The 86,014-nt window shown below is 65.0% G+C and carries 77 protein-coding genes and 2 pseudogenes; 44 read left to right on the top strand and 35 right to left on the bottom strand.

Features of this window, described 5'->3' with window-relative positions; translation table 11 throughout:
• From BN1136_RS13765 to BN1136_RS13725, 9 genes and pseudogenes are all read left to right on the top strand, one after another.
• A pseudogene (locus BN1136_RS13765) lies at positions 1–205 on the top strand (uroporphyrinogen-III C-methyltransferase); the annotation flags it as partial.
• A 124-nt stretch (positions 206–329) separates the two neighbouring features.
• Positions 330–914, top strand: a complete 585-nt coding sequence (locus BN1136_RS13760) for an ANTAR domain-containing response regulator (protein WP_043762368.1) — start codon at positions 330–332, stop codon at positions 912–914.
• 348 nt (positions 915–1,262) lie between these two features.
• Positions 1,263–2,621 (top strand): CmpA/NrtA family ABC transporter substrate-binding protein, encoded by a 1,359-nt coding sequence (locus BN1136_RS13755; protein ID WP_043762367.1) that lies wholly within the window; start codon positions 1,263–1,265, stop codon positions 2,619–2,621.
• A gap of 38 nt (positions 2,622–2,659) precedes the next feature.
• Positions 2,660–3,580, top strand: a complete 921-nt coding sequence (locus BN1136_RS13750) for an ABC transporter permease (RefSeq protein ID WP_231557881.1) — start codon at positions 2,660–2,662, stop codon at positions 3,578–3,580.
• Positions 3,581–3,691: 111 nt separating this feature from the next.
• Complete coding sequence (locus BN1136_RS13745) at positions 3,692–4,513, top strand: ABC transporter ATP-binding protein (RefSeq protein ID WP_043762365.1); 822 nt, start codon at positions 3,692–3,694, stop codon at positions 4,511–4,513.
• Between the two features lie 27 nt (positions 4,514–4,540).
• Positions 4,541–7,123 (top strand): nitrite reductase large subunit NirB, encoded by a 2,583-nt coding sequence (gene nirB / locus BN1136_RS13740; protein ID WP_043762363.1) that lies wholly within the window; start codon positions 4,541–4,543, stop codon positions 7,121–7,123.
• Positions 7,120–7,479, top strand: a complete 360-nt coding sequence (nirD, locus tag BN1136_RS13735) for a nitrite reductase small subunit NirD (RefSeq protein ID WP_043762362.1) — start codon at positions 7,120–7,122, stop codon at positions 7,477–7,479. Before nirB ends, nirD begins: the two co-directional genes overlap by 4 nt.
• 144 nt (positions 7,480–7,623) lie before the next feature.
• On the top strand, positions 7,624–8,715 hold the full coding sequence (locus BN1136_RS13730) for a PfkB family carbohydrate kinase (protein ID WP_043762360.1): 1,092 nt from the start codon (positions 7,624–7,626) through the stop codon (positions 8,713–8,715).
• Complete coding sequence (locus BN1136_RS13725) at positions 8,709–9,617, top strand: pseudouridine-5'-phosphate glycosidase (protein WP_043762359.1); 909 nt, start codon at positions 8,709–8,711, stop codon at positions 9,615–9,617. Before BN1136_RS13730 ends, BN1136_RS13725 begins: the two co-directional genes overlap by 7 nt.
• Positions 9,618–9,687: 70 nt before the next feature.
• Here the strand turns inward: BN1136_RS13725 and BN1136_RS13720 are convergent, their stop codons facing one another.
• From BN1136_RS13720 to BN1136_RS13705, 4 genes are all read right to left on the bottom strand, one after another.
• Complete coding sequence (locus BN1136_RS13720; RefSeq protein WP_043762357.1) at positions 9,688–10,410, bottom strand: carbonic anhydrase; 723 nt, start codon at positions 10,408–10,410, stop codon at positions 9,688–9,690.
• A gap of 574 nt (positions 10,411–10,984) precedes the next feature.
• Positions 10,985–11,200: a hypothetical protein gene (locus tag BN1136_RS13715; protein WP_043762355.1), complete on the bottom strand. Its 216-nt coding sequence runs from the start codon at positions 11,198–11,200 to the stop codon at positions 10,985–10,987.
• Positions 11,201–11,248: 48 nt separating this feature from the next.
• A complete protein-coding gene (locus BN1136_RS13710; protein WP_043762354.1) occupies positions 11,249–12,325 on the bottom strand; it encodes a methyltransferase in 1,077 nt (358 codons plus the stop codon).
• Between the two features lie 18 nt (positions 12,326–12,343).
• Positions 12,344–12,736, bottom strand: coding sequence for a hypothetical protein (locus tag BN1136_RS13705; protein WP_052365696.1), 393 nt, complete (start codon positions 12,734–12,736; stop codon positions 12,344–12,346).
• A gap of 247 nt (positions 12,737–12,983) precedes the next feature.
• Here BN1136_RS13705 and BN1136_RS13700 point away from each other — a divergent pair, with 247 nt between their 5' ends.
• From BN1136_RS13700 to BN1136_RS13615, 18 genes are all read left to right on the top strand, one after another.
• Positions 12,984–13,694, top strand: a complete 711-nt coding sequence (locus tag BN1136_RS13700) for a beta-ketoacyl synthase chain length factor (RefSeq protein ID WP_043762351.1) — start codon at positions 12,984–12,986, stop codon at positions 13,692–13,694.
• On the top strand, positions 13,679–14,437 hold the full coding sequence (locus BN1136_RS13695) for a lysophospholipid acyltransferase family protein (RefSeq protein WP_043762350.1): 759 nt from the start codon (positions 13,679–13,681) through the stop codon (positions 14,435–14,437). Before BN1136_RS13700 ends, BN1136_RS13695 begins: the two co-directional genes overlap by 16 nt.
• Positions 14,438–14,454: 17 nt before the next feature.
• Positions 14,455–14,721, top strand: coding sequence for a phosphopantetheine-binding protein (locus tag BN1136_RS13690; protein WP_043762349.1), 267 nt, complete (start codon positions 14,455–14,457; stop codon positions 14,719–14,721).
• 3 nt (positions 14,722–14,724) lie between these two features.
• Positions 14,725–14,973, top strand: a complete 249-nt coding sequence (locus BN1136_RS13685) for an acyl carrier protein (RefSeq protein ID WP_043762348.1) — start codon at positions 14,725–14,727, stop codon at positions 14,971–14,973.
• A 19-nt stretch (positions 14,974–14,992) separates the two neighbouring features.
• A complete protein-coding gene (locus tag BN1136_RS13680) occupies positions 14,993–15,580 on the top strand; it encodes a COG4648 family protein (protein ID WP_197068454.1) in 588 nt (195 codons plus the stop codon).
• A complete protein-coding gene (locus BN1136_RS13675; protein WP_043762346.1) occupies positions 15,577–16,947 on the top strand; it encodes an AMP-binding protein in 1,371 nt (456 codons plus the stop codon). The genes BN1136_RS13680 and BN1136_RS13675 overlap by 4 nt, the downstream gene beginning before the upstream one ends.
• Positions 16,931–17,287 (top strand): ApeI family dehydratase, encoded by a 357-nt coding sequence (locus BN1136_RS13670; RefSeq protein WP_043762345.1) that lies wholly within the window; start codon positions 16,931–16,933, stop codon positions 17,285–17,287. Before BN1136_RS13675 ends, BN1136_RS13670 begins: the two co-directional genes overlap by 17 nt.
• Complete coding sequence (locus BN1136_RS13665) at positions 17,284–18,987, top strand: glycosyltransferase family 2 protein (RefSeq protein ID WP_043762344.1); 1,704 nt, start codon at positions 17,284–17,286, stop codon at positions 18,985–18,987. The genes BN1136_RS13670 and BN1136_RS13665 overlap by 4 nt, the downstream gene beginning before the upstream one ends.
• Positions 18,974–20,542 carry an HAL/PAL/TAL family ammonia-lyase gene (locus BN1136_RS13660; RefSeq protein WP_043762343.1) on the top strand — a complete coding sequence of 523 codons (1,569 nt, stop codon included), beginning with the start codon at positions 18,974–18,976 and terminating at the stop codon, positions 20,540–20,542. Before BN1136_RS13665 ends, BN1136_RS13660 begins: the two co-directional genes overlap by 14 nt.
• On the top strand, positions 20,532–20,957 hold the full coding sequence (locus BN1136_RS13655) for an acyl-CoA thioesterase (RefSeq protein ID WP_043762342.1): 426 nt from the start codon (positions 20,532–20,534) through the stop codon (positions 20,955–20,957). The genes BN1136_RS13660 and BN1136_RS13655 overlap by 11 nt, the downstream gene beginning before the upstream one ends.
• A gap of 8 nt (positions 20,958–20,965) precedes the next feature.
• Positions 20,966–21,568 (top strand): outer membrane lipoprotein carrier protein LolA, encoded by a 603-nt coding sequence (locus BN1136_RS13650; RefSeq protein ID WP_043762341.1) that lies wholly within the window; start codon positions 20,966–20,968, stop codon positions 21,566–21,568.
• Between the two features lie 44 nt (positions 21,569–21,612).
• Positions 21,613–23,982, top strand: coding sequence for an MMPL family transporter (locus BN1136_RS13645; RefSeq protein WP_043762340.1), 2,370 nt, complete (start codon positions 21,613–21,615; stop codon positions 23,980–23,982).
• Positions 23,979–24,536 (top strand): DUF3261 domain-containing protein, encoded by a 558-nt coding sequence (locus BN1136_RS13640; protein WP_043762339.1) that lies wholly within the window; start codon positions 23,979–23,981, stop codon positions 24,534–24,536. The genes BN1136_RS13645 and BN1136_RS13640 overlap by 4 nt, the downstream gene beginning before the upstream one ends.
• Positions 24,533–25,717, top strand: coding sequence for a beta-ketoacyl-[acyl-carrier-protein] synthase family protein (locus BN1136_RS13635; protein ID WP_043762338.1), 1,185 nt, complete (start codon positions 24,533–24,535; stop codon positions 25,715–25,717). Before BN1136_RS13640 ends, BN1136_RS13635 begins: the two co-directional genes overlap by 4 nt.
• Positions 25,710–26,171, top strand: coding sequence for a hotdog family protein (locus BN1136_RS13630; RefSeq protein WP_043762337.1), 462 nt, complete (start codon positions 25,710–25,712; stop codon positions 26,169–26,171). Before BN1136_RS13635 ends, BN1136_RS13630 begins: the two co-directional genes overlap by 8 nt.
• Before the next feature lie 9 nt (positions 26,172–26,180).
• On the top strand, positions 26,181–26,906 hold the full coding sequence (locus BN1136_RS13625) for a 3-ketoacyl-ACP reductase FabG2 (RefSeq protein WP_043762336.1): 726 nt from the start codon (positions 26,181–26,183) through the stop codon (positions 26,904–26,906).
• Positions 26,903–28,129, top strand: coding sequence for a beta-ketoacyl-ACP synthase (locus BN1136_RS13620; RefSeq protein ID WP_043762335.1), 1,227 nt, complete (start codon positions 26,903–26,905; stop codon positions 28,127–28,129). The genes BN1136_RS13625 and BN1136_RS13620 overlap by 4 nt, the downstream gene beginning before the upstream one ends.
• Before the next feature lie 103 nt (positions 28,130–28,232).
• The gene (locus tag BN1136_RS13615) at positions 28,233–28,637 is read left to right on the top strand and encodes a DUF2541 family protein (protein ID WP_043762334.1); all 405 of its coding nucleotides are present in this window, start codon (positions 28,233–28,235) and stop codon (positions 28,635–28,637) included.
• A gap of 63 nt (positions 28,638–28,700) precedes the next feature.
• On the opposite strand, the gene mog is transcribed toward BN1136_RS13615, so the two are convergent.
• Positions 28,701–29,231: a molybdopterin adenylyltransferase gene (gene mog, locus BN1136_RS13610; RefSeq protein WP_043762333.1), complete on the bottom strand. Its 531-nt coding sequence runs from the start codon at positions 29,229–29,231 to the stop codon at positions 28,701–28,703.
• 408 nt (positions 29,232–29,639) lie between these two features.
• Between mog and BN1136_RS13605 the strand changes: the two genes are divergently transcribed.
• From BN1136_RS13605 to folA, 6 genes are all read left to right on the top strand, one after another.
• Complete coding sequence (locus tag BN1136_RS13605; RefSeq protein WP_043762332.1) at positions 29,640–29,978, top strand: DUF3135 domain-containing protein; 339 nt, start codon at positions 29,640–29,642, stop codon at positions 29,976–29,978.
• A gap of 215 nt (positions 29,979–30,193) precedes the next feature.
• Complete coding sequence (locus BN1136_RS13600; protein WP_043808662.1) at positions 30,194–30,991, top strand: threonine/serine exporter family protein; 798 nt, start codon at positions 30,194–30,196, stop codon at positions 30,989–30,991.
• Positions 30,988–31,113: a hypothetical protein gene (locus BN1136_RS20610; protein WP_269429555.1), complete on the top strand. Its 126-nt coding sequence runs from the start codon at positions 30,988–30,990 to the stop codon at positions 31,111–31,113. Before BN1136_RS13600 ends, BN1136_RS20610 begins: the two co-directional genes overlap by 4 nt.
• A complete protein-coding gene (locus BN1136_RS13595; protein WP_043808660.1) occupies positions 31,110–31,307 on the top strand; it encodes a hypothetical protein in 198 nt (65 codons plus the stop codon). Before BN1136_RS20610 ends, BN1136_RS13595 begins: the two co-directional genes overlap by 4 nt.
• Positions 31,304–31,771 (top strand): threonine/serine exporter family protein, encoded by a 468-nt coding sequence (locus BN1136_RS13590; protein ID WP_043762326.1) that lies wholly within the window; start codon positions 31,304–31,306, stop codon positions 31,769–31,771. The genes BN1136_RS13595 and BN1136_RS13590 overlap by 4 nt, the downstream gene beginning before the upstream one ends.
• 23 nt (positions 31,772–31,794) lie before the next feature.
• Positions 31,795–32,283 (top strand): type 3 dihydrofolate reductase, encoded by a 489-nt coding sequence (gene folA, locus BN1136_RS13585; RefSeq protein WP_043762324.1) that lies wholly within the window; start codon positions 31,795–31,797, stop codon positions 32,281–32,283.
• Between the two features lie 64 nt (positions 32,284–32,347).
• Here the strand turns inward: folA and BN1136_RS13580 are convergent, their stop codons facing one another.
• From BN1136_RS13580 to BN1136_RS13570, 3 genes are read right to left on the bottom strand one after another with little or no spacing between them, the layout of a single operon-like run.
• On the bottom strand, positions 32,348–33,154 hold the full coding sequence (locus BN1136_RS13580; RefSeq protein WP_043762322.1) for a phosphoadenylyl-sulfate reductase: 807 nt from the start codon (positions 33,152–33,154) through the stop codon (positions 32,348–32,350).
• Positions 33,144–34,856, bottom strand: a complete 1,713-nt coding sequence (cysI, locus tag BN1136_RS13575) for an assimilatory sulfite reductase (NADPH) hemoprotein subunit (RefSeq protein WP_043762320.1) — start codon at positions 34,854–34,856, stop codon at positions 33,144–33,146. The genes BN1136_RS13580 and cysI overlap by 11 nt, the downstream gene beginning before the upstream one ends.
• Positions 34,856–36,649 (bottom strand): assimilatory sulfite reductase (NADPH) flavoprotein subunit, encoded by a 1,794-nt coding sequence (locus BN1136_RS13570; protein ID WP_043808658.1) that lies wholly within the window; start codon positions 36,647–36,649, stop codon positions 34,856–34,858. The genes cysI and BN1136_RS13570 overlap by 1 nt, the downstream gene beginning before the upstream one ends.
• Positions 36,650–36,835: 186 nt before the next feature.
• Between BN1136_RS13570 and BN1136_RS13565 the strand changes: the two are divergent.
• Positions 36,836–37,633, top strand: a pseudogene (locus tag BN1136_RS13565) (PhzF family phenazine biosynthesis protein).
• A gap of 123 nt (positions 37,634–37,756) precedes the next feature.
• Here the strand turns inward: BN1136_RS13565 and lysS are convergent.
• Both lysS and prfB read right to left on the bottom strand, forming a co-directional pair.
• Positions 37,757–39,292: a lysine--tRNA ligase gene (gene lysS, locus BN1136_RS13560; protein ID WP_043762318.1), complete on the bottom strand. Its 1,536-nt coding sequence runs from the start codon at positions 39,290–39,292 to the stop codon at positions 37,757–37,759.
• 20 nt (positions 39,293–39,312) lie between these two features.
• A protein-coding gene (gene prfB, locus BN1136_RS13555; RefSeq protein ID WP_134696129.1) for a peptide chain release factor 2 occupies positions 39,313–40,411 on the bottom strand; the annotation gives its coding sequence in 2 pieces (ribosomal slippage) (positions 39,313–40,335 and positions 40,337–40,411; 1,098 coding nt in all).
• A gap of 251 nt (positions 40,412–40,662) precedes the next feature.
• Between prfB and BN1136_RS13550 the strand changes: the two genes are divergently transcribed.
• Positions 40,663–42,534, top strand: a complete 1,872-nt coding sequence (locus BN1136_RS13550; RefSeq protein WP_043762316.1) for a methyl-accepting chemotaxis protein — start codon at positions 40,663–40,665, stop codon at positions 42,532–42,534.
• Positions 42,535–42,731: 197 nt separating this feature from the next.
• Here the strand turns inward: BN1136_RS13550 and gltS are convergent, their stop codons facing one another.
• Positions 42,732–43,931, bottom strand: a complete 1,200-nt coding sequence (gene gltS, locus BN1136_RS13545) for a sodium/glutamate symporter (protein WP_043808655.1) — start codon at positions 43,929–43,931, stop codon at positions 42,732–42,734.
• A gap of 490 nt (positions 43,932–44,421) precedes the next feature.
• On the opposite strand from gltS, the gene ansA reads away from it, so the two are divergent.
• Complete coding sequence (ansA, locus tag BN1136_RS13540; RefSeq protein ID WP_043762313.1) at positions 44,422–45,429, top strand: asparaginase; 1,008 nt, start codon at positions 44,422–44,424, stop codon at positions 45,427–45,429.
• 255 nt (positions 45,430–45,684) lie between these two features.
• On the opposite strand, the gene BN1136_RS13535 is transcribed toward ansA, so the two are convergent.
• Positions 45,685–45,978, bottom strand: a complete 294-nt coding sequence (locus BN1136_RS13535) for a YeaC family protein (protein WP_043762311.1) — start codon at positions 45,976–45,978, stop codon at positions 45,685–45,687.
• A 37-nt stretch (positions 45,979–46,015) separates the two neighbouring features.
• Positions 46,016–47,446, bottom strand: a complete 1,431-nt coding sequence (locus BN1136_RS13530) for a glyceraldehyde-3-phosphate dehydrogenase (protein ID WP_043762309.1) — start codon at positions 47,444–47,446, stop codon at positions 46,016–46,018.
• Positions 47,447–47,657: 211 nt separating this feature from the next.
• Between BN1136_RS13530 and BN1136_RS13525 the strand changes: the two genes are divergently transcribed.
• Both BN1136_RS13525 and BN1136_RS13520 read left to right on the top strand, forming a co-directional pair.
• Positions 47,658–48,461, top strand: coding sequence for a DUF2989 domain-containing protein (locus BN1136_RS13525; protein ID WP_043762307.1), 804 nt, complete (start codon positions 47,658–47,660; stop codon positions 48,459–48,461).
• Positions 48,458–49,015: an NUDIX domain-containing protein gene (locus BN1136_RS13520; RefSeq protein WP_043762305.1), complete on the top strand. Its 558-nt coding sequence runs from the start codon at positions 48,458–48,460 to the stop codon at positions 49,013–49,015. Before BN1136_RS13525 ends, BN1136_RS13520 begins: the two co-directional genes overlap by 4 nt.
• Positions 49,016–49,077: 62 nt before the next feature.
• On the opposite strand, the gene sppA is transcribed toward BN1136_RS13520, so the two are convergent.
• The gene (gene sppA / locus BN1136_RS13515; protein ID WP_043762302.1) at positions 49,078–50,922 is read right to left on the bottom strand and encodes a signal peptide peptidase SppA; all 1,845 of its coding nucleotides are present in this window, start codon (positions 50,920–50,922) and stop codon (positions 49,078–49,080) included.
• Between the two features lie 318 nt (positions 50,923–51,240).
• On the opposite strand from sppA, the gene BN1136_RS13510 reads away from it, so the two are divergent.
• From BN1136_RS13510 to BN1136_RS13490, 3 genes are all read left to right on the top strand, one after another.
• Positions 51,241–53,280 (top strand): NADPH-dependent 2,4-dienoyl-CoA reductase, encoded by a 2,040-nt coding sequence (locus BN1136_RS13510; RefSeq protein WP_043762303.1) that lies wholly within the window; start codon positions 51,241–51,243, stop codon positions 53,278–53,280.
• Between the two features lie 251 nt (positions 53,281–53,531).
• The gene (locus BN1136_RS20530) at positions 53,532–56,060 is read left to right on the top strand and encodes an autotransporter outer membrane beta-barrel domain-containing protein (protein ID WP_231557880.1); all 2,529 of its coding nucleotides are present in this window, start codon (positions 53,532–53,534) and stop codon (positions 56,058–56,060) included.
• Positions 56,061–56,110: 50 nt separating this feature from the next.
• Positions 56,111–56,659: an NAD(P)H nitroreductase gene (locus tag BN1136_RS13490; protein ID WP_043762292.1), complete on the top strand. Its 549-nt coding sequence runs from the start codon at positions 56,111–56,113 to the stop codon at positions 56,657–56,659.
• Positions 56,660–57,089: 430 nt separating this feature from the next.
• Here the strand turns inward: BN1136_RS13490 and BN1136_RS13485 are convergent, their stop codons facing one another.
• The 7 genes from BN1136_RS13485 to BN1136_RS13455 all read right to left on the bottom strand — a co-directional run bounded on the left by BN1136_RS13485 (position 57,090) and on the right by BN1136_RS13455 (position 65,264).
• Positions 57,090–57,644, bottom strand: coding sequence for a sugar O-acetyltransferase (locus tag BN1136_RS13485; protein WP_043762291.1), 555 nt, complete (start codon positions 57,642–57,644; stop codon positions 57,090–57,092).
• Positions 57,645–57,702: 58 nt separating this feature from the next.
• Positions 57,703–58,680, bottom strand: a complete 978-nt coding sequence (locus tag BN1136_RS13480) for a D-2-hydroxyacid dehydrogenase family protein (protein WP_043762290.1) — start codon at positions 58,678–58,680, stop codon at positions 57,703–57,705.
• Between the two features lie 155 nt (positions 58,681–58,835).
• Positions 58,836–59,630, bottom strand: a complete 795-nt coding sequence (eutC, locus tag BN1136_RS13475) for an ethanolamine ammonia-lyase subunit EutC (protein ID WP_043762297.1) — start codon at positions 59,628–59,630, stop codon at positions 58,836–58,838.
• A 21-nt stretch (positions 59,631–59,651) separates the two neighbouring features.
• Positions 59,652–61,043 (bottom strand): ethanolamine ammonia-lyase subunit EutB, encoded by a 1,392-nt coding sequence (locus tag BN1136_RS13470; RefSeq protein ID WP_043762289.1) that lies wholly within the window; start codon positions 61,041–61,043, stop codon positions 59,652–59,654.
• Positions 61,044–61,124: 81 nt separating this feature from the next.
• Complete coding sequence (gene eat, locus BN1136_RS13465; RefSeq protein ID WP_043762288.1) at positions 61,125–62,510, bottom strand: ethanolamine permease; 1,386 nt, start codon at positions 62,508–62,510, stop codon at positions 61,125–61,127.
• A 330-nt stretch (positions 62,511–62,840) separates the two neighbouring features.
• Positions 62,841–63,719, bottom strand: a complete 879-nt coding sequence (gene prmA / locus BN1136_RS13460) for a 50S ribosomal protein L11 methyltransferase (protein WP_043762287.1) — start codon at positions 63,717–63,719, stop codon at positions 62,841–62,843.
• A 528-nt stretch (positions 63,720–64,247) separates the two neighbouring features.
• The gene (locus tag BN1136_RS13455) at positions 64,248–65,264 is read right to left on the bottom strand and encodes a zinc-binding alcohol dehydrogenase family protein (protein ID WP_043762286.1); all 1,017 of its coding nucleotides are present in this window, start codon (positions 65,262–65,264) and stop codon (positions 64,248–64,250) included.
• Positions 65,265–65,363: 99 nt separating this feature from the next.
• Here BN1136_RS13455 and BN1136_RS13450 point away from each other — a divergent pair, with 99 nt between their 5' ends.
• The gene (locus tag BN1136_RS13450; RefSeq protein WP_043762285.1) at positions 65,364–66,236 is read left to right on the top strand and encodes a LysR family transcriptional regulator; all 873 of its coding nucleotides are present in this window, start codon (positions 65,364–65,366) and stop codon (positions 66,234–66,236) included.
• On the opposite strand, the gene BN1136_RS13445 is transcribed toward BN1136_RS13450, so the two are convergent.
• From BN1136_RS13445 to torC, 12 genes are all read right to left on the bottom strand, one after another.
• Positions 66,237–67,661 carry a PTS transporter subunit EIIC gene (locus tag BN1136_RS13445; protein ID WP_043762284.1) on the bottom strand — a complete coding sequence of 475 codons (1,425 nt, stop codon included), beginning with the start codon at positions 67,659–67,661 and terminating at the stop codon, positions 66,237–66,239.
• Between the two features lie 87 nt (positions 67,662–67,748).
• On the bottom strand, positions 67,749–69,206 hold the full coding sequence (gene panF, locus BN1136_RS13440) for a sodium/pantothenate symporter (RefSeq protein ID WP_043762283.1): 1,458 nt from the start codon (positions 69,204–69,206) through the stop codon (positions 67,749–67,751).
• Positions 69,196–69,474, bottom strand: a complete 279-nt coding sequence (locus BN1136_RS13435; RefSeq protein WP_197068455.1) for a YhdT family protein — start codon at positions 69,472–69,474, stop codon at positions 69,196–69,198. Before BN1136_RS13435 ends, panF begins: the two co-directional genes overlap by 11 nt.
• Positions 69,475–69,576: 102 nt before the next feature.
• Positions 69,577–70,917: an acetyl-CoA carboxylase biotin carboxylase subunit gene (gene accC, locus BN1136_RS13430; RefSeq protein ID WP_043762282.1), complete on the bottom strand. Its 1,341-nt coding sequence runs from the start codon at positions 70,915–70,917 to the stop codon at positions 69,577–69,579.
• A 15-nt stretch (positions 70,918–70,932) separates the two neighbouring features.
• Complete coding sequence (gene accB, locus BN1136_RS13425) at positions 70,933–71,394, bottom strand: acetyl-CoA carboxylase biotin carboxyl carrier protein (protein ID WP_043762281.1); 462 nt, start codon at positions 71,392–71,394, stop codon at positions 70,933–70,935.
• 36 nt (positions 71,395–71,430) lie between these two features.
• Entirely contained in the window at positions 71,431–71,880 is a 450-nt protein-coding gene (gene aroQ / locus BN1136_RS13420; RefSeq protein ID WP_042078169.1) for a type II 3-dehydroquinate dehydratase, read from the bottom strand.
• A gap of 284 nt (positions 71,881–72,164) precedes the next feature.
• The gene (acs, locus tag BN1136_RS13415) at positions 72,165–74,111 is read right to left on the bottom strand and encodes an acetate--CoA ligase (protein WP_043762280.1); all 1,947 of its coding nucleotides are present in this window, start codon (positions 74,109–74,111) and stop codon (positions 72,165–72,167) included.
• Positions 74,112–74,279: 168 nt separating this feature from the next.
• Positions 74,280–76,067, bottom strand: coding sequence for a putative bifunctional diguanylate cyclase/phosphodiesterase (locus tag BN1136_RS13410; protein WP_043762279.1), 1,788 nt, complete (start codon positions 76,065–76,067; stop codon positions 74,280–74,282).
• 106 nt (positions 76,068–76,173) lie between these two features.
• Positions 76,174–76,542 (bottom strand): hypothetical protein, encoded by a 369-nt coding sequence (locus BN1136_RS13405; RefSeq protein WP_043762278.1) that lies wholly within the window; start codon positions 76,540–76,542, stop codon positions 76,174–76,176.
• A 7-nt stretch (positions 76,543–76,549) separates the two neighbouring features.
• Complete coding sequence (gene torD, locus BN1136_RS13400) at positions 76,550–77,218, bottom strand: molecular chaperone TorD (RefSeq protein ID WP_043762277.1); 669 nt, start codon at positions 77,216–77,218, stop codon at positions 76,550–76,552.
• 98 nt (positions 77,219–77,316) lie between these two features.
• Complete coding sequence (gene torA, locus BN1136_RS13395) at positions 77,317–79,809, bottom strand: trimethylamine-N-oxide reductase TorA (RefSeq protein ID WP_043762275.1); 2,493 nt, start codon at positions 79,807–79,809, stop codon at positions 77,317–77,319.
• Positions 79,810–79,836: 27 nt separating this feature from the next.
• Entirely contained in the window at positions 79,837–81,003 is a 1,167-nt protein-coding gene (gene torC / locus BN1136_RS13390; RefSeq protein WP_081843815.1) for a pentaheme c-type cytochrome TorC, read from the bottom strand.
• 154 nt (positions 81,004–81,157) lie between these two features.
• On the opposite strand from torC, the gene torR reads away from it, so the two are divergent.
• Positions 81,158–81,871 (top strand): two-component system response regulator TorR, encoded by a 714-nt coding sequence (torR, locus tag BN1136_RS13385; protein WP_043762273.1) that lies wholly within the window; start codon positions 81,158–81,160, stop codon positions 81,869–81,871.
• A gap of 20 nt (positions 81,872–81,891) precedes the next feature.
• Here torR and BN1136_RS13380 read toward each other — a convergent pair whose 3' ends face one another.
• Together BN1136_RS13380 and torT are read right to left on the bottom strand one after the other, a co-directional pair.
• Positions 81,892–82,296 carry a GFA family protein gene (locus tag BN1136_RS13380; protein WP_043762271.1) on the bottom strand — a complete coding sequence of 135 codons (405 nt, stop codon included), beginning with the start codon at positions 82,294–82,296 and terminating at the stop codon, positions 81,892–81,894.
• 21 nt (positions 82,297–82,317) lie between these two features.
• Positions 82,318–83,370, bottom strand: a complete 1,053-nt coding sequence (gene torT / locus BN1136_RS13375) for a TMAO reductase system periplasmic protein TorT (RefSeq protein ID WP_043808652.1) — start codon at positions 83,368–83,370, stop codon at positions 82,318–82,320.
• 70 nt (positions 83,371–83,440) lie between these two features.
• Between torT and torS the strand changes: the two genes are divergently transcribed.
• A partial coding sequence (torS, locus tag BN1136_RS13370) for a TMAO reductase system sensor histidine kinase/response regulator TorS (protein ID WP_043808651.1) occupies positions 83,441–86,014 on the top strand: 2,574 nt, incomplete at its 3' end.

Genomic DNA, 86,014 nt, shown 5'->3' with positions numbered 1-86,014 from the left:
GGCCTGCGGGGATCTGCCGGTGGCGCTGGTGGTCGCCGGCTGCAGTGCGCGCCAGCAGGTGCATCACACCCGGCTGGAGGCGCTGGAAGAGGCGGCAAGTGCCCTGCTGGGCCAGAGCCCGGTGCTGATCATCATGGGGGAGGTGGTGCGGCTGCGCACCGAGCTGCAGGCCCTGCTGAACCAGGCACTGGAACGGGTGGCCTGAGGGCCCTGTCCCCTCTACCCCCACTACCTCCAGATAGATAAAAAAGAGGTAGATTCAAAGAGTTGGCCTTCATGTTGCGGCACTTTTACCAGATGAATCGCAATAGCCGTTGGCAAGGAGTGCCATGACTACGTTTTCCCCCCGGGGCCAGGATGGCCCCGCTTCCCGCCTGCTGATCCACGCCGACGAACCGGGTCAGGCCAACCGCCTGGCCCTGCTGGTCAGCCATTACGGCCATCAGCCCAGGATCCTCGACAGCCGCCAGTTGCTGACGCCGACGGATCAGGGGGACGCCCTCATCATCAGTTGCCGCCAATTCGGCGCCGAGGTGCGCCTCGGTCTCTCCCTCTGGCCCGGTCTGCCGCGCCTGCTGTTCTGCGAGCGGCTCGGGGGCGACACCCAGCTCGCCCTGTTGCAGCAGGGAGTGCTGCTGGTGCCCCACCCTTGCGGTGAGCGGGAGCCGGTGGAGCAGTGGCTGCGCCTCGCCCGCAGCCAGCTCGCCATGGTACAGGCCCTGCAGCAGACCGAGAGCGAGCTGCGCCAGAAGCTGGTGGAGCGGCGGCTCATCGAGCAGGCCAAGGGGCGCCTGATGCGCCATCAGGGGCTGGACGAGGAACAGGCCTACCGCCTGATGCGCAGCACCGCCATGAACCGCCACCTGAGCCTGGGGGAGCTCGCGCAGCAATTGCTGCAGGCATTGCCTGCCTGAGTGTCCCGGTGCCCAACCGTTTTGGTGCAGTTGCGCCTAATTGAGGCAAATTCGGGGTGGCGAGGGCGAGATGGGAGGGGCGAAAGCCCGTCTGGCGGGCCCTGGCAGAGCTGGCACGGAAAGTGAATAACCGAATACACGATAGCAAGTGAAGAGACAGCGGGCAGGGAAGGGCCATATGGCCATTCCTCCGCAACAGGGCAAAGAAGCCCCACCGATCCCGGATCGGTGGGGCTTTTTTTTGGTCGCGACTCGCCTGTCGGGTCGCAGCGCTGCAACGAGGTGGCGCTGCAATCCCTGAGAGCGCGGCGCGACCGCCGGGAAGAGTGAACCGAGCGAGGGACTGGAATGAACGGACGACAAGGATGTGCGGGATTGCTGCTGGTGGCGCTGTCGCTGCCGGCGCTGGCCGCGGTGGGTGCCCCCGAGCAGGAGGAGCTCAGGCTCGGCTTCATCAAGCTGACCGACATGGCGCCGCTGGCGGTGGCCTACGAGCGGGGCTATTTCGAGGACGAGGGGCTCTATGTCACCCTGGAGGCCCAGGCAAACTGGAAGATCCTGCTGGATCGGGTGATAGACGGCGAGCTGGATGGCGCCCAGATGCTGGCGGGCCAGCCCCTGGCCGCCCACATCGGCATCGGCACCCAGGCCGAGCTGGTGACGGCGTTTGCCATGGATCTCAACGGCAACGCCATCACGGTGGCCAACAGCGTCTGGGCCGCCATGGCGCCCCAGCTGCCCAGGCCACAGGCGGGTCAGGCGCCGGCCCCGGTGAGCGCCGCCGCCCTCAAGCCCGTGGTGGCGGACTACCGCCAGGCGGGCAAGCCCTTCAACATGGGGATGGTGTTCCCCGTCTCCCCCCACAACTACGAGCTCAGGTACTGGCTGGCGGCAGGCGGCCTGCACCCCGGCTTCTATGCGCCCAAGCTGGGCGACAACTCGGGTCAGCGCCAGGCGGATGTGCTGCTGTCGGTGACGCCGCCGCCCCAGATGCCCGCCACCCTGGAGGCGGGCACCATCGCCGGCTACAGCGTGGGCGAGCCCTGGAACCAGCAGGCGGTCGCCAAGGGCATAGGGGTGCCCGTCATCACGGATCACGAGATCTGGCGCAACAACCCGGAGAAGGTGTTCGGCGTCACCCGGGAGTGGGCCGAGCGCCACCCCAACACTCATGTCCGGCTGGTGAAGGCGCTGCTGCGGGCGGCCTGGTGGCTGGATGCGGAGCAGAACGGCAACCGGCGCGAGGCGGCCAAGCTGCTGGCCAAACCCGAGTACGTGGGGGCGGACGAGCAGGTGATCGCGAACTCCATGACGGGCACCTTCGAGTACGCCAGGGGGGACAAGCGCCAGGTGCCGGATTTCAACGTCTTCTTCCGCCATCACGCCACCTATCCCTACTACTCCGACGCCATTTGGTACCTGACCCAGATGCGGCGCTGGGGCCAGATCCCCGAGGCCAAGCCGGACGCCTGGTTCGAGCAGGTGGCCAAGGCGGTCTATCGACCGGACGTCTATCGCCAGGCGGCGGAGGCCCTCATCGCCGAGGGCAAGCTCAAGGCGCAGGACTTCCCCGACTTTGCCAGCGAGCAGGGTTATCGCGGCCCCCAGGATGGCTTCATCGACGGCCTCATCTATGACGGCCGCCACCCCAACGCCTATCTGCAGCAGTTCGCCATCGGCCTCAAGGGCGATGAGCGGGTGCAATGAGCAAGGAGCGCGCAATGAAACGATACCAGTGGAGAATCATGGATTGGAAAACCCTGGTGCAGCCCCTGATGGGCGTGCTGCTCTTCCTCGGCCTCTGGCAGTGGGGGGCCAGCCAGGTGCAGACCAGTCTGGGCACCCTGCCCGGGCCGATCGCCACCGCCAGCCAGCTCTGGTCCCTCGGGCAGGAGCACCTGCAGGAGCGGGAGAAGGCGGCGGCCTTCCTCGAACGCCAGCAGGCGCGCAACGCCGCAAGGCTGGCGGAGGATCCGTCGGCCGAGGTGAAGCTGCGCCCCTACACCGGGCGCCCCACCTTCTTCGATCAGATTGGGACCAGCCTGCTCACCGTGCTGTGCGGCTTTGGCCTCGCGACCCTGATCGCCATCCCGTGCGGGGTGCTGCTTGGCATGAACCAGGGGCTCTATCGCGCCGCCAATCCGGTGATCCAGCTGCTCAAGCCGGTCTCCCCCCTGGCCTGGCTGCCCCTGATCACGCTAGTGGTGAGCGCGCTCTATGCCAGTCCCGCCCCCTGGCTCGCCAAGTCCTTCCTCACCTCGGCCCTGACGGTGACCCTCTGTTCCCTCTGGCCGACCCTGATCAACACGGCAGTCGGAGTGGCGGGGCTGGACCGGGACCTGCACAACGTCAGCCGGGTGTTGCAGCTGTCGTTCGTGACCCATGTGCGGCGCATCGTCTTGCCCGGGGCCCTGCCCATGATCTTCACCGGCCTGCGCCTGTCCCTGGGGGTGGCCTGGATGGTGCTGATCGCGGCGGAGATGCTGGCCCAGAACCCGGGGCTCGGCAAGTTCGTGTGGGACGAGTTCCAGAGCGGCGGCGCCTCGTCCCTGGCCCGCATCATGGTGGCGGTCATCACCATAGGCCTCATCGGCTGCGCCCTGGACAGGGGCATGCTCGCCCTGCAGCAGTGGCTGTCCTGGGACAAGCGTCAGGTATTGCGTTGACGACGCTGCGAGAGAACCCGGGCAGTACAGGTCCTGCAGCAGTGGGTCTGCTTCAGGACAAGCGCCAGGTACTGCGTTAACCACATTCCTATTCAGGCAGGAGAAGAGCCAATGAAGAGTTATCTGGAGATAAGCGACGTCGGCATCTCGTTCGAGACGGAGCAGGGGCGCTTCGAGGCCCTCAGCCGGGTCAACCTGCGCATCGAGAAGGGGGAGTTCGTCTCCCTCATCGGCCACTCGGGCTGTGGCAAGAGCACCGTGCTCAACCTGGTGGCCGGGCTGCTGGAGCCGACCCTGGGGGGCATCATCCTCGATGGCCGCGAGGTGGCGGGCCCGGGGCCGGAGCGGGCCATGGTGTTCCAGAACCACGCCCTGCTGCCCTGGCTCAGCGTCCAGCAGAACGTGGCGCTGGCGGTGGGCCAGGTGGAGCCAAACAAGCGGGCGGTGGCGGAGCGGGTGGACTACTACCTCTCCCTGGTGCAGATGGATCACGCCAGCCAGAAGATGCCCCACGAGCTGTCGGGGGGGATGAAGCAGCGGGTCGGCATCGCCCGCGCCTTGTCACTCTCCCCCAAGGTGCTGCTGATGGACGAGCCGTTCGGCGCCCTCGATGCCCTGACCCGGGCCCATCTGCAGGATGCCCTGATGGCGATTCAGGCGGAGCTTGGCAACACCGTCATCATGATCACCCACGACGTGGACGAGGCGGTGCTGCTCTCCGATCGCATCGTCATGATGACCAATGGCCCCAGTGCCACCGTCGGGGAGATCCTGACCGTCGACCTGCCAAGGCCCAGAGACAGGGTCGCCCTGGCGGATGACCCCCACTATCACAAGCTGCGCCAGCAGGTGCTGCGCTTCCTCTACGAGAAGCAGCGCAAGGTGACCCCCCTCAAGGCAGCCGGGCAGGTGCGCAGCAAGCTGCGCGCCTGAGCCCCACCGGATTCAAGGAAGAGAGACATGACTGACAAAGAGCAACAGTGGGTGATCGGGGACGGCATGGACCTGCTCGGTCGCCAGAACAGTGGTTCCGCCGACACGGCCGAAAAGCAACGGCTGCTGGTGGTGGGTAACGGCATGGTGGGTCACCACTTCGTCGAGCAGCTGGTGGCGGCCGGTGGTCTCGACCGGTTCGAGGTGACGGTGTTCGGCGCCGAGCCGGACGCCGCCTATGACAGGGTGCATCTGTCCGAGGTGTTTGGTGGCAAGGCGCCCCAGGCACTGCGCATGGCGGATCCCGCCTGGTATGAAGAGAACGGCATCGCCCTGCGACTGGGGGCCGAGGTGGAGGTGCTCGACAGAGAAAGCCGGACCCTGACCCTGTCCTGTGGCGAGCAGTATCCATACGACCGCCTGGTACTGGCGACCGGCTCTGTGCCCTTCGTGCCCCCCATCCCCGGCCATCAGCGGGAGGGGTGCTTCGTCTACCGTACCCTGGGGGATCTCGCCGCCATCCGCGATGCCTGCGCCCAGGCGCGCAGCGGCGTGGTCATCGGCGGCGGTCTGCTGGGGCTGGAGGCGGCCAACGCCCTGCGCCTGCTCGGGCTCAAGACCCAGGTGGTGGAGTTCGCCCCCAGGCTGATGCCGGTGCAGCTCGACGAGAGCGGCGGCGCCGTGCTGCGGGACAAGATCCAGGCCCTCGGGGTCGAGGTGCTGGTGGAGAAGGCCACCGAGTGCATCGAGCAGGGGGAGCAGGCCCGCCACCGCCTGCGCTTCAAGGACGGTACTCATATTGAGACCGACGTGCTGCTCTTCTCGGCGGGGATCCGCCCCGCCGACACCCTGGCCCGGCAATCCGGGCTGGCGGTCGGGGAGCGCGGGGGCATCTGCATCGACGACGGCTGCCACAGCTCGGATCCCGCCATCCTCGCCATCGGCGAGTGCGCGCTCTGGCAGGGGCGCATCTTTGGCCTGGTGGCCCCCGGCTACCAGATGGCCCGCGCCGCCGTGGCCAGCCTGTGCGGCGGCGAGACCCGCTTTGGCGGGGCCGACATGTCCACCAAGCTCAAGCTGATGGGGGTGGACGTGGGCTCCATCGGCGATGCCCATGCCACCACCGCCGGCGCCCAGGAGCTGCTGGTGCTGGACAGGATCAAGGGCATCTACAAGAAGCTGGTGACCGACGGCGAGGGCAATCGCCTGCTCGGCGCCATCCTGGTGGGGGACGGGGCCGACTATGAGCGGCTGTTGCAGTACTACCAGAACGGGGTGGCGCTGCCCCAGCCGCCGCTCTCCCTGCTGGTGGGGGACGCAGGGGCTGCTCCCGCGCCCCTGGTGCTGCCGGACAGCGCCATCCTCTGCTCCTGTCACAACGTCAGCAAGGGGGACGTGGTGGCCGCCGTTCGGGCGGGCAATCATGAGCTGGCGGCGGTGAAGAGCTGTACCAAAGCGGGCACAGGCTGCGGCGGCTGCGGCAACCTGCTCAAGCAGGTGGTGGATCAGACCCTGGCAGACCTTGGTGTGGAGGCGGACAAGGGGTTGTGCGAGCACTTCGCCTACAGCCGCCAGGAGCTCTATCACCTGGCCCGGGTGGGCGAGCTGAAGAGCTTCGAGGCGCTGCGGGGCAAGCACGGCCAGGGGCTGGGGTGCGACATTTGCAAGCCGACGGTGGCCTCCATCCTGGCGTCCCTCTGGAACGAGCACGTGCTGGAGAAGCCCCACCGCGCGTTGCAAGACACCAATGACGCCTTCCTCGCCAACCTGCAAAAGGACGGCACCTACTCGGTGGTGCCGCGCATTCCGGGGGGGGAGATCACCCCGGAGGGCCTCATCACGATCGGCGAGGTGGCGCGCAAGTACGGCCTCTACACCAAGATCACCGGCGGCCAGCGCATCGATCTCTTCGGCGCCCGGGTCGACCAGCTGCCCGCCATCTGGGGCGAGCTGGTGGCGGCGGGCTTCGAGACCGGCCAGGCCTATGGCAAGTCGGTGCGCACCGTGAAGTCCTGTGTGGGATCGACCTGGTGTCGCTACGGGGTGCAGGACTCCATGACCCTGACCCAGACCCTAGAGCACCGCTACAAGGGGCTGCGGGCTCCCCACAAGCTGAAGTTTGCGGTCTCCGGCTGCACCCGGGAGTGCGCCGAGGCCCAGAGCAAGGACATCGGCGTCATCGCCACCGAGCGGGGCTGGAACCTCTATGTGTGCGGCAACGGCGGCATGCGGCCGCGCCACGCCGACCTCTTCGCAACCGACCTCGACGAGCAGACCCTGATCCGCTACATCGACCGGCTGCTGATGTTCTATGTGCGTACCGGGGACAGGTTGCAGCGCACCTCGGTCTGGATGGAGAACATGGAGGGGGGACTCGACTACCTCAGGTCGGTGATCATCGAGGACAGGCTCGGCATCGGTGCCGAGCTGGAGGCCATGATGGAGGGGATAGTCGGCACCTGGCAGTGCGAGTGGAAGAGCACATTGGCGGATCCGGACAAGCTCAAGCTGTTCGAGGCCTTCGTCAACCGGCCCGAGGACGAGACACCGCCGCGCCGAGAGGAGCGGGGGCAATGGGTGCCGGATATCGCTATCAAGGAGGTGGTATGAGGGACATAAAAGAAGCGACCTTGCAGTCAGCGACCGGGGCCTGGCATCGGGTATGCGAACTGGCGGCGTTGCCGGAGCAGGCCGGGCGCAGCGCCTGGCTGGAGGGGAGGGTGCTGGCGCTGTTTCGCCTCGGGGAGCATGTCTACGCCCTGGACGGGGTGGACCCCCTGGCCGGCGTCGCCGTGCTGGGGCGCGGCCTGGTGGGGGATGCAGGCGGGGAGCCCGTGGTCGCCTCGCCCCTCTACAAGCAGCGCTACGCCCTGATGGACGGCCGCTGCCTGGACGATCCGGCCCTGAGCGTCGCCTGTTGGCCGGTACGGCTGGATGAGGGCGCTGTCTGGGTTAGACTGGACTGAGTACGCCAGGCATATGGCATTGAGGATCACCGGGCTTGCCCGGTGATTTTTTTTGTGGCTGACCCGACATTTCTTGCACGCAGTCGTGGCGGGAAAACGTTTCCCGACAATAATGGACAAACGTTTGTAACTGGATGTTTGTCTATGACGGAACGTGAGCAAGAGATCCTCGCCCTGCTGCGCCAGGACCCCATGATTGCCCAGCAGGAGCTGGCGGACAGGCTCGGCATCAGCCGCTCGGCGCTGGCGAGCCACATCTCCAGCCTGATGCGCCAGGGCTATGTGCAGGGGCGCGGCTATGTGCTGCGAGAAGGCCCCTACGCCGTGGTGATCGGCGGCGCCAACATGGATATCTGCGGCTGCAGCCACGACAACCTGCGCATCGGGGATTCCAACCCGGGCCGGGTGCGTACCTCCGCCGGCGGGGTGGGGCGCAACATCGCCGAGAACCTGGCGCGCCTCGGTACCGACACCCGGCTGCTGACCGCGGTGGGCAACGATCAGTACGGCCACCACCTGCTGGAGGTGAGCCAGCGCGCCGGGGTCGACGTGCGCCAGGTGCTGGTGCTGGACGGCCAGGCCACCTCCTGTTACCTCAGTCTGCACGATGGCAGCGGCGAGATGAGCTGCGCCGTCAACGACATGGGGATCATCGAGCAGCTCACCCCGGCCCGGCTCACCCCGCTCAGCGGCTTTCTCGGTGCGGCCCGGCTCTGGGTGCTCGACACCAACCTCGCGACCCACACCCTGGACTGGCTGTTCGAGCGCCAGGGGGAGCACATCATCTTCGTCGACACCGTCTCGGTGGCCAAGGTGGAGAAGATCCGCCCCTGGCTGCACCGCATCCACACCCTCAAACCGAACCGCAGCGAGGCGGAGCAGCTGTGCGGCTTGCGCATCGCCGGCCCAGACACCTGGTCCATGGCGGCGGCCTGGTTCCACCGCGCCGGGGTGCAGCGGCTGTTCCTGAGCCTCGGGGATCAGGGGATCTTTTACAGCGACGGGGCGTGCCAGGGCCATCTGCCCGTGCTCGGCAGCCCGGTCGTCAACGTGACCGGCGGTGGCGATGCCTTCATGGCAGGGCTGGCCCACGCCTGGTTGCAGGAGCAGGGCATCGTCGAGACGACCCGTTTCGCCCTCGGCTGCGCCGCCCTTACCGTCAATTGTTCCGATACCGTCTTTTCCGGCCTCTCCAAGGCCGCCGTTGAACGCATGCTGGAGGAGTACCCATGTTGAACGCTTACCTCGATATCCAACCCGAAATCGCCGCCGCCCTGGCTGCCGGCAAGCCTGTGGTGGCCCTGGAGTCCACCATTATCTCCCACGGCATGCCCTATCCGCAGAACGTGGAGACGGCGCGCCAGGTGGAACAGGTGGTGCGCGACAACGGCGCCGTGCCGGCCACCATCGCCATCATCGACGGCCGCCTCAAGGTGGGTCTGGATGCGGGGGCTCTGGAGGCGCTGGGCAAGGCCGGCCACGCCGCCATCAAGTGCAGCCGCCGTGACATCCCCTTCGTGCTGGCGAACAAGGGGATGGGGGCCACCACGGTGGCCTCCACCATGATAGTGGCCGCCATGGCCGGGATCCGGGTGTTTGCCACCGGAGGCATCGGCGGCGTGCACCGCGGCGCCCAGGAGAGCTTCGACATCTCCGCCGACTTGCAGGAATTTGCCCAGACCCCGGTGGCCGTGGTCTGCGCCGGCGCCAAGTCCATCCTCGACATCGGTCTGACCCTGGAGTACCTGGAGACCCAGGGGGTGCCGGTGATCGGCTACCAGACCGAGGAGCTGCCCGCCTTCTACACCCGGGAGAGCGGCTTCAAGGTGGATTACCGCCTCGACACCCCGGCGGCGATCGCGCAGGCGCTGCGCCTGAAGTGGGAGCTGGGGCTGGCGGGCGGTGCCGTGGTGGCCAATCCCATCCCGGCCCAGTTTGCGATGCCGAAGGCCGACATCGACGCGGCCATCGAGCAGGCGCTGCGGGAGGCGGACGAGCAGGGGGTCAAGGGCAAGGCCTCCACCCCCTTCCTGCTGGCTCGCGTCTGCGAGCTGACCGGCGGCAACTCCCTGGCTTCCAACATCCAGCTGGTGCTGAACAACGCCGCCCTGGGGGCAAAGATTGCCGCCAGCCTGTAACCACTTGCTGCAATTAAAAAAAGAGGGCCCGTTGGCCCTCTTTTTATTGCGCAGTCGGTGACATTCCACCTTATTGCAGCACCAGTCGCCCGTTGAGGGGCTGGACGGGTCTGTTGTTGGGGTGGTGCATCACCGCCTTGAAGGCGTCGATCTGGGCCTGACTCACCTGCACCGGATCCTTCATCACCAGCCAGCGCACCCCTTCCGAGCAGGGCGGGGTGGTCAGCGAGCCGCTGAAGCGGTAGTAGTCCCGTTTGGCGGGCAGCAACTGCTCTGCCGAGACCGGCTCCTTGAGCTCGTGGTGCTCGCCCGCCTTGGCCGGCAAGGATTGCCAGGCTTGGCCGAGGGCCGGGTTCGCGCCGCCCGGCTCGAACATCACCGCCACCACCGCCAGCTCACCCTTGTCATTGGCGTGCACCAGGTGACCCTCCAGGGGGTAGGATTTGCCCTCGATGAGGTTTTCGCTGGGGGCGTGGAAGTGGAACTGCTTGAGGGTGAAGCGCATGCCGTCGAGCTCCAGCGTGCTGCCGGGGGCATAGTCGACCTGCACCGTGTGGCCGTTGTTGGTGACGCTGTGCCCGCCAGCCTGGTAGTGGAACTGCAGCGGGGCCAGTTCGGCCTCCACCAGGCCCGTCAGATTGACCGGCGACTGGTTGCTGCCCGCACACTGGCCATATTCCGGGGTGAGGCTGGCCCATTTTGCCGGACCGGCCTCGCCACCGTATTCCCAGTGCGGGGTGGCGGCGAAGGCGGTGGGGCATAGCAGCAGGGCGGCGAACAGGGACTTTCTCATCATGCATCCTTATCTTGATTGAAAAGCACGGCCATCCGTTCCCGCAATAAACACGGAAATCGCAGATGGCATCATCTGAAATGCGGGATACAGAATGTCAGACCGGATTTTTATTATTGGCTGGGGATTGTCGACGATATTTATGATGCATTTAACATGAATCTAAATAATGTTCGGCACCCCATGCATATTGAATAATTGCCGTGTTTATTGAAAGCAATCTAATTAATGGCGTGTCGTTGCAGATGAATTCCCTCATGTTACATCCATCAAGGTTCATCTTTTTCTACCGCTCAGGCTCCCGCCACCAGGCCTCCTGCGATATATCAATACCTTGTTTCCAATATGGTTTTTGTTTTCCCATCCAGCCATTGAACAAATAACAGGCAGTCATGCGCGGGCAGGCCGGGGCTGCTGCCATGCCCGGCCACAAGGGAGAGAAAACCCGAATCGAGAGTGTCGGGGGTCGGTGGCTGGACGGGACGGGCAAACGCGCCTGAGCCGGTGATGGCGTTCAGGTGATGACCAGGTGGGACTGACCCCCTTATGACAGCAGGGGACTGGGCCCCTGTTGTCAGTCGTTCAACTCGTTACCTATCTTCTTGACGGTATCCCGGGTGCCGTGACCTATCTCGCGGGTCACGTCACGGGTGGTGTGGCCGATCTCCCGGGTCACGTCCCGGGTGGTGTGCCCCACTGTCCTGCCCGCCTCCTTGATGTCGGCGCAACCGCCGAGCAGGCTGCCCAGGATCAGGCCGAGTGCCAACAGTGCCGTGCCGTTACGCGCCATGGCGTGCTCCTTCTCGTGTCATCGTTGCAGTCTGTGTGATGACGGCCATTATGGCTGGGTGTGCAAGGGGCGGGCAACCAGCAGGGTGTGGCCCGGGCCCGGTATCTCGTGCTCGGCCTCCACGTGGAAATGGGCCTCACGCAGGCACTGGTACAGCTCCTTGGAGTGATAGAAGCGGCTGTTTCCATTGGCCAGACAGGTGAAGTAGAGGGAGGTGGCGTTGAGACTGAAACTGGCGGCTTCGAAGGATTGGCGGTCCCAGAACAGCTCCAGGATGCAGACCCGGGCGTCCGCTTTCATGGCCAGCCGGATCCGGTTCAGGATGGCGACGATCTGTTCGTGGCTGAAACAGTCGAGGAACTGGCTCATCCACCAGATGTCGGCCTCACCGGGCAGGGAACCCGGTTGCAGCAGATCCACCGGATGGCCCTGCACCCGATCCGCCAGCCCCGCCTCTTCGATGTTGCGGCGGGCGAGCGCCAGCTGCTCGGGCAAATCGAGGATGGTGACTTGCAGCGCAGGATCACGACTGGCGCAGGCCAGAGCCCACTTGCCGGTGTTGCCACCGAGATCGTAGAGGTGGCGCGGCTCGTACTCGAACACCTTGTCTAGCGCCTGCTGGAAGGCCCAGTCCGAGTAGAAGTGATCGAAGGCAAACCAGCTGCGGCGGGCCTCTTCCGGCAGCTCGCTCAGGTGCGGGTAGAGGGTCTGCCAGGAGCCGAACACCTGCAGGCCGGCAGGGGTGCCCTGACGAATGGCGTCGAGCAGGTGGGCGAGGGGCTGGTAGCAGAGGTGCTGGGTGAAGTCGAAGTTGACCCGGCTCATGGGGTCGTTCAGCAGGTACTTGCCGACCCGCCCCAGCACATAGCGCTCCTCGGCCAGGTAGCAGAGGCCGCCGCCGAGCCCCATGTCCAGCAGCACGCCGGCGCCGTATTCGCTCAGCCCGCAGGCCCGGGCGATGTCCGCCAGCGGTGCGCCCTGCTGACCACGACTCTCGAGAAAGGCGAGCACCCCGGTCTCGCGAAGACACCAGCTGGCTTGAAACAGCATGGGGCCGAAGGCGATTTTCTGGGCCTCGCTGATGGCCTCCAGCGCATTGTAGGGGTCTGTCTGATAATGCTTCACGGGGTGGCTCCTGCCGGATTAATGGCTCTGGGTGCGGGCGAGTTCGGTCTGGATGGCCTGATTAAGGCCCAGGACCCAACGGTTATAACTGCGGTGGATGCTGCCCTTGCCCTTGTCGTCCAGATTGACACTGCTCACATAATTGATGGAATAATCGCGAGCGCTGTAGGGAATATCGATCACGGCCTGATGTTGGCGCACATTGACCTGACCACGAATAAGCCCGGGTTTTTCTTTCTTCATCACCCAGCTCTTGCTGATGCCCGCCGTAATAATGGCATTGGCTACCTGCTCATCGGTCAAATTAAAAGCAACCGGGTTGGCAGCCATATTGCGAATGGGCTGACTGGTAGAACAGGCGGCCAACAGAGCACAGGTCAGCACCACGCATATTTTATTAATGAGTTTCATAATATATTCCTTGGAGAGTATATTCACCACTGGCGGATGGCAATAAGACAACACAAATCGTTAATTTTCAATCACCATGGCGGGGAATAATCTGTGCCAGCTATTATTTTTGATAAATAATGGTATTATCCGCCCAGAATTAACGTGATGACTCCATTTCATGCCGTGGAGCAGGCTGCGCCCGCCGGGGGCGCGCCTGTTATTCCCAGGGCATTTACACCAAGGTCAAGGACAGGTTGCCTGAAACATGCTCTCTTTTTCACTGCAGGACAGTCAGGCCCTGTCACCCGGTCTCGTCGATGAGGCCGCCTGGCAGGCGTGGGCACAACACGGGCGCTGGCCCGTCGAGCCGCCGTTTCCCGCCACCCCCCTGCTGCCCATGATGATGGCGCGCCGCCTGAGCCAGGGTTCCCGGCTGGCGGTGCAGGTGGGATTGAGCCTGCTGGCCCGCCACCCCGTCGATTACGCCATCTTCGCCAGCCGCCACGGCGAACTGACCCGCTCCATGACGCTCTTGCAGGCGCTGGCGGACCGTCAGGCGCTGTCGCCTACCGATTTCTCCATGTCGGTGCACAACACCGCCGCCGGGCTCTGCTCCATCCAGGGCAAGGCGGCCATCCCCATGACGTCCTTGGCGGCAGGGGAGAGCAACCTGATGGCAGGCCTGACCGAGGCGGTGGCGGCCCTGCAGGCCGGCGCCCGCAAGGTGCTGCTGGTGGCCTTCGAGGGGCCGGTGCCCGAGTTTCATCGTCCCTGGCTGGGGTCGGAGGCGCCGCCCCACGCCCTGGGGCTGGTGCTGGAGGCTGGCGACCAGTGGCGCTGCGAGGGTGTACGACCCGCGGTCGACGCCGCCCGCCCGCTGTCCCAGAGCCTCGTCTTCTGGCGAGCCCTGCTGCGGGGCGAGCGGACCCTGACCCTGGGTGATGACCGTCAGGAGTGGACATGGCAAGCTTGCTGAACCGGGGATGGCGGCTGATCGGCACGGCCCTTGGCTTCACCCTGTTCGGGGTGGGGGGGCTGCTGCTCTCCCTGTTCTGGTTCCCCTTGCTGGCGCTCTGCCTGCGCGGGGAGCGGCGCCGTACCCTGGCCCAGCTCACCATTCGCCACAGCTTCCGGCTGTTTCTGGCCATGCTGCGGGGCTGGGGGGTGCTGGATTACCGGGTGAGCGGCATGCCCGCCGACCTGCAAGGCGCCCTGGTGGTGGCCAACCATCCCAGCCTGCTCGACTATGTCATCCTGGCGGCCGAGATGCCGGTGTGCGACTGCATCGTCAAGCAATCCCTCTGGCGCAACCCCTTCATCGGCGGCGTGGTGCGGGCGGCTGACTACCTGCCCAACGTGGCGGGGGAGGATCTGCTAACCCTGTGCACGGCGCGGATCCGGGCCGGCGGCCTGCTGCTGATCTTCCCGGAGGGAACACGCACCACTCCGGGGGAGCCGATCAAGCTGCAGCGCGGCGCGGCCCAGCTGGCGGTGCGCGCCCAGGTGCCGGTGCAGCTGGTGCGGATCCACTGCAGCGCCCGTTTTCTCACCAAGCAGGACAAATGGTTCAAGATCCCGGAAAATAAGCCGACTTTCACCATAGAATTTCTGCAGCAAGTGGCGGCACAAGAGGTGGTCGCCACCGGCCAGAGCAGTGCACTGGCCGCCCGCCAGTTGACCCGGTTTCTCACCCGGGCCCTGCAACCGGGGCCCCAATGACAGCGTATGGAACAGTTATGCAAGACCTGCATCTAGAGATAAAACAACTCATCATCGACAGCCTCAACCTCGAAGGGCTCACCCCTGACGACATCGACAGCCAGGCCCCCTTGTTCGGTGATGGCCTGGGGCTGGACTCCATCGATGCGCTGGAGCTGGGCCTTGCCATCAAGGGACGCTACGGCATCGTCCTCTCCGCCGACGATGAGAATACCCGTCGCCACTTTGCCTGTGTCGCGGCCCTGGTGGCCCTGGTGCAGGCGCAGTCTAAAGGGGAGGCCTGAGCCATGACCCGTGACGATATCTTTGCCCAGATCCAGGCCGCCCTCGTCGAGCTGTTCGAAGTCGACGAAGAGGCCGTGACCCCCGAGGCCCGTCTCTACCAGGATCTCGAACTCGACAGCATCGACGCCATCGATCTGGTGGTGCACCTGCAGAAGCTGACCGGCAAGAAGATCAAGCCGGAGGAGTTCAAGTCGGTACGCAGCGTCAACGACGTGGTGGATGCGGTCGAGCGTCTGCTGGCAGACGCCTGATGCCGGTTCGCGCCAAATCATGACGCGTTGGCTCTCCTGGCTGGCCGGTGGTGTTCTGCTGCTCTACCCGCTGGCGGTTTACTGGGGGCTGACCCGTGCCGGTCAGACCCCGCTGCTGCTCGCCCTGCTGCTCCTCTTCTCGCTGCGACTCTTGCCCGGTCTGCTCAAGGGGCGGGTCCGGCTAGGCCCGCTGCCGGAGTGGCTCTGGCTGGGCCGCCTGCTGGCCTGCATCGGGCTCGGTCTGACCCTGCTCTCTGCCCTGTTCAGTGCCCGGCACTGGCTGCTCTACTACCCCCTGGCGGTGAGTCTCTCCCTGCTCTACCTGTTTGGCTGGAGCCTGACCCGCCCCATGAGCCTGGTGGAGCGGCTGGCCCGCTTGCAGGACCCCGATTTGCCGGCGGCGGCCATCGGCTACACCCGGCGGGTGACCCAGGTCTGGTGCGGCTTCTTCGTCATCAATGGCGCCCTCGCGGCCGCCACCATCTGGCACGGGGATCTGGCGCTCTGGAGCCTCTACAACGGCCTCGTCAGCTATGTCCTGATGGGCTGCCTGATGGGGGGGGAGTACCTGGTGCGCAGGCGCGTGATGAAGAGGCTGACCCCATGAGCCTGCTGCAGACCCTCTGGCAGCGCGATGGTGCCCAGCCGGTGGCCTTCGGCCCGCAGGGGAAGGTGACCCTGGCCGAGCTGCGCCGCGCCAGCCTGCAACTGGCCAGAGCCATGGCCCGTCACGAGAGCGCCGGCCAGCCTGGCGCACGCTGGGCCCTCTGCTTCGACGACAGCCTGCTGTTTGCCCAGGCCCTGCTCGCCTGCGCCCTCGGCGGCTATCAGGCTGTCCTGCCTGGCCATCAGCGGCTGGCCGGCCTGCAGGAACTGCAGGCGCAGTTTGACGGCCTGCTCACCGACGCCGAGCTGCCGGGCGCAGCGCTCCCCGTGCCTCAGCTCAGGCTGCCCCTGGCCGATGCCCACGCGGGGCTGGATGCCGCGCACAGTGATCTTGCGCCCGAGCGCCTGGATATCACCCTGTTCAGCTCCGGCTCCACCGGCGAGCCCAAGGCGATCCCCAAGGCCTGGCCCCAGCTGGAGGCAGAGCTGCGGGTACAGATGGCGCTCTGGGGCGAGCGGATGGCGGGCACCCGGGTGCTGGCCAGCGTCAGCCACCAGCACATCTACGGCCTGCTGTTTCGCATCCTGCTGCCGCTGGCTCTCGGCCGCCCGTTCGATCGCCGCACTATCGACTATCCGGAGCAGCTGGTGACGCAAGGCGCCCCCTGGTGCCTGATCGCCTCCCCTGCGTTCCTGAGCCGGCTCGATCCGGCCATGCCTGCCACCGGCTGCCGGCTGATCGTCTCCTCCGGCGGCCCCCTGCAGCTGGAAGATGCCCGGCAAGCCCGGACGCTGCTCGGTCAGCTGCCGGTGGAGATCTTCGGCAGCAGCGAGACCGGCGGCATCGGCTGGCGTCAACGCCACCAGGAGCAGACCCCCTGGACGGCGCTGCCCGGGGTCGAGGTGCGGGTCGGCCCGGATCAGGGCCTGCTGCTGCGCTCCCCCTTCCTGGAAGAGAACGGCTGGCTGGCCTGCGCCGACCGCATCGCCCTGCACGAGGAGGGTTTCGAGCTGCTGGGGCGTCAGGACAGGATCGTCAAGCTGGAGGAGAAGCGCATCTCCCTCGACGAGGTGGAGTCGCGCCTGCAGGCCCTGGCGGAGGTGGAATCGGCCGCCGTGCTGGCGCTGCAACAGGGCCATCGCCAGATCCTCGGCGCCGTGCTGGTGCTAAGCGAATTGGGCGCCGCCCGCTGGGACGAGCTCGGTCAGGGGCGCTTCCTCCTGGCCCTGCGCCAGCAGCTGCGCCCCTGGCTCGAACCGGTCGCCCTGCCGCGCAGCGTGCGCCGGGTCGAGCAGATGCCCGTCAACGCCCAGGGCAAACGCCCCTGGCCACAACTCAAGGAGCTGTTCGATGAGCCTGCCCGCTGACACGCTGCCGACCGAGCTGGGTTGCGAGGTACTGGCCGATGGCGTGCGCCTGCGGCTGCGACTCGATCCCGCACTGCCCTGGTTTGCCGGTCACTTTCCCGGGGCGCCCCTGCTGCCCGGGGTGACCCAGGTCCACTGGGTGATGCACTACGCCGCCAGCCGGCTCAAGTTGACACTGCCGTTTCACGGGGTGGATCAGCTCAAGTTCCAGCGCCCGCTGCGCCCCGGGGCCGAGTGCAGCCTGAGCCTGCAGTGGCAGGCGGACAAGGGCCAGCTCCTCTTCAGCTACCAGCTCGGGGATGAGCCGGCGAGCAGCGGACGGGTGCGCCTGATCCCATGAACCCCTGCATTCTGATTCCCTGTTACAACCATGCCGAGCCGCTGGCCGCCGTGTTGGCGCGGCTGGCCGAATTCGGACTGCCCTGCCTGCTGGTCGACGATGGCAGCGAGCCCGTCGCCGCCGCCGCGCTCGATGCGCTGGCCGCCCAGCACCCCTGGGTCACCCTGCTGCGCCATCCCCACAACCAGGGCAAGGGGGGCGCCGTGATGACGGGGCTGCGCCGCGCCCATGAGCTCGGCTTCAGCCACGCCCTGCAGGTGGATGCCGACGGCCAGCACGATCTCGCCGACCTGCCAGCCCTGCTGGATGAGGCGCGCCAGCACCCGGCGGCGCTCGTCTCCGGCCGCCCGCTCTACGACGACTCCGTGCCCAAGGGGCGCCTCTACGGCCGCTATATCACCCATGTCTGGGTCTGGATAGAGACGCTGTCGTTCGCCATCAAGGACAGCATGTGCGGCTTTCGGGTCTATCCGCTGGCACCCACCTGCGCCCTGCTGGAGCGGGTGGCTCTCGGCCGGCGGATGGATTTTGACACCGAGGTGATGGTGCGCCTCCATTGGACCGGGGTGCCGATGCGCTTCGTGCCGACCCGGGTGATCTACCCCGTCGACGGCCGCTCCCACTTCCGGCTTTTTCGCGACAACCTCGACATCTCCTGGATGCACACCCGGCTGGTGTGCCGCCTGCTGTGGGATCTGCTGCTGCGCCTCTGCCGCTGGCCCGCCCGTCTCGGCGCCCGGTTGACCCGGCTGTGGCGCGAGCGACGCACTCACTGGTCGCGCACCCCGGAGCGGGGCTCGCTGCTCGGCATGCAGATCATGCTGGCCAGCTATCGTCTGTTGGGGCGGCGCGGATTTTCCCTGCTGCTCTATCCGGTCATCGGCTACTTCTGGCTGACCGGTCGCGCCCAGCGGGAGGCCTCCCAGGCCTATCTGGCACGACTCGAGGCCTTCGCCGGCGAGCGCGGCGTGGCGCTGCCCGCCGAGCCGAGATCGAGCTTTCGCCACTTCCTGCGCTTTGGCGAAGCGGCCCTCGACAAGCTGGCGGGCTGGCGCGGGGATATCACAGAGCAGCAGGTTGAACTGGTGGGGGCTGAGCACTACCAGGCCGCCATCACCAGCGGCAAGGGGGTCCTGCTGCTGGGTTCTCACCTTGGCGATCTGGAGCTGTGCCGGGCCCTCGGCAGTCGCAAGCGGGGGCTGCGCATCAATGCGCTGGTGTTCACCCGCCACGCGGCCCGCTTCAACGCCCTGCTCAAGCAGATCAACCCGGATTCGCACCTCAACCTCATTCAGGTGCAGGAGCTGGGGGCCGATACCGCCATCCTGCTCAAGGAGAAGCTGGATCAGGGGGAGTGGGTGGTGATCGTCGGGGATCGCACCTCGGTGACCCGGGAGAAGCGGGTGATCTGGGCCGACTTTCTCGGCGCGCCGGCGCCCTTTCCCCTCGGCCCCTTCGTGCTCAGCAGCGTGCTGGGTTGCCCCGTCTACCTGCTGTTCGGCCTCAAGGAGCAGGGGCGCTTTCGGGTGCATTTCGAGCCCTTTGCCGATGGCCAGCCCCTGCCACGGCAGGGGCGTCAGGAGATTCTCGCATCCCGGGTACAGGCCTATGCCGATCGCCTGCAGCATCACTGCCTGCACGCTCCCCTGGACTGGTTCAACTTTTTTGATTTCTGGCGGCTGACCGATGAACAAGAGTGAGATGAGACGGGTTGTCTTCGGCGCGAAGCCGCTGACCATCGAAGACGTGGTGGCCCTGGCCGAGCGCCGTGCCATCCCCGCATTGAACCCGGATCCCGCCTTCATGGCCCGCATCCAGCGGGGCGCCGACTTCCTCGACCGCCTGCTGGCCGAAGAGGGAGTCATCTACGGGGTGACCACGGGCTACGGCGATTCGGTGACCCGGGCCGTGCCCCCCGCCCTGGTGGCCGAGCTGCCGCTGCACCTGACCCGCTTCCACGGTTGCGGGCTGGGGGAGGATCTCCCCCTCGATGCCGGCCGCGCCGTGCTCGCCACCCGGCTCTGCTCCCTGGCGCAGGGGGTCTCCGGGGTCAGCCCGGCACTGCTCGAGCGTCTCTGCTGGCTGCTGGAGCAGGATCTGGTGCCGCGCATCCCGCAGGAGGGATCGGTCGGTGCCAGCGGCGATCTCACCCCGCTCTCCTACGTGGCTGCCGTGCTGGTGGGGGAGCGTGAACTCCATCGGCATGGACAGCTGGCAAGCACCGCCGAGGTTTACGCCGAGCTGGGGGTGACGCCGCTTCGCCTGCGCCCGAAAGAGGGGCTGGCGCTCATGAACGGCACCTCGGTGATGACGGCCCTGGCCTGCCTCGCCTATGCCCGCACCGAGTACCTGATGCGGCTGGCGACCCGGATCACCGCCCTGGTGAGCGTGGCCATGGGGGGCAACGCCTTCCACTTCGACGAGCGGCTCTTTGCGGCCAAGCCCCACCCCGGCATGCAGGGGATCGCGGCCTGGCTGAGGGAGGATCTGGTGGCGGGGGAGTTGCCGCGCCACAGCGACCGGCTGCAGGACAGATACTCATTGCGCTGCGCCCCCCACGTCATCGGCGTGGTGGCCGACAGCCTGCCCTGGTGGCGCCAGCTCATCGAGAACGAGCTCAACAGCGCCAACGACAACCCGCTGATCGATGGCGAAGAGGAGCACGTGATGCACGGCGGCCACTTCTACGGCGGCCACATCGCCATGGCCATGGACAGCATGAAGGCGGCCGTGGCGAACCTGGCCGACCTGCTGGATCGCCAGCTGGCCCAGCTGGTGGACTCCAAGTTCAACGGCGGCCTGCCGAGCAACCTCTCCGGCGCCAGCGGCGAGCGCTGCATGATCAACCACGGTTTCAAGGCGGTGCAGATCGGCGTCTCGGCCTGGACCGCCGAGGCCCTCAAGCTGACCATGCCCGCCAGCGTCTTCTCCCGCTCCACCGAATGCCACAACCAGGACAAGGTGAGCATGGGGACCATAGCGGCGCGGGATGCCCTGCGGGTGCTGACCCTGAGCGAGCAGGTGGGGGCCGCCTGCCTGCTGGCGGCGGTGCAGGGGGTGGAGCTGCGCCTGAGTGCCCGGCAACACGGCCTGGAGACCCTGAGCCAGCCCCTGCGCGAGACGGTGCTCGCGGTGAGGGTGGATCACCCGCCACTGGTGGAGGACAGGCCCCTGGAGCAGGAGCTCAGGGCCCTGATCGCCCGCTTGCAGGGGCGCCACTATCAGTTTTACGGAGAGTCGAAACATGTCAGCTGAACCCTGGATGATCAGCCACAGCATCGAGGTGGAGATCCCGTTTCACGACGTGGACATGATGGCGGTCGCCTGGCATGGCCACTACGTCCGTTACATCGAGCTGGCCCGCTGCGCCCTGCTCGAGCAGATCGATTACAACTATCCGCAGATGGATGCGTCCGGCTACCTCTGGCCCATCATCGATCTGCGGCTCAAGTACATGGCGCCCCTGCGCTTTGGCCAGAAAGTGCGGGTCGAGGCGCGGCTGTGCGAATACCAGAACCGGCTGAAGATCGAGTACGAGCTGTTCGATGCGAAGAGCGGCGTGCGCACCAGCAAGGGGTACAGCATCCAGGTGGCGGTGAACAAGGCGAGCGGCGAGATGTGCCTGGCCTCCCCCAGGGTGCTGCTGGACAAGCTGGGGGTGAGCGAGTGACCCCCGTGATGACGCGGTTGGCGGCCGGCTTGCTCCTGCTGCTGGTGTGGCCGCTGCAGGCGGCGCCCCTGAGCCGGGCCGAGGTGCAGCAGCTGCTCGCCCTGAGCCAGGCCAAGGAGGCCCGATTCGAGCAGGAGAAACAGGTGGCGGGGCTGAGCCAGCCCCTCAGGGCTTCCGGCGAGCTGCTGCTGGTGCGCGATCTGGGGCTCTGGTGGCAGCAGCAGAAGCCCTTCCCCCTGACCCTCACCCTGACGCCGACGCGCATGGTGCAGCAGATGGCGGGCCAGCCCGCCACCGTCATCGACAACCCCCAGCTGCTGGAGTTCAGCCAGATGCTGCTGGCGCTGTTCGGCTCGGACGAGGTGACCCTGGGCCGCTACTTCACCATCGATTTTCACAGCACTGAGGCGGGCTGGCAGCTGGTGCTGGTGCCAAGCCAGGCGCCGCTCGACAAGGTGTTCGCCAGCCTCACCCTGAGCGGCCAGGGGCAGCTGGATCAGCTGCTTATCGAAGACCGGCAGGGTGACAGCACCCGCATCCGTTTCAGCGCCTGGCGCGAGCGCCCCCTGCCGCTGACCCCTGAGGAGCAGGCCCGCTTTGTTGCCCACTAGTGCCCGCGCGTACTCTGGTGCCCCCTCCAGGAGGAGAGCCCGCCTTGCTGCACGCTGAAACCACCTGGCGCCGGCTCGGCACTGTCTGGATCGGGCTCTGCCTGCTGCTGGCGGCGGTGCTCGCCTGGCAGCTGCCCCACAGCCGCATCAACACCAGCCTGATGGATCTGCTGCCCCACGAGTCCCGCAGCGATCTGGACCCGGCACTGCAGCAGGGTCTGCTGCAGCAGCTCGACCGCCAGCTGGTCTGGATGCTGAGCCTGCCCGCCGGCCAGGACGGGCGCGCCGCCGCCACCTTCTGGGCGCAGCAGCTTGGCACGCTGCCTGCCCTGTCCCGCATCAAGGGGGAGCAGCCCGAGCTGGCCCCCGCCTGGCAGGCCTATCTGCATGCCCTGGCCTGGCAGCGGCTGGATCCTGCGAGCCGGACGCGCCTCGCCGGGGGCGCCGAGGGGTGGAGCCAGTGGGTGCTCGGCCAGATCTACTCCCCCTTCGGCGGCGTCTCCCGTGCCGAGTGGCAGAGCGACCCTCTGCTCCTGACCCGGGCCGGGGTGCTGGCCGAGGCCGGCGGCCCCATGCAGCTCAAGGAGGGCTGGCTGGTGAGCCGGGACAAGGGGGGGCGCGACTGGTACATGATCCGGGCCGAGCTGGATCTCTCCGCCTTCGACATCCAGCGCAACCAGGCGCTGCTGAGCGCGCTGGCCGGGGCCGAACAACGGCTCGCCGACGCCTATCCCGGCACCGAGCTGCTGCGCCGGGGCACCCTCTTCTACAGCCAGCACGCCAGCAACCTGGCCCAGCAGGACATCTCCACCATAGGGCTGGGCTCCATGGTCGGGGTCATCCTGCTCATCTGGGGCGTGTTCCGCTCCACCCGGGCGCTGCTGCTCTCCCTGCTGCCCATCGGCGTTGGGCTGATGTGGGGGCTCGGCACCGTGCTGCTCCTGTTCGGCGAGATCCACGTCTTCACCCTGGTCATCAGCAGCAGCCTCATCGGCATCGCCATCGACTACGCCATCCACTTCTTGTGCGAGCGGCGGCTGCACGGCGACGACGAGACGCCCCACCAGACCCGGCTCAAGTTGCTGCCTACCCTCTCGCTCGCGGTGCTGACCACCCTGATAGGGTATGGCCTGCTCTGGTTCGCCCCCTTCCCGGGGTTGCAGCAGCTGGCGGTGTGCGCCCTGGCGGGGTTGTTCAGCGCCTTCGTCACCGTGCTCTGCCTGTTCCCGCGCTGGGTCGGCCCGCTGCCGACAAGGCCGCTTTGGGGCCAGCGCTGGCTGCAGGGCTGGCTGCTGGCCTGGCAGCAACGCCCGCTGGTGCGTATCGTTCTGCCGCTCTGCTGTCTGGTGCTGGCCGCCCTCGGCGTCAGCCGGCTGCAGGTGGATGACGACATCCGCCGGTTGCAGCCCCTGCCGGCGGAGCTGCAGGGGCAGGAGCGCAGGATCCAGGCGCTCACCGGCCAGCAGGGGGGCATGCAGGGCCTCCTGGTGACGGGAGCGGACGGCGAGCAGGCACTGCAACGGCTGGAGCGGCTCCACGGCCTCCTGGCCGCGTTGAAGGCACGCGGTGCGCTGCAGGAGTTCGTCTCCCTCGACCGCTGGTTGCCCTCCCTGGCGCGCCAGCAGGAGGACGCCGCCGCCATCCGCACCCTGCTGCCCGAGGTGGTGAGCCGGCTCAAGGCGGCCGGCGTGCCGGTGCAGGCGCCTGTTCGGGAACCCGACTGGTTGACCCCGGCGGCCTGGCTGGCCAGCCCGGTCAGCGAGGGGAGCCGCCTGCTGTGGCACGCGGCGAGCGACGGCCGCGTCGCCATCTGGGTGCCCCTGGTGGGGGTGACAGACGAAGGGGCCCTGACGGCGCTGGCGGCGACCGAGCCCGGGGTCTACTGGCAGGATCAGCGCAGCGAGTGGAGCCAGCTGTTCGCCCACTACCGCGTCAAGCTGGCGGAGTTGCTGGCGGTGGCCATCGCGCTGGTGGCCCTGCTGCTGTGGCGGCGGATGGGGGCGGCCCGGGCGGCCCGGGTGCTGCTGGTCAACCTGATTGCGCTGGCCATGGGGCTGGCGCTGCTCGCCACCTGTGGTCAGCCGCTCACCCTGTTCGGGGTGCTGGCGCTCAGCCTCATCTTCGGCATCGGCATCGACTACGGCCTCTTCTTCGCCCATAGCGGCAGCGGGGTGGCGCGCCAGAGTTCCACCCTGCTCGCCATCCTGCTGGCCAACCTCACCACCCAGCTGGCCTTCGGTCTGCTGGCGCTGAGTCACACCCCCGCCATCGCGGGCTTTGGCCTGGTGCTGAGCGGCGGTATCTTTACTGCATTCCTGCTCTCTCCCCTGGTGCTGGATCGGGTGGGGCAGGATGGCGCCATCCAGGCGCCGCCATCCCCTGGGCAGGAGAATCGGGAGCCAACGCCACAATGAGAACCCTGTTCATCCTCTTCACCCTGTTGCTGGTGGGCTGCAGCAGCCAGCCGACCCCCACCGCCTATCTCGACAAGGGGACCGTCATGACGCTGCCGGCCCCCGTGCTGGCCACCCCCTTCTATCGCCAGCAGCTGCTGACCGCCAGCGTGGGGGGGAGCACTCACCAGCTGATGACGGTGCTGGAGGCGGACGGTCGCCAGCTGACCCTGGTGGGCCTCACGCCGAGCGGGGTGCGGCTGTTCCGGGTGCGCTATGACCAGCAGGGTATTGCGACCGAGCAGCTCAGCCCGCTGCTCACCGGCGGTATGCCGCCGGTGAGCCAGGTGCTGGCGGACGTGATGCTCTGCTACTGGCCGCTGGCAAGCTGGCAGCCGCAGCTGCCGCCGGGCTGGACGCTGCAAGACGATGGACTGACGCGCCGGCTGCACGCCCCCGATGGCGCCCTGGTCACCGAGATCCGCTATCGCGACGCCGCTGGCGTGCGCGAGCCGGTCAGCCTGCAACAGCACGTGTTCAACTACCGCCTGCAACTGGAGACCCTGAGCCAATGAGCTGTTATATCGCCGCCTATGGTCTCGTCTCGGCGCTGGGGGCGGGGCGCGATGCCAGCGCCGAGGCGCTGAAGGCCTGGCACGATGCGGGTGTCAGCCCGCTGGATCGCCACCGGACGCCGCTGCTGGATGGCCGCCTGACCCCGGTGGGCCAGGTGGAGGACGAACTGCCGGCCATCCCGTCGGCGCTGGCCCCCTACGCCTCGCGCAACAACCAATTGCTGCTGGCTGCGCTCGCCCAGATCCGGCCTGCCCTGGACCAGGCGCTGGCCACCTTCGGCAGGGATCGTGTCGGCCTGGTGCTCGGCACCAGCACCGCCGGGATCGGCGAGGCCGAGCTGGCGGTGGCCGCCGCCCGGCGCGGGGAGGCCGTGCCCCCCGAGTTTGACTATCGCCAGCAGGAGCTGGGGTCCCCGTCGGAATTTCTGGCCCGCCATCTCGGCCTGACCGGGCCGGCCTGGACGATTTCCACCGCCTGCTCCTCCAGCGCGCGCGCCTTCATCAGCGGCCAGCGGCTGCTGGCGGCCGGGCTGGTGGACGCCGTGCTGGTGGGCGGTGCCGACAGCCTGTGCGGGCTCACCCTCAACGGCTTTGACAGCCTGGAGTCTTTGAGTGGCGAGCAATGTCAGCCGTTCGATCTGGCCCGCCAGGGGATCAACATCGGCGAGGGGGCAGCGCTGTTTCTGCTGAGCCGGGAGCCTGCGCCGCTGGCGCTGCTGGGGGTGGGGGAGTCCTCCGATGCCTGGCACATTTCGGCGCCACATCCAGAGGGTATCGGTGCCGAGGCGGCGATGCGCATGGCGTTGGCCCAGGGGGGGATAGGGCCAGAGGAGGTGGGTTATCTCAACCTCCACGGTACCGCCACCCGGCTCAACGACGCCATGGAGAGCCAGGCGGTGCACCGCCTGTTTGGCAACCGCGTGCCCTGCAGCTCCACCAAGGCGCTCACCGGCCACACCCTGGGGGCGGCGGGAGCCATCGAGGCCGCGCTCGCCTGCCTGCTGCTGGAGCGCGCACTGCCGCTGCCACCCCAGCGGGTGACTTCGGCAGATCCGGCGCTGGCCCCCATCCGGCTGGTGAGCGGCACCACGCACCTGGCGGCGCCCCGGGTGCTCTCCAACTCCTTTGCCTTCGGTGGCAACAATGTCAGCCTGCTGCTTGGGATCACCTGCCATGAATGACCCTTTGTCACTGCCCGCCATCGAGACCCTGCTGCCCCACCAGGCCCCCATGCTGCTGCTGGACCGGCTCTGCGCGGTGGATGCCCAGCGGGTGCGCTGCGAGACCCGCATCGGTGCCCGCCACGCCCTGCTGCTGGATGGGGAAGGCAGGCTGCCGGCCTGGGTCGGCATAGAGCTGATGGCCCAGACCATCGCCGCCTGGGCCGGCATGCAGGGGCGGCTGCGTGGCGAGCCGGTGCGCATCGGCATGCTGCTCGGCACCCGCAAGTACCGCTGCCAGCCGGAGGGCTTCGCGCCGGGCACCCTGCTCATCATAGAGGCGTGCTGCCTGTTGCAAGACGGCGGCATGGCCAGTTTTGATTGCCGGATCCTGCTGGACGGGGAGGAGTGCGCCCAGGCGCGGCTCTCCACCTACCAGCCGGGCCCCGGCGAATTGTCCGATTTGTTAGCCTGAGGAAGTTTCATGAGCTCTAGCGTATTGGTCACGGGCGCCAGCAAGGGGATAGGCCGCGCCATCGCCCTCAAGCTGGCGGCCGACGGCTTTGTCATCGTGGTGCACTACCACAGCGATCGGGCCGGCGCCGAGGCCACCCTGGCCAGCCTGGAGGCGGCCGGGGGACAGGGGCGTCTGCTCCAGTTCGACATCGCGGATCGCGAGGGTTGCCGCGCGCGGCTGGAGGCCGACATGGCCGAGCACGGCGCCTATTACGGTGTGGTCTGCAACGCCGGCATCATCCGTGACGCCGCCTTCCCCGCCCTCACCGACGAGGAGTGGGACGGGGTGCTGCACACCAACCTGGACGGTTTCTACAACCTGCTCAAGCCCTGCATCATGCCGATGATCGGCCTGCGCCGGGGCGGGCGCATCGTGACCATCTCCTCGGTGTCCGGGCTGATGGGCAATCGTGGCCAGGTCAACTACAGCGCCGCCAAGGCGGGCATCATGGGAGCCACCAAGGCGCTGGCCCTCGAGCTCGCCAAGCGCAAGATCACGGTCAACTGCGTAGCCCCCGGCCTCATCGACACCGGCATGGTGGACGAGGAGGTGAAGGCGGAGGCGATGAAGATCATCCCGCTCAAGCGGATGGGGCAGGCGGACGAGGTGGCCGGTCTGGTCTCCTACCTGATGTCCGACATCGCAGGCTATGTCACGCGGCAGGTCATCTCCATCAACGGGGGCATGGTATGAAACGGGTTGTGGTGACCGGCATGGCCGGGGTAACGGCCTTCGGGCAGGACTGGGCGAGCGTGCGGGCCAGATTGCAGGCGGGGCGCAATGCGGTGGTGAGCATGCCGGAGTGGGCCATCTACGACGGCCTCAACACCCGGCTGGCGGCCCCCATCCCGGACTTCGTGCTGCCGGCCCACTACCCGCGCAAGAAGACCCGTGCCATGGGGCGGGTTTCGGCGCTTGCCACCGTCGCCACCGAGCTGGCGCTGGCGCAGGCGGGGCTGCTGGACAACCCCGTGCTCACCGACGGGCGCACCGGCATTGCCTACGGCTCGTCCATCGGCAGCACGGATCCCATCCGCGCCTTCGGGACCATGCTCAACGACAAGAGCACTGCCAGCATCACGGCCACCACCTATGTGCAGATGATGTCGCACACGGCGGCGGTCAACACCGGGCTCTTCTTCGGCCTGCGTGGCCGGGTCATTCCCACCTCCAGCGCCTGCACCTCCGGCAGCCAGGGGATAGGCTACGCCTATGAGGCGATCAAGCACGGCTACCAGACCCTGATGGTGGCCGGCGGGGCGGAGGAGCTCTGCCCGTCTGAGGCCGTGGTGTTTGACACCCTGTTTGCCACCAGCCAGATGAACGACCACCCGGAGCTGGCGCCACGACCGTTCGACAGGGACAGGGACGGCCTGGTGATAGGCGAAGGGGCGGGTACCCTGGTGCTGGAGGAGCTGGAGCATGCGCAGGCGCGCGGCGCGACTATCCTCGCCGAGCTGGTGGGCTTTGCCACCAACTGTGACGCCACCCACGTGACCCAGCCCCAGCAGGAGACCATCAGGCTCTGCATGGAGATGGCGCTGGCCCAGGCCGGGCTTCAGCCCGCCGACATCGGCTACATCAGTGCCCACGGCACCGCCACCGAGCGTGGCGACATCGCGGAGAGCCACGCCACCGCCGCCATCTTCGGCGATCGCACTCCCATCTCCTCCCTCAAAAGCTACTTCGGCCATACCCTGGGGGCCTGCGGCGCCATCGAGGCCTGGCTGGCCCTGGAGATGATGCGGGAGGGCTGGTTTGCCCCCACCATCAACCTGAGGGAGCCGGATCCCGCCTGTGCCCCGCTGGATCACGTGACGGGCAGCGGCCGTGCGCTGGACGTGGAGTACCTGATGTCCAACAACTTCGCGTTCGGCGGCATCAATACCTCCCTCATCTTCAAGCGCTGGTCCTGACGGGGCCTGCCCGTTCAGCCCCGGTGCAGGCTGGGTTCAGTTCCAGTACAGCCTGGGTTTAGCTTTGATTAATTAAGATGCCTCCCTTTTTCAGGGAGGCATCATGTCCGTTTTATCTGTTTCATCCTTTTCCCGCCGCGGCCTGGCCGCATGCTTGCTGTCCACGCTGCTCTGGGTGCCGGCCTCGCCGGCCCTGGCCGACGATGAATTCCGGCTGGGCAAGACCATTCTGCTCGGTGTCGGCGATCACCCCGCCATCATTCCCATGCTCGCCTGTCGTCCCACCAAGTCCATCATGGTCAAGGCGGGGCGGGAGCTGACCCTGGAGCGGGTCAAGGTGTTTTATGGCAGCGATCGCAGCAAGACCCTCTATTTTGACAGGGATCTGAAAGAGGATCAGGAGTCGGGGTGGAAGTCCCTCGGCAGCCGGCTCTGCATCAAGCGGATCGAGGTGTACGGCAATTCGGAAGGGAGCCGGGCCGGTGTCAGGGTATACGGCCGCAAATAGGGCGGGAGCATGACGGCGGCCGGGGAGACCCGGCCACCTTGTTCATGCCCTGGAACAGGGGACTTATTTCTTGGGCCTGAACGGCTTGATGACGGCTTCGTCGCACTCGAGGTAGGGTCCTTCCATCAGGTCGATGCAGTAAGGGATGGCGGGGAAGACCGCATCCAGGCACTCGCGAATGGACTTGGGCTTGCCCGGCAGGTTGACGATGAGCGAGTCGCCGCGCAATCCCGCGGTCTGGCGCGACAGTATGGCGGTCGGCACGAATTTGAGGGACTCGGCCCGCATCAGCTCGCCAAAGCCCGGCATCATGCGATCGCAGACCGCCTCGGTCGCCTCCGGCGTCACGTCCCGTCTGGCCGGCCCTGTGCCACCTGTGGTGACGACGAGGCAGCACTGCTCCTCGTCGACCAGCCGGATCAGGGTCGCCTCGATCTGATCCCGTTCGTCGGGGATCACCTGGTAGACGGGCTCCCACGCCGAGGTCAGATAGGCGTTCAGGGTGTCGATGATGGCCTTGCCGGACAGATCTTCGTAGATGCCCGCGCTGGCGCGATCGCTGACGGTGACGATACCGATTCTTGCCTTGCTCATGGTCTGCTCTTGGTTGCCGCAATAAGTGGTAAATAAAATAACATAATCAGTGAGATATGTTAAATCGTCGGGGACGGGGAGGGGCGGGAATGACAAAAATAGAGAGTCGAACGAAAAGCTGCTTATGTCACACCGATGAATAGCGAATAAGAAAGACGAAAAAAGAATTCAAATTTTATAAAAAAACTGGCGCAGCCAAATTGAAAACAATTTCATGAATCATAAGGAATAAATGCCATTCCCCCTGGCCTGTCAGGCTATTTTTCGGAGAACTGGACTCCTGTGGCACGGAGGCGACTGAACCAAAGTTCCCACCATCCTATATAACCTTCCTATGGACAGTGAAATAGTGATGGATCGGCGTCGTCGTTGCTGTAATACGCGCGATGCGTCCAGCCTGGAGGGCATATGGAGCTGCCTGACTTTGACACCCTGAGACATTGGGCCCTGGCGGAGCCGCAGCGGCTCGATGCGCTGTTGCACCAGCAGATAGAGACCCTGATCGCCCAGGTGGGGCCGGAGCAGCAACGGCGGCTGCGCGGCCTGCAGTTTCGTATCGACTGCCAGCGTCGTCTCGCCAGAAACAACATGGACAGCTGCATCCGCATCGCCAATATGATGCACGAATCCGTCAATGCCATGCGCCAGCATTTCAATCACCTGCAGGATGACTCATTTTCGGACCCGTATGAGGGTTCGCCGCCAAATAACGTGATCCCCCTTGCGACCTACCGCAAAGATAAATAATCGGTGCTTCCCGGCCTGCGGTCCTATTTCCCCGCACTTCAACCTATATCCCCGTGTTGCGAAATTTGAGGAATTTGTTTTCTATTTGCTGCGAATCGTCGTCATCCGGTGCATTAATTCCTGCAGGGCTGACGACCGGTCAGATAGGGATGGAGAAATATCACGTTTGGGGTAATATCTCGGCATATTCCATCTTGCTAACACTCAAAGGGATCATGAGCAGCATCACACCAGGAAGGGAGCTGTCGCGGGAGCAGCAGACGGAGATCACCCGGATCATCGTCAAGGCGGGCCAGATGCTGGCCCAGTTCGGGGCCGAGAGCCGCATCATAGAGCAGACCACGGTCCGGCTCGGGATGGCGCTGGGGCTGGAGAGCGTCGAGATGGCGATCTCCTCCAGCGCCATCGTGCTGACCAGCCTCAACCGGGGGAGCTGCGTCACCACCACCCGGCGGGTGCGGGAGCACGGCATCAACATGCAGGTGGTGTGCGAGATCCAGCGTCTCTGCATCATGGCGGAGAAGTCGCTGATCGGCGCACGGGAAGTGCGCCAGCGGCTGGAGGCCATAGTGCCTTTCCACTATCACCCCTGGCTGGTGGTGCCCATGGTGGGCCTCTCCTGTGGCGCCTTCAGCCTGCTGTTCGGCGGCGACTGGCCCATCTTCCTGGTGACCTGTTTCTCGTCCGCCGTGGCGATGCGGGTGCGCCAGCTGATGGCCCGCCATCACCACAGCCCCCTCATCAACTTCGCCACCACCGGCTTCATCGCCACTCTGCTCTCCTCCAGCGCCACCTTCTTTGGCTGGGGGGCCCAGCCCTATCTCGCCATGGCGGCCAGCGTGCTGCTGCTGGTGCCGGGCTTCCCGCTCATCAACGCGGTCTCCGACATGGTGAAGGGCTACTTCAACATGGGGCTGGCCCGCTGGGGCACGGCGACCCTGCTCACCATCAGCGCGGCGATAGGCATCATCCTCGCCATGTCGGTGACGGGTATCTGGGGGTGGAAGGTATGAAGACCTTTGACGCTGTATCGACCCTGTTGATCGGGGCAAACCGGCTGTCCATCAGCGCACGGAACCATACCGGCATCATCCCCGCCATGTCGGTGACCGGTATCTGGGGGTGGAAGGTATGAAGACCTTTGACGCTGTATCGACCCTGTTGATCGGGGCAAACCGGCTGTCCATCAGCGCACGGAACCATACCGGCATCATCCTCGCCATGTCGGTAACCGGTATCTGGGGGGGGAAAGGTATGACGGGTTTGTATCAGGCGCCGAATATCACGCTGGCGACGTCGGTCGGCCGCATTCAGGGAGGAGAGGCATGATGGATCTGCTCTGGCTGCTGGCCAAGGATGCCTTCTGGTCGGCCATTCCGGCGGTGGGCTTTGCCATGCTGTTCAACGTGCCGCCACGGATGCTGAAGTACTGTGCCATGGGGGGGGCTCTGGCTCACAGTCTGCGTACCCTGCTCATTCACCACGGCATGCCCATCGAGTGGGCCACCCTGGCGGCGGCGACCACGGTCGGTTTTGTCTGCGTCTACTGGTCCCGGCGCCTGCTGGCGCCCCGCCCGGTGTTCAGCGTGGCCTCCATCATCCCCATGATCCCCGGCAGCTATGCGTTCAAGGCGATGATCGCCGTGGTGGAGCTCAACATCTCCGGGGTGACCATGGAGCTTATCCAGAGTGCGCTGGAGAACGGGTTGAAGGCCATCTTCATCGTGGGCGCACTGAGCTTCGGGCTGGCGATACCCTCCCTGGTCGTGTACCGTAACCGGCCCATTGTCTGAGAAGGGTGCAAGAGGCTGACACCATGCAAATTTCCATGATTGCCGCCATGGCGCACGATCGCGTGATCGGCCTGGACAACCAGATGCCCTGGCATATGCCGGCGGATCTGGCCCACTTCAAGCGGGTGACCCTGGGCAAACCGGTGCTGATGGGGCGCAAGACGTTTGAATCCATCGGCCGACCGCTGCCGGGACGCCGCAATCTGGTGATCAGCCGCAACCCGGCCTATCAGGCCGAGGGCGTGGAGGTCATCGACTCGGTCGAGGCAGCGCTGGCACTGCTGGGGGAAGGGGTGGACGAGCTGATGGTGATCGGGGGCGGCCACCTCTATGGCCAACTGCTGCCACGGGCCGACAGGCTCTATCTGACCCGGATCGATCTGGCGGTGGCGGGGGATACCCGTTTCCCGGCGTTCGACGACGAGCAGTGGCGGCTCGTGGAGAGCGAGGCCCATCCCGCTGACGAGAAGAACCCCCATCCCTATCGTTTCGAGACCTGGCAACGGCGCTGAGTCGCCTGCCCGAGACGACAACGCCCGGCACTGGCCGGGCGTTTTTTATGGGCGAAGGTCGGGGTCATATGCCGGAGCCGTCGCTCTCGCCACCTTCTTCGTGCAGGCCGCATTCGCGTTTGAGGCCGAAGAAGCGGGTCTGCTCCTCACTCATGCCGGGCTCCCACTTGGTGGTGGTGTGCACGTCGCCGACCGACAGGTAGCCCTGCTCCCACAAGGGGTGGTAGGGGAGGTCGAACTCCTTGAAGTAGTAGAAGACGTCCTTGTTGCTCCAGTCGATCACCGGCAGGAACTTGAAGCGGCCGCGCTGGATGGCCAGCACCGGCAGCTTGCCCCGGCTGCCTGACTGCTCACGGCGCAGGCCAGAGAACCAGGTCTGGGCACCCAGCTCGTTCAGGGCGCGGTCCATGGGCTCCACCTTGTTGAGCTGGTTGTAGCGGGTGATCCCCTCCACGCCCTGTTCCCACAAGAGGCCAAAACGGGCCTCCTGCCAGGCCGGGCTGAGTTCGGCCCGGTAGATCTTGAGGTTGAGGGCGAGCCGCTCGGTCAGCTCGTCGATGAAACGGTAGGTCTCGGGGAAGAGATAACCGGTATCGGTCAGCACCACGGGCACATCGGCCCGCTCGCGGCTCACCAGGTGCAGCATGAGCGCCGCCTGGATGCCGAAGCTCGACGACAGCACATGCTCTCCCGGCAGGTTGGCCAGGGCCCAGCGCACCCGCTCGGGGGCGCTCATGGCATCCAGCGCCCGGTTGAGGGGCGCCAGCGCCTCGACCTGCTCCTCCCGGCCCAGGGCCAGCAGGGCGTCGAGGTCGAGCCGGCCGTCGGCGGTGCGCGCCAGCCGGGCTGTATCAGTCTGTTCAGGCTGCATAGAAGTCCCTCGCGGAGTCGATGACCGGGGCTATGATCCCGGCGCGGATGACGAAGTCGCCGAAGCACTCGTCCGGGTTGCGCTCGGTGGCCCAGCGCCCGATCAGGGCATCCAGCTCGGCCAGGATCTGCGGCTCTGTGATGTTTTCCAGGTGCAGGCGCGGGATGCGGGTTCCCTCCAGGTTGCCACCCAGGTGCAGGTTGTAGCGACCCGGCGCCTTGCCCACCAGCCCCACTTCCGCCAGCATGGCGCGGCCGCAGCCGTTGGGGCAGCCGGTGACGCGGAAGATGATGGCGTCATCAGCCAGGCCGTGCTTGGTCAGCAAGCCTTCGATGTCGGTGACAAACGCCGGCAGCATGCGCTCGGCCTCGGCCATCGCCAGCGGGCAGGTGGGCAGGGCCACGCAGGCCATGGACTGCTTGCGCTGTTCGCTCACGCCGTCATCCAGCAGGCCGTACTGGCGCGCCAGCGCCTCGATGCGGGCCTTCTCGCCGGCCGGGACGCCCGCGATGATCAGGTTCTGGTTGGCGGTGAGGCGGAAGTCCCCCTGATGCACCTTGGCGATCTCCAGCATGCCGGTCTTGAGGGGCTTGCCCGGGAAGTCCAGCAGGCGGCCGTTCTCGATAAACAGGGTCAGGTGGTGCTTGCCGTCTATCCCCTCGACCCAACCGAAGCGATCGCCACGGCTGGTGAATTCGTAGGGGCGAACCGGCCCGAACTGGATGCCGGCACGGTTCTCCACCTCGGCCTTGAAGGCCTCGACGCCGACCCGCTCCAGGGTGTACTTGGTCTTGGCGTTCTTGCGGTTGACCCGGTTGCCCCAGTCGCGCTGGGTGCTGACCACGGCGGCCGCCACCTCCAGCACGTGGGAGAGGGGCACGAAGCCGAAGTCGCTCGCCTTGCGCGGATAGGTGGTGGTGTCACCGTGGGTCATGGCCAGACCCCCGCCCACCAGCACGTTGAAACCCACCAGCTTGCCACCTTCGGCGATGGCCACGAAGTTGAGATCGTTGGCGTGGATGTCCACGTCGTTGTGGGGCGGGATCACGACAGTGGTCTTGAATTTGCGCGGCAGGTAGTTGGACCCCAGGATAGGCTCCTCGTCCTCCCCCAGTTTCTCGCCGTCCAGCCAGATCTCCACGTAGGCGCGGGTCTTGGGCAGCAGGTGCTCGGAGATCTTCTTGGCCCACTCGTAGGCCTCCTGGTGCAGCTCGGACTCCACCGGGTTGCTGGTGCACAGCACGTTGCGGTTCACGTCCCCCGCAGTGGCGATGGAGTCGATGCCGGTGCTGTTCAGGGTCTGGTGCATCAGCTTGATGTCGCGCTTGAGCACGCCATGGAACTGGAAGGTCTGGCGAGTAGTCAGGCGAATGCTGCCATACATGCTGTGCTCTTCGGCGAACTTGTCGATCACCTGCCACTGGGCCGGGGTGATGATGCCGCCCGGCAGACGGGCACGCAGCATGACGTTGTGCAGGGGCTCCAGCTTCTGGGCGGCACGCTCCGGTCGGATGTCGCGGTCATCCTGCTGGTACATGCCGTGGAAGCGGATCAGCTGGAAGTTGTCGCCGTTGAAGCCACCGGTGAGGGGATCCTGCAGATCCTGCTCTATGGTACCGCGCAGGAAGTTGCTCTCGCGCTTGAGGCGCTCGTTGTCGGCCAGCGGTCCTTCGACCGGTCCCGGAATAACTTGTTTGCTCATCAGTAGACATCCCTTTGATAACGTTTGGCACGACGCAATTCGCTCAGATACTCTTCTGCTTCCTCACGGCTCTTGTGGCCATGTTCGGCAATCACTTCCAGCAGGGCTTCCTGCACATCTTTCGCCATGTGGTTGGCGTCGCCACACACATAGAAGTGTGCGCCGGCTTCCAGCCACTGGTAGAGCTCGAGCCCCGCCTCGCGCAGGCGATCCTGCACATAAATCTTGTTGGCCTGATCCCGGCTGAAGGCCAGGGAGATCTTCGACAGCAGGCCGGATTTCACATAGCGCTGCCACTCCACCTGATAGAGGAAATCCTGGGTGAAGTGAGGGTTGCCGAAGAAGAGCCAGTTCTTGCCCGAGGCCCCGAGGGCTTCCCGCTCCTGCATAAAGGCGCGGAAGGGGGCGATGCCGGTGCCAGGGCCCACCATGATGACAGGGGTATCCGGGTTCGCCGGCAGGCGGAAGTTGTCGTTGTGCTCCACGAACACCCGCACCTCGGCATCCTCGGCCAGGCGGTCCGCCAGATAGGAGGAGGCGCCGCCACTGCGCACTGTGCCGTCTTCCTGAGGGTAGCGCACCACGCCGACGGTCAGATGCACCTCCTCTTCCACCTCGCTCTGGGCGGAGGCGATGGAGTAGAGGCGCGGGGTCAGCGGGCGCAGCAGGGCGATCAGTTGATCGGCACTCAGGAAGGCAGGGAAGCGCTTGAGCACATCCACCACCTGGGCAGAGGCGACCAGGGCATTGACCTGGGCCTTGTCGCCGGCCAGATCCTTGAGGGCCGCGTTGTCCGCGATCTCGGCGAGGCCCGTGATCAGGCCGCCGTGCAGCCGGGTCAGCTCGAAGTGGCGGGTCAGCGCCTCGCGCAGGCTGCCATGGGGGGTGGCCTCGTCACCGCTCAGACCGGTCAGGGCCAGCACCTCGCCCACGAGATCGGCGTCATTGTCGAACCAGATACCGAGGGCATCCCCGGGTTGATAGGTGATGCCGGACTCTTCCAGGTTGATCTCGATATGGCGGATGTCCTTGGTGGAGTCGCGGCCGGTGATCTTCTGGTTGACGGAGAGCCGTGCCGGGAAGGGGTTCTCCTTGTGATACTGGCTGTGGCCGACGGCCGCCTGCACGGCCCCTGCCACGCTGGCACCGGCACTGCCCACGGAGAGGGTCGCGGCAACGGCCTTGACCGCCTGCTCACCCCAGGCCTTGGCGGCGTCCTGGTAGTCCACGTCCAGGCTCGCGAGCTCATAAATGCGCTCGGCCCCGGCCTTGGACAGGAAGTCGTCGAAATCCTTGCCGGTCTGGCAGAAGAATTCGTAGGAACTGTCACCCAAGCCCAGTACGGCGAACTTGAGGCCGTCCAGCTTGCCAATCTTGCCCTTCTTGAGCTGCTCGAACAGATCGACTGCGCTCTCCGGCGGCTCACCCTCTCCGTAAGTGCTCACGACCACCAGCAGGTGGGTCTCTTTCTTGAGCTGCTTGGGCTTGTAGTCCGCCATGGAGATCAGGGTCACCGGCAGGCCGCTGGCCTCGGCCTGTGCCTTGATGGCGCTGGCCACGCCCTTGGCGTTGCCGGTCTGGGATCCGTAGAGGATGGTGAGGCTGCCGCCGGGGGCCGCGGCCTCGGTGCTGCCGGCCGCAACGGGCTGGACGCCGGCCTGGGAGAGGCCGTAGAGATAACCGCTCACCCAGGCGAGTTGCTGGGTGTTGAGGGTCGCGAGGACCTGGTTAAGCTGGCGCTGCTGTTCGTCAGAGAGCGGGCTGAGGTTGGGAATGGGGGCTGTCAATGGCATCACACATGTCTTCCATGGTCTGATTTTTGGTCAGAGTAAGGGGTGCAATGAATAACAACAAAGAATAAAAATATCTTCTTTATGCGATTTGTGAATTTATAAAGTTGGATTTCGCCTCAATACCCGTCTCCCTGTGGTATAAAAGCGGCATTATTGAGTCCCTTTTTTGTCCCGGAGGATCTGCCGATGTCCCGTCTGTTCCATGTCAACGCCTTCAGCCGGCACCCCTTCGGGGGCAACCCCGCCATCGTGGTCCAGGGACCCGAGCGCAGTGACGCCGAGCTGCAGGCCATGGCTGCGGAGTTCAACCTGTCGGAGAGCGCCTTCCTCAGCCCTCTCGGCGAGGGGCATTACCGGCTGCGCTGGTTTACCCCTCAAGTGGAGGTGGACTTGTGCGGTCACGGCACCCTGGCGGCGGCCCACGTGCTGTGGCAGACAGGGGAGGTGGCCGAAGATCAGCCCATCCGCTTCGCGACCCGCAGCGGCGAGCTGGTGGCCAGGCGCGAAGGGGCCTGGATCTGGCTCGACTTCCCGCGTATTGCTCTTGTGCCCCTTGAGCTGGATCCCGCCTATGGGGCCGCCCTCGGCTGCCGGCCGTTGCAGACTCTGGCCGCTGGCGCCAAGTTCCTGCTTGAGCTCGGTAGCGAGGAAGAGGTGCGAGCGCTCACCCCCGACTTCCACGCCCTGCGCGCCCTGCCGGGGCGGGGGATCATGGTGACGGCGCCGTCGAGCCGGGGGGAGGACGACTTCGTCTCCCGCTATTTTGCCCCCTGGGTCGGGGTGGAGGAGGATCCGGTGACCGGCTCCAACCACTGCGCCCTGGTGCCGTTCTGGGCCGAGCGCCTCGGCAAGTCGCAGCTGCGGGCCCGTCAGATCTCGACCCGGGGCGGGGATCTCAGGCTGGAATTGTAGGAAGAGCGGGTGCTGATGGCGGGCCAGGCGCTGACCCTGTGGCAGGGGGAGTGGCTGCTGCCAGCCTCATAAGCGGCAAGATGGCGGTGTATTGAACGTTCGCCACCGGTTGTGCACGCCATAAAAAAACGCCCCGCAGTTGCGGGGCGTTTCCATTGTGATCGCGCTCGGGAGGGATCCCGGCGGGGGTCACACTTATTTCTGCGGACGCAGAGCCGGGAACAGGATGACGTCGCGGATGGTGTGGCTGTTGGTGAACAGCATCACCAGACGGTCGATACCGATGCCCTGACCGGCGGTCGGCGGCAGGCCGTGTTCCAGCGCGGTCACGAAGTCGGCGTCGTAGAACATGGCTTCGTCGTCACCGGCGGCCTTCTGGTCAACCTGGGCCTGGAAGCGCTCGGCCTGATCTTCCGCATCGTTCAGCTCGGAGAAGCCGTTGGCCAGCTCGCGGCCGCCGATGAAGAATTCGAAGCGGTCGGTCACGTCCGGGTTCTGGTCGTTGCGACGGGCCAGCGGAGAGACGGCGGCCGGGTACTCGGTGATGAAGGTCGGTTGCAGCAGCATGTGCTCCACGGTCTCTTCGAAGATCGCGGTGATCACGTGGCCCAGCTCCCAGCTCTTCATCAGCTCGATCTTCAGGCCCTTGGCGACGGCGGTGGCCTTCTCCAGGGTGGCCAGATCGTCACGGGTCACATCCGGGTTGTACTTCAGGATGGAGTCCACCATGGAGAGGCGCTGGAACGGCTGACCGAAGTCGATGGTCAGGCCCTCTTCGCCCTCTTTGGCGTAACGGATCCTGGTGTCGCCCAGGATGTCCTGTGCCAGGGTGCGCAGCATCTCTTCGGTGAGATCCATCAGATCGATGTAGTCGGCGTAGGCCATATAGAACTCGAGCATGGTGAACTCGGGGTTATGGCGAACGGAGATGCCTTCGTTGCGGAAGTTGCGGTTGATCTCGTAGACACGCTCGAAACCACCGACCACCAGACGCTTCAGATAGAGCTCAGGCGCGATACGCAGGTACATGTCGATGTCCAGCGCATTGTGGTGGGTGATGAAGGGACGGGCAGAGGCGCCACCCGGGATGACCTGCATCATGGGGGTTTCCACTTCCATGAAGCGCTTGTCGTTCAGGAACTTGCGGATACCGGCCACGACCTTGGTGCGGGTCACGAAGGTCTTGCGGGACTCTTCGTTGGCGATCAGGTCCAGGTAGCGCTGGCGGCAGCGGGCTTCCTGGTCGGTCAGGCCCTTGTGCTTCTCGGGCAGCGGACGCAGCGCCTTGGTCAGCAGGCGGATGGTGGACACGTGCACGGAGAGTTCACCGGCGTTGGTGCGGAACAGGGTACCCTCGACACCGACGATGTCACCGAGATCCCACTTCTTGAACTGTTCGTTGTAGAAGCCTTCCGGCAGGTCGTCACGGGTCACGTAGATCTGGATCTTGCCAGCCATGTCCTGCAGGGTCGCAAAGGAAGCCTTGCCCATGATCCGGCGGGTCATGATGCGACCGGCAATCTTCACCTGTTTACCCAGGGCGACCAGCTCGTCGTTGCTCTTGTCGCCGAACTCGGCGTGCAGATCGCCGGACAGGCTGTCACGACGGAAGTCGTTGGGGAAGGGGTTGCCCTGGGCGCGCAGCGCGGCCAGCTTGGAACGACGCTCAAGCATCTCGTTGTTCAGCTCGAGTGTCTGGTCGATTTCCGGAGTAGTGCTTTGTTCAGACATGGTGATTCCTGCTGCTCTGTTTACAGACCTGATTTCAGGCTGGCTTCGATAAACTTGTCCAAGTCGCCGTCGAGTACCGACTGGGTGTTGCGGGTCTCGACGCCGGTACGCAGATCCTTGATACGGGAATCATCCAGTACGTAGGAACGGATCTGGCTGCCCCAGCCGATGTCGGACTTGGTCTCTTCGAGGGCTTGCTTCTCGGCGTTCTGCTTCTGAATTTCCAGCTCGTAGAGCTTGGCCTTCAGCTGCTTCATACACTGATCTTTGTTCTTGTGCTGGGAACGGTCGTTCTGGCACTGCACCACCACCCCGGTCGGGATGTGGGTGATACGCACCGCGGACTCGGTCCGGTTGACGTGCTGACCACCGGCACCGGAGGCGCGGTAGACGTCGATACGCAGATCGGCCGGGTTGATCTCGATCTCGATGTCGTCATCGATCTCGGGGTAGACGAACACGGAGCAGAACGAGGTGTGGCGACGGCCACCGGAATCGAACGGTGACTTGCGGACCAGGCGGTGCACGCCGGTCTCGGTGCGCAGCCAGCCGAAGGCGTATTCGCCGGTGAACTTGATGGTGGCGGACTTGATGCCGGCCACGTCGCCCTCGGAGCACTCGATGAGCTCGGGCTTGTAGCCGTGGGCATCGCCCCAGCGCAGGTACATGCGCAGCACCATGTTGGCCCAGTCCTGGGCCTCGGTACCGCCGGAGCCGGACTGGATGTCGATGTAGCAGTCGGAGCCGTCGTGCTGGCCGGAGAACATGCGGCGGAACTCGAGATCCACCAGCTTGGCTTCGAGCTCGTCGGCTTCGACCACGGCTTCGTTGAAGGTCTCTTCGTCTTCCCCTTCGACGGCCAGGCTGACCAGCATCTCGACGTCATCGACGCCCTGGGTCAGGGTATCTATGGTGCTGACCACGTTCTCTAGGGAGACGCGCTCCTTGCCCAGCGCCTGTGCGCGCTCGGGTTCATTCCAGACATCCGGCTGTTCCAGCTCGGCGTTTACCTCTTCCAGACGCTCTTTCTTGGCGTCATAGTCAAAGGTACCCCCTAAGCAGCTCGGTCCTCTCAGACAGCTCCTTAAGCTTGTTTAATACAGGATTGACTTCAAACATCGTGAAAACTCTCGGGGTCGATGTGATTTAAAAACGGGATATTCTAGCCAATTGCGGAAGGAATAAACAGGGTTGGCTGTACCCGCATGTCTTCCTTCACCGATTTCCGAAGCCATTTTTGCCATTCATGGGCAAAATGTCGTCGGCGATGCCATTCTTCGCTTCAGTTTTGCGCTGGCTGGCCGCTATCAACATGATAGTGCCATGCACTCCCGGTAATCCTGTTCCTGACTCCACAAGAAGAAAACACGATGAAAAACCTATCACTCAAGCAGAAGATACTGTTGTCTGTGGTGATCGCCCTGTCGCTGGTGATCCTGCTGCTCTCCTGGCAGAGCTATACCAGTCAGAAGTCCCTGCTGCTGCAAGGCAGTCAGGAACAGGTGCAACGCCTTGGCAGCCAGCAGGCCGCCAGCGTGAGCGACTGGCTCGCCGCCCGTCGCGACGTCATCCAGGCCCTCGGCAACAAGGCCGGCACCGAACCCCTCAACGCCCTGCAACAGGCCCAGGTTTCCGGTCGCTTCCAGCTCACCTACTTCGGTGAGGGCAGCGGCAAGATGAACGACTCCGACCCCACCATCAATCGTGACGGCTACGATCCCCGTTCCCGTGGCTGGTATCAGGAAGCCATGGCCAAGGGTGGCATGATCGTCACCAAGCCCTACCTGGACGTGGCCTACAACATCCTGGTGGTGACCCTGGCCCAACCGGCCCAGGGCGGCGTGGTCGGCGGCGACCTCTCCATCGCCTCCCTAGTGGAAGACGTCACCAAGATGAAACTGCCGGCGGACGGCTTCGCCATCCTGATGCACAAGGACGGCACCGTCATCGCCTACAAGGACGCGGCCAAGGCGATGAAGCCGGCCAGCGAGATCGACAACGACCTGACCAACGCCCTGATCGAGCAGAGCAAGAGCAGCAACAGCCTGGTGCCGGCCTACTTCGACAACGAGGGCCGTGACAAGCTGCTGTGGGCGGTGGATATCCCGGACACCGACTGGGAGCTGGTACTGGTGCTGGACAAGAGCACCCTGGAGGCACCGCTCTCCTCCCTGCTGATGAGCCAGCTCGGCCTGGCCCTGCTGGTGCTGGTGGGCAGCATCCTCGCCATCTCTTGGCTGGTCAGCCTGCTGCTTGGCCCGCTCGGCAAGGTTTCCCAGGCCCTGGCTCGCATCGCCGATGGTAACGGCGACCTGACCCAGCGCATCAAGATCGACGCCAACGATGAAGTGGGCCAGCTGGCGGGCAGCTTCAACCGCTTCGTGGGCAGCCAGCATCAGCTCATTGCCAACATCCGCCAGCTTGCCAACGAGCTGAACGCCGACGCCGAGCGCAGTTTGGTGACCAACCAGGCCGCAGTGGAAGAGCTGCAGCGCCAGCAACAGGAGGTGACCATGGTCGCCACTGCGGTCACCGAGATGGCGAGCGCCACCATGGAGATCGCCGGCAACGCCGAGAACACCGCCGCCGCCGCCCAGCAATCCGCCCAGAGCAGTGAACAGGGCAAGATCCTGGTGAACCAGACTCGCCACTCCATCAACAATCTGGCCGAGGAAGTGGGCCAGGCGACCGGGGTCATCGGCGAGCTGAGCCGCCATGCCCAGGCCATCTCAGGCATCCTCTCCACCATCCAGGGCATCGCCGAGCAGACCAACCTGCTGGCGCTGAACGCGGCCATCGAAGCGGCCCGTGCCGGTGAACAGGGTCGCGGCTTCGCCGTGGTGGCGGACGAGGTGCGGGTGCTGTCGCGCCGTACCCAGGACTCCACCCAGGAGATCCAGTCCACCATCGAGACCCTGCAGCAGACCACGGCCCGTGCGGTGAGCCTGATGCAGACCAGCCAGGGGCTGGCCGACAACAGCGTGAAGGACGCCGATGCCGCCGCCGCCGCACTCGAAGAGATCACCCAGGCCGTCAGCCTCATCTCCGACATGGCGGGACAGATCGCCACCGCCGCCGAGGAGCAGACCCAGGTGACCGGTGAGATCACCCAGAACACCACCGCCATCAAGGACGTGAGCGACGAGATCACCGCCTCCGCCATGCGCGACCTGGATCAGGCGCACAACCTCAAGGGACGTGCCACCAACCTGAACCAGCAGGTGTCGACCTTTATCCTCTAAGGGTTGATGCGCGGCGATCACGGTCGTCATGAGAAAAGCCCTGCACTCTGGCGAGTGCGGGGCTTTTTCTTTGTATGTTCCCTTGCCTGTGTGCGGGCGGGGCAAGCGATGACGGCGGAGCGGGATTGCCGGCCTGTGCAAACGACAGAGTCCACCTGAGGTGGGCTCTGTTCATATGCGTCTGACAGAAAAAGGAATTACAGGAAGGGCAGCGCCAGGAACAGCTTGATCACCACAGCGTTGATGATGTCGATGAAGAAGGCACCCACCATGGGCACCACCAGAAACGCCATGTGGGAGGGGCCAAAGCGCTGGGTGATGGCCTGCATGTTGGCAATCGCCGTGGGGGTGGCCCCCAGACCGAAGCCGCAGTGGCCCGCCGCCAGCACGGCCGCGTCATAGTTCTTGCCCATGACCCGGAAGGTGACGAAGACGGCGTAGAGCGCCATGGCCACGGTCTGGGCCGCCAGCAGCACGAAGATGGGGAGGGCCAGGCTCGCCAGATCCCACAGCTTGAGGCTCATCAGGGCCATGGCCAGGAAGAGCGACAGACTGACGTTGCCGAGCAGGGAGACCTCGCGATCGCTCACCTCATGCCAGTTGAGCAGAGTCAGGGTGTTGCGCAGCAGCACACCGACGAACAGCACGCAGACGAAGACGGGCAGCTCGAAGGCGCCGCCCCTGAGGTAGGCGGCGAGCATCTCGCCCCCCTTCAGGCTGATGGCGATGAGCGCCAGGGTCTCGATCACGCTGAAGGTGGTCAGCGGCCGCTCCATGTCCGGCATCTCGAAGCCCTGGGGGGCGCCGTCCCGGTTGTGCTCCTCGCCGGGCACCTGCACCTTCTTCACCAGGTGACGGGCCACGGGGCCGCCGATCACCCCCCCCAGCACCAGGCCGAAGGTGGCGCAGGCGATGGCGAGCTCGGCGGCGGATTGCACCCCGTACTTGGCGCTGAAGATGGACCCCCATGCCGCCCCGGTGCCATGCCCCCCGGAGAGGGTGATGGAGCCGGCCAGCAGGCCCATGTGGGGATCCAGCCCCAGCAGGGTGGCCAGACCGACCCCCAGGCTGTTTTGCATCAGCAGCAGGCCGGTGACCACCATCAGGAAGGTGATCACCGCCTTGCCGCCGCGCTTGAGGCTGGCGAGATCGGCGGAGAGGCCGATGGAGGCAAAGAAGGCGAGCATCAGCGGGGTCTGCAGGCTGGTGTCAAACTGCAGCTCCAGTTGCAGAGTGGAGCGCAGCAACAGCAGGACCAGGGCGACCACCAGACCACCCGCCACGGGCTTGGGAATGTTGAAGGTACGCAGCGGTCCGATCCGGTTGACCAGCAGACGGCCGAGCAGCAGCACCAGGGTGGCGGCGACCAGGGTGGTGTAGGAATCAAGTTGTAGCATTCGGTACTCCCATGTTGAACGGCTGTGTCTTTGGCAAGAAAGACCCACGGATCCAGCCGGGATGAAACAGAGCGGCGAGGGTGCCGGTTACAGAGGGGGCCTGGGCCCCGTCCCACGCAAAAATGGGATCGGTACGAACCCGTCATCGTCGGGCGTTCAGAAGAGATTCTTGAAAAATCCGGCGGATAGTAGCAGAAAGCATCGTTTATATCCATGTTCATCATATTAATGCTTAAAACATATCATTAACACGGTGTTTAACTCTGGCGAATGGGCGGGGCTGGGGGACGCTGCAACGCAGCCGTGGCTGTCATTTGGGGCGACACTCTTTATAATTCGCCCGTTTCCAGCCCGCGGGGGGAAGCAGGAAGTGAAGAGGTCGGTTGCGGCCCGATATGCGCCTCGTGCCACCCATGACGGTGAGACGAGGGCGCGTACCGGTTGAGCCCCAGACGATTTGCCGGTTTCCAGTTCACAGAGAGGAGAGGGTGTGAAGAAGTCCATCTACATCGCCTACACAGGCGGCACCATAGGGATGCAGCGTTCCGACCACGGCTATGTGCCGATGGCGGGCTTCATGGAAGACTGTCTGGCACGGATGCCCGAATTCCATCGACCGGAAATGCCGGATTACCATATCCACGAATATGCCCCCCTCATCGACTCCTCCGACATGACGCCGGCGGACTGGCAGCGCATCGCCGAGGACATTCGTGACAACTACGAGAAGTACGACGGTTTCGTGATCCTGCACGGCACCGACACCATGTCGTTCACCGCCTCTGCGCTCTCCTTCATGCTCGAGGATCTGCACAAGCCGGTCATCATCACCGGCTCCCAGATCCCGCTCGCCGAGCTGCGCTCCGACGGCCAGCAGAATTTGCTCAACGCCCTCTACATTGCGGCCAACTACCCGATCCACGAGGTGACGCTCTTCTTCAACAACCAGCTCTATCGCGGCAACCGCAGCAAGAAGGTGCACGCGGACGGCTTCCACGCCTTCGACTCGCCGAACTACCCGCCGCTGCTCAATGCCGGCATCGCCATCTCCCTGGAGGCGGGTGAGCTGGGTGTGCCGTGCGATAGACCGCTGGTGCTGCACGACATCACCCCCCAGCCCATCGGTGTGGTGACCCTCTATCCGGGCATCTCGGCAGAGGTGATTGCGAACATCCTGCAGCAGCCGGTGCGTGCGTTGATCCTGCTCTCCTTCGGGGTGGGCAATGCACCGCAGAACCCGGCCATGCTGGCGCTGCTCTCCGAGGCATCCGCCCGCGGCGTCATCATCGTCAACCTGAGCCAGTGCCTGCACGGCAAGGTCAACATGGGGGGCTATGCCACCGGCAACGCCCTCTCCCGTGCCGGGGTTATCTCGGGCTTCGACATGACGGCCGAGGCGGCGCTCACCAAGCTGCACTTCCTGCTGAGCCAGGACCTGCCGGCGCCGCGCATCCGCGAGTTGATGCAGCAGTCCCTGCGGGGGGAGCTGACCCCCTGAGCGTTGCGGCCCTCACCCTAACCCTCTCCCCAGGGGAGAGGGGATAGATCGAGGTGCTGTTGGCCGCGAGGCTTGCCATGAAGATTGCCGGCAGATGGCCCGCTTACTGTTCGCAGCTGCGAGCCTGCTCCCTTCTCCCCTTGCGGGAGACGGGCCGGGGATGAGGGGCATCACTCTGCAGAGATAAAAAAGAGGGGAGCCATGATGGCTCCCCTCTTTCGTTTCGTTACCGCGACAGGTGACGTGTGGCCTGCCTCAGTGGCTGAGGTCGACCCGCACTATCTCTTCCTCATCGCGATACTGGCGCTTGAGCTCGCTCTTGCTCTTCATCACGATCTCGCCGTCGCGGCCTATGTTCATGTGCTCCGGATTCTCAAGGTGCATCGCCTGCCAGGCCATGACGGCCTGCAGGGAGGTGGCCTTCTGCTCCTCGGTGAGGGGCTTGCCGTCCGGCCACTTGCCCAGTTCGACCGCGGTCTTGAGCCGCTCGTACACCTCTTCGGGCATCTGTGCTATCGCTTGTTGAAACGTCACTTGTTGGGACGACATCCGGCCTCTCCTTGAAAATTGAGCCATGAACCCGGGATCAGGCGGGCAGATCTTGGCGGACTACGCCGGCCATCTGCTCCATCACCCGTACTACCTGACAACTGTATCCGAACTCGTTGTCATACCACACGTAGAGCACGCAGTGATCCCCCTCGGCGATGGTGGCCTGGGAGTCCACTATGCCCGCGAAGCGGGAACCCACCATGTCGGAGGAGACCAGCTCGGTGCTGGCACTGAAGTCGATCTGGCGATGCAGGGCGGAGCTCAGCGCCATCTGTTGCAGATAGGTGTTGAGGCTCTCCCGATCGGTGGCCTGCTCCAGGGACAGGTTGATGATGGCCAGAGAGACGTTGGGGGTCGGCACCCGGATTGCGTTGCCGGTCAGCTTGCCCTTGAGCTCGGGCAGCGCCTTGGCCACCGCCTTGGCGGCGCCGGTGCTGGTCATCACCATGTTGAGGGCTGCGCTGCGACCGCGGCGCTCGCCCTTGTGATAGTTGTCGATCAGGTTCTGATCGTTGGTGTAGGAGTGGACCGTCTCCACGTGGCCGTGGCGGATGCCGTACTTGTCCTGCATCACCTTGAGCACGGGGGTGATGGCGTTGGTGGTGCAGGAGGCGGCGGAGACTATCTTGTCATCCGGGCCTATCACCTCGTGGTTGACCCCGAACACCACGTTCTTCATCTCCCCCTTGCCGGGGGCGGTCAGCAGTACCCGGGCGGCGCCGCGCGCCTTGAGGTGCTCGGACAGACCCGCCTCGTCACGCCAGACGCCGGTGTTGTCGACGATCAGCGCGTTATCGATGCCATAGGCGGTGTAGTCGATGTCGGCCGGGCTGTTGGCGTAGATCACCTGGATGAAGGTGCCGTTGGCGATGATGGCGCTGCGCTCCACATCCACCTCGATGGAGCCGTTGAAGGGGCCGTGGACGGAGTCGCGGCGCAGCAGGCTGGCGCGCTTCTCCAGATCCCCGTCACGACCGCCGCGCACGACGATGGCGCGCAGGCGCAGGGAGTTGGCGGCGCCGGTGCGCTCGATGAGCAGGCGGGCCAGCAGGCGGCCGATGCGGCCAAAGCCGTAGAGCACCACGTCGGTCGCCGCCGGCACGTCACGGCCCAGGGCCGGTGCCAGCTTGGCGCGCAGGTAGTCGTCGATGCCCGCCTCATCCTGATGATCCTGCCAGTAGCCCACGGCCAGCTTGCCCAGATCGATCTCGGCGGCGGTCGGGTTCAGGGCGACGATGGCTTGCAGCAGGGGGAAGCTTTGCTGGATGGGGAGGGGGGCTCCCTGGTGGCGGCGAACGACCCGGTGGGCCTTGAGGATGTCGATGGTGGAGGCGTTTTGCAGGGGGCGTCCAAAGATGGTGATCTCGATGCCCTGCTGCCGGTAGAGGCGACCAATCAGGGGTTGCATGGCTTCGGCGAGCTCCTGGCTCTCCTGCCACGCCTGCAAGTAGTGCTCGTGGGTCATTAACCAGATCCTTTATTTCACGTTGTTGAAGCAAATTGCCTGGGCAAATTGAAAATTCGTCGAATGCAGATCAGTGTAGGGCTGATGGTTTCGTTATATTATTCTGCAGTCGCGGCCTTATACGGCGCGCGCATTGTAATGGATATGTAGCCTGTTTGCTAGTTGGCGGTGGCCAGGGCGGGTTGCGATTGTTACCAACCAGACGTGAACCATGACCCTATTCCCACAGCGTCCGTTACTGCTCTCTCTCGCCTGCTGCCTGACGCTGACGGCCTGCGAAGACGACAGGATCCACAACATCTGCAGCCAGAATCCGGCGTTGTGCGCCGATCTGGTGGACGACGGCTGGTGTCGTTATGAGCGCAGCGACGTCATCCGCGCCCGCTACTACCTGCAGACGGAGGAGACGGACAGGCGCAAGTACGAGTTGATGCGCGGCCTGGAGCGCTACCTGCACTGTGCCGAACACTCCACCAACATCGAGTACAAGCGGGCTCGCGAGCAGAAGAGCCCCAGGGTGGAGGGCATGCTGGCGGCCGGCAGCCAGCTGGAGCAGCTGGATGCCCAGACCCGTGGCTCCCGGGATCCCTACCTGCTGCTGTGGCACTGGACCAACAACACCAATCCCCAGGCCCGCGCCAGCTTCATGGCGCTGGAAGGCACCCCGGCCCTCGAGGAGCCCGAGCTGCAGCTGGCGCTCGGTGGCATCTACGCCAAGCACGATCCACAAAAAGCCATCGCCCTGATGCACCACGCCCTCTCCCTCTACCGGGAAGGGGAGCAGGTGAACAGCCGCATCCTCACGGCCCTCAGTACCCTCTACATGGGGCAGAAGGGGTTTGAGCAGGCCTACCTGTGGGGCAAGGTGAGCGAATCCTTCCAGGAGCAGCAAGAGGTCTCCTCCGTGCGGCTCGGCATCTACCACGCCATCGGCAAGGCAGAGCAGGAACGGCTGGACGAGCAGGCTGCCGTCATCGTCGACGCGCTCAAACAAGGGACCTACCGCACCCCATGATCCCGTCCCTGTCTGCGACCCCCGAATGGGCCGACCCCTTCGACATTCGTCTCGTGCACGGCCAGATCCACTGCGAGGGTCGGGTGCTGGAGCGCAGCACGGTGAGAGCCGTGGTGCTGCGCGGTGACCGGCTCCTGCTGGTGCATTCCCGCGTCAACGGCGATCTCATGTTCCCCGGTGGTGGTGTCGAGGCGGGGGAGTGCCATGGCACCGCCCTGGCCCGGGAGCTGCTGGAGGAGTGTGGCGCCGAGCTGCTGGCGGTGGGGCCCCTGCTCGGGCAGACGCGGGAGTACCGCGCCGCCCGGGAGCCGGACTACGACGCCTACTGCATTCGCTCCTCCTACTACCTCTGCCAGGTGGGGGAGGGGTGGAGCGAGCCGCGCCCCCAGCCTTACGAGATCCGCCTCGGCTTCTCGCCGGGCTGGTTTGCGCTGGATGAGGCGCTGCAGACCAACAAGACCCAGCTGGCCGGCCCCTGCCCCCAGTGGACGGTGCGGGAGACCCGGGTGCTGGCCGAGCTGCACCGCTGGCATGAATCCGGCCTGCTGGCCTGAGGCTTTCTTCTCTTCGCCCATAAAAAAACCGCCCGAGGGCGGTTTTTTTATGGAGAGTCACGTCACTGGACACAGACCGGGCAGAAGGCATAGGTGCCTTGCGGATCGTTGAAGCGGGTGAGGGGATCTAGCGTGCGGTTCATCTCCAGCAGCGACTTGCCGAGCCCGGCGGGCAGCCAGCTCTGCAGGTGCGGGGCCAGAATGCGGGCACTGCTGTCGAACAGCTCGCGCAGGAACTTGTCCCGGGCAGACTCTTCCGGTGCTATGGGGGTGACCTGCCAGCTCTTGAGGTCGGCCAGCTCGGCGGCCGCCTTGAGGGCGTCGTCCAGATTGCCGAACTCGTCCACCAGCCCCAGCTCCTTGGCATCCTGCCCGGTCCAGACCCGGCCTTCGGCGGCTTTCTCCGCCTCTTCCGGGCTCAGGCCACGGCCCTTGCCCACCAGGCCGACGAAGCGCTGGTAGGTGTCTTCCACACTGAGCTGGATGGCCTCGCCTACGTGTTCCGGCAGGGCCCGGGTCAGGCCGACCCCCACGAAGTCCGTGGTGCCGACGCCGTCGGTGTGCACCCCATACTGGGAGAGTGCCTTCTCGATGGTGGCGAACATGCCGAACACCCCGATGGAGCCCGTAAGGGTGGTGGGGGAGGCGAAGATCTTGTCCGCGTCGGCGGAGATCCAGTAGCCCCCAGAGGCGGCGTAGCTGCCCATGGAGATGACCACAGGCTTGCCCGCCTGCTTCAGGGCCAGCAGCTCGGCGCGGATCTGCTCGGCGGCGAAGGCGCTGCCCCCCGGGCTGTCGACCCGCAGTACCACGGCCTTCACCTGGTCGTCGCGGCGGGCCTCGGCCAGCAGATCGGAGAGGCTGTCGCCGCCTATGGTGCCGGCGGGCTGAACCCCGTCCATGATGGCACCGCTGGCGAGGATCAGACCCACCTCATCCTTGCCGCTCTGGGGATATTGCTCCGGAATGGCGGCCAGATACTCTTTCAGACCCACCCCTTTCCAGCCGTGATCCTCGGCCTCGCCCACTTCCTTGATCACCGCCTGGGTCATCTCGTCACGGGTGGCGAGCTGGTCCACCAGACCGTTGTCGAGGGCGTAGTTGGCGGCATTGCCACCGGCCTTGCGCAGCAGTTCGAGGAAGCGGTCCTTGTTCGGCGCGACGGCATCGGGCTCGATCTCCCGCTGCTCGGCCACGTCGGTCACATAGGATTGCCATAGCTGATCCAGCCAGCGCTGGTTCGCCTCCTTGCTCTCGGGGGACATCTCGTCCCGGGTGTAGGGCTCGACGAAGGATTTGTAAGTGCCGACCTTGAACACATGGGGGGTGACGTTGAGCTTCTCCAGCGCCGACTTGAAGTAGGTCTGGTAGACGCCGAGCCCTTCGATCAGCACGGCACCACTCTGGTTGAGCAGCACGTGATCGGCGTGGGCGGCGAGCAGGTAGGCACCCTGGCCGTAGTAGTCGGCCATGGCGATGACGGGTTTGCCGCTCTCCTTGAAGTCGTCGATGGCGCTCGCCACTTCCTGCAGCTTGGAGAGGCTGGCCCCCTGCAAGCCCTGGGGCTTGATCACCAGTGCCTTGATGCGATCGTCATCCCCGGCGCTCCTGATGGCCCACAGCAGATCGGACAGGACGATCTCGCTGGGCTGATCGTCGCTCTTGTCGATCTGTTTGAGCAGTTGCACCGTGGGGTCGGCCTGGGTGCGCTGTTCCACCAGCACGCCAGCGAGATTGAGGGTGAGGGCACCCTCGATGGGCGTACTGGGGGCCTCGTTCTGGTTGATGCTGACGACGATGACCAGCACGATGAGCAGAAACAGCAGGTTGACCAGCATCAATCGGGTAAAGTTGAGCAGGCGCCAGAGGCTGCGAAAGAGCCACCCCAGACCTTTGAAAATAGACATAGCCGCGTTGTCGCCCTGTTAATGGGTAGAGAAAGGCATTATTAACCAGTTGCGGCGCCAATTGCCATTTCCCCTTGGGGACTATCACCCCCTGCGCCTTCGGAATACGGCTGTTCGCCGAAAAAATGTCCAAACATTTGTTTGAAAAAGAATTTTTGATTCTTTACTCTAGCTCCAATTTGATAACAAAAAATTAACTGGAGACACTGTGAGCCCTTGCCCCATCCCAATGATTTTTCTCGACCCGGGTGTGATCCTCCCCCTGTGTCGTGAGAGATGGATGGCGCAGTGCCCACGGGTTTCGACAAGGAGTTCATCATGAACAGTTACCCGAGCCTGCTGGCCCCCCTCGACCTCGGCTTTACCCAGCTCAAGAACCGGGTATTGATGGGGTCCATGCACACCGGCCTCGAAGAGGAGAAGGGGGGCTTTGACAAGCTGGCCGCCTTCTATGGTGAGCGGGCCCGCGGTGGCGTCGGCCTCATCGTCACCGGCGGTATCGCTCCCAACCTGCGTGGACGCCTGGTGCCCCACGGTTCCCAACTGAGCTTCCCCTGGCAGGTCGCCAAGCACAGGAAGGTGACCGAAGCCGTGCATCGGGAGGGGGGCAAGATAGCGCTGCAGATCCTGCATGCAGGTCGTTACGCCTATCACCCCTTTGGCCTGGCGCCGAGCCCCCTCAAGGCTCCCATCTCCCCGTTCAAGCCGCGTGCCATGAGCGAGCGGCAGATCCGCGGCACCATCCGCGACTTCGCCGCCACCGCAACGCTCGCCAGGGCGGCAGGTTATGACGGGGTCGAGGTGATGGGCTCGGAAGGCTATCTCATCAACCAGTTCATCTGCGAGCGTACCAACAAGCGCACCGACGGCTGGGGTGGCAGTGCCGACAACCGCATGCGCTTCCCGGTAGAAATCGTGCGAGCCATCCGCGAGCGGGTCGGCCCGGATTTCATCATCATCTTCCGCCTCTCCATGCTGGATCTGGTGGAGCAGGGCTCCACCCTGGAAGAGGTGATTGCCCTCGGCAAGGCGCTGGAGCAGGTAGGGGTGACCCTTATCAACACCGGCATCGGCTGGCACGAGGCGCGGGTCCCCACCATCGCCACCAGCGTGCCGCGCGGCGCCTTCAGCTGGGTGACGGCGGAGCTGAAAAAGCACCTCAAGGTGCCGCTTATCACCACCAACCGCATCAACACCCCGGAGGTCGCCGAGCGCATTCTGGCGCAGGGGGACGCGGACATGGTCTCCATGGCGCGCCCCTTCCTGGCCGACCCCGAGTTCGTCATCAAGGCGGCGGAAGACAGGGCGGACGAGATCAACACCTGCATCGCCTGTAACCAGGCCTGCCTCGACCACATCTTCAAGCAGAAGCGCGCCTCCTGCCTGGTCAATCCCCGCGCCTGTTTCGAGACCGAGCTCACCTTCGGCCGGGTGCCCCAGCCCAAGAAGCTGGCGGTGGTGGGGGCGGGCCCTGCGGGCCTGGCGTTTGCCTGCTACGCCGCCGAGCGCGGCCATCAGGTGAGCCTGTTCGATCAGGCGAGCGAGATAGGCGGCCAGTTCAACTTCGCCAAGCAGATCCCGGGCAAGGAGGAGTTTCACGAAACCCTGCGCTACTTTGCCAAGCGGCTGGAGAAGTGTGGCGTCGAGCTTTATCTCGGCCAGCGCCAGAGCGCCGAGAGCCTCTTGGGAGGCGGCTTTGACGAGGTGATCCTCGCCACCGGCATTCGCCCGCGTACCCCCAACATTCCGGGCATCGAGCATCCCAAGGTACTGAGCTACCTGGACGTGCTGCGGGATCACAAGCCGGTGGGGGAGAAGGTGGCGGTGATCGGTGCCGGCGGTATCGGCTTCGACGTGGCCGAGTATCTGGTGGAGAAAAGGGCGCAGTTGCCATCCGAAGGGAGCGCGGAGCACAGTCGTGACCACTGGCTCAAGGAGTGGGGCATCGACCGGCAGCTTGCCGGGCGAGGTGGCCTGACGGCACCCGAGATCGACGCCCCCGAGCGCCAGGTCTGGCTGCTGCAGCGCAAGGAGAGCAAGGTGGGGGACGGCCTTGGCAAGACCACAGGCTGGATCCACCGCACCGTGCTGAAGAACCGCAAGGTGCAGATGCTCTCCGGCGTCCAGTACCTGCGCATTGACGACCAGGGTCTCCACATCCAGGTGGGTGAGGCCAAACAGTGCCTGCCGGTGGATCAGGTGATCATCTGTGCCGGGCAGGAGCCCCTCAAGGAGTTGCAGGCCGGCCTGCAGGCGGCGGGCAAGCCGGTGCACATCATCGGCGGGGCGGACGTGGCCGCCGAGCTGGATGCCAAGCGGGCGATCCGCCAGGGGGCCGAGCTGGCTGCCGTCATCTAGACTGGTGCATAGTGCAACGAAGGGACCCTCGGGTCCCTTTTCTTGTCTTGCGCCCGGCAGGCGGTCTCACCGGGGAGCCTATGGTTGTATTTGAGTTATCAACACCTTGTCGGCCAGGAGTGGGCCGCGGTGTCGGGGGGCCAGCCGGTTTGGGTGTACTGGGCCCAGCGTTTCGGCCATCGGCCATCTTTGTCCCTCAATGGGGGGCATGGTCGGGTGCTGGATAGATGCTTGTTCGGTAAGGAAACCACATGAGCCTAACTGAATCACGGATGCCGGCCCGGGGGCCGGGTTGCCCCTTGAGCCTTGTCGCCTGGAGCATGGCGATGAGCTTGTACGGCATCAACGCCGCCGCCGATCCGGCGGGGCGTCTCGTCTTTCTCGGCTGGACCGCCGATCAGCAGCACTCCGTCTGGCTGTCCGCCATCTCTCCCGGCCAGTTCGAGGTCGAATCCGCCAAGCAGAACCAGATCTACGACAGCTGGCAGCAAGACAGGAGGGGGTTGCACCTGACCCTCTCCCCCGAAGTCCAGAACGGGGGGACGCACAAGCTGTATGCCTATGACGACGGGAGCGGCAAGCGGGTCTTGCTCGATACGGATAACCAGCAGCCTGGTCATTTCACCTTCCCGGATCACTTCACCCCGCCCTCCGGGCCTATCCTGCCCCCCCAAGGCATGATGCCGACGAGGCCGGGCAGTCTGTTGCCCGATCGGCCGGGTGGAACACAGCCGCCCATCGGCGCCGTGCCACCCCAGGGGGTGATGCCGACCCGGCCGGGGACGTTGTTACCCAATCGACCGGGTGGAACACAGCCGCCCACTGGCGCCGTGCCACCACAGGGCATGATGCCGACCCGGCCGGGCAGTCTGCTACCCGATCGACCGGGTGGAACACAGCCGCCCATCGGCGCCGTGCCGCCCCAGGGGATGATGCCGACAAGGCCGGGCAGTCTGCTACCCGATCGACCGGGTGGAACACAGCCGCCCATCGGCGCTGTGCCGCCCCAGGGGGTGATGCCGACCCGGCCGGGGACGTTGTTACCCAATCGACCGGGTGGAACACAGCCGCCCATCGGCGCCGTACCACCCCAGGGGGTGATGCCGACCCGGCCGGGGACGTTGTTACCCAATCGGCCGGGGGGCGTACAGCCGCCCCAGGGCATGATGCCGACGAGACCGGGCAGTCTGCTACCCGATCGACCGGGTGGAACACAGCCGCCCACTGGCGCCGTGCCACCCCAGGGGATGATGCCGACAAGGCCGGGCAGTCTGTTGCCCGATCGACCGGGTGGAACACAGCCACCCATCGGTACAGTGCCACCTCAGGGGGTGATGCCGACAAGGCCGGGTGGAGTGCAGCCGCCGATCGGTACTGTGCCACCTCAAGGGGTGATGCCTACCCGACCGGGTGGAGTGCAGCCTCCCATCGGCACTGTGCCGCCCCAGGGGACGATGCCGACAAGGCCGGGCAGTCTGCTACCCGATCGACCGGGGGGAACACAGCCACCCATCGGTACAGTGCCACCTCAGGGGGTGATGCCGACAAGGCCGGGCGGTCTGTTACCCGAGCGGCCGGGGGGAACACAGCCACCCATCGGCACTGTGCCGCCCCAGGGGATGATGCCGACAAGGCCGGGCGGTCTGTTGCCCGATCGGCCGGGGGGAACACAGCCACCCATCGGCACGGTGCCGCCCCAGGGGATGATGCCGACGAGGCCGCCCCTGGGGGAGAGGCCCACTATCACGCTGCCGGGCAGGGTTGAGCTGCCAGCGGTCTTGCCGGGTCGGGTGACGGCAGGGCAGCAAGCGAGCGAGCGGGCCCTCGACGAGCGCACCCTGTGTGTGATGCCGGACGAGCGGGATCGCCTGCCCGCCGAGCAGCGGGATCACTATCCGGATTGCCCCTTCAGCCGCGTCGAACTGGCCGCGGGTCAGGTAGCGGCCGAAGAGCCGCCTGCCGCCGTGCAACCGGCAGAGCGGCGCTGGAACCTCTGGGCGGATGAGGTCTACTATGACATCTCGGATCACCGCCACGGGCTCGACATCTCGGGTTTGACCAATGTGTTCAGCCTGGGGGCGGACACCCGGCTGGATAACCGCCTCATCCTCGGCTTCAGCATCTCCCGGGTCGACAGCAGGGTGGACGCTTTCAATGGCGGCATGCAGCTGGCGGCCTGGGGATACAACCTGGGCCCCTATCTGGCGTACCCGCTGTCGGAGAGCTGGATGCTGGATGGCAGCCTGGTCTACGGCTGGATGGACAATACCCAGGAGCTGCTCTTCCTCTCCGGCGACTATGGGTCGACCTCTTTTGGTGGCAGCCTGGGAGCCATCGGCCAGTACTTCTGGTCCGAGACGTCGGTGCGCCCGCGGCTGGCCATCAATTACAGCCATGACCGCAGCGACGGATACCGGATGGAGGGGGATTACCGGGGGCTGGCCGTGCGGCTGGCGCGGGACAGCGACAGTGACAATCAGGGCAACCTGACGGGCACGGTCGAATTCAGCAGCGTCTATTACACCCGCCAGGGCCGGCCGCTGATGCCTTACGGTGAGCTGGGGCTGGATTATGGCTTTGAACGGCCGAACGATGGCTATATCCTGACGGGCGATCTCAGCTCGGCGCGTACCGATCCCCTCAGCGGGACGGTGCGATTGGGCGTGCGCACCCTGATCGGCAGCGAGGCCACCCTGACCACCAGTGCCGGGTACACCAGCATAGGGCAGGATGGGCTCAACATCTGGGAGTGGCGCATCAATCTCTCCAAGCCGTTCTGACCCCATAGACAGGGGCGATACCGCCCCTCACGACCAAGAAGGAGCATCGAATGGATGCACTGACGCTACTGCTCAATCGCCACTCCTGTGGCCGCCTGACCGAACCGGCGCCGAGCGGCGAGGCACTGGACAATATCCTGAAGGCGGGGCTGCGTGCGCCGGATCACGGCACCCTGACCCCCTGGCAGTTCATCCTGTTTGAAGGGGAGGGGCGCGAGCGCCTGGGCACCCTGCTGGCCAACGCCGCCCGTGCTCGTGGGGAGGATGAGGACAGCGTCGAGAAGTCTCGGACTGCCCCCCTGCGCGCGCCTCTGGTCATCGCGGTCGCGACCCGGTATCAGGCGCACCCCAAGGTGCCGAAACTGGAGCAGGAGCTCTCCGCCGGTTGTGCCCTGATGGCGATGCAGATGGCGGCCCAGGCCCAGGGCTTCAACGGCATCTGGCGCTCCGGCTGGTTTATCTTCGATGCGGGGATCAACGCCGGACTGGGGCTGGCACCGGAGGATCAGCTGGTGGGCTTCCTCTACCTCGGTACCCCCATGCTGGAGGCTCGCAAGCTGCGCGAGCTGCCGATGGCGGACTTCGTGCGCCGCTTCTGAGCCATAAAAATAAAAAGAAAGCCCTGATTATTCAGGGCTTTTTTGTTTTCTGATAGTTCCATCAGGCTGTACTGATAAATGGGCGCTTGCCAAGAGGGGAGCGGGGATTAGCCGGACATTTTTTAAATAGTGAGAGGTTCTTCTCAATCCTGGTGGATTACGCTATGTAAAACGTTTGCGCCCCTTTATTATCCCACTGCCAGTTTAGAAGGGGATCCCTTCTAATTTTCTGCGATGAGAGTCGCAATTCCGTAGCACCTTTTTACAGCCCAACGTCTTCATGACATTGGGCTTCATTTTTTTGGGCGTTTTTTAGGTATAGGTACCCTCAACCTCCTAGGACTGGAAAGGTCACCTTTTCACAGGTCATCATGGTCTTCATGACATTGGGCTTCATTTTTATTGGTGCGGCTCGGTAGTGCGCCCGGGCTCAGCCTTCCGCCCTGGCTGGCAGTATCCTGGCCGGGTTGCCCACCACCCGGGCACCGGCCGGCACATCCTTGCTGACCACGGCCCCCGCGCCGACGATCGCCTCCCGCCCTATGGTTACCCCCGGCAGCAGTATGGCCCCGCCCCCGATCCAGACCCTGTCTTCGATGGTGACCGGCAGCGCCGTCTCCACCCCCTGCAGGCGTTCATCGGCCTCCAGGGCGTGGGCGGCGGTGTAGATCTGCACGTTGGGCCCTATCATCACCCCGGCGCCGATGCGGATCGGTGCGTTGTCCAGCAGGGTGGCCCCCATGTTGATGTAGGAGCCCTGGCCAAGGTGGATGTGGCGGCCATAGGTACAGTAGAGGGGCGGGCAGATGAAGGCCCCCTCTGCCAGCTCGCCGACGATCTCCCGCAGCAGCGCGAGCTGCTCATCCTCCTCGTCGCAGTGGTTGAAGCGGCGGTAGAGGCGCGCCGTCTCCCGGCGCAAGAGATCCAGCTCCGGCGCCATGCAGTTGTAGGGCTGGCTGGCGATCATCTTCTCGTATTCGGTCATGGGGGCTCCTTGTCGGTCTGGCGCTGCAGCTTGGCGGCCGGGCCGCCGGATAACCTGATCAGCCGCCCGCCACGGGCAGCACCAGGTTGGTCGGTCTGCCCTCGGCAAAGGCAACCAGGTTTTCAAAGGCGGCACGAAAATAGAGTTCGTAGCTGTTGCGCTCCACATAGCCCAGGTGCGGCGTGGCCACCACGTTGGGCAACCCCAGCAGGGGCTCGCTGTCCGGCGTGGCGGGCTCGATGTCGAACACGTCGACTGCCGCCCGCCGGCTCGGGTTGGCGCTCATCGCCGCATACAGGGCGCCCGGCTCGATAAGCTCCGCCCGGCTCACATTGACCAGCAGGGAGTCCCCCTTCATGCGCGCGAGATCGGCCCGGGTCACGCAGCCGCGGGTCGCCTCACCGAGGCGCAGGTGCAGGGAGAGGACATCGGCCTGGCGGAAGAAGGCCTCCTTGTCGGGGGCGCTGGCATGGCCATCTTGCTCGGCCTGCCGGCGGGAGGCGTCACTGCCCCATACCAGCACCGACATGCCAAAGGCCCGGCCGTAACCGGCCACCAGCCTGCCAATCTTGCCATAGCCCCAGATGCCCAGGGTCAGCCCCTGCAGGGTGCGACCAAGACCCAGCGCGCCGGATTGCTGCCACTGTCCCTGGGCGAGGGCATGGCTGTAGGCCGGAAGGTGGCGGGAGGCCGCCATGATGAGGGCCCAGCAGAGCTCGGCCGGTGCCACCGGGCTGCCGACGCCCTCGGCGACGGCCACGCCGTGGCGCTGGCACTGGAGGGGGTCGATATGCTGGCTGACTTTGCCGGTCTGGCTGATGAGGCGAAGGGAGGGGAGGCGCTTGAGCAGCGCCTCGTCGATGCGGGTGCGCTCGCGGATCAGCACCAGGGCCTCCACCCCTTCCAGGCGAGCGGCGAGGCGCGCGGCATCGGGCTCGCCCTGGTTGAGAATGCGAACGTCGTGCCCCGCCAGCAGGGCAAAGCAGGGGAGGTGGCGCACCTGATCCTGATAGTCATCCAGAATGGCGATCTTCATTTTATCCTCCTGTTTCCAGTCATTGCGTGCCCTTGGGCTGCGCACAGGCGAGTGTCGCCGATGGCTGGATGACGATGCCTGCAGCCGTATCAAGATTCAAGTGGTTCAGATTGGAATCTCACCGTGGACGAGCCCGGGCGGGCCCGTCCGCATCATCAGGTGGGGCGAGAGGGGGGCAGGGTCGCATCGTGCTCGATCAGCCGGGAGAGTTCGCCGCTCTCATCCTTGAGGGCGACCCCGGTCAGGCGGCGGCTGAAGGCCTGCTCCAGCAACCAGGCCAGCTTGTGCGCCGCCTGGGGAAAATCCAGGCCCGCCGGTCGCACGTTGGAGATGCAGTTGCGCTCGGAGTCCATGCGCCCGACCCTGGGCTGCCAGGTCAGATAGAGCCCCAGGCTGTCGGGTGAGGAGAGGCCGGGGCGCTCGCCAATCATCACCAGCACGGCGCGCGCCCCCAGCAGCTCGCCCACCTCGTCCCCCAGTGCCACTCTGGCCTGGCTGGCCATGACCAGCGGGGCGCAGGTCAGCCCCAGACGCCTGAGATGGGATTGCAGGGACTCGACAAAGGGCAGGGCATTCTGGTGCAGGGCGGTGGAGGAGAGACCATCCCCCAGCACAATGGCGAGGTCGACCTCGTTCTGCGGCTGCTGGCTCAACAGGCTGCGACTGGCGTCGTCCAGGCGCCGGCCCAGATCGGGGCGGCGCAGATACTCCTCCCGGGTGCTGGCGGCGCTGTGCACCGCCAGCACCCGGTGTCCTGCGGACTCGAGCGCATGAGTCAGCCGGGCGACGTCCAGTGGCTGGTGCACCGCATCCCGGGCCTGGGCGTGGGCCAGGCCAAAGGCCAGCAACGCCTCCGTGGGCAGGCTGACGCCGGTGCGCCCCAGGGCGATGCGGGCAGAGGTGTAGCGCTTGAGCTCAAGCCAGGGGTTCAAGTGCACGATGTCGCTCATGTCATGGGGCTCCTTGCTCATTCAGGCCACCTTGCCACGGGGGCCGAAGGTGGTCAGCAGCGGGTGGCGCAGGCCGGCATCGAGCAGCTGGCCATCCGGGTTGGTGAGCTGCATGCGCACCAGCCAGTCGGCAAATTCCGGTGCGTGCTTGAGGCCGAGCAGATCGCGGATGTAAAGGGCGTCGTGAAACGAGGTGCTCTGGTAGTTGAGCATGATGTCGTCGGCACCGGGGACACCGATGAGGAAGGTGAGACCGGCGGTGGCCAGCAGGGTGAGCAGGGTATCCATGTCGTCCTGATCCGCTTCGGCATGGTTGGTGTAGCAGACGTCACAGCCGAGCGGCACCCCCAGCAGCTTGCCGCAGAAGTGATCTTCCAGCCCGGCGCGGATGATCTGCTTGCCGTCATAGAGGTATTCCGGCCCGATGAAGCCCACGACGGTATTGCACAGCAGCGGCTTGAAGTGGCGAGCCACCCCGTAGGCCCTCGCCTCGCAGGTCTGCTGATCCAGCCCGTGGTGGGCATTGGCCGAGAGGCAACTGCCCTGGCCCGTCTCGAAGTACATGACGTTGTTGCCCAGGGTGCCCCGTCCCAGGCCGAGGGCCGCGTCATGGGCCTCCTGCAGCAGGGCCAGATCGATGCCGAAGCCCCGATTGGCCGCTTCGGTGCCGGCGATGGACTGGAATACCAGATCCACGGGCACATTGCGCTCGATGAGCTGCAGGGTGTTGGTGACATGGGTCAGGATGCAGGATTGGGTGGGAATGTCGAAACGCTGGATCACCTCGTCGAGCATCTGATTCAGGCTGGCGAGGACCGGCAGGTTGTCGCTGGCCGGGTTGATGCCGACCACCGCATCCCCGGCGCCATACAGGAGACCATCGAGCATGGCGGCGGCAATGCCCTGGGGATCGTCCGTGGGGTGGTTCGGCTGCAGCCGCACGCTGAGCCGGCCGGGTAACCCTATGGTGTTGCGAAAGGCGGTGACGACCCGGCATTTTCTGGCGACCAGGATCAGATCCTGATTGCGCATCAGCTTGCTGACGGCGGCGGCCATCTCGGGCGTGATGCCGGGGGCCACGCGCGCCAGGGTCTGGCTGTTGGCCGCCTCCGACAGCAGCCAGTTGCGAAAATCCCCCACCGTCAGGTGGCTGATGGGGGCAAAGGCGGCGCTGTCATGGTTGTCCATGATGAGGCGGGTCACCTCGTCCTGTTCATAGGGGATCAGCGCCTCGTTGAGGAAGGTCTTGAGGGGGAGATCCGCCAGCGCCATCCTGGCGGCCATCCGCTCCTCGGCGCTGCCGGCGGCGACGCCGGCCAGATAGTCGCCGGAGCGGGCCGGCGTAGCCTTGGCCATGAGGGTGCGCAGATCGGGAAACTGATAGCTGTGGTGAGAGAGGTGGGTGCGATACATGGGCGTTCTCGTCGATTCATGGGGCCGGAAGCGCACAGTGCCTTCGCTGACGCTGTGCGCTTCGGGCAAACGGGGCGGGTATCAACCAGCCTTGACCAGCTCGCCATCGCTGGCGGCGAGCGCTTCGTCATGGGTCAGACGGAAGTAGGCGTATCCCGCCAGCATCAGGCCGCCGAAGATCAGTGCCAGCAGGCCGTTGTAATAGACCATGGCCACCAGACAGAGGATAGCCAGTCCCAGCGCGAGTGCCGGAGCAAAGGGATAGAGCGGGGCCTTGAACGGGCGTTGCAGCGCAGGCTCGGTGCGGCGCAGCTTGAACAGGGCGGCCATCGAGATGATGTACATGACGATGGCGCCAAACACCGCCATGGTCACTATGTTGGCCGTGAGGGAGAGCCCGCCGATGACGATCAGCGAGTCGGAGAAGATCGCCAGGATCCCCACCACGCCGCCGGCCAGGATGGCCCAGTGCGGGGTCTGGAAGCGCGGGTTGACCGAGGCCAGCGTGGCGGGCAGATAGCCGGCCCGCGCCAGGGCAAAGATCTGGCGGGAATAGCCCATGATGATGCCATGGAAGGAGGCGATGAGGCCGAACAGCCCCAGCCAGACCAGCATGTGCAGCCAGCCGCTGCTCTCGCCCACGATCATCTTCATGGCCTGTGGCAGGGGATCGTTGATGTTGGCGAGCTGGCGCCAGTCGCCGACACCCCCGGCAAACACCATGACCCCCATGGCCAGCACGACCAGGGTGAGTATGCCCCCGATGAACGCCTTGGGGATGGTCTTCTTCGGTTCCTTGGCCTCTTCGGCCGCCATGGCGGCTCCTTCAATAGCGAGGAAGAACCAGATGGCAAACGGAATGGCGGCAAAGATGCCGGAGACGGCGCCGAGGCTGAACTCCTGTTGACCCGCCCAGCCGTTGAGCATGAAGTTGCTGGCGCTGAAGCCCGGGCTGACCACCCCCATGAAGACCAGCAGCTCGAAGATGGCGAGCAGGGTGACCAGCAGCTCGAAGGTGGCGGCGATGCCTACCCCGATGAGATTGAGGGTCATGAAGACGAGATAGGCGCTCACCGCTACCCACTTGGGATCGATGGCCGGGAACTGCACATTGAGGTAGGCGCCGATCGCCATGGCGATGGCGGGCGGGGCGAACACGAACTCGATCAGGGTGGCAAAGCCTGCGATGTATCCCCCGACCGGGCCAAAGGCGCGGTAGGCATAGGCAAAGGGGCCCCCTGCATGGGGGATGGAGGTGGTCAGCTCGGTGAAGCTGAAGATGAAGGCCGTGTACATGGCCGCCACCAGCAAAGAGGTGACCAGAAAGCCCATGGTGCCCGCCTGCGCCCAGCCGTAGCTCCAGCCGAAATATTCCCCCGAGATCACCAGCCCCACGGCGATCCCCCACAGTTGGAAAGCCCCCAGAGTCCGTTTCAGTGCCGGTTTTGCACAATCCTGATGCTGCATACGCTTCTCCAAATGACATTCAAAGGTGAAAGTCTCTGAAGGGCGGGTTTGCAAGGGGCGTACCACTCAGCCACATGGCACGCTATGTCATTACTTTTCAAATGGTTGTATGGCATCCATGCTGAAGGCCGCCGCACAGCCATTGCGTCATTGTGGTGCAGCGGCACCACTATGCCCGGCTGGTGGCTGCGTGCCTGGATGGGGAGGCTGGGGGAGCACGGAGAGAGTGCGCAGGAAGCTGCGTAAAACGGACAGGCAGAAACAACAAGAGCACCCCGGGGTGCCCTTGTTGTCATCCGCCGCGCTGGAGGCGGGACGGGAGATGTCTGCTTAACCGTGCTTGCGACCGGAGAGGCGGCACCACTCCTCTTTCACTGCGGTCGGATCCATCTCGAACCACTGGCCGTAGATGATCTCCAGCTCCGGCGCCTGGCTCTCCAGCACGCCGGAGAGGGCCATCAGGCTGCCCGCCTTGCCGTGGCCGGCGATGAGCGGGGCGAGTTCCCGCAGCGGGCCGGCCAGGATGTTGGCCACCACCACGTCCGCTTCGACGTCTTGCGGCTGATCCGCCGGCAGATAGAGTTCGATCTGGCCCGCGACGCCGTTGCGCTCGGCGTTGTCACGGCTCGCCTGGATGGCCTGGGGATCGATGTCGATGCCGATGACCCGGGCGGCCCCGAGTTTCAGCGCCGCGATGCCGAGGATGCCGGAGCCGCAACCGAAGTCGACCACTGTCTTGCCGGCCAGATCCAGCCCGTCCAGCCACTGCAGGCAGAGCGCCGTGGTGGGGTGGGTACCGGTACCGAAGGCCAGGCCCGGATCCAGCATGACGTTGACCGCCTCGGGGTCCGGCACGTCGCGCCAGCTCGGGCAGATCCAGAGTCGCTCGCCGAACTGCATGGGGTGGAAGTGATCCATCCACTCGCGCACCCAGTCCTTGTCCTCCAGCTGCTCCACCTTGTAGCCCACGTCTTCCCCGAAGATCTGCTGGAAGAAGGCGATGGTGGGGGCCGGATCTGTCTCGGCATCGAACAGGCCCATCACCTCGGTCTCGCCCCAGAGCGGGGTCTCGCCGGGCATGGGTTCATAGACGGGCACATCCTTGGCATCCATAAAGGTCACCGCCTGGGCTCCACGCCCCAGCAGCATGTTGCTCACCTTGTCCGCGGTCTTGGCGGTGGCGTTGATTCGAATTTGTATCCAGGGCATGGCGTCGACTCTTCATAAATGTGAAACCGCGGGATTCTACCATCATGGGCCTGTGCTGTCGTGGTTTGCCCGTGGCGGCATGGGAAAGGAAGGCTACGCTGCCAAGTTGGCACGGTTAATGTATTCCTTACTGGGTGACGGGAAGCAACTTGTTCCCGCTGAATGCTTTGCTCTATGAAGTTCCGTCATCTTTTTCAGCCACCCTCGGGTGGCTATTTTTTTGGAAAATCGGCAAATATCGGCGATCAGGCGAGAAAAACAAGAAATTGGCACGCTATCTGCAAAGATAGAAATGTCCTGCATAAGGATGTGTGTGTGATTGTTACCCCAACGTTCAGGTTTTTAGGGCCATCCCAACGGGATGGCCCCTTTTTTTATGGTTTTTGCCGAGAAAGCCCCGCCATCGGGGGGCAGGGCCTGCGGCGGCTGTGCACTGTTGGGGCTTGTCACTGGTGATTTCACCCCATGATGGTGCATTTTATTACCCATTAGGGAATAGGAGGGGGTGAAGGCAGTGGGCGAGTTGCCTCAGCGATCGAAATTTCCCATGTCGATCACCAGCTTGCCCACCATACGGCCCGCCTCCAGCTCGCGATGGGCCTCTGCCAGGCTGGCGGGGGTCAGCGCGGGCAGCGTCTTGGTGAGGGTGGTCTTGAGCACCCCCTCGTCGATCAGGGCCGCAACCCGGCCGAGCAGGTGATGCTGCTCGATCATGTCCGGGGTCTGGAACAGGGAGCGGGTGAACATGAACTCCTGGCTGAAGGTGGCGCTCTTGGACTTGAGCAGGGCCAGATCCCAGGGCTCGCTGGACTCGGCGATGGTGCAGATGTGACCGAAGGGGCGAATGAGGCTCGCCATGGCCCCCCAGTGCTGCTCGGTGGCATTGGTGCAGAAGATGGCGTCGAGCTGGCGGATGCCAAGGGCGGCCAGCTCCGCCTGCAGGTCGTGGTGGATCACGACCTGGTGCGCCCCCATGGCCAGGCACCACTCCCGGGTCTCGGGGCGCGAAGCGGTGGCGATCACCTCCATGGCGGTGAGCCGGCGGGCCAGCTGGATGGCAATGGAGCCGACGCCGCCGGCCCCGCCGATGATGAGCAGCCTGCCAGTGCTCTCGCGGGTTAGGCCAAGGCGCTCGAACAGGGTTTCCCAGGCGGTGATGGCGGTGAGTGGCAGGGCGGCGGCTTCCACATCGTTCAGGCTGGCGGGGGCGAGGGCGGCGATGCGCTCGTCCACCAGCTGCAGGGCGCTGTTGCTGCCGGGGCGGCTGATGTCGCCCGCATACCAGACCCTGTCACCGGGCTGGAACAGGGTCACCTCGCTACCGACGGCAACGACGTCACCGACGGCGTCCCAGCCCAGCACGCGGGGACTGCTCTCCACCTTCTCCTTGGGGGCACGCACCTTGGTGTCGACCGGGTTGACGGAGGTGGCGCTCAGACGCACCAGCAGATCCCGCGGGCCTGGGGTGGGGTCGGGCAGTTCGACCTCGATGAAGCAGTGGGGGTGATCGCTCGGCAGATAGTGGGTCAGGGCAATGGCTTTCATGGCACTTCCTTTCTAATGGAACAGGTAGGATTGCCAGCCAGTCTAGTCTGGTTGATTATTCGTATTAAGGTGGGTAATTGGTAAAGACTGTTTGAATATATGAACAATATCGAACTGGAGTTGATGGGGCTGTTCGCTACCGTGGTCGAGCAGGGCAGCTTCACCCGGGCGGCCGAGGTGCTCGGCATGCCCAAGTCCTCGGTGAGCCAGAAGATCTCGCGCCTCGAGTCCCGGCTCGGGGTGCGCCTGTTGCAGCGCACCACCCGCAGGCTGAGTCTGACGCCCCAGGGAGAGGTCTATGTGGAGCATTGTCAGGGGCTGCTGACCCTGGCCCGCAGCGCCAATCTGGCGATGGCCAGGCTGAGATCCGCCCCGGCGGGCCGGGTGCGGATCACCGCCCCCGAGGCGACCGGCACCCTGCTGCTCGGCCGGATCCTGGCGGAGTTTCGCGCCCTCTATCCCGAGGTGGTGCTGGAGCTGACCCTGTGCGACGAGCAGCTGGATCTGGTGGGGGAGGGTTACGATCTGGCGCTGCGGGCGGCGCCCCTGAAAGACTCCAGCCTCATCTGTCGGCGCATAGGCCAGGTGGCGCGCCATCTGGTGGCCGCCCCGGGTTATCTGGCGCGCCACGGCACGCCGCAGCAGGTGGCGGATCTGGGCGGGCATGCCTGCCTGGTGCACGGATCGCTGCCGGTATGGCCGCTGCAGGAAGGGGGTTGGCGGCCCCGTGGGGCTTGCCTCAGCAACAGCCTGCTGGCGCTGCGGGAGCTGGCACTTCACGAAGGGGGTATCGCCCTGTTGCCGGCCCACGTCTGCCGAGAGGCGCTGGCGGCGGGGCTGCTGCACAAGGTGCTGCCAGACCACCCCATTCCTCCCAATCCCTTCTATCTCATCTACCCGAGCCGGGAGCACCTGGCCCCCGCCTTGCGCAGCCTGATGGACTTCGTCGCCGAGCGCCTGCCCTTCGCCTGATCACTGGTGCTGGCCGAGGGGGGCCTGACCGGGTTCGAGGCCGAGGGGCACAGACTGGCGCTCCGCCAGCATGCGGATCTGCCCCTCGATGAGGCCGGCATTGGGGCCCAACACCAGCACCAGCTGGTGCTCGTTCAGGACGATCCAGGAGAGGCAGCCGAGCCTGGCCAGACAGGATTGATCCACCAGCGCCATCTCCCGCACCCGCAGGCTGAGGCGGGTCAGACAGACGTTCATGGCCTGCAGGTTGTCCATGCCCCCCAGCGTCTTGAGGTACTGGATGGCCAGCATCTGGGGATCCGTGGGGGCCACGGTGGCGAGCTGGGGCAGATCCTCGGCGATGGGCTTGCCCGGCAGGCTGAGGGGCGTGTGCTCCAGCAGCCGGGAGAAGAGCAGGGCATAGAGGACGAAAAACAGGATGCCGAGGGGGATGAGCCAGAAGCTGTGATGGCCGCTGGAGTAGCTCAGCACCATGTCCAGCAGGCCCGCCGAGAAGTAAGTGCCTACCTGGATGCCGAGGGCGCTGCAGATGGCCAGCGACAGCCCGGTCAGCAGGGCGTGGGCCAGGAACAGCCAGGGGGCGGTGAAGGCGAACAGGAACTCGATGGGTTCGGTGATGCCCACCAGCGCCGAGGTGAGCGCCAGGGTGAGCAGCAGGCCCCCCTGCGGCACCTGCCGCATTCGCTGGCGATGAAGCCAGATGGCGAAGCAGGCGCCGGGCAGGCCGAACATGATGACGGGGTAGAGGCCGGCCACATAGCCCTCATGGAGTGGCTGGGCGGTGGAGAGGGCCTGCAGATTGCTCTCCCCCAGGCCCATGAGGCTGCCCAGTACCTGGTGCAGGCCCAGGGGGATCAGCAGCCGGTTCAGCACGCCGTAACAGAAGGCGCCGACCGGGGTGGTGAGCAGGTCGGAGGCGAGCAGGGTGATGCCCTGCTCCAGCAAGGGCCAGAGGATGGAGAGGGGGATCACCAGCAGCAGACAGGCCAGGGCCGAGAGCAGCATGCCCGGCAAGTCCTCCTGCAGGGGGCGCAACCAGCCCGGCAGGCGCAGGCCGCGAGCCCAGGAGCAGACCACCGCCGTAGTGAGGCCGGCCAGCAGGCCGCAGATCATGTCCGCATGGAGCCCTGGCACCAGGGTGTTGAGCGCCGAGCCGAGCAACAGGAAGTTGACCGCCCCGGCCAGGGCCTGGGCCCCTTGTCCCTGGCGGCTCAGGCCGAAGGCGATGGCCACCGCATAGATGAGGGGCATCTGGCTGAACAGGGCCTGGCCTGCGAGAGAGAGTACGGCGAGATCCAGCACGTCCGGCTGGCCGAGGCGATGGAGCAGGGCGGCCAGAGGCAGGATGGAGACGGGCAGCAGCAGGGCATAGCCGAGCCGTTGCAAGGACTGGGTCAGGATCTTTCTGGCGTTCGTAGCGGGCATGGGTGAACTGAATTTTGTGACGTGGCGCACATTTTACCCGCATGCCCCCATTTGGGAATAGGTGAGGGGGCTTTATCGCCCCCTTTCTTAATTTTGATCAAACAATCGGCGAACCGACTGATCCGGGGCCGGTGTCAGCAGGCTGACCAGCACGAAGGCGACGAGCCCCAGCCCCAGGCTCGGGACGATGGCGTGCAGCCCGGCCAGCTTGATCCCCCACTGGCTCAGGGCGGTGTAGCAGAGGATGCCACAGACCATGCTGGCCAGGGCCCCGGGCCCGTTGGCCCGGGACCAGTAGAGGCCGAGCACCAGGGGCCAGAGGAACACCGCCTGCAGACCACCGAAGGCGAGCAGGTTGAGCCAGATGATCATCTCGGGGGGCTGCAACGCCGCCACCAGCACCAGGGAGCCCAGGATCAGGGTGCAGAGCAGGGAGAGCCGGGGGATGCGCACCTCCAGCTTCTCCTGCCTCGGGTTGAGGTAGTTGAGGTAGAGATCCTTGACCAGGGTGGCCGAGGCCTGGATCAGCTGGGAGTCGATGGTGGACATGATGGCCGCCATGGGAGCCGCGAGGAAGACCCCGGCCAGCCAGGGAGGGAGCACCTCCATCATGAGGGAGGGCATGATCTTGTCCGGGCTGTCCATACCGGGCAGGATGGCGCGACCGAGGGCCCCGGCCAGGTGCATGCCGAACATCAGTAAGGCACAGACGATGGTGCCGATGAGGATGCCGCGGTGCAGCGCCTTGCTGTCGCGATAGCCGAAGCAGCGCAGGGCGGAATGGGGCAGCCCCACCACCCCGACGCAGACCAGGATCCAGAAGCTCAGCATGAAGGGTTGGGTCAGCATGTCGCCGGCCCCTTGCGGGCTCACCAGCTTGGGGTCTATCTCCCTGAGCTGGTGGATGAGGTTTGGCAATCCGTCACCGGCCACCAGGATCCCCGCCAGCAGGGCCCCGGTGCCGATGAGCATGACGATGCCCTGGAGGGCATCCGTCACCACCACGGCGCGAAAGCCGCCGATCACCGTATAGAGCAGCACGCAACTGGCAAACAGCAGCAGCCCTTGCTGGTAGGAGAGGCCGGTCGCCGCCTCCAGCAGGCGGGCGCCGCCGATGAACTGCACCACCATGGTCGCGATGAAGGCGAGGATGATGGTGACGGAGCCCAGGATCACCACGGCCCGGCTCTGGTAGCGTGCCCACAGCATGTCGTTGATGGTCACCGCATTGACCCGGCGGGCGATGATGGCGAACTTCTTGCCAAGGACACCCAGGGTGAGCCAGACGGTGGGTAGCTGGATCATCGCCAGCAGCACCCAGCCCAGACCGACCTTGTAGGCCGCCCCGGGCCCGCCGATAAAGGACGAGGCGGAGGTGTAAGTGGCCACCAGCGTCATGGCCAGCACCAGGCCGCCCATGCTGCGGTTGCCGATGAAGTACTCCTGCACGAAGTCGCCGCCGACCCGGTGACGGCTGGCCCAGAATCCCACTCCCAGCACCAGCACCAGGTAGACCACCAGCGGCAGCAGCAACTCAAGATTCACGGGGAGGCTCCTTGTCATCGAGGGAGGGAGAGTCGAGGGGGATATCCACGAACAGGCGGTCCACCATGAGGGCGCAGAGGCCGATGAACAGCAGCGGCATCAGGATGCAGCTGAGCAGAAACCAGAGGGGCATGTTCCAGAGCTCGAGCTCTTCCGGGATGAAATAGGCCGAGCCATACCAGGCAATGAAATAAAGCAGGGTGAGCAGCAGGCAGAGGGCTGCTTCCCGACGGGCGAGTGCAAAACGGTTCACCTTGGCCTCCGACAAGTGAGCGGGGCGCAAGAATAACAAAAAAGGGCCATGTCGCCATGGCCCTTTTTTACGTTGCCGATCCGGGTGGATCGCGCATTTTCCCGATAGAAGGCGTCCTTACAGACCCAACTTCTTGTGCAGGTAGTGGATGTTGGTTCCACCGTGCTGGAAGTTTTCGTCCTTCATGATCTCTTTTTGCAGGGCGATGTTGGTCTTGATGCCTTCCACCACCAGCTCGTCGAGGGCGTGACGCATGCGGGCGATGGCGACGTCACGGTTCTCGCCGTAGCAGATCAGCTTGCCGATCATGGAGTCGTAGTAAGGCGGTACCTTGTAACCCGCATAGATGTGGGATTCCCAGCGCACGCCCAGACCGCCCGGCGCGTGGAAGCGCTGGATGAGACCAGGAGAGGGCAGGAAGGTAGCCGGATCCTCGGCGTTGATCCGGCACTCGATGGCATGGCCACGAAGACGGATGTCCTGCTGGGTGATCGACAGGGGCTGGCCGGCGGCGATGCGCAGCTGCTCCTTGATGAGGTCGACGCCGGTGACCATCTCGGTGACCGGGTGCTCGACCTGGATACGGGTGTTCATCTCGATGAAATAGAACTCGCCGTTCTCGTACAGGAACTCGAAGGTACCCGCACCGCGGTAGCCGATCTCGAGACAGGCGCGCACGCAGCGCTCGCCGATGAACTTGCGCATCTCGTCGGTGATGCCGGGAGCCGGCGCCTCTTCCACCACCTTCTGGTGGCGACGCTGCATGGAGCAGTCCCGCTCGCCCAGATAGAGGGCGGTGCCCTGGCCGTCAGCCAGCACCTGGATCTCGATGTGGCGCGGGTTCTCCAGGTACTTCTCCATGTAGACCATGTCGTTCTTGAAGAACTGGCCCGCTTCGGATTTGGTCAGCGCAATGGCGGCAGCCAGCTCGGCTTCGTTGCGCACCACGCGCATGCCGCGACCACCACCGCCACCGGCGGCCTTGATGATCACCGGATAACCGATGCGCTTGGCGATGGCGGCGTTGCGCTTGGCATCGTTGTCCACCGGACCATCGGAGCCGGGTACGCAAGGCACGCCCGCTTTCTTCATCGCCTCGATGGCGGAGACCTTGTCACCCATCAGGCGAATGGTCTCGGCGCGCGGGCCGATGAAGATGAAGCCGGATTTCTCGACCACTTCGGCAAAGTCGGCGTTCTCGGAGAGGAAGCCGTAGCCCGGGTGGATGGCGACGGCACCTGTCACCTCGGCGGCGGCAATGATGGCCGGCACGTTGAGGTAGGACTCACCGCTGGCAGGTTTGCCGATGCAGATGGTTTCGTCCGCCAGGAGCACATGCTTGAGCTCCCGATCGGCAGTGGAGTGAACGGCCACTGTCTTGATCCCGAGCTCTTTGCAGGCGCGCAGGATCCGCAGGGCAATTTCACCGCGGTTGGCGATGACTACTTTGTCCAACATGGGTGGCATTTTCCCTTATTCGATGATGAACAGCGGCTCGTCGAATTCGACTGCCTGACCATTTTCAACCAGGATCGCTTTGATCACGCCGGCCTTGTCAGACTCGATTTGGTTCATCATTTTCATGGCTTCGACGATGCACAGGGTGTCGCCGACATTGACGTGCTGACCCACTTCCACGAACGGCTTGGCTTCCGGGCTGGAAGAGCGGTAGAAGGAGCCCACCATGGGGGAGCGCATCAGATGACCGCTCGGGGCGGCATCGGCAGCGGGCGCTGCGGCAGCGGCCGGAGCAGCGGCTACAGGGGCGGCAACGGGAGCGGCGGCCTGCGGCATGATCATCTGCGGGGCAACGCTAACCTGGCCGGAGAAATTACGGCTGATGCGAACGGACTCTTCCCCTTCGGAGATCTCCAGCTCGGCGATGCCGGACTCTTCAACCAGTTCAATCAGCTTCTTGATTTTGCGGATATCCATTAGCATTCTCTTTCTTCTTTATCAGATAAGTGATTATCAAGCCGCGCGCAACTGATGCACGGCCGCGGTTAAAGCGAATTGGTAGCCATCGGCACCCAGCCCGCAGATCACCCCTTTGGCGACATCAGACAGATAGGAGTGATGACGGAAGGGCTCCCTGGCATGGACGTTGGACAGGTGAACCTCGATAAAGGGGATGGCCACGCCCAGCAGGGCATCGCGAATGGCGACGCTGGTGTGGGTGAAGGCGGCCGGGTTGATGATGATGAAATCCACCTGACCCATGGCCTGATGGATGCGGCCGACCAGCTCGTGCTCGGCGTTGGATTGCAGATGTTCCAGGGTGACACCGAGTTCGCTGGCGCTGTGCACCAGATCGGCGACGATCTCATCGAGCGTCTTGCTGCCGTAGATTCCCGGCTCCCGCTTGCCCAGCAGATTCAGGTTGGGACCGTTGAGCAGAAGGATTCGGTGATGTTGCGACATATTGAGTACATCCTCGATGATTATGCTGCTATCTATCAGCTATCTGTGGACAACCAGAAATCTAGCCAATTTTTGCACAATTCGGTGTGCCCTGGCACACAGATTTCGCAATTATATTGATTTCGTGAAAATTAGCAGCATTTTACTGGTCTAATCTCTACATCTGGCTATTTATTGGCCTTTCGCCTCTGCTCCCTGCCGCACCGTCGTTCCCTCTGCTGCATGAGCCCCAGACGCAACAAAGCCGGCACTGGGCCGGCTCTGCTGTGGAAGCGGAAGTGGACTCAAGCCGCTTCTGACTTCTCGCGGATCAGCTTGTCCACGACACCCGGATCCGCCAGGGTGGAGATATCCCCCAGGCTGTCGGTCTCGCCGGTGGCGATCTTGCGAAGGATACGGCGCATGATCTTGCCGGAGCGGGTCTTGGGCAGCCCCTCGGCCCAGTGGATCACGTCCGGGGTGGCGATGGCGCCGATCTCCTTGCGCACCCACTCTTTGACCTCTTTATGCAGCTCGCGGCTCGGCTCTTCCCCGGCGATCAGGGTGACATAGGCATAGATGCCCTGGCCCTTGATCTCGTGGGGGACGCCGACCACGGCCGCTTCGGCGATCTTCGGATGGGCCACCAGGGCCGACTCTATCTCCGCCGTGCCCATGCGGTGGCCGGAGACGTTCAGTACATCATCCACCCGACCGGTGATCCAGTAGTAACCATCCTCGTCGCGACGGGCACCGTCGCCGGTGAAGTAGCGGCCGGGGAAGGTGGAGAAGTAGGTCTGCTCGAAGCGATCGTGATCGCCGAACACGGTGCGCATCTGGCCGGGCCAGGAGTCGGTGATGACCAGGTTGCCCTCGGTGGCGCCTTCCAGCGGCTCGCCCAGATTGTCCACCAGGGCCGGCTGCACCCCGAAGAAGGGGCGGGTGGCGGAGCCGGGTTTCAGTGCGGTGACGCCGGGCAGCGGCGTGATCAGGATGCCGCCGGTCTCGGTCTGCCACCAGGTATCGACGATGGGGCAGCGCTCGTCGCCTATGGTGCGGTAGTACCACTCCCAGGCTTCCGGGTTGATGGGTTCACCCACGGATCCCATGATGCGCAGGCTGGTACGGGAGGTGCCTTCGATGGCCTCCTTGCCCTTGGCCATCAGCGCGCGGATCGCGGTGGGGGCGGTATAGAGGATGGTGACCTGGTGCTTGTCCACCACCTGGCTCATGCGATTGGTGGCCGGGTAGTTGGGCACCCCTTCGAACATCAGGGTGGTGGCGCCGTTGGCGAGCGGCCCGTAGACCAGGTAGGAGTGACCGGTGACCCAGCCCACGTCGGCGGTACACCAGTAGATGTCCTCCTCGTGGTAGTCGAATACGTACTTGAAGGTGAGCGCGGCATAGACCAGGTAACCGCCGGTGGTGTGCAGCACGCCCTTGGGCTTGCCGGTGGAGCCCGAGGTGTAGAGCACGAACAGGGGGTCTTCGGCCCCCATGGCCTCGGGCGGGCAATCCGGGCTGGCGGCGGCGACGGCATCGTGCCACCAGATGTCCCTGTGGCCGTGCCAGGCCACGTTGCCGCCGGTGCGCTTGAGCACGATCACCTTGTTGACCCGGGTATCCGGGTGGGTGAGCGCCTCATCGACGTTTTTCTTGAGGGGGATGGGACGACCGCCACGCAGGCCTTCGTCGGCGGTGATGACTATGGTGGCCCCGGAGTCGATGATGCGGCCGGAGAGGGCTTCCGGCGAGAAACCGCCGAAGACGATGCTGTGGACGGCGCCGATGCGGGTACAGGCCAGCATGGCGATGGCGGCTTCAGGCACCATGGGCATGTAGAGGCACACCATGTCGCCGCGTTTCACCCCCTGAGCCTTGAGCACGTTGGCAAACTTGCACACCTCGCCGTGCAGCTCACGGTAGGTGATCTTGCGATCCTCGGCCGGGTTGTCCCCTTCCCAGATGATGGCGACCTTGTCACCGCGTTCGTTCAGATGGCGATCCAGGCAGTTGGCCGAGACGTTGAGCAGACCATCCTCGTACCACTTGATGGAGACGTGGCCCGGATCATAGGAGGTGTTTTTGACGCGGGTGTAGGGCGTCATCCAGTCGAGGATCTTGCCCTGCTCCCCCCAGAAGGCGTCAGGGTTCTGCACCGACGCCTGATACATGGCTTCATAACCATCCTTGTCCAGCAGGGCGCCGTTGCCGATGTGGGCCTTGACCGGATAGACCTTGCTCTCGCTCATCTTTCACTCCTGTGAATACATTTTCTTAATGATTGAGTAACAACTTATACCTTTGGTTCCCGAGGGCAATTAGACTTTTGGATAGCGACAAAGGAAGAAGAGTGCCAGCAGCAAAAAGAGAAGGGAGCCCGGTGCTCCCTTCTCTTTTATCCGTGACTCACCCCTGGTTCATCCGTGTCCATGGGGGAGCATGGCGGCCATGTGGGGTTCGGCCAGGGGGTAGCTGAACAAATAGCCCTGGCCCTCCTCGCAGTGCAGGGATTGCAGAAACTGGCGCTGGGGCTGGGTCTCGATGCCCTCCGCCGTGACCGCCATGCCGAGGGAGCTTGCCAGCTGGACTATGGTGCGGCACAGCTCGCGACTGTGCTTGTCATCGGGCAGCGCCTGTACGAAGGCCCTGTCTATCTTGATGCGATCGATGGGCAGGCTCTTGAGCAGGCTCAAGGAGGAAAAGCCGGTTCCAAAGTCGTCGATGGCGATCTGTACCCCCAGCGCCTTGAGGCGGGTAAAGAGGCGCAGGCTGTGATCCACGCTCTGGATGATGCTCTCGGTGACCTCTATCTCCAGCCGTTCGGCGGGGAAGCCGGTCTCGGCCAGGATGGCGGTGACCCTCTCCACGTAGTCGGGGGAGCGCATCTCCCTGACCGACACGTTGACGGAGAGCCGAGGGACCGCGAAGCCTTCTGCCAGCCACTTCTGGCCTTGCTGGCAGGCGGTGCGCATCACCCAGGCACCGAGCTGCTCGATGAGGCCGCACTCTTCGGCCACCGGGATGAAGCGAGCCGGTGAGATGATGCCCATGCAGGGGTGCTGCCAGCGCACCAGGGCCTCGAGACCGCTGAGGCTGCCATCGGCAAGATCCGTCATGGGCTGGTACAGCAGACGAAACTGCTGCTGCTCCATGGCCTTGAGCAGTCCCTGCTCCAGGGCCATGCGTTCCCTGGTCTGTGCCGTCATGTCCGGGGAGTAGAACAGATAGCCGTTGCGACCACGGCGCTTGGCCTCGTGCATGGCATTGTCTGCCGCACTGATGAGGCTGTCAGGGGTATAGCCATGTTCCGGATAGAGGGAGATGCCGATGCTGGCGGAGAGTCTCACCCGCTCCTGCCCGATGTCGGCCGGCTCGTGCAGCCTCTGCTGCAACCGTTCGATCAACCACACCAGCTCTTCCCGTTTCCCCATGTCGGGGAGCAGCACCAGAAACTCGTCGGCCCCCAACCGGATGGCGACGTCCCCGGTGCGCAGGCAATGACGGATGCGATCCGCCGACAGCTTGAGCAGCTGATCACCGGCGCTCTGCCCCAGGTTGTCGTTGATGAGTTTGAAACCGTCGAGATCGATGAACAGCAGCGCCAGAGTGTGCCGGTTCAGGCGGGCCATCTCGATCTCCAGGGTGAGGCGCTCCTGCAGCAGGCTGCGATTGCCAAGATCGGTGAGGGGATCGTGATAGGAGAGGTGCTGCAGCCGTGCCTCCATCTGGGACAGCTGCTGCACCTGATGGCCGGACAGCTCCGGGGCAAATGCCGCCAGTGTGGGGTGGGCGGCAGGCATCAGGGGCAGATCCCGGGTGATGAGGAAGAGGCCGTTGAAGATGCCGTCGTCATCCAGCACCGGGCCGCAGCTCAGGTGCCAGCGTGTCGAGGACGCGGGATGGGGGGCGCCCGTGTCATCCAGCTCCAGCTCGACCCGCTGTGCTCCATGAAGCAGCTGCTGCAGCAGGGGAGCCAGCATGGGGGCACGGGCCGGGCTGATCTCAAACAGGGTCTTGCCGGGGTGATCCGACCTGGCGAGCCCGCTCAGCTGGGCAAAGCTTGCGTTGACCTCGCGGCATCTGAATTCACGATCGAACATGGCAATGCCAAAAAGAGCCTGATCGAACAACTGCTGCAATTCGTGGATGGTGAGCGGGCCTGACAGATGCAGTGTCTGAACCGATTCGGGTAGCACTCTTTCCATATAGGCTCCTGAATTGATTTTTTTATCATTTGCGCGACTGTGTCAGTATGGCATGAAGTTTCAGGAGGGAAAGAAAGTGGGGGAATGGCGTGAAATCAACAGGATATCAGCCTTTCTGGCGACCAAATGCCTGAAGGCCTCGCACGAAGACCAGCCAGCCTACCAGGTGAAAAGGCAGGGCCATGGCGTAGAGCAGCAACCAGTGACTCTCCGTGCCGCTGCTGTTGATGAAGTCGATCCAGGAAGCCAGCAGGGCCAGCATGCCCGCTATCTGGAAGCGGCGGCGCAGCACCACCTCGACGCCGAGGTTGGCGAGGTAGAGGGTCAGCAGTATACCGGCGAAGCCGGTGAGCTGGGCGGTGCCGTAGAGTGCCCGATCCGGGTTCAGCAGCAGCGCGGCGAGGGGAGTAATGCCCTGATCCAGCGGGATCAGGGCCAGCAGCCAGCATGCGATCAGGAGCAGGGCTGTCTTCATGCCGGGCTTAGTCGGCGGCTTGCGCGGGTTTGACCAGGCTGAGGTAGTTGGCATCCATCTTGAGGAATACCCCCAGCAGTCGGGCACTGGCGCCGTAGAAGCCAAACTGGTCGGCGGCGCGGCAGGCGCTCTCGAACTTGTCGAACCAGCCGAGCAGGTGGCCGTGCAGCAGGGACTCCTGCTCGCCAAGCCAGGTTTCGCGCTGGGTGGCGGTGGTCGCCTCGGCGGCGCGTATGATGAGGTTGCCCATCAGATCCAGCTCGATGGCCAGGTGATCGGCAGGCTCCTTGTACTTGTCGCTGACGTTGATGCCGAGGCGTTCGAGGCGCGCCTGCATTTCGCTCATGGGGGCCTGCATCAGCAGCTTGCCCTCGCCGCGGTAGAGCGACTCGTAAGGCAGGGCGCCCTGCTTGGGATCCACCAGGAACAGGCCGGCGAAGTCGGCGGCGAGCTCCAGCTGGCGATCCGGGCGCACCAGCAGGCGGGCGATGGCCTCGTTCAGCTCGGCCACGGCCTCGCGCATGGGGTCCAGGGTAGAGAGGCTCTTCAAGAAGCTGCGCACGTCATAGGTATCGTATTCAGCAATCTGTGCATCACTGAGTTCGGCAGCGAACAGGGTGGAAAACCACCAGTAAAGCTCGGCCCGGCGTTCGCTGGTAGCCATAAATTCCTGCATTTTTCCTCCGTGGATGACAATCGGGAGCCATAGAGGCTCCCGATTCTAACGACTTTAAAAATAAAGGAAACTCAAGGGGGACTTTAGTCCCTTCGGGGTCAGAGTGCCGGGAACATGGGATCGATGCCCTTGGCAGATTCCGGCGCTCCGAAGGCGGTGACGGCCGGCACCTGTCCGTGGAATTTCTCGATCTCCACCAGGGCGGTGTGGGCCGTGGTGGCCTGGGCCAGGCTGGAGGATCCGATGTCCGCAGTCAGCACGTTGGGATCGCCATAGGTACACAAGGTCCCCACCTTGCCGCCCTCCTGCGGGCCGTACCAGGCCCCTTCCTGGATGCGCACCACGCCGGGGGCGTAGTCATCGCTCACCACCAGACCGGCCAGCACCTGACCGCGGCCGTTGTAGACCCGCACCAGATCCCCGTCCTTGAGCCCGCGCGCCTTGGCGTCCTGCGGGTTCATGTAGACAGGCTCGCGCCCCTGCACCGTGTAGGTGGCACGGTAGGCATCGGAGGAGCAGAGCTGGCTGTGCAGGCGCTTGTCCGGGTGACAGGATTGCAGGTGCAGCGGGAACTGCTGGCTGCCCGGCCCGCCGTGGGAGCGCTCGTAAGGCTCGATCCAGATAGGGTGGCCCGGGCAATCCGCGTAGCCGTAGTCAGCGATGGTCTTGGAGTAGATCTCGATGAGGCCGGACGGGGTGCCCAGCGGCTCCAGATCCGGCTCCTTGCGGAACGACTCGTGACGTACCCAGGGCTGGCCAGCCGGGAAGGTGACGAAACCTTCACCGTGCCAGAACTGGCTGAAGCGGGGCAGGCGGATGCCGATGCCGCGGCCCTGCAGGCGGGCGTCGTCATAGATGCTCTGGATCCACTCCAGTTTGGTCTTGCCACCGGTGAACTCGGCCTCGCGATCGAAGCGACGGCAGAGATCGGCGAAGATGTCGTAGTCGTCGCGCGCCTCGAACAGCGGCTCGACCACCTTGTGCATGGCCAGGATGCCGGCGTTGGAGTGGGAACCCCACTGCTCGATGTCATCCCGCTCGTAGGTGGTGGTGGCCGGCAGCACGATATCGGCGAAGCGGCAGCTGGCGGTCCACTGGTGATCCACGCTCACCACGGTTTCCAGCTTGCGCCAGGCGGCGATCATCTTGTTGCGATCCTGCTGGTGGTGGAACGGGTTGTTGCCGCAGAACACCGCCATCTTCATTTCCGGGTAAGTGATGGTCTGACCGTTGAAGGCGATGCGCTTGCCCGGGTTCAGGATGCAGTCGACGAAACGGGCCACCGGGATGAACCTGGAGTAGCCCTTCCAGTCGCCGTTGTGCAGCGGCTTGACCCCGGGAATGACGGAGCTGAAGCCGGACATGATGGGGCCTGTGCTGGTGATGGTACCGGCGCCGTTGTAGTGCCAGCCAAAACCGTAGCCGCCCCCCGGCAGACCGATCTGGCCCAGCATGGAGGCCAGGACCACCAGCATCCAGGCGTACTGTTCGCCGTGGTGCATACGCTGCACGCACCAGCCGCCGATGAGCTGGGTGCGGCCGCTGGCCATGGTGCGCGCCAACTCGCGAATGGTGTCGGCAGGCACGCCACAGATGGCGGAGGCCCACTCAGCATCCTTCACCTGACCATCCCTGGTGCCCAGCAGGTAGGGCAGGAACTTGTCAAAGCCGGTGGTGTAGTTCTTGAGGAAGGCCTCGTCGTGACGCTTCTCGCTGTAGAGGGTATGGGCGATACCCAGCATCAGGGGCACGTCGGTCTGCGGGTTCAGGGTCACCTGATCGCAATTGAGATACTTCTGGGTCTTGGATTTGACCGGGTCGACACTAATGACCTTGATCTCTCCCCTGGCCACTTTCTCTTTCAGCTGCGCCCAGTATTCGTAGACGCTGTGATCCGGCACCAACCAGCCCACCTGCAGGTTCTTGATGGGATCTGAACCCCAGATGACGATGGTCTTGCTGTGCTCCAGCACCAGGGGCCAGGAAGTCTGCTGCTCGTACACCTCCATGGCGCCCGCCACGTGGGGCAGGATCACCTGGGCGGCGCCGGTGGAGTAGTCACCGGCCTTGGCCAGATAGGTGCCGTGCAGGTTCATGGCGCGGCCCAGCATGGCGCCGGCGGAGTGCAGCTTGCCCACCGACTGCCAGCCGGAGTGACCGGCGTAGAGGGCGCTCGGGCCATGGGTCTTCTGCACCCGTTCCAGCTCGTGATAGAAGAAGTCCAGCGCCTGGGACCAGGTCACCCGCACGAAGCGGTTCTGGCCGCGTTCGCTGGTGTCGGACTGGTGGCCCTTGCGCAGCCAGTCCAGACGTACCATGGGGTAGCGGATGCGGGAGGGGTTGTAGACCACTTCACTCAGGGCCTTGAGCATCTCGGTCGGATGCTTGTCATGCTCGAACGGCAGGGTCTCGACCCAGCGGCCGCCCACCACACGGGCGCGGAAGGCACCCCAGTGGGAGCCGGACTGCACCAGTTTGTCGCCGGACTCGGCGGCCATCACGGCGCGACCGAGCAGAGAGGGGCCGATCAGGGCGCTGGCACCGCTGGCCAGCAAGCCACCCAGAAAACCACGACGGGAAATATTGATCATCTTGTTATTCCTCTTTCGAATCCGGAATTAGTGGCTGCCCTGACCACCGGTATCGGCGGCATGGTTTTGCAGGTACTTGAGCAGGGTGCGCTCCTCTTCCTTGCTCAGGCGGTAGTAGGCGGACATGGCCTTGAGACCCGAGATCCAGCCGTTGGCGGTGAAGTGAGCCGGATCCGGCGCCGCGTGGCAGGAGTTGCAGGTGGACTTGTACATCTCGCCGGCATAATCCCAGATCGGTTTGAGGGAGGATTCGAGGCCCTTGCCATCGACCCAGGCCTGCACCTGCACCTGTTCCCACTTGATATGGGTGGCGCTGTCGGTTTCCTGTTTCAGGATCTGCTCGTTGACCCTGAGCTCGTCACGGATGGTGGCCACGAAGACCCGCTTGCCCATGTACTCGCTCAGCACCCGGCCCTTGCCTTCGGTTTCGCGCCAGCCTTCGATGGTCACCTTGAGGCGATCGCCGCTGCGGGCCACGACGTCGATGCGGGAGGCGGGCAGCAGCTTGCCGACCGGCTCGGTACTCTCTTCGCTTTCGTAGAGATCCTTCTCGCCCAGGGTGTAGAGGGTCTCGGCAGCCGGTGCTTCTTGCGCATCGCTTGCCAGGGTGGCGTAGGTGGCACGGAAGCCGCCCGCCATGTTCGGCAGCTCGTGGGCGATGCCCTTGTGGCACTCGATGCAGTTCATGTTCTTGGCGGCGGCATCCTTCATCGCCAGGGCGGCGGCGGGGGACTGCTTGGCGTGGTCCATGTTGTCGTAGCTGTGGCAGGACTTGCAGGTCTTGGAGTTCTGGCTGCTCATGCGGGCCCACACCTTCTCGGCCAGATGCAGACGCCTGTCCTCAAACTTCTCCTGGGTGTCGATGCTGTGACCTATGTACTGCTGATAGAGGTCGTTGGCCGCCTCCATCTTGCGGGCCACCTTGCCGACGAAGTCCTTCGGCTGGTGACAGTCGGTACAGATGGCCTGGACGCCGGAGGCATTCTTGAAGTGAACGGACTCCTTGTACTCGGGGTAGACGGTGTCCTTCATGGTATGGCAGGAGATGCAGAACTCGAGGGTACTGGTCTTCTCGAAGCCGTAGTGCAGGCCGACGCTGCCGGCCAGGGTGACCCCGACGCCCGCCAGCACCAGCGCCAGTACCGACCAGCGGCGGCTGGGGGTGCGCAGGAAATGCCACAGTTTTTTCATCATGTTCTCTCACATCGCTTTTTTGAAGGAGGCCATGATAGGGAGGCGTTGTGAACAGGGCTGCCGCCGAAAATTAACGAAATAGGGGTATTTATGAAAAATTATGAATAGAATATTCCCCCATGTTGAACTCTGTCTAACCCTGCGGATCCTGCCCATGAGCCACCACATTCTGGTTGTTGAAGACGATGCCGTGACCCGCGAGAAGCTGACCGGCTATTTCGAGCGGGAGGGCTATCGGGTGACCGCGGTCGAGAACGGCCAGGAGATGCGGGCCGTGCTGGCAGAGCAGGAGGTGGCCCTGGTGATGCTGGACATCAACCTGCCGGGGGAGGATGGCCTGCTGCTGACTCGCGAGCTGCGCGCCCGCAGCACGGTGGGGATCATCCTGGTGACTGGCCGCAGCGATGCGGTGGACAAGATTGTCGGCCTCGAGATGGGGGCCGACGACTATGTCACCAAGCCGTTCGAGCTCAGAGAATTGCTGGTGCGGGTCAAGAACCTGCTGTGGCGCATCTCGCTGGCCGCAGCCCAGCCGAGCGAGCCGGCGGTGGCAGACGATGCGGTGCGCTTTGGCCCCTGGCGCTTCGATATTCCCCGCCGCCAGCTCAGCCGTGACGGGGTGCCGGTGCGCCTGACCAAGGCTGAGTACGAAGTGCTGGTGGCCTTCATCGCCAACGCCGGTCGGGTGCTGAGCCGGGAGCGGATCCTGGCCCTCACCAGCCACCGCGGCGACGGCCCGAGCGATCGCACCATAGACGTGCTGATCCGCCGCCTGCGGGGCAAGATGGAGCAGGATCCCCGTGACCCGCAACTGTTCGTCACCGTACACGGGGAAGGCTATCTGTTTGCCGGCGAGCTGGCCGCCTGATCCTCAGCTTTGCTAGGCGCTCAGGCCGATGGCCGGGTGTCAAACTGCGGGCAGTCGTCCCCGATCTGGTGCCAGGGCGCCTTGGAGCCGACGAAGATGTGAAACGCGGGCTTCTGGCTCGGCGCCTCGTCCAGTATCCCCAGCCGAAGATTGATCTTGCCCGTGCTGCGCTTCTGGCTGAACAGGCTGGAGCCGCAGTGGCGGCAGAAGGCGAGGCTGGTCTCGTCCGATTTCTGGTAGCGGCTGATGGCATCGCTCCCCTTCACGATGGTCACCTTGTCGCCATCCAGCCCGCCGACCGAGGCGTAGTCCGCCCCGGAAAACTTGCGGCACTCGCTGCAATGGCAGTTGCCCATGTAGTCGAACTGATCCGGCAGGGTCAGGGCCACGGCGCCGCACAGGCAGCTCGCATGCAATGTGTTCATCTCTTCTCCTTGAGTACTTGGTTAGTTGCCGCTGGCGTCGACGCCGACCCGGTAGACGGGGCGAAAGGTGCCATCGGACAGCGAATCGGCGGGATTGGCCAGGGGGGCCTCCAGGGTCAGGATGGGTGGCCCCATCACCCGCGGGCACTGCTGCTCGCCGGCCTCGGGACTTTGCAGCAGGCAGACTGCCTGGGCCACGGCAAGGCGCCCCTGCTGGCGCATCTGGTCGCTGTTGGCGGCCAGGACTTTGCCCCGGCGCAGGCCGCGCTGCACCCCGTGGCTGAAGTAGGTGCTCAGCACTTTGGGGCGATCGCGTTGGCGCTGCGCCTGCTCGTTGACCGCCACCTCGGCGGCGATGGCGCCCCCCACCAGATAGTCGAGGCCGGGGTAGCTGGCCAGGGTCTGCTGCACTAGGGTGCGCTGGATCTCGCGGCTGTTGTCACCACGCGCCGTGGTCACCAGCCTGATGGCGCTCCCCTCGATGCTGTCGGCAAAGCCCGGCTCGACGAAATTGTTGCCACCGCTCGCCTGCGGGCCGGGAAAGAGCGCCACCGTCACCGGCGGGCTGCCGGCAGGGTGGCGCTTGGCCAGCCAGTGGCCCATCTGCCAGCCCATCTGATACCAGGAGACCCCCACCTTGGCCTTGACCAGTCCGGCGGGCAGATCGTTGACCAGGCCGAACACCGGCAGCGGACTGGCGCTGATCGCCTCGTCCAGCCCGTCGTAGCTCACCGCGCCGAGCAGGATGGCATCGCTCCCCTCGCTCACGCACTGCTGCAACTGCTGGCGCTGTTCGGCAAGGGCGCCGTAGCCACCCGCCTCGTGGATGCGCAGCTTCACGCGAAGCCGTTTTGCCTCCTCCACCATGCCCTGATTGACCGACAGCCAGTAGGCGTCGCGCAGGTGGGGATAGAGGGCGCACAGGGTCAGTGGGCGCGTGACGGGGACGGGCCCTTGCCAGTTCAAACGGGCCGGCTTGCCGCCGAAGGCACCGTCCGGCCAGTGATCCACCTCGAAGGCGAGGACGCAGGCCGGGAGCAGGATGAGCAACAGGGAGAGACAGACGCTTCGCATGGCCGGGGGTTTTGTTAAAGTGTGGGGCCATATTATCCGGTCAAAGTCGACCACAACCAAGGTACTTCCCGTGAGAATCTTTTCCGGCCTGGGCGGCAAGCTGTTGCTGGCCTTCTCCCTGATGGCGCTGCTGACCCTGGGGGCCTCCCTGCTGGGGTGGTTCGGCCTCAGCCACCTGCGCCAGCTGGAGCAGGGGGTGCAGCAGACCCTGGCGGATCAGGAGCTGGCCCGCACCCTGGCGCGGCTCGGCGGCGAGATCCAGAGCTCCTCCCACCTGTTGGCCTCCGCGACCAGCGAGGAGGAGCGGGAGCATCAGGGGCGGCTGCTCACCCTGCAGGGGCAGCAGATGCAGCATGTGCTGGAGCAACTGGGCCATGGTGGCGGCAAGGCGGCGTCTGACGAGCTGCATCGCCTCAGCCAGACCATCATCGGCAACCTGGGCCAGCAGGGTTGGCTGGTGGGAGAGCGGCTCACGCTGATGGCCGAAGGAGGCGCGTTGCGCTCCCGGCTGGTGACGGCCGCCGGTCAGGTGGCGGAGCTGGCCCGCAGCCAGATGGAGAACGCCGAAACCGTGATGGTGGCCGGGCTCGGCTCTCTCTATTCGCTGCAGGGGCGCCCAGCAGATGGGGCGATCGACCGGCTGCTGGAGCAGGATCTCGACTGGCTGGAGCAGATGACGGAGCTGCGCCACCGCACCCTGATGCAGCAGCAGCGCATCGAGGAGATCTGGCGCAGCGACCGGCAGGCCGGGCTGCTGACCCTGCTGCAGGAGGTGCGTCGTGAGCTGGCCATCCTGCTGCTGCGCGCCGGGGCGGTGATGGATCCGGCCCGTCGCCAGGCGGTGGAGCAGGCGCTGACCGTGCTGGAGCAGAGCGATCGACTGGTACAGCTGCGCAGCGACTGGCTCGGCAAGGGGGAGGCGCTGCGGGTGCTGGCTGCCGCCAACGAGGCCCTGATGGAGAGCCTCAACCGCGAGGTCGGCACCCTGGTGAACCAGGCCCGGGACTCCCTGGGAGAGAGCCAGCAGGCTCTGAACCAGCGGCTCAAGCTGCTGGAGCAGGCCCTGATGGTGATCGGTCTGTTCACCCTGGCGCTGCTCATCCTGCTGATGTGGCGCATGGTCTATGGTCGCATCGTCTGGCCGTTGCAGCGAGCGGTCGCCGGGATGAGCCGGTTGGCCAGGGGGGATCTGGCGCCGCTGATGCCAGTCGGGGAAGCGGGACGCGACGAGCTGGCGGAGCTGGCGCGGGCGCTGCAGGTGTTTCGCGACAACGCCATCGAGCTTGGCCGCTACCAGCGGGAGCTGGAGTCGCGGGTCGAGGAGCGCACCGAGCAGCTCAGCCACGCCAATGCGCGCCTCAACGAGGAGGTGAAGAAGCAGCGGTTGGCTCGCGCCGAGGCGGAGCAGGCCAACCGGGCCAAGTCGGTGTTCCTCGCCACCATGAGCCACGAAATCCGCACTCCCATGAACGGCATCCTGGGCGGTCTCACCCTGCTGGAGGATACCCATCTCAGCGAGACCCAGCAGCGTTACCTGGCCGCCATCGAGCAGAGCGGTGAATCCCTGCTGGAGATCCTCAACGACATTCTCGACTACTCCAAGATCGAGGCGGGCCACGTGGAGGCGCGCCGCGAGCCCTTTTCCCTGCGCCCGCTGGCCGAGGAGCTGATCGCCCTGTTCGGGCCGAGGGCCGACGCGAAAGGGGTGACGCTGGCGCTGGAGTTCGCCCCCTCGCTCCCTCCCGTGGTGGAGGGGGATCTGGGCAAGCTGCGCCAGGTGCTCGCCAACCTTCTTGGCAATGCGGTCAAGTTCACCGTCAAGGGGCGCATCACCCTGGTGGTGGCGCCGCTCGCCTGTGCGGGTCCCTGCGCCGAGCCCTGCATCCGTTTCATGGTGAAAGACACGGGCCCCGGCATCCCGTCCGGGGAGCAGGAAGCGGTGTTCGAGGCCTTCCACCAGCGCAAGCGGGACATGGGGCATCAGGGGGGGACGGGGCTCGGGCTTGCCATCAGCCGCCGGCTGGTGGCCGCCATGGGGGGGGAGCTCACGCTCTCCAGCGAGTCGGGGCTGGGGTGTGAATTCAGCTTCAGCCTGCCGCTGCAGCGCTCGGCAGCTCAGCTGCCGGCCAGCGCCCAGCCGGTGCGCCTCGGCCAGCCACGGGAGATCCTGCTGGTGGAGGACAACGAGATCAACCGGCTGGTGGCCGAGGGCATGCTGACGCGACTCGGCCACAGAGTCACCCTGGCCGAGGATGGACGCAGCGCGCTGGCGCGGGTGACCGAGCGCCCCTTCGAGCTGGCCCTGCTCGACATCAACCTGCCGGACATGGACGGCATGACCCTGCGCGAGGATCTGGTGGCCATCAGCGAGGAGGAGCATGGCTGCGGTCTGCCCGCCATCGCCATCTCGGCCCAGATGTACCCGGAGGATGTGCGCGCCTGTCTCGCCGCCGGGTTCGCCGACTTCGTCGGCAAGCCGGTACGGCTGGCGGCGCTGGCTGCGGCCATCGACCGGCTGTATCTGGGGGAAGAAGGGGGGGAGATGCCGGACGTGCCGGGCGACTCCGGGGGGGCTCCGGAGACGGCGAACCCGATACTGGAGGCGGATCTGGCCCTGCTGGGCGGCCCGCGCATCCGCCAGCTG

It is taken from the genome of Aeromonas taiwanensis (assembly GCF_000820165.1).
Classification (GTDB): domain Bacteria; phylum Pseudomonadota; class Gammaproteobacteria; order Enterobacterales; family Aeromonadaceae; genus Aeromonas; species Aeromonas taiwanensis.
The sequence above is the reverse complement of the archived record's forward strand: the minus strand, read 5'-3'. Positions and strand labels throughout refer to the sequence as shown.

What these genes read in the sequence shown, in the direction of transcription:
- BN1136_RS13485 (WP_043762291.1), bottom strand. Translation starts at nt 57,644, where the DNA reads ATGACCGAATACGAGAAGATGATCGCCAGCCAGCCCTACAACTGCATG.
- BN1136_RS13580 (WP_043762322.1), bottom strand. Translation starts at nt 33,154, where the DNA reads ATGCAGCCTGAACAGACTGATACAGCCCGGCTGGCGCGCACCGCCGAC.
- BN1136_RS13665 (WP_043762344.1), top strand. Translation starts at nt 17,284, where the DNA reads ATGAACCCCTGCATTCTGATTCCCTGTTACAACCATGCCGAGCCGCTG.
- cysI (WP_043762320.1), bottom strand. Translation starts at nt 34,856, where the DNA reads ATGAGCAAACAAGTTATTCCGGGACCGGTCGAAGGACCGCTGGCCGAC.
- torA (WP_043762275.1), bottom strand. Translation starts at nt 79,809, where the DNA reads ATGATCAATATTTCCCGTCGTGGTTTTCTGGGTGGCTTGCTGGCCAGC.
- prmA (WP_043762287.1), bottom strand. Translation starts at nt 63,719, where the DNA reads ATGCCCTGGATACAAATTCGAATCAACGCCACCGCCAAGACCGCGGAC.
- BN1136_RS13720 (WP_043762357.1), bottom strand. Translation starts at nt 10,410, where the DNA reads ATGAGAAAGTCCCTGTTCGCCGCCCTGCTGCTATGCCCCACCGCCTTC.
- eutC (WP_043762297.1), bottom strand. Translation starts at nt 59,630, where the DNA reads ATGAGCGACATCGTGCACTTGAACCCCTGGCTTGAGCTCAAGCGCTAC.
- BN1136_RS13445 (WP_043762284.1), bottom strand. Translation starts at nt 67,661, where the DNA reads ATGCCCGCTACGAACGCCAGAAAGATCCTGACCCAGTCCTTGCAACGG.
- BN1136_RS13725 (WP_043762359.1), top strand. Translation starts at nt 8,709, where the DNA reads ATGTTGAACGCTTACCTCGATATCCAACCCGAAATCGCCGCCGCCCTG.
- BN1136_RS13700 (WP_043762351.1), top strand. Translation starts at nt 12,984, where the DNA reads ATGCTCTCTTTTTCACTGCAGGACAGTCAGGCCCTGTCACCCGGTCTC.
- BN1136_RS13510 (WP_043762303.1), top strand. Translation starts at nt 51,241, where the DNA reads ATGAACAGTTACCCGAGCCTGCTGGCCCCCCTCGACCTCGGCTTTACC.
- BN1136_RS13605 (WP_043762332.1), top strand. Translation starts at nt 29,640, where the DNA reads ATGGAGCTGCCTGACTTTGACACCCTGAGACATTGGGCCCTGGCGGAG.
- BN1136_RS13570 (WP_043808658.1), bottom strand. Translation starts at nt 36,649, where the DNA reads ATGCCATTGACAGCCCCCATTCCCAACCTCAGCCCGCTCTCTGACGAA.
- torT (WP_043808652.1), bottom strand. Translation starts at nt 83,370, where the DNA reads ATGCGAAGCGTCTGTCTCTCCCTGTTGCTCATCCTGCTCCCGGCCTGC.
- BN1136_RS13600 (WP_043808662.1), top strand. Translation starts at nt 30,194, where the DNA reads ATGAGCAGCATCACACCAGGAAGGGAGCTGTCGCGGGAGCAGCAGACG.
- BN1136_RS13410 (WP_043762279.1), bottom strand. Translation starts at nt 76,067, where the DNA reads ATGGAAAGAGTGCTACCCGAATCGGTTCAGACACTGCATCTGTCAGGC.
- BN1136_RS20530 (WP_231557880.1), top strand. Translation starts at nt 53,532, where the DNA reads ATGAGCCTAACTGAATCACGGATGCCGGCCCGGGGGCCGGGTTGCCCC.
- BN1136_RS13630 (WP_043762337.1), top strand. Translation starts at nt 25,710, where the DNA reads ATGAATGACCCTTTGTCACTGCCCGCCATCGAGACCCTGCTGCCCCAC.
- BN1136_RS13455 (WP_043762286.1), bottom strand. Translation starts at nt 65,264, where the DNA reads ATGAAAGCCATTGCCCTGACCCACTATCTGCCGAGCGATCACCCCCAC.
- torD (WP_043762277.1), bottom strand. Translation starts at nt 77,218, where the DNA reads ATGCAGGAATTTATGGCTACCAGCGAACGCCGGGCCGAGCTTTACTGG.
- BN1136_RS13530 (WP_043762309.1), bottom strand. Translation starts at nt 47,446, where the DNA reads ATGACCCACGAGCACTACTTGCAGGCGTGGCAGGAGAGCCAGGAGCTC.
- BN1136_RS13680 (WP_197068454.1), top strand. Translation starts at nt 14,993, where the DNA reads ATGACGCGTTGGCTCTCCTGGCTGGCCGGTGGTGTTCTGCTGCTCTAC.
- BN1136_RS13635 (WP_043762338.1), top strand. Translation starts at nt 24,533, where the DNA reads ATGAGCTGTTATATCGCCGCCTATGGTCTCGTCTCGGCGCTGGGGGCG.
- folA (WP_043762324.1), top strand. Translation starts at nt 31,795, where the DNA reads ATGCAAATTTCCATGATTGCCGCCATGGCGCACGATCGCGTGATCGGC.
- eat (WP_043762288.1), bottom strand. Translation starts at nt 62,510, where the DNA reads ATGCAGCATCAGGATTGTGCAAAACCGGCACTGAAACGGACTCTGGGG.
- BN1136_RS13450 (WP_043762285.1), top strand. Translation starts at nt 65,364, where the DNA reads ATGAACAATATCGAACTGGAGTTGATGGGGCTGTTCGCTACCGTGGTC.
- mog (WP_043762333.1), bottom strand. Translation starts at nt 29,231, where the DNA reads ATGAGCAAGGCAAGAATCGGTATCGTCACCGTCAGCGATCGCGCCAGC.
- lysS (WP_043762318.1), bottom strand. Translation starts at nt 39,292, where the DNA reads ATGTCTGAACAAAGCACTACTCCGGAAATCGACCAGACACTCGAGCTG.
- gltS (WP_043808655.1), bottom strand. Translation starts at nt 43,931, where the DNA reads ATGCTACAACTTGATTCCTACACCACCCTGGTCGCCGCCACCCTGGTG.
- sppA (WP_043762302.1), bottom strand. Translation starts at nt 50,922, where the DNA reads ATGTCTATTTTCAAAGGTCTGGGGTGGCTCTTTCGCAGCCTCTGGCGC.
- BN1136_RS13705 (WP_052365696.1), bottom strand. Translation starts at nt 12,736, where the DNA reads ATGAAACTCATTAATAAAATATGCGTGGTGCTGACCTGTGCTCTGTTG.
- BN1136_RS13470 (WP_043762289.1), bottom strand. Translation starts at nt 61,043, where the DNA reads ATGTATCGCACCCACCTCTCTCACCACAGCTATCAGTTTCCCGATCTG.
- BN1136_RS13755 (WP_043762367.1), top strand. Translation starts at nt 1,263, where the DNA reads ATGAACGGACGACAAGGATGTGCGGGATTGCTGCTGGTGGCGCTGTCG.
- BN1136_RS13730 (WP_043762360.1), top strand. Translation starts at nt 7,624, where the DNA reads ATGACGGAACGTGAGCAAGAGATCCTCGCCCTGCTGCGCCAGGACCCC.
- BN1136_RS13480 (WP_043762290.1), bottom strand. Translation starts at nt 58,680, where the DNA reads ATGAAGATCGCCATTCTGGATGACTATCAGGATCAGGTGCGCCACCTC.
- BN1136_RS13590 (WP_043762326.1), top strand. Translation starts at nt 31,304, where the DNA reads ATGATGGATCTGCTCTGGCTGCTGGCCAAGGATGCCTTCTGGTCGGCC.
- acs (WP_043762280.1), bottom strand. Translation starts at nt 74,111, where the DNA reads ATGAGCGAGAGCAAGGTCTATCCGGTCAAGGCCCACATCGGCAACGGC.
- BN1136_RS13550 (WP_043762316.1), top strand. Translation starts at nt 40,663, where the DNA reads ATGAAAAACCTATCACTCAAGCAGAAGATACTGTTGTCTGTGGTGATC.
- BN1136_RS13675 (WP_043762346.1), top strand. Translation starts at nt 15,577, where the DNA reads ATGAGCCTGCTGCAGACCCTCTGGCAGCGCGATGGTGCCCAGCCGGTG.
- aroQ (WP_042078169.1), bottom strand. Translation starts at nt 71,880, where the DNA reads ATGTCGCAACATCACCGAATCCTTCTGCTCAACGGTCCCAACCTGAAT.
- BN1136_RS13380 (WP_043762271.1), bottom strand. Translation starts at nt 82,296, where the DNA reads ATGAACACATTGCATGCGAGCTGCCTGTGCGGCGCCGTGGCCCTGACC.
- BN1136_RS13625 (WP_043762336.1), top strand. Translation starts at nt 26,181, where the DNA reads ATGAGCTCTAGCGTATTGGTCACGGGCGCCAGCAAGGGGATAGGCCGC.
- BN1136_RS13660 (WP_043762343.1), top strand. Translation starts at nt 18,974, where the DNA reads ATGAACAAGAGTGAGATGAGACGGGTTGTCTTCGGCGCGAAGCCGCTG.
- BN1136_RS13640 (WP_043762339.1), top strand. Translation starts at nt 23,979, where the DNA reads ATGAGAACCCTGTTCATCCTCTTCACCCTGTTGCTGGTGGGCTGCAGC.
- BN1136_RS13525 (WP_043762307.1), top strand. Translation starts at nt 47,658, where the DNA reads ATGACCCTATTCCCACAGCGTCCGTTACTGCTCTCTCTCGCCTGCTGC.
- BN1136_RS13650 (WP_043762341.1), top strand. Translation starts at nt 20,966, where the DNA reads ATGACGCGGTTGGCGGCCGGCTTGCTCCTGCTGCTGGTGTGGCCGCTG.
- nirB (WP_043762363.1), top strand. Translation starts at nt 4,541, where the DNA reads ATGACTGACAAAGAGCAACAGTGGGTGATCGGGGACGGCATGGACCTG.
- BN1136_RS13595 (WP_043808660.1), top strand. Translation starts at nt 31,110, where the DNA reads ATGAAGACCTTTGACGCTGTATCGACCCTGTTGATCGGGGCAAACCGG.
- BN1136_RS13690 (WP_043762349.1), top strand. Translation starts at nt 14,455, where the DNA reads ATGCAAGACCTGCATCTAGAGATAAAACAACTCATCATCGACAGCCTC.
- BN1136_RS13715 (WP_043762355.1), bottom strand. Translation starts at nt 11,200, where the DNA reads ATGGCGCGTAACGGCACGGCACTGTTGGCACTCGGCCTGATCCTGGGC.
- BN1136_RS13405 (WP_043762278.1), bottom strand. Translation starts at nt 76,542, where the DNA reads ATGAAGACAGCCCTGCTCCTGATCGCATGCTGGCTGCTGGCCCTGATC.
- BN1136_RS20610 (WP_269429555.1), top strand. Translation starts at nt 30,988, where the DNA reads ATGAAGACCTTTGACGCTGTATCGACCCTGTTGATCGGGGCAAACCGG.
- BN1136_RS13655 (WP_043762342.1), top strand. Translation starts at nt 20,532, where the DNA reads ATGTCAGCTGAACCCTGGATGATCAGCCACAGCATCGAGGTGGAGATC.
- accC (WP_043762282.1), bottom strand. Translation starts at nt 70,917, where the DNA reads ATGTTGGACAAAGTAGTCATCGCCAACCGCGGTGAAATTGCCCTGCGG.
- BN1136_RS13670 (WP_043762345.1), top strand. Translation starts at nt 16,931, where the DNA reads ATGAGCCTGCCCGCTGACACGCTGCCGACCGAGCTGGGTTGCGAGGTA.
- accB (WP_043762281.1), bottom strand. Translation starts at nt 71,394, where the DNA reads ATGGATATCCGCAAAATCAAGAAGCTGATTGAACTGGTTGAAGAGTCC.
- torR (WP_043762273.1), top strand. Translation starts at nt 81,158, where the DNA reads ATGAGCCACCACATTCTGGTTGTTGAAGACGATGCCGTGACCCGCGAG.
- BN1136_RS13490 (WP_043762292.1), top strand. Translation starts at nt 56,111, where the DNA reads ATGGATGCACTGACGCTACTGCTCAATCGCCACTCCTGTGGCCGCCTG.
- BN1136_RS13685 (WP_043762348.1), top strand. Translation starts at nt 14,725, where the DNA reads ATGACCCGTGACGATATCTTTGCCCAGATCCAGGCCGCCCTCGTCGAG.
- BN1136_RS13760 (WP_043762368.1), top strand. Translation starts at nt 330, where the DNA reads ATGACTACGTTTTCCCCCCGGGGCCAGGATGGCCCCGCTTCCCGCCTG.
- BN1136_RS13615 (WP_043762334.1), top strand. Translation starts at nt 28,233, where the DNA reads ATGTCCGTTTTATCTGTTTCATCCTTTTCCCGCCGCGGCCTGGCCGCA.
- torC (WP_081843815.1), bottom strand. Translation starts at nt 81,003, where the DNA reads ATGATGAAAAAACTGTGGCATTTCCTGCGCACCCCCAGCCGCCGCTGG.
- BN1136_RS13745 (WP_043762365.1), top strand. Translation starts at nt 3,692, where the DNA reads ATGAAGAGTTATCTGGAGATAAGCGACGTCGGCATCTCGTTCGAGACG.
- BN1136_RS13750 (WP_231557881.1), top strand. Translation starts at nt 2,660, where the DNA reads ATGGATTGGAAAACCCTGGTGCAGCCCCTGATGGGCGTGCTGCTCTTC.
- BN1136_RS13695 (WP_043762350.1), top strand. Translation starts at nt 13,679, where the DNA reads ATGGCAAGCTTGCTGAACCGGGGATGGCGGCTGATCGGCACGGCCCTT.
- BN1136_RS13520 (WP_043762305.1), top strand. Translation starts at nt 48,458, where the DNA reads ATGATCCCGTCCCTGTCTGCGACCCCCGAATGGGCCGACCCCTTCGAC.
- BN1136_RS13535 (WP_043762311.1), bottom strand. Translation starts at nt 45,978, where the DNA reads ATGTCGTCCCAACAAGTGACGTTTCAACAAGCGATAGCACAGATGCCC.
- BN1136_RS13620 (WP_043762335.1), top strand. Translation starts at nt 26,903, where the DNA reads ATGAAACGGGTTGTGGTGACCGGCATGGCCGGGGTAACGGCCTTCGGG.
- nirD (WP_043762362.1), top strand. Translation starts at nt 7,120, where the DNA reads ATGAGGGACATAAAAGAAGCGACCTTGCAGTCAGCGACCGGGGCCTGG.